This window comes from Streptomyces sp. NPDC004542 (assembly GCF_040610035.1).
Taxonomy (GTDB): domain Bacteria; phylum Actinomycetota; class Actinomycetes; order Streptomycetales; family Streptomycetaceae; genus Streptomyces.
Map to the genome: position 1 here is coordinate 57,672 of NZ_JBEXLP010000009.1, position 94,730 is coordinate 152,401.

A 94,730-nucleotide genomic window follows, 5' to 3' on the forward strand; every position below is an offset into this window, starting at 1 on the left:
GCCCGGGGCGAGTTGGACGCCACCGCCTTCTCCTGGGAGGCGGCCTGGGACCACGCCGCAGGACTGCTGCTGGTCGAGGAGGCGGGCGGCGCCCACCTCACGCTCACGGGCGAGCCGTTCAGGATCACCGGCGGCAACGCCCTGCCCTTCACCGCGGCCCGGGACACGGCCACCGCCCGCCGGGTGGTGGAAGTGCTGCGCACCCCGCGCTGACCGGTCCGTCACCCGGCCGAACCCACCCGCGCCGGGCGCCGCCGGCGTCCCGGCATATGCTGAGGCCGAGTGGCCATCGGCTGACGAAGGGGTCCGAAGGTGCCGTCGATGCTCGATGCGGTCGTGGTGGGTGCGGGACCGAACGGCCTGACGGCCGCCGTGGAGCTGGCCCGCCGCGGCTTCTCCGTCGCCCTCTTCGAGGCCCGCGACACCGTGGGCGGCGGAGCCCGCACCGAAGAGCTCACCCTGCCCGGCTTCCGCCACGACCCCTGCTCCGCGGCCCACCCCCTCGGTATCAACTCTCCCGCCTTCCGGGCGATGCCCCTGGAGCGGTACGGCCTCGAGTGGCTGCAGCCCGAGCTGCCCATGGCCCACCCCTTCCCGGACGGCACGGCCGCCGTACTGGCCCGGTCCGTAGCCGAGACGGCCGCCTCCTTCGGGCCGCGCGACGCGGGCGCGTACCGCAGACTGGTCGAGCCGTTCCTCGGCAGATGGGACACCCTGGTCCGCGACTTCATGTCCCTGCCGCTGACCGCGCTGCCCCGCGACCCGGTGACCCTCGCCCGGTTCGGCCTGGCCGGACTGCCGCCCTCCACCTGGCTGATGCGCCGCTTCCGCGACGAGCGTGCCAGGACCCTCTTCGCCGGTCTCGTCGCCCACGTCATGGCCCCACTCGACGGCTTCGCCACCGGCGCCATCGGTCTGGTGTTCGCCCTGTCCGCGCACGCCCGCGGCTGGCCCGTGGCCCGCGGCGGCTCCCAGTCCATCTCCGACGCCCTCGCCGCCTACCTCGAGGACCTCGGCGGCACCGTGCACACCGACTACGAGGTCAAGCGCCTGGACGACCTGCCCCCCGCCCGCGCGTACGTCTTCGACACCTCGCCCACCGCGCTGGCCCGCATCGCCGGCTTCGGCCGCACGTACGACGGCTACCGCTACGGCCCCGGCGTCTTCAAGATCGACTACGCGCTGGACGGCCCGGTGCCGTGGACCGCGCCCGAGGCGCACCGGGCCGGCACCGTGCAGATCGGCGCGAACACCGCGGAGATCGGCACCGCCCTGCGCGCGGTGTTCCGGGAGGGCCGCGCACCCGACCCGCCGTTCCTCATCACCGTGCAGCCCGGCGTCGCCGACCCCACCCGGGCGCCCGAGGGCAAACAGGTCTTCTGGGCGTACGGCCACGTGCCGCACGGCTGGACCGGCGACCTCACGGACGCCATAGAACGCCAGCTGGAGCGCTTCGCCCCCGGATTCCGCGACCGCGTCCTGGCCCGCGCCACCGCCGGCCCGCCCGAACTGGCCGCCCGCAACGCCAACTACGTCGGCGGCGACATCGCCTCCGGCGCGGTCTCCGGGCTTCAGCTGCTGCTGCGCCCCAGGCTGTCCCTGTTCCCGTACCACACCCCGCACCCGGCCGTCTTCATCTGCTCGTCGGCCACCCCGCCGGGACCCGGCGTGCACGGCATGTCGGGGCACAACGCGGCCAAGGCCGTGTGGAGGAGGCTGCGGCAGTCATGACCACCATCACCCTCGTGCGCGGCGACATCACCCGGCAGACCGCCGACGCGATCGTCAACGCGGCCAACTCCTCCCTGCTGGGCGGCGGCGGCGTCGACGGCGCGATCCACCGCCGCGGCGGCCCCGCGATCCTCGAGGAGTGCCGCGGACTCCGCGCCTCGCACTACGGCAAGGGCCTGCCCACCGGCCAGGCGGTCGCCACCACGGCCGGCGAACTCGACGCCCGCTGGGTGATCCACACCGTCGGCCCCGTCTGGTCCGCCTCCGAGGACCGCTCGGCACTGCTCGCCTCCTGCTACCGCGAGTCCCTCCGGGTGGCCGGCGAACTCGGCGCCCGCACGGTCGCCTTCCCGGCCGTCTCCACCGGCGTCTACGGCTGGCCGATGGACGACGGCGCCCGCATCGCGGTCGAGACGGTCCGCACCACGGACACGACCGTCGAGGAGGTCCGGTTCGTCCTCTTCGACGAACACGCGTACGCATCATTCGCCGACGCACTCCGCTGAACCGGCCCGCCCCGGCGGTCCGCTCAGGCAGCGGGCCCGGCATGCTCCGCCGTGCCGACGGTCCCGGCCCGGGGGTGTGCTGTCCGGCACCGGACGATCCCGGGTCGACGGCCGCCCTGGCCGATCGGTCCGGCGGGACGCCGACCCGCAGGTGCGGTGCCGGTCATGCACCGACGCGCTCCGCTGACCGGCCGGCCCCGGGGGCAGGAGGGGGCAGAGGGCACCATGACTTCCCGCGGCAGGCGGGGGAGAGGCGCGTATGCGACTGCCGGCGCGTGCCGGGCCCCCGCCGTGCCGACGGTCCCGGCCCGGGACGCGCCGTCCGGCACCGGGCGGCCCGGAGCCGGCGGTCGCCGGAGCCGAACGGTCCGGCCGGGACGCCGACCCTCAGGGGCGGTACCGGACCGCGACCGGCCCCCGGCTGCCGGCCCGGCATCCGCACCGGGGCGATCCGGGCAGGGGCAGCGCACACGAGGTCGATGTCGGATTCCCGCCAGCCCCGCCCGGGGCGGCCGGGTGATCCTGGACGCATGCAGACAGGGATGCACACCGACCGGGAGCGCTGTGTACGGGCCGTGCAGTCGAAGGACGCCCGCTTCGACGGCTGGTTCTTCACCGCCGTCCTCACCACCCGTATCTACTGCCGGCCCAGCTGCCCGGTCGTGCCGCCCAAGCCCGGGAACATGACCTTCTACCCGAGCGCGGCGGCCTGCCAGCAGGCCGGATTCCGGGCCTGCAAACGCTGCCGCCCCGACACCAGCCCCGGCTCCCCGGAGTGGAACCAGCGCGCCGACCTGGTGGCCCGCGCCATACGGCTGATCGCCGACGGCGTCGTGGACCGCGACGGCGTGCCCGGCCTCGCCGCCCGCCTCGGCTACAGCACCCGGCAGGTCGAACGCCAGCTCCTCGCCGAGCTGGGCGCCGGCCCGCTCGCCCTCGCCCGCGCCCAGCGCGCCCAGACCGCCCGCCTGCTGATCGAGACCACCCCGCTGCCCATGGCGGAGATCGCCTTCGCGGCCGGATTCGCCTCCATCCGCACCTTCAACGACACCGTCCGCGAGGTCTTCGCCCTCGCGCCCAGCGAGCTGCGCGCGAGGGTCCCGAAGCAGAACATCCCCGGCACACCGGGCACCATCTCGCTGCGCCTGCCCTTCCGTGCCCCGCTCAACCCCGACAACCTCTTCGGGCACCTCGCGGCCACCGCCGTACCCGGCGTCGAGGAGTGGCGGGACGGCGCCTACCGGCGCACGCTCCGGCTGCCCTACGGCCACGGCATCGTCGCGCTGGCCCCCGAGCCGGACCACATCGCCTGCCGCCTCACCCTCAGCGACCCGCGCGACCTGACCGTCGCCATCAGCCGCTGCCGCCGGCTGCTCGACCTGGACGCCGACCCGGAAGCCGTCGACGACCAGCTGCGCACCGACCCGCTGCTCGCCCCCCTGGTCGACAAGGCCCCCGGCCGGCGCGTGCCACGGACCGTCGACGAGGCGGAGTTCGCCGTACGGGCCGTGCTGGGCCAGCAGGTCTCCACGGCCGCCGCCCGCACCCACGCCGCCCGCCTGGTCACCGCGCACGGCACACCCGTCGACGACCCCGAAGGCGGCCTCACCCACCTCTTCCCGCCGCCGGAGGCCCTGGCGGCCCTCGACCCGGAAGCACTGGCAATGCCCCGCACCCGGCGCACCACCTTCACCACCCTGGTCGGCCGGCTCGCCGACGGATCGCTCCAGCTGGGCGTGGAGAGCGACTGGGCCGAGACCCGCGCCCGGCTGCTCTCCCTCCCCGGCTTCGGCCCGTGGACGGTCGACGTCATCGCGATGCGCGCCCTCGGCGACCCCGACGCCTTCCTCCCCACCGACCTCGGAATCCGGCGCGCCGCCCAGGAACTGGGCCTGCCCGCCACCCCGGCCGCCCTCACCGCCCGCGCCGCGGCCTGGCGGCCCTGGCGGGCGTACGCCGTGCAGTACCTGTGGGCGACCGACAGCCACCCGATCAACTTCCTCCCCGTACAGGCCCGTACAGGCCCGTACAAGCCCGTCAAGGACCTCCCGTGAACCCGAAGAAGCAGCACACCGTCATCGACAGCCCCTACGGCCCGCTCACCCTCGTCGCCGACGCCGACGGCGTCCTGTGCGGCCTCTACATGACCGACCAGCGCCACCGCCCGCCCGAGGAGACCTTCGGCGACCGCGACGACACGCCCTTCGCCGAGGCGCAGGAGCAGCTCGCGGCCTATTTCGCCGGCGAACTGAAGGAGTTCACCCTCGAACTGCGCCTGAACGGCACCCCGTTCCAGCGCGGCGTCTGGGACCAGCTGCGCCGCATCCCCTACGGCGAGACCCGCTCCTACGGCGAACTCGCCGGGGCCCTCGGCAGCCCCGGCGCCTCCCGGGCCGTGGGCCTGGCCAACGGCAGGAACCCGATCGGCATCATCGTCCCCTGCCACCGGGTGATCGGCGCGGGCGGCTCCCTCACCGGCTACGGCGGCGGCCTCGACCGCAAGCAGCGCCTGCTGGACTTCGAGCGGGGCACGGCGCTGTTCTGACCGCGCCGAGCAGCCGTCAGTCCCCGTACTCCTCCCGCAGCCCGGCCAGCAGCCGCGGCAGCGCCGTGCCGATCGGCTCCCGCACCACCTCCGCGGCGAGGCCGTCGTACGGGGTCGGCTCGGCGTTGACGACGACCAGCCGGGCGCCGTGATCGGCGGCGACGCCGGCCAGCCCGGCGGCCGGCTGCACCTGGAGACTGCTGCCGACGGCGATGAACACCTGGCAGGCCTTCGTGATCGCCAGGGCGTCGCCCAGCACCACCGGGTCGAGCCGCTCCCCGAACATCACGGTCGCCGGCTTCAGGATGCCGCCGCACTTCCGGCACGGCGGATCCCCCTCACCGGCCTCGACCCGGGCGAGGGCGTGCTCCATCGGCCCCCGCGCACGGCACCGGGTGCACACCACGCTCCGTGCCGTGCCGTGCAGCTCCAGCACCTTGCGGGCGGGCACCCCGGCGAGCTGGTGCAGGCCGTCCACGTTCTGTGTGATCACCCGTACCGGGAACCCGGCCCGCTCCAGCTCCGCCACCGCCCGGTGCGCGGCGTTCGGCTCCGCCGCCAGCGCCTGGTTCTCCCGCCGCATCAGCCAGGACCGCCGCCGGATCTCCGGATCGCCCATGTAGTACGCGTACGTCACGAGCTTCTCGGCCTCCGGGTCCCGCCGCCACAGCCCGTTCGGCCCGCGGTAGTCGGCGATGCCGGAGTCGGTCGAGATACCGGCGCCGGTGAGCAGGGCGACGAGGGGTCTGGCCATGGGACCGAGGGTAGGGCGGGGGGACCGGCGCGGCGAACGGTTATCGGCCGGCGACGCTCAGGTCAGCCCGGCGAACCCGGGCAGTGCCCGTACCAGGTCGGACGGGAGGGCGATGCCGTCCTCCGTGGACGGGTCGACCGCCAGCCACAGGTCGTCCTCGGGCCAGTTCACGGCCAGCTCGACGACCGGGATCCTGACCGCCGTGTCCGGATCGGCGCCGGCGGCCGCCAGTGAGTCGTCCGACGTGAAGACGGGGACGTACCGGTTGCCGTCCTGCTCGATCACCGGCAGGGCGAGAGCGCCCTCGGGTGGCTGCTCCCCTTCGGCCGGCAGCGTCTGCGGGACGAGGGCGACGCTCTTCGCGAGATCGATCAGCGCGGCCTGGGTCTCCTCGGCGGCGGAGACCGCGTCGGCCTGCGCGTCGCCTTCGGGGTGCGGAGTGCTCATGGGACGGTCCTCTTCCACTTCGGCAGCTTCGTCCGGCCCGAGTCCCTGCGCAGCCCGCTCCCAAACCGGCCTTGGCCGACCAATGGCACAGAAGAGTGCTTTCCGGTGAGGGTGCTGCCGAAGGCGTATGCCGTCCCGGTGGTCAGCCCGCGCGGTGGCCGTTCTCCAGCTCCGCCGTCCCCGTACCCTCCGCCAGCACGTCCAGGGCGGCGAGGACGCGACGGCCCAGGGCGCCCGGCAGGTGGGCGGTGAGTTCCTCACGGGGGACCAGGCGCCAGGACAGCAGCTCCTCCTCCTGGAGGCGGATCGCCTTGAGGTCGTCCTCGGTGAGCACTCCGCCGTCGTAGAGGTACGCCACCAGCGGCGGGCGTCCCGTCCCGCGCACCCAGTCCACCGCCAGCAGCCGGCCGAGCTGCACGTCGAGCCCGATCTCCTCCAGCGTCTCCCGGCGCGCGCCCTCGCGCGGTGTCTCCCCGTCGTCCGACTCGACGGTGCCGCCCGGCAGGGCCCAGCCCTCGCGGTAGTTCGGCTCGACGAGCAGTACCCGCCCCTCGGCGTCCCGGAAGAGGGCGGCGGCACCGGCGAGGACACGCGGCAGGCTCGCGATGTACGCGGCGAAGTCCTGAGTGGTGGTCATTCAGGCAGGGTAACCGGACGCCGCCCGCCCGTTGTCCGCCGTGGCCAGGCGCAGGGTGCGTTCGGCCAGCGCGCTGATCCGTACGCCGTCGAAACCGAACACGGCGCTGCGGACGGTGTCGTCCAGCGGGTCCTTCCACCGGGCCGGGATGGCCGCCGCACCCTGACGGACCCCGGCCACCGAGCCGGCCGTGGCACCGTTGGAGTCGGTGTCCAGGCCGCCGCGGACGGTGAGGGCGATGGTGCGGGTGAAGTCGCCGTCGCCGTACAGCAGGCCGGCGGTGAGCACGGCCACGTTCGGAACGGTGTGGATCCAGCCGAGCCCGGCCGTCTCCTCGGACACCGTGGCGACGGTGTCCTCCCACGTCATCCGGGCCTCGTGCAGGGTGGCGACCCGGCGCACGGTACGGGCCAGGCGGCTGCTCGCCGGGACGACGGTGAGCGCCGTGTCGAGGGCGTGGCGCACGGTCGGAGCGGTGAACGCGGCCGAGACCAGCGCTGCCGCGAACATCGCCCCGTACACGCCGTTGCCGGTGTGTGACAGCACCGCGTCCCGGCGGGCCAGCGCGGCGGCCCGGCGCGGGGCGCCCGGGCAGGTCCAGCCGTAGACGTCGGCGCGGATCAGGGCGCCGATCCACTCCTGGTACGGGTTGTCGTACGTGGCGGTCAGCGGCGGCTTGAGCCCGCCTGCGAGGTTGCGGTACGCGGCCCGTTCCGCCGTGAAGGTCTGCAGGTACGGCAGCCGCAGCAGCCACAGCTCGCCGACCTCCTCGGTGCTGAAGTCGAAGCCGTGGGTCTCCAGCAGGTGCAGACCGAGGATCGCGTAGTCGACGTCGTCGTCGCGGCAGCTGCCGTGGACGCGGCCGCGCACGCACTGGCGCCATTCGGGGCGCAGCGCGAGGCCGTCGGACTCGTCGGCCGGTTCCGGGAGGTAGTCGGTGAGCGGCAGGGCGGCCGCCCGCCGCAGGTAGCGGTCGATACGGTCGCGCGTCCACACCTCGCCCTGTTCGACCGGTTTGCCGAGCATGTTCCCGGCGATCCGCCCCAGCCAGCCGCCGAGGATGCGGTCGGCGAGTTCCGGCTCGGTGTCCACAGCTGTCATGGCTGAGGTGTACCCGCTTTCCCGGGCGGACACAGCCGGGTGCCAGCAGGTTCCCAGGGTTCGGGCGGCGCATGACGGCAGGGGTCCCCGCCGGTTAAGGTCACAGCGGCGCGACTGGCCCTGACGTGCGACGGGCCCGGGGAGCAAGGGGAATACAAGGTGGCGGACGCTGCAGTGGACGGGACCGGACGGGTGCTCGTCGCCGCGGACAAGTTCAAGGGCTCGCTGACAGCCGTGCAGGTCGCCGAGCGGGTGACGGCCGGACTGCGCCGGGTCGTGCCGGACCTGGCGGTGGAGGCACTGCCGGTCGCCGACGGCGGTGACGGGACCGTGGACGCGGCGGTGGCCGCCGGGTTCGAACGGCGCGAGGTCCGGGTCGCGGGGCCGCTGGGACAGGACGTGACCGCCGCGTTCGCGCTGCGCGGCGGCACCGCGGTGGTGGAGATGGCCGAGGCGAGCGGGCTGCAGCGGCTGCCGGCCGGGGTCTTCGCACCCCTCACCGCCTCCACGTACGGCTCCGGGGAACTGCTGCGGGCCGCGCTGGACGCAGGGGCACGGACCATCGTGTTCGGCGTCGGCGGCAGCGCGACGACGGACGGCGGGGCCGGGATGCTGACGGCGCTGGGGGCGCGGTTCCTGGACGAGGACGGCGAGCCGGTGTCCCCCGGCGGGGGCGGGCTGGCCGACCTCGCCCGGGCCGACCTGTCGGGTCTGGACCCGCGGCTGTCCTCGGTCGAGTTCGTGCTGGCCAGCGACGTGGACAATCCGCTGACCGGGCCGAAGGGGGCACCGGCGGTATACGGGCCGCAGAAGGGCGCCTCGCCGGACGACGTGGAGACGCTGGACGCGGCGCTGGCGCACTACGCGAAGGTCCTGGAAGCCGCGGTCGGGCCACGGGCGGCGGAGTTCGCGGCGTCCGCGGGGGCGGGCGCCGCCGGTGGCATCGGATACGGTGCCCTGCTCCTCGGTGCCGTCTTCCGCCCCGGCATCGAGGTGATGCTCGACGTGCTCGGCTTCGCGCCGGCGCTGGCGCGCGCCGACCTGGTGATCACCGGGGAGGGCTCCCTGGACGAGCAGACCCTGCACGGCAAGGCTCCGGCGGGTGTGGCCGCCGCGGCGCGGGCCGCGGGCAAGGAGGTCGTCGCGGTGTGCGGACGGCTCGCCCTGCCACCGCAGGCCCTGGGGCGGGCCGGGATCCGGCGGGCCTACCCGCTGACCGGCGTCGAGCCGGACGTGGCCACGTGCATCGCGGACGCGGGCCCGATCCTGGAGCGGGTGGCCGAGAGCATCGCCCGTGACTTCCTGACCTGAGCGTCCTTCGCCCCCGCCGCCCCTGCCCGTCCCCTCCCAGGGGCTGCGCCCCTGCACCCCGGCGGCTGTCGGCGCGGGCTCTGTTCCTGTGCCTCTGCGGGCTTGGACCTGCACCCTGGGCTGTCGGTGCGGGCTGTGCCCCGTCCTCTTGGACTGTCGGCGTGGGGTCCTCTGCACCCCGGTGGGGCCGCATCCCTGCGCCCCGCGGGCTGTGGGCCCGGAGCTCTGGCGGGGCTCCGCCCCCTGCGCCCTGGCGGGGACTGCGTCCCGTTCGTGTTCCCTCACGTGACTCCTGGCCGGTAGTCGTCCCCCCCCCGGGGACGTGCCCTCGGGTCTGGGGGCGGAGCCCTCGGCAGGGACTGCACCCACGCCGGGCGGCAACGGCAAAGGCCCCGGATCAGGAACGATCCGGGGCCGATGTCAGCGCGCGCTAGGGCAGTTGGGCCGCCCGCGCCTCCCGCCGGTTGTCGCGGAAGTTGTTCACCCGGCGAGCCGTGGCGAACAGCGGGATCACCGCGCCCATGACGAGCTGCAGGGCGCAGCCCGTCTGGAGGAGCAGCTGGCCGCTGGGGGCGTCGAAGGCCCAGGCGGCCAGGAGGCCCATCGACAGGACGATCCAGGCGAGCATCGCCGCCGCGAGGCGGCCCCGCGGCTTCGGGTACTCCACCCGGCTCACCATCAGCCAGGCCGTGCCCAGGATGGCGAGGAGCGTCGCCACGAAGGGGAGCTCCAGGAGGACGATCGACACCACTGTCAGCGCGCCGAAAGGGGACGGCATGCCCTGGAACATGCCGTTCGCCGGTGTCACGCACGAGAAGCGTGCCAGGCGCAGTACCACCGCCAGGAGCACCACGATCGCCCCCAGCGCGGCCACTCTCTGGTGCGCGTCGTCCGCGACCATGCCGTAGACCAGCACGAAGTACGCCGGCGCCAGGCCGAAACTGATCAGGTCGGAGAGGTTGTCCAGCTCCGCACCCATCGGCGAGGAACGCAGCTTCCGCGCCACCAGGCCGTCGAACAGGTCGAAGACCGCCGCGCAGAGCATCAGGATGACCGCCGTGGCCGCGCTGTGGCGGGCCATGCCGGTCTCCTGGTCACCCGTGAGGTGCGGGATCAGGATGCCGGTGGTGGTGAAGTACACCGCCATGAACCCGCACGTGGCGTTGCCGAGCGTGAGGGTGTCCGCTATCGAGAGGCGGAGAGAGAGCGGCATCTCCTCCTCTTCGTCCACCTCGTCCGCTTCGGGCACCCAGCCCGCCTGTGTCTCCGGATCAATCACGGTCAATGCGAGTCACCCCAGCCACGGTCTTCTGGCCGACCTCGACCGCGACCTCCACGCCCTCGGGCAGGTAGAGGTCGACACGCGAGCCGAAGCGGATCAGACCGATGCGGTCGCCCTGCTCGACCTTCGTCCCCTGCGGGATGTACGGCACGATGCGACGGGCCACCGCGCCGGCGATCTGGATCATCTCGATGTCGCCGAGTTCGGTGTCGAAATGCCAGACTACGCGCTCGTTGTTCTCGCTCTCCTTGTTGAAGGCGGGAACGAAGCCACCGGGGACGTGTTCGACCGACGTCACCGTGCCCGACAGGGGCGCGCGGTTGACGTGGACATTGAGCGGGCTCATGAAGATCGCGACGCGGGTGCGGCCGTCCTTCCACGGCATGATGCTCTGCACCACACCGTCGGCGGGCGAGATGACCCGGCCCGTGGCGATCTCACGCTCGGGGTCGCGGAAGAACCACAGCATGCCCGCCGCGAGCGCGGTGGCGGGCACGGCGACGGCCCTGGCGGCGCCGGAGCGGCGTGCGCGGGCCAGGCTGAGTGCTGCGGTGGCGACGGTCGGGAGAAGCCACGGCGATGCTCCGCGCGCAAGGCGTACGCCGGCTCGGCTGTCGCGAGGTGCAGAGGTTTGGCTGTGGGGCATGGATGACCTTCGTAGCGGATGATGCCGCGCTGGAACGGGGGACGGCGGCTTTCCGGGGATCGTACCGGGCGTAGGCCGCAACTGGGCAAGCCAGGAAGCCGAGTCGGCGGCCGAAGAGCGTTGACGGGGTGTGATCTTCTTCTCGAAGAAAACACCCCGTATCCGGACAATCAGCCTTGGAACCGATACTCTTCGAGCAGCCTGCGACCGATGATCATTTTCTGGATCTCGGCGGTGCCTTCACCGATGAGCAGCATCGGAGCCTCACGGTAGAGGCGCTCGATCTCGTACTCCTTGGAGAAGCCGTAGCCGCCGTGGATCCGGAAGGCATCCTCCACGACCTCCTTGCAGTATTCGGAGGCGAGGTACTTCGCCATCCCCGCCTCGAGATCGTTTCGCTCACCGGAGTCCTTTTTGCGTGCCGCGTTGACCATCATGGCATGCGCGGCCTCGACCTTGGTGGCCATCTCCGCCAGCTTGAACTGGATCGCCTGGTGCTGGGCGATCGGCTTGCCGAAGGTGTGCCGCTGCTGGGCGTACTGGACGCCCAGCTCGAACGCGCGCTGTGCGACGCCGCAGCCACGCGCCGCCACGTTCACGCGGCCGACCTCCACGCCGTCCATCATTTGGTAAAAACCTCGGCCGGTGGCGCCGCCGAGCACCCGATCGACCGGAATCCGCAGCCCGTCCATGATCAGCTCGGTGGTGTCGACACCCTTGTAGCCCATTTTGTCGATCTTGCCGGGAATGGTGAGGCCGGGGCGGACCTCGCCGAAACCGGGCTCCTTCTCGACCAGGAAGGTCGTCATCGACTTGTGCGGCGGCGTGCCCTCGGGGTGTCCTTCGTCACTTCGGACCAGGACGGCCACCAGGGACGAGGTGCCGCCGTTCGTCAGCCACATCTTCTGGCCGTTCAGGACGTACTCGCCGCCGTCCCTGACCGCCTTCGACGTGATCGCCGACACATCGGAGCCCAGACCCGGCTCGGACATCGAGAACGCGCCCCGGATGTCGCCGGCCGCCATCCGGGGGAGGAAGTGGTCCTTCTGCTCCTGCGTGCCGTGCTGCTTGAGCATGTACGCCACGATGAAGTGCGTGTTGATGATGCCGGAGATCGACATCCAGCCGCGCGCGATCTCCTCCACGCACAGGGCGTAGGTCAGCAGCGACTCGCCCAGGCCCCCGTACTCCTCGGGGATCATCAGACCGAACAGGCCGAGTTCCTTCAGCCCGTCGACGATCGCTTGCGGGTACTCGTCGCGGTGCTCCAGCCCCGTCGCGACCGGAATGATCTCTTTGTCGACAAAGTCCCGGACGGTGGAGACGATCTCCTGCTGGACGTCGGTCAGACCGGCGGTCTGGGCGAGACGGGCCATGGCCTACTTCTCCTGCTGCTCGAGTTCCGGGCGGCCCGGCTGTTCGCCGCCGCGCTCCTTGATGTACGTCTCGGTCGGCACCATCACCTTGCGGCGGAAGACGCACACGAGGGTGCCGTCCTGCTTGTAGCCCTTGGTCTCGACGTAGACGATGCCGCGGTCGTTCTTCGACTTCGACGGCCACTTGTCGAGCACGGTGGTCTCGCCGTAGACCGTGTCGCCGTGGAAGGTCGGCGCCACGTGCTTGAGCGACTCGATCTCCAGGTTGGCGATCGCCTTGCCGGAGATGTCCGGGACGGACATACCGAGCAGGAGGGAGTAGATGTAGTTCCCGACCACCACGTTCTTGCCGAAGTCCGTCGTCTTCTCGGCGTAGTTCGTGTCCATGTGGAGCGGGTGGTGGTTCATGGTGAGGAGACAGAACAGGTGGTCGTCGTACTCCGTGACCGTCTTGCCCGGCCAGTGCTTGTACGTCGCCCCGACCTCGAACTCCTCGTAGGTGCGTCCGAACTGCATCGCGCTCAGGCCTCCGGGATCTCGAACTTCGACGTGCGCCGCATGCCGGCGGCGCGTCCCTTGCCCGCGATGACCAGGGCCATCTTGCGGCTGGCCTCGTCGATCATCTCGTCGCCGAGCATCGCCGAGCCCTTCTTGCCGCCCGCCTCGGACGTGTAGTGGTCGTACGCGTCCAGGATCAGCTCGGCGTGGTCGTAGTCCTCCTGCGAGGGCGAGAAGATCTCGTTGGAGGCCTCCACCTGGCCCGGGTGCAGCACCCACTTGCCGTCGAAGCCGAGCGCCGCGGCGCGCCGCGCCACCTCGCGGTAGCCGTCCACGTTGCGGATCTGCAGGTAGGGACCGTCGATCGCCTGGAGGTCGTTGGCGCGGGCGGCCATCAGGATCTTCATCAGGATGTAGTGGTAGGCGTCCGCCGGGTAGCCGGGCGGCTGCTCACCCACGACCAGCGACTTCATGTTGATCGACGCCATGAAGTCGGCCGGGCCGAAGATGATCGTCTCGATCCGCGGGGAGGCCTGCGCGATCGCGTTGACGTTGTTGAGGCCCTGCGCGTTCTCGATCTGCGCCTCGATGCCGATGCGGCCGACCTCGAAGCCCATGGTCTTCTCGATCTGGGTCAGCAGCAGGTCCAGGGCCACGACCTGCTGTGCGGACTGCACCTTCGGCAGCATGATGCAGTCGAGGTTCTGGCCGGCGCCCTCGACCACCGTCACGACGTCGCGGTACGTCCATTCGGTCGTCCAGTCGTTGACGCGCACGACCCGCGTCTTGCCCGTCCAGTCGCCCTCGTTGAGGAACTTGACGATGGTGTGCCGCGCCTCGGGCTTGGCGAGCGGCGCGCACGCGTCCTCCAGGTCCAGGAAGACCTGGTCCGCCGGGAGGCCCTGCGCCTTCTCCAGGAAGCGGGGGTTGCTTCCCGGTACCGCGAGACACGAGCGGCGGGGACGCAGACGGTTGACGGTCATGCGGGGACCTCCAGGGGGTCGAGCTTGTTCGCTGTCCGGATCTCGTCGACGATGCGGCCGATGATCCCGGTGATGTCGAAGTCCTTCGGGGTGAAGACCGCGGCCACTCCGGCGGCCCTGAGCTGCTCGGCATCACCGTTCGGGATGATGCCACCGGCGATCACTGGTATATCCGTGGCACCGGCCACACGCAGCCGTTCGAGCACGTCCGGGACCAACTGGGCGTGCGAGCCGGACAGGATCGACAGGCCGACCGCGTGCACGTCCTCGGCGAGGGCCGCGTCCACGATCTGCTCGGGCGTGAGCCGGATGCCCTGGTAGACCACCTCGAAGCCGGCGTCACGAGCCCGCACGGCGATCTGCTCGGCGCCGTTGGAGTGCCCGTCCAGGCCGGGCTTGCCGACCAGGAAGCGCAGCTTGCCCACGCCCAGCTCCCGTGCGGTGGCGGCCACCCGGGCGCGGACCTCGCCGAGGGCCGAGCCCTGCTCGGCGGCGACGGCCACCGGCGCGGAGGAGACCCCGGTCGGCGCCCGGAACTCCCCGAACACCTCGCGCAGCGCCCCCGCCCACTCGCCGGTCGTGACCCCGGCGCGGGCGCACTCCAAGGTGGCCTCCATCAGGTTGCCGGTGCCCTTGGCGGCCTCCTTCAGCCTCTCCAGCGCCTTGCACGGGCGCGGGTGGTTGAAGGGCGGCTGGTAACGGGTGTCCCGCCAGCGCCGCAGGGACTCGATCACGCGGGCCTCGACCGCCGGGTCGACCGTCTGGATCGCGGTGTCCAGGTCGGCCGTCAGCGGGTTCGGCTCGGTCGTCTCGAAGATGTTGACGCCGACGATCTTCTCCTGGCCGGACTCGATCCGGGCCCGGCGCTCGGCGTGCGAGGCGACCAGCTGCGACTTGAGGTAGCCGGACTCGACGGCGGCCATCGCGCCGCCCATCTCCTGGATCCGCTCGATCTCGGCGAGGGACTCCTCGACGAGCTCGCCCACCTTCGCCTCGACCACCTTCGAGCCCTCGAAGATGTCCTCGTACTCCAGCAGGTCGCTCTCGTGCGCCAGCACCTGCTGGATGCGCAGGCTCCACTGCTGGTCCCAGGGCCGGGGCAGCCCCAGGGCCTCGTTCCAGGCGGGCAGCTGCACGGCACGCGCGCGTGCGTCCTTGGAGAGGGTCACGGCCAGCATCTCCAGCACGATCCGCTGGACGTTGTTCTCGGGCTGTGCCTCGGTCAGGCCGAGCGAATTGACCTGGACGCCGTACCGGAAACGCCGGTGCCTGGGGTCCTCGATGCCGTAGCGCTCGCGGGTGATCCGGTCCCAGATCCGGCCGAAGGCGCGCATCTTGCACATCTCCTCGACGAAGCGGACGCCCGCGTTCACGAAGAAGGAGATACGGCCGACGACATCGCCCATGCGCTCCTGCGGCACCTGCCCGGAGTCCCGGACGGCGTCCAGCACCGCGATCGCCGTCGACATCGCGTACGCGATCTCCTGGACCGGCGTGGCGCCCGCCTCCTGCAGGTGGTAGCTGCAGATGTTGATCGGATTCCACTTCGGCATGTGGGAGACCGTGTACGCGATCATGTCGGTCGTCAGGCGGAGCGACGGCCCCGGCGGGAACACATGGGTGCCCCGGGACAGGTACTCCTTGACGATGTCGTTCTGGGTCGTGCCCTGGAGCCTGGTGATGTCCGCGCCCTGCTCCTCGGCGACGACCTGGTAGAGCGCCAGGAGCCACATGGCCGTGGCGTTGATCGTCATCGAGGTGTTCATCTGCTCCAGGGGGATGTCCTGGAACAGCCGGCGCATGTCACCGAGGTGCGCGACCGGCACGCCGACCCGGCCGACCTCGCCGCGGGCGAGGACGTGGTCGGAGTCGTAGCCGGTCTGCGTCGGCAGGTCGAACGCGACCGACAGGCCGGTCTGGCCCTTGGCGAGGTTGCGCCGGTACAGCTCGTTGGACGCCTCGGCGGTGGAATGACCGGCGTACGTGCGCATCAGCCACGGCCGGTCCTTCTGACGCTCGGTCATGTGCGCCTCTCAGATGTTCCGGAAGCGGTTGATGGCGTCGATGTGCCGCGCCCGCTTCTCCTCGTCGCGCACGCCCAGGCCCTCCTCGGGAGCCATGCACAGGACGCCGACCTTGCCCTGGTGGAGGTTGCGGTGCACGTCGTAGGCGGCCTGGCCGGTCTCCTCCAGGGAGTAGACCTTGGACAGCGTCGGGTGGATCTTGCCCTTGGCGATGAGGCGGTTGGCCTCCCAGGCCTCGCGGTAGTTGGCGAAGTGGGAGCCGATGATCCGCTTCAGGGACATCCACAGGTACCGGTTGTCGTACTCGTGCAGGTAGCCCGAGGTCGAGGCGCAGGTGGTGATGGTGCCGCCCTTGCGGGTGACGTACACCGAGGCGCCGAAGGTCTCGCGGCCGGGGTGCTCGAAGACGATGTCGATGTCCTCGCCGCCGGTGAGCTCGCGGATGCGCTTGCCGAAGCGCTTCCACTCCTTGGGGTCCTGGGTGTTCTCGTCCTTCCAGAACCTGTAGCCCTCGGCGGTGCGGTCGATGATCGCCTCGGCGCCCATCGAACGGCAGATCTCCGCCTTCTGCGGGCTGGAGACGACACAGATGGGATTGGCGCCGCCGGCCAGCGCGAACTGCGTGGCGTAACTGCCGAGGCCGCCGCTCGCGCCCCAGATGAGCACGTTGTCGCCCTGCTTCATGCCGGCGCCGTTGCGGGAGACCAGCTGACGGTAGGCGGTGGAGTTGACCAGGCCCGGGGCGGCGGCCTCCTCCCAGCTGAGGTGGTCCGGCTTCGGCATCAGCTGGTTCGACTTGACGAGCGCGACCTCCGCCAGGCCGCCGAAGTTGGTCTCGAAGCCCCAGATGCGCTGCTCGGGGTCGAGCATGGTGTCGTTGTGGCCGTCGCTCGACTCCAGCTCCACGCTCAGGCAGTGCGCGACGACCTCGTCACCCGGCTTCCAGGCGTTGACGCCGGGGCCGGTGCGCAGGACGACGCCCGCGAGGTCGGAGCCGATGATGTGGTACGGCAGGTCGTGCCGCTTGGTGAGCTCGCTGAGCCTGCCGTAGCGCTCGAGGAAGCCGAACGTCGACAGCGGCTCGAAGATCGACGTCCACACGGAGTTGTAGTTGACCGAGGAGGCCATGACGGCCACCAGGGCCTCGCCCGGGCCGAGCTCGGGCAGCGGCACCTCGTCGAGGTGGATCGACTTGCGCGGGTCCTTGTCGCGGGTCGCGAGGCCCGCGAACATCTCCGTCTCGTCCTTGTGCACGGTGATCGCGCGGTACGACTCGGGGAGCGGCAGGGCGGCGAAGTCGGCGGACGTGGCGTCCTGCGACTGGATCGCGCCCAGGATGTCCTTCACGGTCACGGTGTTGCCTCCGGCGGTGAGCGCCCTGAGGGAGGGGCGCTGGGGGTTCGTCGGTGCTGCGTTGAGTGCTGCTGAGGGTGGATGAGGGTTGCCGTCGGTTCGGCGGGGGTGCTTCGGCAGCGCTTGGTGGCGCGGGAGGTTGCCTGTGACGCAGGCGTCCGGACGCGCAGGTGATGGTCTGCGGGGACAGCCCGGACACCTTCAACGTATGACACCGCGTGTCACCTCGCAAGGCACTGAGTGCCAGATATTTCTCTCAGATGAAATCTTTACCCGACAGATGAGCGATGATCGATCGAACGGGGTCGCGGTGGAGGCGTAAAAGGGGCGCTGACATGCAAAAACGGCCACCCGGAGGGTGGCCGTTGTCACAGGGGGAAGGGGTGGGGTCAACGCTCCTTGAGCGCCTGCTCGATGGTCCGCATCACCTCGTGCAGGGGCGCGTCGGTGCGGGCGACCGTCACCAGCACCTCGCCCTCCACCGAGGCCGCCGCGGAGGCCCCCGAGGAGGCGGCCGAGGAGGCGGCCGAGGAGGCGGCCGGCTGTGGGGACGTGCCCCGCCCGGCGCCGATGCCGGTGCCGAAGGTCTTCCGCACGATCGCGAAGGCGTGGTCGAGCTGTGCCTCCACGTCGCCCTGCCCGCCGGCCCTGAGCCAGCGGCGCAGGACGTGGTTGTGGGCGGTGACCACGGCGGACGCGGCGACCTCCGCCAGCAGCGGGTCGTCGTTGGCGTCGTCGTCGTGCGCGTGCTCGTCGAAGTGGCCGAGGAGGTAGCGGGTGAACAGCCGCTCGTAGCGGGCCACCGACGCGATCTCCGCCTCCCGCAGGGTGGGCACCTCGCGCGTGAGCTTGTAACGGGCGACCGAGATCTCCGGCCGGGCCGCGTACATCCTCATGACCTCCTTGATGCCGCGGCACACGGTGTCGAGCGGGTGCTCGTGCGCGGGAGCGGCGTTGAGGACGGCCTCGGCGCGGATCAGGGTGTCGTCGTGGTCGGGGAAGATCGCCTCTTCCTTGGAACGGAAGTGACGGAAGAAGGTGCGGCGCGCGACCCCGGCCGCGGCCGCGATCTCGTCGACGGTGGTCGCCTCGTACCCCTTCGTCGCGAACAACTCCATCGCGGCTGCCGCCAGTTCCCGGCGCATCTTGAGCCGCTGGGCGGCGGCACGGCCGCCTGCGGCACTTTCCGGCGCGTCGGGCGCGGCTGGTGTACGGGAGGACTTGGCGGGCTGGGACATGACCCGAACGTACTGCATGTGCGCAGCTCGATGCGCACGTCCCGGGTTTCCCCCGCCCTGGGTGGGCGGGGGAGGCCCGGCGTGGGTGGGCGGGGGAGGCCCGGCGTGGGCGGGTGGGGGAGGCCCGGCCGGGTCGAGCAGTCCGCCCCAGTCGCCGGGGTGCTCAGCGGCGGGCATATTCGCGGAAGCCGCGGCCGGTCTTGCGGCCGAGGCAGCCCGCGGCCACCAGGTGCTCCAGGAGCGGCGCCGGCGCCAGCCCCGGGTCGCGGAACTCGCGGTGGAGCACCTTCTCGATCGCCAGGGAGACGTCCAGCCCGACCACGTCCAGGAGTTCGAAGGGCCCCATCGGGTAGCCGCCGCCCAGCCTCATCGCCGCGTCGATGTCGTCCAGGGACGCGTAGTGCTCCTGCACCATCTTGACCGCGTTGTTCAGGTACGGGAACAGCAGCGCGTTCACGATGAAGCCGGCCCGGTCACCGCAGTCCACGGCGTGCTTCCTGATCCTGACGCAGACCTCCCGGACCGTGGCGTGCACGTCCTCGGCCGTCAGCACCGTACGGACGACCTCGACCAGCTTCATCGCCGGCGCGGGGTTGAAGAAGTGCATGCCGATCACGTCCTCGGGACGCGAGGTGGCCCGGGCGCAGGCGACCACCGGCAGTGAGGAGGTCGTGGTCGCCAGGACCGCGCCCGGCTTGCAGACCTTGTCCAGTGTCCCGAACAGCTGCCGCTTGACCTCGAGGTCCTCGGCGACCGCCTCGACCGCCAGGTCCACGTCCGCGAAGGCCTCGTAGGAGCCCGCCGGGGTGATCCGGTCCAGGGTCCCGGCGGCCGCCTCCGCGGTGAGCCGGCCCTTGTCGACCGAGCGGGCCAGGGACTTGCCGATGCGGGCCTTCGCGGCCCGGGCCTTCTCCTCGCTGCGGGCGGCCAGGACGACGTCGTACCCGGCCTTGGCGAAGACCTCGGCGATGCCGGAGGCCATGGTGCCGGAACCCGCGACGCCGACGCAGCGGACCGGACGGCCCGGGGCTCCGGAGCCGGCGGAGCCGGGCGTCAGGGCGTCCGGCACCACGGTCGAGCTGCCGGCCGCCTCGTAGGTGTAGAAGCCGCGCCCCGACTTGCGGCCGGTCAGGCCCGCCTCGCTGAGCTGCCTCAGGATCGGGGCGGGGGCGTGCAGCCGGTCGCGGGACTCGGCGTACATGGCGTCCAGGACGGTCCGCGCGGTGTCGATGCCGATCAGGTCCAGCAGGGCCAGGGGGCCCATCGGAAGGCCGCAGCCGAGCCGCATCGCGGCGTCGATGTCCTCGCGGGAGGCGTACTTCGCCTCGTACATCGCGGCGGCCTGGTTGAGGTAGCCGAACAGCAGGCCGTCCGCGACGAACCCGGGGCGGTCGCCGACCGCGACGGGCTCCTTGCCCAGGTCGAGGGCGAGGTTCGTGACCGCGGTGACGGCCGTCGGCGCGGTCAGCACGCAGGAGACGACCTCGACCAGTCTCATCGCCGGGGCCGGGTTGAAGAAGTGCAGGCCCAGCACGCGCTCCGGACGGGCGGAGTCGGCGGCCAGGCGGGTCACCGACAGGGCGTTGGTGCCGGTCGCCAGGATCGTCTCCGGCCGCACGACCGCGTCGAGTTCCCGGAAGATCTGGTGCTTGATCTCGTACGACTCCGGCGCCACCTCGATGACCAGGTCGGCGTCGGCGGCGGCGCCGAGGTCGGTCGCGGTGCGCACCCGGCCGAGGAGCTCCGCGCGTTCCTGCTCGGTGAGCTTCCCGCGCCGCACGGCGCGGGCGGTGGAGGACTCCAGCGCGGCGACGGACCTCGCGGCCTGGGTCTCGCTGATGTCGATGCCGATCACCTCGCGGCCGGCCTTGGCGAGGACCTCGGCGATGCCGGTGCCCATGGTGCCGAGACCGACGACGGCGACGGTCTTGAGCGGGGACAGAGGGGTGTCGGACAGGGGAGTGGCCATCGCGGGCTCCAGGAATGAGGGTGACGACGAGGACGCGCCGGGTGCGCCGAGCGGCGCACACCGGGGCGTGCAGAGCTGCGTGAGTGCGGGTGTTGGCCGGGCTGCCAAGCGCACACGCCCGGTGCCGTCGCGGCGGGCACGCGGGCCCGGGGAACGGCGGATCCGACCGGCTCTGTCCCGAAGCCGAGTCGTACTGAGGTACACGATGTACCGAAACACGGTGTACCGAACCGACTGAACTCACGACGGCCGCGTCACCAGACCGTCACGAGCGGAAGAGCGAGTGGGTAACTCGCTCGTCTGAGCTTAACCGGTGGGTAACGAGCGCGCCAGCCCCTGACTTTGTGAGGTAGGTCCCTCTCGCTGGGCAACACCCCTACGCTGGGCTTCGTGGACGAAGAGTTGCGATCGCTCACGGAGCGTCTACGGCAGGAGTCCGGCGGCTCGGCGGCGTACGAGCGCCTGGCGGCCACCGGTGACCTCGACGAACTCGCGGACGTGCTGACCGCGGCCGGACAGCCGCTGTGGGCCAGGGAACTGGCCGCCTTCAGGCTGGGACTGGCCGGCGACCGGCGCGCCTTCGAGTCCCTCGTGCTGCTGCTCAACCACCGCGACCCGCCGCGCTGCGCCTCCGCCGCCCACGCCCTGGCCCGCCTGGGCGACCCGCGGACCGCCCGCGCCGCCGCGGCGCTGGCCACCAACGAACTGCGCGTCGCCTACGCCCTGCACCCGGTACGCCTCCTGGTCCGGCTGCGCGCCCCCGAGTCCGTACCCGCGCTGATCACCACCCTGGAGCGGCGGCTGCGCCCGCACGATCCCTACCGCCGGGTGGCTCTCGCCTGCGTGGAGGGGCTCGGCGTGCTGGGGGACGCCCGGGCCAGACGCGTGCTGAACGAGTCCCTGGCGCACCCGGCGCTCGCCGAGGCGGCGGTGCACGCGCTGGCGCGCATCCCGCAGCAGCGGTGATCCCGCGTCAGCCGGCCGGCTCCCGCACGTACCGCACCTCGGGCACCGCCACCCCGTCCACCTCGAAGGGCTCCTCGGCGCCGTCCGCGCGGAACCCCGCCCGCTCGTAGAAGCGGCGGGCGGGGGTGTTCTCCTTCAGGACCCAGAGGAACATCCGGGGGTGCCCGGCGGCCGCGCAACGCCGCAGCGACTCGCGCAGCAGGGCCCGGCCGACACCGGTTCCGCGGTGCCGATCGTCTACATAGATCGCATACAGTTCACCGTCCACGGTGCGCACACCGCCGTCCCGGTACGGGCCGAGCGCCGCCCAGCCGAGGATCCCGCCGCCCCGCTCGGCGACCAGGGTCACCACGCTCCCGTCCCCCTGCCCGAACCGGGCCCGGCGCCGCGCCGCGTCCTCGGTCACGCTGAGCGCGTCGAGATACGACCGCGGCACGATTCCCCGGTAGGCGGTCTGCCAGCCGCGCACGCGTATTTCGGCCACACGGTCGCAGTCGGCCAGGGTCATCTCCCGGACCAGCGCGTCGCTCGCGGCGCCGCCGGGGGCGGGGGTGGTCGGCTCACTCATGCGTCCCTGGTGGCGCACGGGCTGGGCACCGCCCCTGACGGGTCGCCGGGCCGGGCCGTGCTCAGCGCCCGGGTCCGCGGGACGCCGTCAGATCAGGGTGAGTTGCGTCGGCTCCCCGGTGCCGGACCCGGTGGAGGGCGGCTCGGCCGGTCCGGGCGGGCGGATCCTGCGGGGCGTGCCCGCGGGCGAGGGGCCGATGCCGTACTCCCGGGCCAGCTCGTGCACCTGACGGGTGATCCGGCGCTGGTACCACTTGGGAGCGTAGGCGCCCTCCGCGTACAGCCGCTCGTAACGGCGCACCAGGTGCGGGTGGTGGGCGGCCAGCCAGGACATGAACCACTCACGGGCCCCGGGCCGCAGGTGCAGCACCAGCGGGGTGACGGAGGTGGCCCCGGCGGCCGCGATCGCCCGTACGGTGGCCCGCAGCTGGTCGGGGTGGTCGCCGAGGAACGGGATCACCGGCGCCATCAGCACCCCGCAGCCGATGCCGTGCTCGCCGAGGGTCCGTACCACGTCCAGGCGGCGCTCGGGCGCGGGCGTGCCGGGCTCGACGGTCCGCCACAGGCCCTGGTCGGTGAAGCCGACGGAGACCGAGATGCCGACGTCCGTGACCCGCGCGGCCCGGGTGAGCAGGTCGAGGTCGCGCAGGATCAGCGTGCCCTTGGTCAGGATCGAGAAGGGGTTCGCGCGCTCGGTGAGGGCGGAGATGATTCCCGGCATCAGCCCGTAGCGGCCCTCGGCGCGCTGGTAGCAGTCGACGTTCGTGCCCATCGCGACGTGCTCGCCGTGCCAGCGGGGCGAGGCCAATTGCCGGCGCAGCAGCTCGGGCGCGTTCACCTTGACCACGATCTGGGTGTCGAAGCCGATGCCCGTGTCGAGGTCCAGGTAGCTGTGCGTCCTGCGGGCGAAGCAGTAAACGCACGCGTGCGTGCAGCCCCGGTACGGGTTGACCGTCCACTCGAAGGGCATGCGCGAGGCGCCCGGCACCCGGTTGAGGACCGAACGGGCCCGGACCTCGTGGAAGGTGATCCCGCGGAACTCGGGCGTGTCGAACGTCCGCGTGGTCACGGCGTCCGCGGCGAACAGTGCGGTGTCGGCCCGGCCGTGCTCGGACTCGGCTGTGAGGTTATCCCAGCGCATCAGGCCTCCTCGGTAGCGCTGTACCCCAGAATAGAACATCTGTTCCCATGATCGTGCAAGGCCGGTTTCCGATCACATGACAACCGCATCGGACCACCGCGGGCACCCCGATTCGCGCGGCCGGGGACCGGGGTGGTTGGCTTGCCCCAACCCCGAGAACACAGGTCCTGGAGGAACGCAATGGCGCAGGTCGAGGCCGCCACGGAGCGGGTCGTCGCAGCGGACGCGGAGAAGGTGTTCGACGCCCTCGCCGACTACACCGGCACGCGCGCGAGGCTGCTGCCCGAACAGTTCAGCGAGTACGAGGTGCGCGAGGGCGGCGACGGCGAGGGCACCCTGGTCCACTGGAAGCTCCAGGCCACCAGCAAGCGCGTACGCGACTGCCTGCTCGAGGTCAGCGAGCCCACCGACGGCGAGCTCGTCGAGAAGGACCGCAACTCCTCCATGGTCACCACCTGGCGCGTCACCCCCGCGGGAGAGGGGAAGTCCCGGGTGGTCGTCACCACCACCTGGAACGGCGCCGGAGGCATCGGCGGCTTCTTCGAGAGGACTTTCGCCCCCAAGGGCCTCGCCCGCATCTACGACGCCGTCCTCGCCGAGCTCGCCGCCGAGGTCGAGAAGTAGGCCGACGGCCGGGCCGTACAAGAGGGCTGCCCTGCCTCACCGGTTCGAGTGGATCCCCACGCGGAACCACCCGGTGCCGTAACTCGTCGTGCTTGCCCGTAGTTGTCGCATCCGGCGGTGCGGGAACCGCGCGGCGGCGCGACGAGGGGAGCGGCACGTGGGCGGGACGACTCTGGCGCAGGACGAGTCGGCCGTGGCACCCGGCCGGCCGTCCGCCCCGCCGCCCGCACCGGCCGTCCGGCTCACCCCCCGCCGGGTGCGGCTGGTCTTCGCCGCGCTGATGCTCGTCCTGCTCCTCGCCGCCCTGGAGCAGATGATCGTCGCCACCGCGCTGCCGAGGATCGTCGGCGAACTGCACGGACTGGACCGCATGCCCTGGGCGATCACCGCCTACCTGCTCACCTCCACCGTGGGCCTGCCCGTCTACGGCAAACTCGGCGACCTCGCCGGCCGCAAGGGCGTCTTCCAGTGCGCGATCCTCGTCTTCGTCGCCGGCTCCGCCCTCGCCGGGCGGGCGCAGACCATGGACCAGCTGATCGCCTTCCGCGCCGTGCAGGGCGCCGGCGCCGGCGGACTCCTCACCGGCGTCCAGGCGATCATCGCGGACATCGTGCCGCCCCGCCGGCGCGGCCGCTTCCTCGGCCTGATCGGCGCCGCCTTCGGCCTCGCCTCCGTCGCCGGACCCCTGCTGGGCGGCTACTTCACCGACCACCTCTCCTGGCGCTGGTGCTTCTACGTCAACGTGCCCTTCGGCCTGCTCACCCTGGCCGTCGTCACCGCCGTGCTCAAGCTCCCCAAGCCGCCCTCCCGGGGCCGCTTCGACCTGCCCGGCACGCTGCTGCTCACCGCGGCCTCCACCTGTCTGGTGCTCCTGACCAGCTGGGGCGGCACCGAGTACGCCTGGGACTCACGCGTCGTCCTCGGCCTCGGTGCCGGCGCGGCCACCGCCACCGCCCTCTTCGTCCTCGCCGAGCGCCGCGCCGCCGAACCCCTCATCCCGCTGCGGCTGTTCCGCGACCCCGTCTTCACGGTCACCGGCCTGATCGCCCTGGTCGTCGGCGTCGCGCTGTTCGGCGCCGCCGGCTACCTGCCGACCTTCCTGCAGATGGTCTACGGTGCCTCCGCCACCGAGTCCGGCCTGCTCATGCTGCCCATGATGGGAGGCATCGTCGGCGCCTCCGTCGTCACCGGACAGCTCATCAGCCGCACCGGCCGCTACAAGGCCTACCCCGTGCTCGGCGGCGCCCTCTCCGTAGCCGGGATGTGGCTGCTGTCCCGGCTCGGCACCGACACACCCCGGCTCCACTACAGCATCTGGATGGCCGTCCTCGGCGCAGGCATCGGCATGGTGATGCCCGTCCTCGTCCTCGCCGTGCAGAACTCGGTGCGCCCCGCCGACCTCTCCACCGCCACCAGCGCCAACAACTACTTCCGGCAGATCGGCGGCAGCGTCGGCGCAGCCGTCTTCGGCACCCTCTTCGCCGGCCGGCTCACCGACGCCCTGCACCGGCGCCTCCCCCCACGCGCGGGAGCCCGCCTCCCCGACCCGGAGTCGCTCACCCCCCGGCTCGTGCACGCCCTGCCGCCCGCGCTGCGCGACGCCTGCGTCGCCGCCTACGCCGACGCGATGCCGCGGATCTTCCTCCAGCTGGTCCCGGTGCTCGTCCTCGGCCTGCTGCTCGCCTTCTTCCTCAAGGAGAAACCCCTGGTGTCCCACAACGCCTCCGCCACCGACCGGGAGACCGCGCCGGTGACCGCCCCGATCCCGCACGCCCGCGCGTCGCACGCCGCCGGAGTCCCGGTCTGCGGCACGGTGCAGCACCCCGACGGGACCGTGGTGCCCCGCGCGGCACTCACCCTCATCGACGTCGCCGGGCAGCAGGTCGGCCGCGGCGCGAGCGGCGAGGACGGACGGTACGCGCTGGCCACGCCCGGCCCGGGCCCGTACGTACTGATCGCCGCCGCGGGCGGCCACCAGCCGCAGGCCGTCGCCGTCACCGTCGGTGAACGCCCCGTCGAACTCGACGTCGTCCTCGGCGGCGCCGGACGCCTCGCCGGCTGCGTGCTCACCGCCGACGGCACCCCCGTACGGGACGCCACCGTCACCCTCACCAACGTGCACGGCGAAGTCGTCTCGAGCACCCGCAGCGGACGCGAGGGCGGCTACGTCATCACCGAGCTCGTGGCCGGCGAGTACACCCTCGCCGCCAGCGCGCCCGCCTTCCGGCCCGCCGCGCTCCCCGTCACCGTCCAGGCCTCCCGGGAGACCCGCCAGGACGTCGAACTCGCCGGCGGTGCCCTGCTGCGCGGCACCGTCCGGGCCGGTGGCGGACGCCCCGTCGCGGACGCCCGCGTCACCCTCCTCGACGCCGCCGGCAACGTCGTCGACACGCTCACCACGGGCAGCGACGGAACATTCAGGTTCGTCGACCTCTCCTCCGGCGAGTACACCGTCATCGCGGCCGGATACCCGCCCGTGGCCACCGTGCTCCAGGTGGCGGGCGGCGGCAGGACGGAACGCGACCTCCAACTCGGCCACGAGGACTGACGCCCCGGCCACCCGGGGCGCCCGACGCCAGGACGGGTCCGGTCCTGGCCCGGGGGTCCCACGACGCGTAGCGTGACGTCGTATGAAGATCCTCATCAGTGCGGACATGGAGGGCGCGACGGGAGTCACCTGGCCGGCCGACGTCCTGCCGGGGACACCGCAGTGGGAACGCTGCCGCGCGATGTTCACCTCCGACGTGGCCGCCGCCGCGCTCGGCTTCTTCGACGGCGGCGCGGAGCAGGTACTCGTCAACGAGGCCCACGCGACCATGCGCAACCTGCTCCTCGAACAGCTCGACGAACGGGTGCAGATGCTCACCGGACGGCACAAGTCGCTGTCCATGGTCGAGGGCGTGCAGCACGGCGACGTCGACGGCGTCGCGTTCGTCGGCTACCACGCGGGCGCCGGCATGGAAGGCGTCCTCGCGCACACCTACCTGGCCAACTCCATCACCGGGGTGTGGCTGGACGGCGAGCGGGCGAGCGAGGGACTGCTCAACGCGCACGTCGTCGCCGAGTACGGGGTACCCGTCGTCCTCGTCACCGGCGACGACGTGGCCTGCGAGGACGCGCTCGGGTACGCGCCCGGGGCGCTCAAGGTCGCCGTCAAGGACCACGTGTCGCGGTACGCTGCCGTGTGCCGCACTCCGGCCAGAACCGCCGCGGACATCCGCGCCGCGGCGAAACAGGCGGCCGCCCTGGCGGTACGGCAGGAGCCCGCGCTCGCGGGCCCGTTCACCATCGCCCTGGAGTTCGACGCCGAGCACCTCGCCCTCGCCGCGACCGTCGTGCCGGGCGTGGACCGGACCGGGGAGCGGAAGGTGGCGTACACCAGCGGCACCATGTACCAGGGGATCCGGACCTTCAAGGCGGTCACCACGATCGTCTCGGCCGCGGTGGAGGAACAGTATGGCTGACGAGCGGGCACTGGACGAGGTCGTCCGGTTCACCTCCGAACTGATCCGGATCGACACCACCAACCGGGGCGGCGGCGACTGCCGGGAACGCCCGGCCGCCGAGTACACGGCCGAACGGCTCGCCGGGGCCGGGCTGGAGCCGGTGCTGCTGGAGAGGACCCCGGGGCGTACGAACGTCGTCGCCCGGATCGAGGGCACCGACCCGTCCGCCGACGCGCTGCTCGTCCACGGACACCTGGACGTGGTGCCCGCCGAGGCCCGCGACTGGAGCGTCCACCCCTTCTCCGGCGAGGTCCGCGACTCGGTCGTGTGGGGGCGCGGAGCCGTCGACATGAAGAACATGGACGCGATGATCCTCGCCGTGGTGCGCTCCTGGGCCCGGGCGGGCGTACGGCCCCGGCGGGACATCGTGGTGGCCTTCACCGCCGACGAGGAGGCCAGCGCCGAGGACGGCTCGGGGTTCCTCGCCGACCGGCACCCCGGGCTGTTCGAGGGCTGCACGGAGGCCGTCGGCGAGTCGGGCGCGTTCACCTTCCACGACGGCGGCGGGCGGCAGCTGTATCCCATCGCCGCCGGAGAGCGCGGCACCGCCTGGCTGAAGCTCACCGCGCGGGGCCGCGCCGGACACGGCTCCAAGGTCAACGGGGAGAACGCGGTGACCCGGCTCGCCGCCGCCGTCACCCGCATCGGCGAGCACGAGTGGCCGCTACGGCTCACCCCGACCGTGCGCGCGGCCCTCACCGAACTCGCCGCCCTCTACGGCCTCGACACGGGCCTGGACGACGTGGAGCTGCTGCTGGACAAGCTCGGCCCCGCCGCGAGGCTCGTGGAGGCCACCGTCCGCAACAGCGCCAACCCGACCGTGCTGGAGGCCGGTTACAAGGTCAACGTCATTCCGGGCGAGGCGGTCGCCTACGTCGACGGACGGTACCTGCCCGGCGGCGAGGACGAGTTCCGCGCCACCCTCGACCGGCTGACCGGGCCGGACGTGGACTGGGAGTTCCACCATCGCGAGGTCGCCCTCCAGGCGCCGGTCGACTCCCCGACGTACGCCCGGATGCGGGCCGCCGTCCAGGAGTTCGCGCCCGAGGGGCACGTGGTGCCGTACTGCATGTCCGGCGGCACGGACGCCAAGCAGTTCTCCCGGCTGGGCATCACCGCTTACGGATTCGCGCCGCTGAAGCTCCCCGAGGACCTGGACTACCAGGGGCTGTTCCACGGCGTCGACGAACGGGTCCCCGTCGAGGCGCTCCACTTCGGCGTCCGCGTCCTCGACCGTTTCCTGCGGTCGGCCTAGGCAAAGGGGGAGACGGCGTGCGGACACTTGCCTACGGTTCCTGGCCCTCGCCCATCGACGCGGCCCTGGCCGCCGCGCACGACGGGCAGCCCGACTGGGTCTGCCACGTCGGCGACGAGACGTGGTGGACGGAGCCCCGGCCCGAGGAGGGCGGCCGGCGGACGCTCGTCAGACGAGGGGCGCGGGGCACCGCCGAGCCGGTGCTGCCGGCGCCGTGGGACGTGCGCAGCCGGGTGATCGAATACGGTGGACAGCCGTGGGCCGGAGAGGTCTTCGGCGAACGACCCCTCGTGGTGTTCACCCACTTCCCCGACCAGCGGCTCTACCGGTACGAGCCCGGCGGCGAGCCGCGCCCGCTGACCCCCGTGTCGCCGGTGGGCGGCGGACTGCGCTGGGCCGATCCGCTGCTGCTGCCGGACCGGGGCGAAGTGTGGTGCGTGCTCGAGGAGTTCACCGGCGACGGACCCGGCGACCTGCGCCGCGTCCTGGCCGCCGTACCGCTGGACGGATCCGCCGCCTCCGACCGGGGCGCGATCCGTGAACTCACCGGCGAACGGCACCGGTTCGTGACCGGGCCGCGGCTGTCGCCCGACGGGAGGCAGGCCGCCTGGCTGGCGTGGGACCATCCGCGGATGCCGTGGGACGGCACCGAACTGCTGCGCGCCGAGGTCGCCGGCGACGGCACCCTGCACACCGTACGCACGGTGGCCGGGGGACCTCGGGAGTCCGTCGCCCAGTGCGAATGGTCGCCGGACGGCGGTCTGCTGTATGCGAGCGACCGCAGCGGCTGGTGGAACCTCTACCGCGACGGCGTCCCGCTCTGCCCCCGCGAGGAGGAGTTCGCCGGACCGCTGTGGAGGCTCGGGCAGCGCTGGTTCGCGCCGCTGGCGAACGGGCTGATCGCCGTCGTCCACGGTCGCGGGCCGACCGCACTCGGGATACTGGATCCCGAGACCGGCGAGCTCGTCGACGCGGCCGGCCCCTGGACCGAGTTCGCACCCACCCTCGCGGCCCGGGGGGACCGGGTGACGGCCGTCGGAGCCGGCCCGCGCAGCGCCTACGAGGTCGTCGCACTGGACACCCGGACGGGCCGTGCCCGGGTGATCGGAGCCCCGCACCGCGACCCGGTGGACCCCGCCCACTACCCGGAACCGCAGATCCGCACCTTCACCGGCCCCCAGGGCCGCGAGGTACACGCCCACGTCTACCCGCCCCGCCACCCCGGCTGCGTCGCACCCGGCGGCGAACTGCCGCCGTACGTCGTGTGGGCGCACGGCGGCCCCACCAGCCGGGCGCCGCTCGTACTGGACCTGGCCATCGCCTACTTCACCTCGCGCGGCATCGGGGTCGCCGAGGTGAACTACGGCGGCTCCACCGGCTACGGCCGCGCGTACCGCGACCGGCTGCGCGAGCAGTGGGGCGTGGTCGACGTCGAGGACTGCGCGGCCGTCGCCCTCGCCCTCGCCGACGAGGGCACCGCCGACCGCGACCGGCTCGCGATCCGGGGCGGCAGCGCGGGCGGCTGGACCGCCGCCGCCTCGCTGGCCACGACCGGCGTCTACGCCTGCGCCACCATCGCCTACCCCGTGCTCGACCTCACGACCTGGGCATCGGGTCAGACCCACGACTTCGAGTCACGCTACCTGGAGACCCTGGTCGGACCGTTCGCCGAGGTGCCCGGACGCTACGCGGAGCGGTCGCCGGCCGAGCACGCCGACCAGATCACCGCATCGTTCCTGCTGCTCCAGGGCCTGGACGACGTCATCTGCCCGCCCGCGCAGTGCGAACGCCTCCTCGCCCGGATCGAAGGACGCGGCGTGCCCCACGCCTACCTCACCTTCGAGGGCGAGGGGCACGGCTTCCGGCGGGCCGGGACGCTGATCAGGGCGCTGGAGGCGGAGCTGTCCCTGTACGCTCAGGTGTTCGGCCTGCACCTGGCCGGCGTCCCGGCCCCGGAGATCGTCACGTGAAGCAGCTGGCCCGCCCCGCCCGCCTCGCCGCCGGAGCCCGGGTGGCCGTCGTCGCCCCCAGCGGCCCGGTGCCGGAGGAGCGACTGCAGGCCGGGCTGGACGTGCTGCGGGGCTGGGACCTCGACCCGGTCGTCGCGCCGCACGTCCTCGACCGGCACCCGGAGTTCGACTACCTGGCGGGCACGGACGCCGACCGCGCCGCCGACCTGCAGTGCGCCTGGTGCGACCCGGCCGTGGACGCGGTGCTGTGCGCCCGAGGCGGATACGGGGTCCAGCGGATCGTCGACCTGCTCGACTGGGAGGCGATGCGGGCGGCCGGACCGAAGGTGTTCGTCGGCTTCAGCGACATCACCGCACTCCACGAGGCCTTCGCCACCCGGCTCGGGCTCGCCACCCTGCACGGCCCGATGGCGGCCGGTGCCGACTTCATCAAGAACACGCGGGCACAGGAGCACCTGAGGGCCACCCTCTTCGCCCCGGAGACCGTCCGCACCCTTCGTTCCGGCGGCCGCGCCCTGGTCCCCGGCCGGGCCCGCGGCGTCACCCTCGGCGGCTGCCTGTGCCTGCTCGCCGCCGAGTGCGGCACCCCGCACGCACGGCCTTCGGCGCGCGGCGGACTGCTGTGCCTGGAGGACGTGGGCGAGGAGACCTACCGCCTCGACCGCTATCTCACCCAGCTGTTGCGCGCGGGCTGGCTCGAGGGGGTGCACGGGGTGCTGCTCGGGTCCTGGGAGCGGTGCGAGGGCCTCGACCGGGTGCGCGCCCTGCTCACCGACCGGTTGGGAGCCCTCGGCGGCGTCCCCGTCGTCGAGGAGTTCGGATTCGGCCACTGCGACTCAGCGGTGACGATCCCGTTCGGATGCGTCGCGGAACTCGACGCGGACGCGGGCACGTTGACGCTCGACGAACCCGCGCTGCGCTGACCACGGGGGCTCCCGGCCTCCGCGGGACGCCGGGCCGAAGGCATCGTAAGCTGGCCGGATGCCCCATGCCGAGTCCCGATACCTCGCCCAAGGCCCCCGCGTGGGGATACGCCACTTCACCTACGAGGACGGCCCGGAGTTCACCGCCCGGGTCCGGGAGAGCAAGGACCTGCACCAGCCGTGGCTGTTCCCGCCGGCCACCGAAGAGGCGTACACGGCGTACGCGGGGCGGTTGATCGAGGACCCGGCGAAGGCCGGATTCCTGGTCTGTGAGAAGCACGACGGGGCCATCGCCGGGTTCATCAACATCAACAACATCGTCGGCGGCGGCTTCCAGTGCGGCGCCCTCGGCTACGGCGCCTTCGCCCACGCCGCCGGTCGCGGGCTGATGCGCGAGGGCCTCGACCTGGTGGTGGGCCACGCGTTCGGGCCGATGCGGCTGCACCGGCTGGAGATCAACGCGCAGCCCCGCAACACCGCGTCCATCGCCCTCGCCCGCGGCGCCGGGTTCCGCCTGGAGGGCTTCTCACCGAAGATGATCTACGTCGACGGAGCCTGGCGTGACCACGAGCGGTGGGCGATCACCGCCGAGATGCGGGCTTGAAGTTCACCTTCATGGTGTCGAGGTCCGTCACGGTCGACCGCAGACCGGTGCAGCCGTAGCCGAGGCCGCGCAGCGCGGTCTCCGCCCGGTCCTCGGCGATCGCCGCCGCCATCTCCTCGCCGTCCGCCGCGTCCGAGACCACCACGTACCGCATGGAGAAGTGCTTGAGCGGCGACGGCTGGTACGACAGCGAGCCCTCCTCGGTGAACCGCATGCTCGTCATCCCGTGGTCGGCGGCCTCGGCCAGCAGCCGTGCCCGCGCTTCCTCGGTCAGTCCGGCCCAGGTGCCCCGGACGATGACCCGGTAGGTGTGCCGCTCGCTCATCCGCCGTGGTGTCCCTTCGTGTACGTGCGTGTACGTGCCGCGTGTATGCGATGAGTGCATACGATCCGCACCGAACGCCGACTGTATGCCGCGGCCGGCGTGCCGCGAGCGGAATTTCCGCCCAGCGCGGCTCAGCCCGCCTGGTCCACGTACTCGAACACGGCTCCGTCCGGATGCATCGCGATCAGATTGCGGCCCACCGGCGTCGCGACCGGGCCCGCGATGATCCGGGCGCCGAGGCCGGTGAGGACCCGGTGGGCCTCCTCGACGTCCTTCACGGCGATGGTCGCCGTCACCTTGCGCAGCAGCTCCAGCTCGGCCTCGGGGCCGCTCATCAGCAGGAAGGAGCCGACCGCGGCGACCTGCACCCCGCCGCGGGCGAAACGCATCGCCGTGCCGCCGGTCAGGCGCTCGTAGAAGGGGATCGCGGTGTCGAGGTCGGCGACGTAGATGCGCAGTGCGGCGCCCTGAATCTCCATGAGTACGAGCCTAGTTGGCGGTGGCCGGGAGAGGAGATCGCTTCACGCGATCCCCTCCGGCCGACCGCACGGCCGCGTCGTCCGGACGCGTTATCCGCACGTGCGTACGGGTACCCGCGCGGTATGGACCGCTTGGATCATCTGGAGCACCTGGACAAGCACCTGGTCGACGAACTGGCGCAGGTGGCGCGCGAAACCGTGCGGGACGAACTGCGCGAGCAGAGCCGCAAGCAACGCCGTACGGCCCTGCTGTACGCGGCGTCCGGCGCCGTCGCCCTGTACGCGGGCGGCGCGCTCGCGGTGGCCCTGGGCCTGGGCCTGGCCGCCGGCCTGCCCGGCTGGGCGGCCGCGCTGATCACCGCCGCGATCCTGGGCGCCGTCGCGTACGCGCTGCGCGGCGCGGCCCGCCCGGAGCACCCCCACCCCGCGCACCCCGCCGCTGCTCCCGCTCACGGCGCCGCCGGCACCCGGCCGTACCCGCCCATGCCGTCCGTGCCGCCCACGGCACCGGGCCTGCGCGAGCCGGAGTCCCCGCGTCCCGGCGACATCGACCCCGAGGGGCCGCACCACCGGGCCTGACCGGAGACCGCCGCCCGGCCCCGGCCCCGGCCCGGCCCCTTTCCGGCTCAGCGCCCGTTTCCCGTCAGCTGCGGCAGCACCTTCGTCCGGTAGAAGTCGAAGAAGCCGCGCTGGTCGGGGCCGATCTGGTTGACGTACACCCGGTCGAAGCCCGCGTCGGCGAACGCGGCCAGGGCGCAGACATGTTCGTCGACGTCGTCGCCGCAGACCCGGCTCTCCCGGACCTTCTCCTCCGTGACCAGCGGCTGCAGCTGCTCGAAGTGGCGCGGCGAGGGCAGGATCTGGTTCATCTCGCCGGGCAGCAGCTCGCTGGCCCACAGCTCGCGCACCCGGCGGACGGCCTCGTCGCGGTCGGAGCCGTAACACACCTTCGTACCGCCGCTGACGAGCTTGGTGCTGCCCCCGCCGCCCTTGCGGAACTGGGTGACCATCTCCTCGTCCGGCGCCATCGTGATGTAGCCGTCGCCCACCCGGGCGGCGAGCTGGGTCGCCTTGGGGCCGAAGCCGGAGATGTCGACGGGCACCGGTTCGTCGGGAACGGTGTAGAGGCGGGCGTTCTCCACCGTGTAGTGCGTGCCGTGGTGGTTGACCTCCTCACCGGTGAACAGCCGGCGCATGATCTGGATGGCCTCCTCCAGCATCTCCAGCCGGATGTGCAGCGGCGGCCAGGCGTCGCCGAGGATGTGCTCGTTGAGGGCCTCGCCGGTGCCGACGCCGAGCCGGAAACGGCCACCCGTCATCACCGCGCTGGTCGCCGCGGCCTGCGCCACCACCGCCGGGTGGATCCGCACGGTGGGGCAGGTCACCGCCGTCTCGATCGGCAGCGACACCGCCTCCGACAGCGCTCCGATGACCGACCAGACGAACGGACTCTGGCCCTGCGCGTCGTTCCACGGGTGGTAGTGGTCCGAGATCCACAGCGCCTGGAAGCCGGCCTGTTCGGCCATGCGGGCCTGTTCCACGAGTTCGGCGGGACCGTGTTCCTCGGTCGCCAGGAAATAGCCGTATTCGGGCATGGGGGATACCTCCGCGACACGAGCGGTCGTGTCTGGTCGGACGGGGTCGGGTGGGGCCGCGCCCCGGGTAACCGGACGGGGACGGGGCGAAACGCTCCGTCGCCCCGGCGTTTGGCGGCCCTGACCAGGGGGACGCGGTAGGCCTCGGACGAGCCACACCGCCGGAGGCGCACCGTGAGTCGACCCCGCATAGTGATCGTCGGCGCCGGCTTCGCCGGATACCGGGCGGCCCGCACCCTCTCCCGGCTGACCCGGCACCGGGCCCACATCACCCTGCTGAACCCGACCGACTACTTCCTGTACCTGCCCCTGCTGCCGCAGGTCTCCGCCGGAATCCTGGAACCGCGCCGCGTCGCCGTCTCCCTCTCCGGCACCCTGCCCGGGGTGCGCCCCGTGCTCGGCGAGGCCGACGGCGTCGACCTGGACGGGCGCACCGTGCACTACACCGACCCCGAGGGCGGCACCGGCACGCTTGCCTACGACCGTCTCGTCCTCGCCGTGGGCAGCGTCAACAAACTGCTGCCCATCCCCGGCGTCGCCGAGCACGCGCACGGCTTCCGCGGCCTGCCCGAGGCGCTGTACCTGCGTGACCACGTCACCCGGCAGATAGAACTCGCCGCCGGGTCCGACGATCCCAAGAGCCGCGCCGCCCGGTGCACCTTCGTGGTGGTCGGCGCCGGCTACACCGGTACCGAAGTGGCCGCGCACATGCAGATGCTCACCGACCGGCTGGCACGCCTGCAGCTGCGGCGGCTGGGCATGCGGCCCCGCTGGATGCTTCTGGACATCGCGCCGCGCGTCCTGCCGGAGATGGACGAACGGCTTTCCCGTACGGCCGGCCGTGTACTGCGTGAGCGCGGTGTGGAGGTGCGGATGGGCACCTCCGTGAAGGAAGCCACCCACGACGGCGTCCTGCTCACCGACGGCGACTTCGTCGAGACCCGCAGCCTCGTCTGGTGCGTCGGCGTCCGGCCCGACCCGCTCGTGGAGAACACCGGGCAGCCCCTGGAACGCGGACGCCTCCTCGTCGACCCGTACCTCCAGGTGCCGGGCAGGCCCGAGGTGTTCGCGTGCGGTGACGCGGCCGCCGTGCCCGACCTCGGCAACCCGGGAAAGTACACGCCGATGACGGCCCAGCACGCCTGGCGGCACGGCAGGACCGCCGCGCGCAACGTGGCCGCGTCGCTCGGGCTCGGCGAGCGCCGCCCCTACCGCCACCGCGACCTGGGCTTCGTCGTCGACCTGGGCGGCGTCAAGGCCGCCGCCGACCCGCTCGGCGTACCGCTGTCCGGCCCGCCCGCCGGTCTCGTCACCCGCGGCTACCACCTGGCCGCCATGCCCGGCAACCGCGTCCGGGTCGCCGCCGACTGGCTCCTGGACGCCGTGCTGCCGCGCCAGGGCGTCCAGCTGGGCCTCGTACGGTCCTGGTCCGTGCCGCTGGACACGGCCTCCCCGGAACTGGCGCGCGTCCCCGGCGCAGGCGGCCGGCCGGCCGGGACCGGGCCGGGCGCGGCCCTGGCCGCGGACACCGGCGGGGATCCCGCGGGAGACCGGCCGGGCGACAGCCCCGAGCGAAGGCCCCCGGCCGCCGAGCCCACCAGGAACCAGCCGGGCGGCGAACCCACCAGGAACCAGCCGGGCGGCGAACCCGCGAAGAACCAGCCGGGCGGCGAACCCGCCAAGGACCTGCCCGGCTCCGGATCCCCGGGCGGCCACCCCGCCCCGGGCCCCGTCAAACGCCCTGACATCCCGTCGGAAGGAGACTCATGAACAGCGCCGGACTCGTCGAACTCGGGCAGCAGCTGCGCGTGGACAGCGTGCGGGCCGCCGCGGCGGCCGGGTCGGGACACCCGACGTCGTCCATGTCGGCCGCGGACCTGATGGCGGTACTGCTCGCCCACCACCTCCGCTACGACTTCGAGCGCCCCGACCATCCCGGCAACGACCGTTTCATCCTCTCCAAGGGGCACGCCTCGCCCCTGCTGTACGCCGCGTACAAGGCGGCCGGCGCGATCGAGGACGGCGAACTGCGCACCTTCCGCAAGCTCGGCAGCAGGCTCGAGGGCCATCCCTCCCCGCGGCGGCTGCCGTGGGTGGAGACGGCCACCGGCTCGCTCGGCCAGGGCCTGCCGGTCGGCGTCGGTATCGCGCTGGCCGGTAAACGCCTGGACCGCGCCGGCTACCGGGTGTGGGTGCTGTGCGGCGACAGTGAGCTCGCCGAGGGCTCGGTCTGGGAGGCCGCCGAGCACGCCGCGTACGAGCACCTCGACAACCTGACCGCGATCGTCGACGTCAACCGCCTCGGCCAGCGCGGCCCCACCCGCCACGGCCACGACCTCGACGCCTACGCCCGCCGCTTCCAGGCGTTCGGCTGGCACACCGTGGAGGTCGACGGCCACGACGTGGACGCCGTCGACCGCGCCTACGGCGAGGCGGCCTCGACGACCGGACAGCCCACCGTGATCCTCGCCCGCACCCTCAAGGGCAAGGGAGTCGCCGCCGTCCAGGACCGCGAGGGCCTGCACGGCAAGCCGCTGCCGGAGGCCGAGGAGGCGATCGCCGAACTGGGCGGTCCGCGCCACCTCACCGTCCGGGTGCAGGAGCCGCCCGCCGTCCGCACGTCGCAGGCCGTGTCCGACGGCTCCCTGGAGCTCCCCCGTTACGACAAGGGCGAGAAGGTGGCCACCCGCAACGCCTTCGGCGAGGCCCTCGCGGCGCTCGGCACCGCCCGCGGCGACGTCGTCGCCCTGGACGGCGAGGTCGGCGACTCCACGCGCACCGAGCAGTTCGCCAAGGAGCACCCGGACCGCTTCTTCGAGTGCTACATCGCCGAGCAGCAGCTCGTCGCCTCGGCCGTCGGCCTGGCCGCACGCGGCCACGTGCCCTACGCCGCGACGTTCGCCGCCTTCCTCACCCGCGCCCACGACTTCCTGCGCATGGCCTCGATCAGTGGCTCGGGCATCAACCTGGTCGGCTCCCACGCGGGCGTCGCGATCGGCCAGGACGGGCCCTCGCAGATGGGTCTGGAGGACCTGGCGATGTTCCGGGCGCTGTACGGCTCGACCGTGCTGTACCCGTGCGACGCCAACCAGACCGCCCAGCTGGTCGCGGCCATGGCCGACCTGGACGGCATCCGCTACCTGCGCACCTCGCGCGGCGGGACCCCGGTGATCTACGGCCCTGAGGAGCGGTTCCCGGTCGGCGGCAGCAAGGTGCTGCGCTCCTCCGGCGAGGACCGGCTGACCGTCGTCGCGGCCGGGGTGACCGTGCACGAGGCGCTGGCGGCCGCCGACGCCCTCCAGGAGGAGGGCATCCGGGTCCGGGTGGTCGACCTGTACTCGGTCAAGCCCGTGGACCGCGACACGCTTCGGCAGGCCGCCGAGGAGACCGGCTGCCTGCTCACCGTCGAGGACCACCACGAGGAGGGCGGCCTCGGCGACGCGGTCCTCGACGCCTTCACCGACGGCAGGCCCGTGCCCCGGCTGGTCCGGCTCGCCGTGCGCACGATGCCGGGTTCGGCCGCACCCGACGAGCAGCTGCACGCCGCGGGCATCGACGCGACGGCGATCGCCGCGGCCGGACGGCTGCTGGTGGAGGAGGCGGTCGTGCGATGAGCGACGACGTGCGGACGGTTCGGGCGGGCCGCCGCACGGTCGGGGTGCACCGGTCCGGCAAGGTGCTCTTCCCCGGCGGGGGCGGCGCGACGGAGTACACCGGCGACCTCGTCGACTACTACCGGTCCGTCGCGCCGTTCATGCTGCCGCACCTGCGTGGCCGTCCGCTGATGCTGGAGCGGTACCCGGACGGCCTCGACGGTCCGCGGTTCATGCAGAAGAACACCCCGGACCACTACCCGGACTGGATCACCCGGGCCGAGGTCGCCAAGGAGGACGGCACGGTCACGCACGTGACCTGCGACGACACCGCCACCCTGGTCTTCCTCGCCGACCAGGCCTGTCTCACCCTGCACCGGTGGCTCTCCCGGACCGACCGCGGTCACGGCGCCGACCACCCGGACCGGATGGTCATCGACCTCGATCCCCCGGGTGGCACGGCCGCCGGCTTCGCGGCGGCCCGGGAGGCGGCCCGGCTGCTGCACGGCCTGCTGGACGATCTGCGGCTGCCCTCGGCGCCGATGACCACCGGCTCGCGCGGACTGCACGTCGTCGTGCCCCTGAGCGGGCGGCACGACGTCGACGAGGTCCGCGCCTTCGCCCGGGACATCGCCGAGCTGCTGGCCGCCGAGCACCCCGACCGGCTCACCACCGCCGCCCGCAAGCAGGACCGCGGCGACCGGCTCTATCCGGACGTGCAGCGCAACGCCTACGCCCAGACCGCCGTCGCGCAGGCCCGTACCGATCCCTGGGCGGGCCTGCCGGGCCGCGGACGGGCGCTCGGCCTCGCCCGGCGCCGGCTCGACGCACTGCGTGGCTGATGCACCTACCGTCCCTGCGCAGGCCCGACGGCCCGCGTCGGCGACCCGTGCCCTCTTCCATGTTTGGCCAACGCCCTTGCGGCCACACGGAGGGAGAGGTGGCCATGTCGAACACAAAGAACACACCGGATTCGCAGGATTCACAGAAAACCCGCGAATCGCAGCAATCCCAGAACGCACAGGAGCCGCAGGAGGACACGGACCAGCACATGGCTCAGGAGCAGCGGCCGAGCCCGATGGAGGTGCTGCGCCAGGCGCGCGCCCAGCTCGCGGAACTCACCGGCCTCGAACCCGAACAGGTCTCGTCCTTCGAACAGACCCAGGACGGCTGGTCCCTGGAGGTGGAGGTCCTCGAGATCGCCAGGGTTCCCGACACGATGAGCCTGATGGCGAGCTACCAGGTCGACCTCGACCCGCGGGGACAGCTCACCGGCTACCGGCGCGTCCGCCGGTACGAACGCGGGCGGGCCGACGCGCGCAGGTCCTAGGGCGCCCTCCCGCGACCCATTCACAGAACGTCACGACCCTCACACAGACAAGGAGGCGCGGTCGGCATGACCGTAGTCCCGGCACAGCAGTCCGGCGGCGGAGGCGGCAGCAGCGGCCTCTACGACGTACTGGAACTCGTCCTCGACCGGGGACTCGTCATCGACGCGTTCGTGCGGGTCTCCCTGGTCGGGATCGAGATCCTCAAGATCGACGTACGGGTCGTCGTCGCGAGCGTGGACACCTACCTGCGCTTCGCCGAGGCGTGCAACCGGCTCGACCTCGAGGCCGGCCCCCGCAAGAGCCCGGGCCTGCCCGACCTCGTCGGCGAGATCACCGAGTCCGGCGCCCGAGGCAAGTCCAAGGGGGCGCTGTCCGGCGCCGCCGAGACCATCTCGGACGCCTTCAAGCAGGCACGCTCGGAAGGCGACCAGGAGTCCAGGCCGCGAGCCCGCAAGACCACGGCCGCGCGCAGGAAGGAGGAGCAGGAGTGAGCACGTACGTCTACGCCGTCACCGCGAGCTCGCACCCCCCGCTCCCCGAAGGCATGGGCGGGGTGGGTGAGCCACCCATGCCCGTGCGCGTCCTGAAGGAGGGCGACCTCGCCGCGATCGTCAGTGACGCCCCCGAGGGGCTGCGCCCCAAGCGCCGGGACCTGCTCGCCCACCAGAGCGTCCTCGCCGAGGCGGAAGCGGACGGCTGTGTGCTGCCCATGCGGTTCGGCAGTGTCGCCGCGGACGACGCCGCGGTCACCGAGGTGCTCGCCGACCGCGCCACGCACTACAAGGAGCGCCTGCAGGCGCTGGACGGCAAGGTCGAGTACAACGTCAAGGCCACGCACGTGGAAGAGGCCGTCCTGCACCGCGTGATGGCCGAGAGCCCGGAGCTGCGCGCGCTCGCCGAGGCCAACCGCAAGGCGGGCGGCGGCAGTTACGACGACAAGATCCGGCTCGGCGAGATGGTGGCCGCCGCGGTCAAGGCCAAGGAGGCCGAGGACGCCGCCGAGATCCAGCGGCTGCTGGCCCCGGTCACCGACGCGGTGAGCGTGGGCCCCGAGTCCACCGGCTGGCTGGTCAACGTGTCGTTCCTGGTGGACCGCGGCACCGCGGACGGCTTCCTGGCCGCCGTGGAGCGGGCCCGCCAGTCCCTCGCCCATGTCGACCTGCGGGTCAACGGACCGCTGCCGCCGTACAGCTTCGTCGAGCCCGGCCCCGCCGAGCCCGCGGGCACCACGGCCGGCGCGGACGCCGGAGCGCAGTAGCGCCCCGCCGAGCGGAGGGAGTAGCGGATGGGACTGATCAGCGAAGTGCTGCTGCTGCCGTTCGCGCCGGTGCGCGGCAGCGCGTGGGCGATCAGGCAGGTGCTCCACGAGGCGGAGCGGATCTACTACGACCCCGCCACCGTACGGGCGGAACTCGCCCGCCTCGAGGAACAGCTGGAGGCGGGCGAGATCACCGAGGAGGAGTTCGACCGGCGCGAGGACGAACTCCTCGACCGGCTGGAGCACGCGATGGGCTCCGGCAACACGACGGGCAACGGGACGGGACGATGAACCGAACGGCACTGGGCCTCGCGATAGGGGCCGGATACGTCCTCGGACGTACCAAGAAGATGAAGATGGCCCTCGCGGTCGGCTCCCTGGTGGCCGGCAAGAAACTCAACCTCGGCCCGCGAGGGCTCGCGGACCTGGTGAACCAGCAGCTGCGGAACAACCCGCAGTTCAAGGAGATCGGCGACCAGCTCCGCGAGGACATGCGGGGCGTCGGCAAGGCCGCCACCGGTGCCATGGCCGAACGGCAGATGAACGCGCTCGCCGACCGGCTGCACGGCCGCACCGCCCAGGTCCGCGACCGGCTCTCGGGCGTGGTCCCGGACACCGGCCCCGAGGAGACCGGGGAAGGCGAGGAGGCCGGGGACGAGGAGCCCAGGCAGGAGCAGGAGCAGGAGCAGGAGGAGCGGGAAGAGGCGGCCGGGGACGGCTCCCGGGCCCCGGTGAAACGGGCGGCCAAGAAGGCTCCGGCGAAGAAGGCGGCCCCCGCGAAGAAGGCCGCCCCCGCGAAGAAGGCGGCGGCGAAGGCCCCCGCCAAGAAGACGGTGAAGAAGACCCAGGCGGCCGGCAGGACGGCCGCGAAGAAGACGGCCGCGGCCGGCGACGCCACGCGGTCCCGGCAGCCGAAGGGCGGCGATGAAGGATGACCGAGACCCTCGGATCCGCGACGTCCGCGGCGGGCAAGGCCGCGGGCGGGGCCACCGGCGCGGCGAAGAACAACCCCCTCACCGACCTGGCCCACAGCGAGGCCGCCGACCGCCTGAAGGCGGAGGTGCAGGAATACCTGGCGGCTCAGGCCCAGCGCATGCTGACCGGTTTCGGCCGCAAGCTCGGCGAGACCACGGGCAAGCTCAACGACATCGCCGAGGGCAACAGCCCGGGCTTCGCCAAGCTGGCCCTCGACGCCGGCCGTAAGGTCGCCGAGGGCAAGGGCCCGCTGCGCTCCGCGCTCGAGATAGGTGCCTCCCGTGCCAAGGACACCGTCATGGACAAGCTGAAGAACCTGGGGGGCGGCGGCAAGGGCAAGCGCAAGGGCGGCGGCAACAAGCCGACCGTGATCATCGAGTCCGTCGACGTCGGCGTCCCGGTGCGCACCGCCTACGACCAGTGGACCCAGTACCAGGACTTCAGCACCTTCGCCAAGGGCGTGAAGAGCGCGAGCCGCGCCGACGACACGAACTCCGACTGGCAGGCGAAGATCTGGTGGTCCAACCGCAGCTGGAAGGGCCACACGGTCGAGCAGATCCCCGACTACAAGATCCAGTGGACGTCGGAGGGCGCCAAGGGCACCACGAAGGGCGTCGTCTCCTTCCACCGGCTCGACGACAACCTCACCCGCGTCCTGCTGGTCATCGAGTACTACCCGAGCGGCCTCTTCGAGAAGACCGGCAACATCTGGCGCGCCCAGGGCCGCCGAGTCCGGCTCGACCTGAAGAACTACGCCCGGTTCATCACCCTCAAGGGCGAGGCGGAGGACGGCTGGCGCGGCGAGATCCGCGACGGCGAGGTCGTCCGCAGCCACGAGGACGCCGTCGCCGAGGAGGAGGAATCCGCGCAGGAGGCGGAAGAGGGCGAGGAGCCGGAGGAGGCCGAGGAGGCCTACGAGACCGAGGAGCCCGAGGAAGCGGAGGAGGCCGAGGAGCCGGAGGAGGGCGAGGAGGCCGAAGAGGAGGCCTACGGCCAGGAGGGCGAGGAAGAGGAGCCCTACGAGGCCGAGGAAGAGGAGCCCTACGAGGCCGAGGAAGAGGGCGAGTACGAACCCGAGGGTGAGTACGAGGAGGCCGAGGAGCCCGAGGAGGGCGCCGAGGAGGAAGAAGAGGAGCCCGAGTACGCGGAGCACGGGGGCCGTCGATGACGACGCCCGGCCGGTTCCCCGAGCCCTATGGACAACAGGGCGGGGGTGCCAACCTCGCCGACATCCTCGAGCGCGTGCTCGACAAGGGTGTCGTCATCGCGGGCGACATCAGGATCAACCTGCTCGACATCGAACTGCTCACCGTGAAACTGCGGCTCATCGTCGCCTCCGTCGACAAGGCGAAGGAGATGGGCATCGACTGGTGGGAGAGCGACCCCGCCCTGTCCTCCCGCGCCCGCCGGGACGAACTCGCCCGTGAGAACGCCGAGTTGCGCGAACGACTGGCGCGTCTGGAGGAACTGGAGCTGGAGCCCCGCCGCGCGCCCAGGGAGGAAGAATGACCGGACTGCGGTACGTGTACGCCGTCTGCCGGCCTCTCGGCGCGCCCCTGCAGGCCCAGTTGACGGGCATCGGGGGCGCTCCGCCCGCACTGCTGCACCACCACGGGCTGGTCGCGGTCGTCAGCACGGTCCCCGAGGCCGACTTCGCCGAGGACGCCCTGCGCGCCCGCCTGGAGGACATGGACTGGCTGACCGCGACCGCTCGCGCCCACCAGGGCGTGATCGACGCGCTCACCACGGTCACCACCCCGCTGCCGCTGCGCCTGGCGACCGTCTTCCGGGACGACAGCGGAGTGCGGACGATGATGGAGGCGAGGGAGGACGAGTTCCGGCGCACCCTCGACCGGCTGGAGGGCCGGGTGGAATGGGGGGTGAAGGTGTACGCCGACTTCGCACAGGCCCAGCCGGAACAGCCCGCTCCCAAGCCCGCGTCGGGCCGTGACTATCTGCGGCAGCGGCGCGCGCAGACCCGTTCGCACGAGGACATGTGGCAGAAGGCGGAGGCCTTCGCGGACCGCCTGCACCGGATGCTCGCCGAGCGGGCCGAGGATTCCCGGCTGCACGCACCGCAGAATCCCGCGCTTTCCGGGATCTCGGGGCGGAACGTGCTCAACGCGGCCTATCTCGTGCCGCGTGCGCATTCCGAGGAATTCGTGGAAATCGTGGACCACGCGAAGGACGAGACTCCCGGGCTGAGGGTGGAACTCACCGGCCCCTGGGCCCCGTACTCCTTCGCCGGCGAAACCGGGACGGACGAGGGTGGGGAAGGCACGTGACCGTCATCGAACGCCGTGAGGTCGCCCTGGTGGACCTGCTCGACCGGCTGCTGGCCGGCGGGGTGGTGATCACCGGTGACGTCACGCTGCGCATCGCGGACGTCGACCTGGTCCGCATCGACCTGAACGCGTTGATCAGCTCGGTGAACGCGCAGGTGCCGTCACCGTTCGAGGAGTCCTCATGACCTCGCCCCGTCCCACATCGCCCCACCCCCCCAACCGTCTGGACCTGGAGCCCGACACGGTCGAGCGTGACCTGGTCAAACTCGTCCTGACGGTCGTGGAGCTGCTGCGGCAGCTGATGGAACGGCAGGCACTGCGCCGCTTCGACGTGGGCGACCTGACCGAGGAGCAGGAGGAGCGGATCGGGCTCACCCTGATGCTCCTGGAGGACCGGATGGCCGAGCTCCGCGACCGTTACGGGCTGCGGCCCGAGGACCTGAACCTGGACCTCGGGCCGCTGGGACCGCTGCTGCCCCGGGAATGAGGACGTCCGTCCGGTTCGCCGGGGGGTGATTCACCACCTGTACCAGCGGCCCCTGCAGCCGCTCGCCGCGGTTCCGCGGAACAGGAACCCCAGCAGCCAGACGACGAGAACGGCCAGGGCGATCCACCAGAGCAGCTTCACCGCGAATCCGGCGCCGAAGAGGATGAGCACCAGGAGCAGTACCAGAAGGATGGGAACCATGATGTGAACCTCCCGTGTTGCGGTTTTCCCGGAATGCGGGGATCAGTCCCGGAATGCGCGGACCGGGCTCACTTGCGGCACAGGATCTCTCCGTGCAGGACCGCGAACCAGCCGTCCTCGCGCTCGCCCCACTCGCGCCAGGCGCGCGCCACCGCCGCCAGTTGCCCGGCGGTCGCGTGCCCGCCCCCGGTGGCGCGGCCGGCGTAGGAGGAGGCGGTGGTGCGGTCCGCCCACAGCCCGCTCCACCAGGCCCGTTCCTCGGCCGTGGCGAAGGTCCAGGTGGCGGAGGTGGCCGTGATGTCGGTGAGCCCGGCGGCCAGCGCCCAGGACTTCAGCCGGCGTCCGGCGTCCGGTTCGCCGCCGTTCGCCCGGGCCACCCGCAGGTACACCTCGAGCCAGTCGTCGAGGCCGGGCACCGCCGGGTACCAGGTCATCGCCGAGTAGTCCGCGTCGCGGACGGCGATGAAGCCGCCGGGCCTCGTGACCCGGCGCATCTCGCGCAGCGCCTGTACCGGGTCACCGACGTGCTGCAGCACCTGGTGGGCGTGGACGACGCAGAAGGTGTCGTCGGGGTGGTCCAGGGCGTGCACGTCGGCGACGGCGAAGTCGACGTTCGTCAGGCCGCGCCCGGCGGCCGTGGCGCGGGCCTGCTCCAGGACCCCCGGTGCGTGGTCGACGCCGGTGACGTGCCCGTCGGGGACCAGCGCCGCCAGGTCGGCGGTGATGGTCCCCGGGCCGCAGCCGATGTCCAGGATCCGCATGTGCGGCTTGAGCGAACCGAGCAGGTAGGCCGCGGAGTTGGCGGCGGTCCGCCAGGTGTGCGAGCGCAGCACCGACTCGTGGTGCCCGTGCGTGTACACGGCGGTCTCCTGCGGCTTCGGCATCGCTGTACCCCCTGGGTCGTCGGTGGGTTCACCCTACGCCCGCATGCCACATCATGAGACCGCCGTTTCGGTATGTGGAATGACGCCTCGTCAGCCCTGGGGGAGCGGCCGGTAGACCGTCAGCGCCTCGGGCAGCTTCTCCAGCGTCACCTCGCCCGACACCTCGGTGACCTCGCCGTCGTACGCCAGCGGCGTGCCGGGCTCCACCCCGGACAGCCGCAGCCGGCCCACCTGCACCGCCGCGTGCGCCGGGGAGCGGGTCAGCGGGCCCGCCGCGGCCGCGGAGAGCAGGCGCAGCGCGGGCCGGCGGCTGCCGTGCACCACCCGGACGTCCAGCAGTCCGTCCGCCAGGTCCGCGCGGCGGCCGGGCGCCAGGCCCCTGCGGTGGTAGACGCCGTTGCCGACGAACAGCAGCCACAGCGGGCGGGTCTCGCCACCGACGTCCACCGCCAGCGGATGCCGGTCGGCGCGCAGCACGCGCACCGCCCCGAGCACCCCGGCCGGCCAGCCCCCGATCCGGCCCGACCAGCGCTCCCGCACGCGCACCAGCTCCGGGTACACGCCCAGGCTGAGCGTGTTGAGGAAGACGCCCTCGCGGCCCGGGGCCCGGAACCGGCCGACGTCCACCCGCACCGCCTCGCCCTGCCGGACCGCCCCGGCGAGGTCCCGTACGTCCTCCACGCCGAGGTCGTAGGCGAAGTGGTTGAGCGTGCCGCCCGGCAGCACCGCGAGCGGCAGGCCGTGCCGCAGGGCGGTGCCGGCGGCCGTGTTCACCGTGCCGTCGCCCCCGCACACCCCCAGCACCCGGGCCCGCGCCGCCGCCTTCTCCAGCTCGGTCGGCACCTCCTCCGGTGCGCACTCCACGACCTCCGCCCCGGGCAGGGCGTCCCGCAGCGCGCGCGCCCGGTCGGCGGTGCCCGAGGCGTTGTTGGCGACGACCACCAGGCCCGCGCCGTCCTCCAGCGCCGGCGCCGCGGCCCGCGGCCGGGCCGGCGGGCTGCTCTGCGCCCGGGTCGGCACCAGGGCCCGGACCGCGTACGCGGCGCCCACGCCGAGAGCGGCACCGGCGAGGACGTCGCTCGGGAAGTGCACACCGGTGTAGACCCGGGACATCGCCACGGAGATCGCCACCGGCGCCACCACCGCGCCCCAGGCCGGCGACTCCAGCGCCACCCCGGCGGCGAACGCGGCCGCCGAGGCGGAGTGGCCCGACGGGAAGGACGTGGTGATCGGCTGCCGCTTCAGCTGCCGCACCAGCGGCACCGGGTCCAGCACCGGCCGGGGCCGGCGCACCGAGCGCTTGCCGAGGGAGTTGATGGTCAGGGAGGCCAGGCTCAGCGAGGCCAGGCCCCGGGCCGCGGCGCGGCGGGCGCGCGGGGTGCGGACGGCGGCCATGGTGGCGGCGGCCGCGAACCACAGCACACCGTGGTTGGCGCTGCGGCTCAGCCGCGGCAGCACCCGCTCGGCGCCGGGCCAGTGCCGCTCGGCGGCCACCTGGAAGAGCCGGCAGTCCAGCGCGAGCAGCTTGTCGCGCAGCATGTGCGGGCCGGGCCGGAGGACGGTGAGGTCGACGTCTGGGCTCATGTGGGTCCGGATACCCTGAAGCGGCCGTTTGTTGTCGGCCCACGGGGTGCCCGGAACCGTCCGGAGCCGACCGGCACCGCCCGACACGGAAGGACTCCGCATGCGCCTGCTCCTCGTCCGGCACGGCCAGACCCCGTCCAACGTCGACTTCCTGCTGGACACCGCCGTGCCCGGCCCGGGTCTGACCGAGCTCGGCGAGCGGCAGGCCGCCGCACTCCCCGCGGCGCTCGCCGGCGAGGACATCGAGGCCGTGTACGCCTCCACCCTCGTCCGCACCCGGCTCACGGCCGCCCCGCTGGCCGCCGCACGCGGCCTCGAGGTGATCGTCCGGGACGGTATCCGCGAGGTGTCCGCGGGGGACCTGGAGATGGTGCCCGGCGACTCGGGTTTCGGTGAGCTCTACATGCGCACGGTGTTCGCGTGGGCGGGCGGGGACACCGGGCTGCGCATGCCGGGCGGGGAGAACGGCGCCGAGGCGCTGGCCCGGTACGACGCCGTCGTCGCCGAGGCCGCGGACAGCGGCGCCGGCACCGTCGCGCTGGTCAGCCACGGCGCGGCCATCCGCATGTGGACCGCCGCCCGCGCCGACAACGTCGACGTGCCCTTCGCCGCCGCCCGGCCGCTGGGCAACACCGGTGTGGTGGTGCTGGAAGGCTCCCCGTCCGACGGCTGGAAGGCGCTGACCTGGCAGGGCGCTGCCGTCGTCCCGGCGGGGGCGGGGGAGAGCGGACCGGCCGGGCAGCCCGTGGACGCGGCCGGATAAGAGTTTGCCCCAGGTCACGGGCGCCCCGGAGAATGCCTGCCCATGGGACACCTGGAAGCCGCGCACCTCGAATACCACCTCCCCGACGGGAGGACCCTGCTCGGCGACGTGTCCTTCCGGGTCGGCGAAGGCGCCGTCGTCGCCCTGGTCGGTCCCAACGGCGCCGGCAAGACCACCCTGCTCCGGCTGATCGCCGGTGAGCTGAAGCCGCACGGCGGCACGGTCACCGTCAGCGGCGGGCTCGGTGTCATGCGCCAGTTCGTGGGTTCCGTACGGGACGAGACGACCGTGCGCGACCTGCTCCTCTCCGTCGCGCCGCCCCGCATCCGCGAAGCCGCGCGGGCCGTCGACGAGGCCGAGCACGCCGTCATGACCGTCGACGACGAGGCCGCCCAGCTCGCCTACGCGCAGGCACTGGCCGACTGGGCCGAGGCGCGCGGCTACGAGTCCGAGACGCTGTGGGACATGTGCACCACGGCCGCCCTCGGTGTCCCCTACGAGCGTGCGCAGTGGCGGCAGGTGCGGACCCTCTCGGGCGGCGAGCAGAAGCGGCTGGTCCTCGAGGCGCTGCTGCGCGGCACCGACGAGGTGCTGCTGCTGGACGAACCGGACAACTACCTGGACGTGCCCGGCAAGCGCTGGCTGGAGGAGCGGCTGAAGGAGACCCGCAAGACGGTCCTGTTCGTCTCCCACGACCGCGAACTGCTCGCCCGCGCCGCTGAGAAGATCGTCTCCGTGGAACCCGGGCCGGCCGGCGCCGACGCCTGGGTGCACGGCGGCGGCTTCGCCACCTACCACGAGGCCCGCCGGGAACGCTTCGCCCGCTTCGAGGAGCTGCGCCGCCGCTGGGACGAGAAGCACGCCCAGCTGAAGAAGCTCGTCCTCAGCCTCCGCCAGGCGGCCGCCGTCAGCCATGAGATGGCCTCCCGCTACCAGGCGGCGCAGACCAGGCTGCGCAAGTTCGAGGAGGCCGGGCCGCCGCCCGAGCCGCCCCGCGAGCAGGACATCCGGATGCGCCTGAAGGGCGGCCGCACCGGCGTACGGGCCGTCACCTGCGCGGGTCTCGAACTGACCGGCCTGATGAAACCGTTCGACCTGGAGGTCTTCTACGGCGAACGGGTCGCAGTCCTCGGCTCCAACGGCTCCGGCAAGTCGCACTTCCTGCGCCTGCTGGCCGGTGACGACGTCGCCCACACGGGCCAGTGGCGGCTCGGGGCGCGGGTCGTGCCCGGGCACTTCGCGCAGACGCACGCCCACCCGGAGCTGGCAGGCCGCACCCTGCTCGACATCCTGTGGAAGGAGCACTCCCAGGACCGCGGCGCCGCCATGTCCCGGCTGCGCCGCTACGAGCTCACCCAGCAGGCCGAGCAGTCCTTCGACCGGCTCTCCGGCGGCCAGCAGGCCCGCTTCCAGATCCTCCTGCTGGAACTGGCGGGCGCCACCGCCCTGCTCCTGGACGAGCCGACCGACAACCTCGACCTGGACTCAGCCGAAGCCCTCCAGGAAGGCCTGGAGGCCTTCGACGGCACGGTCCTCGCGGTCACCCACGACCGCTGGTTCGCCCGGTCCTTCGACCGCTACCTGGTCTTCGGCAGCGACGGCCGGGTCCGCGAGACGCCCGAGCCGGTGTGGGACGAGCGCAGGGTGGAGCGGGCCCGGTAGCCGCACCGGGCCCGCCCGGACGCCCGCCGGTCACTGCCGGCGCAGCAGCGCGCCCAGACCGCCCGCCAAAGTCTCGTCCCCCGTGCCCGCCGGCACCGGTGCCAGGGACAGCGCGGTGGCGTCCGTCACGACCGCGCAGCGCAGCAGCGCGTCGTCCGCGCGCGCCGGCCAGGAGTGCTGCTCGCCGAGGACCCGCAGTTCGGTACGGCGCACCGCCAGCTGGTCGGGGTCCTCGCCGATCCACACCTCGCGGTGGGCGTCGGGCCCGTCCGGCCTGATCAGCAACTCCTCCAGGCGGTGCTCCCGGGCGGCCGCCACCAGAGCGGGCACGCCCTCGACGGCACCGGCGCGGCCCTGCCCGTCCGGGGCGCGCGCGGCACGGAACCGGTCCAGCTCTGCCTCGACGCGCTGGCGCGCGTGCCGGGCGCGTACCTGCTCCACCTCGTCGTCCAGCAGCCTGCTTCCGGTGCCGTGCGCGGACTCCACCACGCGCTCGTGCAGCCGTTTCGGCAGCCGCCGGCGCACCTCGCGCCGCTCCCGCTCGTCACCGACCAGGATCAGCAGGTCCGCCCGGGTCTCGTCCTGGCAGACGGCGAGCGCGTCGGCGATCTCCGCCGCGTTGTGCTCCCAGGTGTTCTCCACCTTCAGCTGGAAGCGCCGCTCCGGCCAGTCGGCACTGCTGGTGCGGTGGACCGGATGCTGCCGGCCGACGACCGCGCCCGCCCTGCGCCGGCCCAGCGCGCTGCGCAGTTCGAAGTCGGCGCCGCGCCGGTCGATGTACGACACGATCGCCAGCGGGTCCTCACCGGCGAGGTCCAGCAGCGGTGCCACCCGCGGCAGCGGTGCCCACACCGCCCGGTTGCCCGGCGGGGAGTGGGCCAGCACCGGGTCGAGGACCACTTCGCCGCCCCGGGCGAACACGGCCCGGCCGTGCGGGTCGGGGGAGTGGGCCAGTTCCCCGATCGCCTCCTCCACCGCGCGGCAAGTGGCGTCGTCCGCCCCCTGCTCCCTCAGCTCGCGCACCACCGCCTGGGCGGTCACACGCACCTCCTGGGGCGTGTCCTCCGCGTGCCGGGACGTGTCGACGTACACGGAGGCCCAGGGGCCCGGCTGTTCGTACAGTGGATGGAGAAACGCCAGATCCATGGCTCACTCCCGGATGCCGCTCGGGGGTACTGCGTCCCGGGCGGGTACCCGTACCGCATGAACGAACACGACGAGCGGGACACCACCATGACCGGAGTCGACCCCAGCCGCCTGGACGATTCCCAGCTCATGAAGGAGCTGGAGACGATCCACCGCACGCGCCACGACACCCTGCTGTACGGCTCGAACGACGCCCTGCGGGCCCACAACGAACGCATGGCCCAGCTGGAGGGCGAGTACCTGCGCCGCAACCCGCGCCGCCTGACCGCCGCGGGCCGCACCCGGGAGGGTGCCCGGGAACGCGGCTGCGCCCAGACGGCGACGCCCGACCGCTCCGGTACCTGAAGGAGGGGCTCCCCGCCCGGGGAGCCCCTCCGGGAACCGGTACGCGTCAGCAGCGCAGCGGAGGCCGGCCCCAGTGCCGGTGGGCCGCGATCGCGGCCACGAACGCCCCGGTGAAGTCCGGGTGCGCGGCACCGGGAGCGGTGTCCGTGACCACGCCCCGGTCACTGATCATGTGAGGGAACTCCGTCGACACCCTCAGGCCCTCCGGCTCCAGCCCCGACAGGATCCCGGCCCCCGACCCCAGCGCGCCGATCGGCTTGCCGTGCCGGTAGACGGAGCGGACGAACCGCACCGCGTCCGGCAAGAACCCGTACGCGCCCGCACCGCGCGCGCGTGCACCACCCGTTCCGGGATCCGCTCGTGGTCGAAGTGGGTGAGCTTCTCCCGGAAGTGGAAGTCCTTTATCAGGGTCGGCCCGCGCTCACCGGCCGTCAGCGAGTCGTCGGTGTGATCGACGTCGACGCCCTGGTCCGTGGTGAGCGGACCCGACGCCGGGTCCTCGGCGTGGAACGCCTCACGCTGGTACTGCTTGGCGTCGTCCGGGGGCCCATCAGCCGGCCTCCCCGGCGAACACATGCAGGAACGCGTCGCAGAACGCCTTCAGGTCGTCCGGCTTGCGGCTGGTGACCAGCTGGTTGGGGCCGTGGTCGCAGATCTTCACCTGCTCGTCCACCCAGGTGCCGCCCGCGTTGCGGATGTCCGTCTCGAGGCTCGGCCACGAGGTCAGCACCCGGCCCCGGACGACATCCGCCTCGACCAGCGTCCACGGGGCATGACAGATCGCGGCGACCGGACGGCCCTGGTCGAAGAACTCCTTCACGAACGCGACGGCCTTCTCATCCATCCGGAGGAAGTCCGGGTTGGCCACCCCGCCGGGCAGCACCAGCCCCCCGAACGATGTGGCCGACGTCTGTCCCACCACTTCGTCCACCGGGAACGTGTCCGCCTTGTCCAGATGATTGAACGCCTGGATCTCGCCCGACTTCGTCGACACCAGAACCGGTTCGTGCCCGGCCTGCGAAGCCGCCTGCCACGGGTCGGTCAGCTCGACCTGCTCGACCCCCTCCGGAGCCACCAGGAACGCGATGCGCATGATGACCGTCCTCCTTCTCGTGTTCACACGTGCAATGTCTCGTGGTCGATGGCCCGCCACCGGGCCCTGTCGTCCCGCCCGCGCTTCCGCTTCGCCCGGGCCGCCCGCCGGCAGCGCAGCAGCTCCTCGCCGTACGGCAGGAGCACGCACACGCCGATCGCGGCGCCGATGGCCGCCGGATACCCCGGCGACAACGGCCGTCGGCGCGGCACCGGGCGCCACGCGTCCGGATCGCCCCGGCCGCCCCGCACCAACGACCGCACCTGGTCGGCGTGCAGGCACATCAGCGCGCTCAGCCCGCCGAACGGCAGCGCCTCCAGGAAGCTGTGGATGTGCTGCTCGACGGGCTTGACCTCGCGGTCGCTGTCCACCGCCTCCCGTACGTCCCGCAGCGCCGTCGCCTCGTGCACGGCGGCCGCCCCGAGCTGCACCGTCAGCAGCAGCGGGTTCACCTCGTAGCGCAGGGTGAGCGCGGTGGGCAGGCCCACCTCGGCCGTCATCAGGGAGTGGATCAGGGACTCCTTCGTCCCGGCCGTGTCCTCGACGCGGGTGCGCCCGTGCATCGCCCAGTCGGGTCGGTGCATCGCCCAGTCGGCGAGGCCCGGTACGAACCAGCCGGGCAGCAGCCCGTACAGCAGGTACCGGGTCCTGGCGTCACCGACATCGACGGTGACGCCAGTGGCGGCGATCTCCGCGGCCTGGCCCCGGCCCCGGCTCATCCGCGGCCCACCAGCGCCTTAGCCAGCTCCTGCACGGTGGTGTAGTGGTCCTGGCGCGGCAGCTGTGCCACCGCCTCGATCATCGCGTCCGGCGCGTTCTTGCGCCGCAGGATCCGGGCCAGGTCGGCCGGCCCCGCCGGGAACGCGCTGCGCCCCAGAAGCCGCGCCAGCTCGAACCGGACCGTCTCCAGCGTGGCCCCGGAGCGCCCCGGCGCCACCGGACCGCCCCAGACCTCGGGGTCGTCCTCGGCGGTCGGCTCCGGGTCGTGCCACTCCTCCGTGCGCGTGGGGTGCCCGGACCGGAGCAGGCCTTGGAGCTCGTGTTTCATCTCGTCGTCCCGGTGGACGCTCAGCCGGTCACTGCCTCGCTGCATGTCTCCCTCCAGATCTTCGGGGGTCCGCACCGCGTACCCGGGGACCGGATGCCGACACGGGATCCACGGGGAGAAAATGCGCCGGAAAGCACGGCCGCTCCCGAACGGTGCGAAAGAGTGCGCCCCGGCCGGTAGCGAGGGCACAGGCCGGTCTCCGCCCCGGGTGGTGCGCGGGGTGTTGACGTCCGTGCCGGGCTCACTGTCATCCAAGAATGGTGGTGGGGGGACCTGGTGCGCGCCGCCTACCCGGGGTACACCGGCCCACGGCCGCGCATGCAGGTGTGGCACGGCACGCAGGACACGCTGAGCTACGTCGACTTCGGTGAAGAGATCAAGCAGTGGACCAACGTGCTCGGCGTGAGCCAGACACCCGCCTTCACCGACCACCCCAAGTCGGCCTGGACCCGCGCCCGGTACGGCGGCAGCGGCACGACCGCCCCGGTCGAAGCGATCAGCGTCGACGGCGTCGGCCACCAGCTGCCCCAGAGCGGCATGGTCCCCCTGGCCCCGCAGTTCATGGGCCTGACCTGACACGCGGCCCCGACGACACCGCCGCGGCCGCTGTTCGCGCGGCCGCGGCGGTGTCGTCGGGGCCGCGGCTAACGCCGGTCGTGGCCCGGCAGGAACTCCTGCACCTTCGCCTTGAAACCCTGCTTGATCATCGACCCGCGGTCCGCGTCCCCCTTGAGGATCGACGCCGCCGTCGCCTCCATCTGCTCCCAGGAGGCGTGCGGCGGAATCGGCGGCACCGCCGGATCCGTGAGGAACTCCACCACCGCGGGTCCGTCCGCCTCCAGCGCCGCGCGCCAGCCAGCCTCCACGTCCTCCGGCTTCTCCACCCGGATCCCGGTCAGCCCCAGGGAACGCGCGAACGCGGCGTACTGCACGTCCGGCAGCTGCTGCGAGGGCAGGAAGGACGGGGAGCCCTCCATCGCGCGCATCTCCCAGGTGACCTGGTTGAGGTCCTGGTTGTTCCACACCGCGAACACCAGCCGCGGATCGCTCCACCGGTCCCGGTACTTCGCCGCGGTGATCACCTCCGCCAGCCCGTTCATCTGCATCGCGCCATCACCGACCAGCGCGAACACCGGCCGGTCCGGATGCGCGAACTTCGCGCCGATCGCGTACGGCACCCCGGCCCCCATCGTCGCCAGGGTCCCCGACAGCGAACCGCGCATGCCCGGCCGCATGGTGATGTGCCGCGCGTACCAGTTGGCCACCGAACCGGAGTCCGAGGTGATGATCGAGTTCTCCGGCAGCAGCGGGTCCAGCGCCCGCGCCACGTACTCCGGGTTGATCGGATCGGCTGACAGATGCGCCCGCCGCTCCATCGTCTCGTGCCAGCGCCGCACGTTCGCGGTCACGGTGTCGAACCACTCCCGGTCCGTGGGACGGCCCCCGCGGTCGGCCTCCAGCAGCGGGATCAGCCGCTGGAGGGTCGCCTTCGCGTCGCCCACGAGGTTCACCTCGTACGGATAGCGCATCCCGACCATGTGCGGATCGATGTCGATCTGCACCGCCCGCGCCTTGCCGAACTCCGGCATGAACTGCGTGTACGGGAACGAGGAGCCGATGGTCAGCAGCGTGTCGCAGTCCCGCATCAGCTCGTACGACGGGCGCGTGCCCAGCAGGCCGATCGAACCGGTGACGTACGGCAGTTCGTCGCTGAGCACGTCCTTGCCCAGCAGCGCCTTGGCGACGCCCGCGCCGAGCAGCTCCGCGATCCGCTGCACCTCCGCGACCGTTCCGGCGGCGCCCTGGCCGATCAGGACGGCCGGCTTGTCACCGGCGTTCAGGACCTCCGCGGCCCTGCGCAGCGCGTCGTCCGTCGGGGTCGCGGTCGACTCGCTCATGCCCAGGCTGGACGGCACCATCTTGAACTCGTGGGTGGGCGCCGAGTAGTCCAGTTCCTGCACGTCACCGGGGATGATGACGGCCGTCGGGCAGCGCCGGGCGTACGCGGTGCGGATCGCCCGGTCCAGCACGTTCGGCAACTGCTCGGGGACCGTCACCGTCTCCACGAACTCGGAGGCGACGTCCTTGAACAGCGTGTGCAGGTCGACCTCCTGCTGGTAGGAGCCGCCCATCGCGGTCCGGTGCGTCTGGCCGACGATCGCCAGCACCGGCACATGGTCCAGCTTGGCGTCGTACAGCCCGTTGAGGAGGTGGATGGCGCCCGGTCCCGAAGTCGCCGCGCACACCCCGAGACGGCCGGAGAACTTGGCGTAGCCGACCGCCTGGAAGGCGGACATCTCCTCGTGCCGGGACTGGATGAACCGCGGCTGGTCGTCGGCCCGTCCCCAGGCCGCGAGCAGGCCGTTGATCCCGTCGCCGGGATAACCGAAGACCTGCTCCACACCCCATTCGCGCAGCCGCGCGAGAATGTGGTCGGAGACCTTGGTGCTCATGGAGACAACCTCCAGGGGGTGAGGAAGCGGACGATCCGATCAGCACTTTCCGAGTCACCCCACGGGCATGCGGAAAACCTGTACGAGCCCCTCCGTGGTCCCCGGGTGGCCCCCGGTGGCGGTGGCCCACGGGGACGCCGTACCGCCGCCGGACGGGCGCCCGCCCCACCGGACAGGCGTTCGCCCCGTCTGGACCCGGCGTGGCACGTGCAGGGTCCACATGCGGTCCCGGAAGTGGCGTCGCCGCTCCCACGGAGGTGTGTGTCACCGGCGAGATCAAGCAGCAGCTGGGCAGCTCCCAGATGCACGTCTCCCGGCTGATCAGCCGCTGCTGCGACCGGGTGCGGGAACAGGTGATGAGGGACGGGGCGCAGGACGGCGGGACGGCGCGGGCGTGCGGTGAAACCCGCCGGACCGTCTGATCACCCGGAAGGCCGCCGGGTGTCCCGCCAATGGGCTGCGGCCGCGCGCGGCGCGCGGTACGGCGGGCTGTGATGGCAAGCGAGGGCGCGCAGGCCGCGTCCGTCGCAGCCGTCGTTGTGAGGAGCCCGTACCATGCGCCGCACCGCACGCGCCCTGTCCGTCACCGCCCTGGCCGCGGCCGCGTTCGCCGTCGCTCCGAGCGCGCACGCGAAGCCCGTCTCCGAATCCTGCGGCGCGGTCAGCGGTGCCGATGTCCGGCCGACCGGGTCCGCCGCCCCACGCGATACCGGCCGAACAGACCCCGGCAACACCGCCGGGGGTGGTACCGACGCCCCTGGGCCCGGTTCCGTCGCACCTGAAGCCGTCGGACCTGACGCGGTCGGGCCTGACGCGCTCGGACCCGAAGCCACGGCTCCGGACGGCAGGCCCTGCGGGGGCGGGGCAGACAGTGGCCAACGGGACGACGGTACGCGGGAGGCCGGGGGGCAGGACGCGGGTGGGCAGGACGCGGGTGGGCAGAACGCCGGTGGGCAGAACGCCGGTGGCCGGGACACCGGCGGTCAGGACACGGGACGGCAGGACAGCGGGGGACAGGACAGCGGACGGCAGGACAGCGGAGGACAGGACAGCGGACGGCAGGACACCGGACGGCAGGACACCGGTGGACGGGATGACGGCGGCCCCGACTGCGCGGGGTCCCGCGATGACCCTTCCTGCGTCCCGCCCACCGTCCCGCACGGGGCGCACGCGGGTGAGGGCGGCGCCTTCGACGGGTCCGTGCCCGCGCTGGCGGCCGGCGCGGTGCTGATCGCGGCGGCGGGCGCGGGCGCGGTGTACCGGGTGCGCGGGCGTGCCGCTGGGTACCCGTGGAACGGGAAGGTCCCCGGAGCGTCACGGCACTGTGATGGCCCGTAACGGACGGGGCACCGGGCCAGGACACGACCGGACACGGCGACACGGACTGTGCGGAGGCGGACATGCGGCGGACGGAACCGGTGGGCGACGGCCCCGTCCGCTGTGATCCCGGTACCGGTGGCCGGAACACCGGCACCGACAGCACCCACGGCCACGGCTCCCGAAGCCACGGTCCCGAAGGCCACGGCCCGGTGCGCTACGGCCCGCCCCTGCCCGGCGACGGACTGCCCGTCCTGCCCGAACTGTCCGCCGTGCTCGCCGCCGCCGCGGGCCGCGCGGAGGGCCAGCCGGCCGGTGGCGGCCCGGCGCTGCTGGAGGCGGCGTGCGGCTACTGGACGCGGCGCGGCCTGCCCACACAGCCCGGCCAGGTGGCGGCCGGCCCCGGCGCGCCCTCGCTGCTGCTCGCGCTGACCGCCGCGCAGGGCGGCGACGTTCTGGTGCCCCGGCCCTGCGCCGCCTGGTGGGCACCGTACGCGCGCCTGCTGGGCAGGCCCGTCTTCCACGTCGCCACCCCCGCCGAGTCCGGCGGCGTCCCCGACCCCTACGCGCTGCTGGAGACCGTACGCCGCGTCCGCGCCGAAGGCGGCGACCCACGGCTGCTCGTGCTCTCCGTAGCCGACGACCCGACCGCCACCGTCGCACCACCCGAACTGCTGCACGAGACCCTCGAGGCCGCCGTCGGTGCGGGACTGCGCCTGGTCAGCGACGAGACCTGGCGCGACACCCTGCACGCCCCGCACGGCACCGTGCTGATCGGCCCGGCCGAGATGCTGCCCGACCACGTCACCGTCGTCACCGACCTCGCCGGTTCCCTGCTGCCGCCCGCCTGGCCCGCCGCCGTCGCCCGCTTCCCCGCCTCGGACGCCGGGGCGGGGCTCCACGCGCGCGTGCTCGACGTCCTCACCGCGCTGGGCGCGAGCGTCGCCGGGCCGGTCACGGCCGCCGCCGGGTACGCGCTGGACGAACCCGAGCCCGTCACCGTACGCCGCGCCGCCGCCGTACGGCTGCACGCGCGCGTGGCCGCCGCCGCGCACGCCGCCGTCACCGCCGCGGGCGCCCTGGCCCGGCCGCCCCAGGCCGGCCGGCACCTGTACGCCGACCTCGAACCGCTGCGCACCGCGCTCGGCGCGCAAGGGGTCGGCGACGCGCAGGAACTGGAGGACTTCCTCACCGACCGGCTCGGCATGCCCGCGCCCGGCGGCCACCGCTTCGGCGACGACCTGGCGGCGCTGCGCGTGCGCCTCGCCACCGGGCCGCTGCTCGGCGGCACGGACGAGGAACGCACGGAATGCCTCATGTCACCCGTGCCGTTGGAACTGCCACACGTGCAACGCGCGTTGATCTCCTTGAGGTCGGTCTTCGACGATCTCCGCGACGACGCTCAGCGATGGGAGCCTCCTCGATGACGCAGCAGTCCGAGTCGACCACCACCACCGTCACCACCGTCACCTCCGCCGAAACCGTCACCTCCGCCACGTCTGTCACCGTCACCTCTGTCGCCACGGACGCCGGTGGACCGAGGGCCACGTCACCCCTAGGGCCCCCGCACCCACCGCTCGCCGCACCCCGTCCCCTGGGAGAGACCCGGGTGTGGCCGCGGACCTTCCACGACCGGCTGACCGCCCCGCTGCCCGGCCTCAAGGCCATCGCCCGCTTCGCCCGCGAAGGCGCCGTACGCCCCGGCAAGGAGGGGCTCGCCGACATCCCCCTCCTGCCCCACGCCCCCGGTCCGCTGCCCCGCGTGGACGCCCGTACCGTCGCCGTCACCTGGGCGGGCCACGCCAGTTGGGTGGTGTCCATCGGCGGGCTGACGGTCCTGACCGACCCCGTCTGGTCCCGCCGCATCCTCGGCACCCCCGCCCGCATCACCCCCGTGGGCGTCCCCTGGGAGGAACTGCCCCGCGTCGACGCGGTCGTCATCAGCCACAACCACTACGACCACCTGGACGCCCCCACCCTGCGCCGGCTCCCGCGCGACACCCCGGTGTTCGTGCCCGCCGGCCTCGGCCGCTGGTTCATGCGCCGCAAGTTCACCACCATCACCGAACTGGACTGGTGGGAGGCGGCCGAACTGGCCGGCGTCCGCTTCGACTTCGTGCCCGCCCACCACTGGTCCAAGCGCACCCTCACCGACACCTGCCACAGCCTGTGGGGCGGCTGGATCCTCACCGCCCCCGACGGAGAGCGCGTCCACTTCGCCGGCGACACCGGGTACGGCCACTGGTTCTCCCGCATCGGCCGCCGCTACCCCGGCATAGACCTCGCGCTGCTGCCCATCGGCGCCTACGACCCGCGCTGGTGGCTCAGCGACGTCCACTGCGATCCGGAGGAGGCGGTGCAGGCCGCCCTGGACCTGGGCGCGCGGCGCATGGCCCCCATGCACTGGGGCACGTTCGTGCTGTCGGCGGAGCCGGTCCTGGAACCGCTCACGCGGGTGCGCGCCGCCTGGGAGAAGGCCGGTCTGGACCGGGACGACCTGTGGGACCTGCCGGTGGGAGGCTCACGCGTCCTGCCCCCCGGCCTCTGATCCCGCCCGCGCCCGCTGCGCCCTGACTCCTCGCCGGGCCCTGCGCCACACACTCGGTGCCGCGCTGACCAGCACGGTCAGCGCGACCGCCGCGACCACCCCCTCCCAGGGGCGCGGGAACAGCGAACCGCCGAGGACCCCGATCACCTGGTACGTCGCAGCCCACGCCAGGCACGCGGGCAGATTGCCCCGCGCGAACCTGACGAGCGGCCACTCGGCCATCAGACAGGCCAGCATCACCGGTATCCGCCCCGCCGGCACCAGCCGGGACAGCACCAGCACCGCCACATTGTGCTCGGCGAGCTTCTCCTGCGCCTGCGCCAGCCGGTCCTCCGGTGCCCGCGCCCCGATCGCCGCCAGCCACCGTGACCCGTTCCTCGACCTCATTCCGCGCCGCCCCAGCCAGTACAGCGTCGCGTCCCCGAGGAACGCCGCCAGCGACGCCGTCACGAACACCAGCGCCAGCGAGAACGGCGCCGTCTGATGGAACGCCACCACCGCGGCGGAGCTCACCAGCGCCCCCGTCGGCACCACGGGCAGCAGCGCCCCGATCAGCACCAGCAGGAACAGCGACGGGTACCCGACGGCCTGCTGGGTCGACTCGGTCGGCAGGACCGTCACCACGGCGGCGAGCCGTATCACCGGGCGACCTCCAGGCGCACGCTCTCCCCGTGCCCGAGCCGGTGCACCGCCACCTCCGGCGCGTACGCGGCGGCCAGCCGCACGAACTCGTCACCCGGCGCGTGGAACTCGTGCGGGCGCACCGCGTCCATGCCGATCGGCCAGTACGTCCCGTAGTGCACCGGCACCGCGACCCGCGGCGCCAGCCCGCCCAGCGCGCGCGCCGCCCGCTCCGCGTCCAGGTGCCCCTCACCGAGGTACGGCCCCCAGCCGCCCACCGGCAGCAGCGCCCCGTCCACCGGCCCGACCTCCTCGGCCATCGACTCGAACAGGCCCGTGTCCCCGGCGAAGTACGTCCGCGCCTCGCCCTCCACGACATACCCGAGCGCGGGGGAGCGGTGCGGACCCACCGGCAGCCGCCGCCCGTCGTGCCGCGCGGACACCGCCCGCACCACCAGCGGGCCCACCTCCACCCGGTCCCCGGGCACCACCTCGGTGACCCGCAGCCCGCCGAGTCGGCGCAGCCCCGGTACCGCACGGGGCGCACCCCGGGGCACGAGCAGGCGCGTGCCCGGGGCCAGCCGCGCCAGCGAGGGCAGGTGCAGATGGTCGGCGTGCAGATGCGACACCAGCACCACGTCCGCCTGCAAAGCCTCCGGCGGCGGCAGCGCACCCCGGCGCCGCCGCAGATGAGCGAGCCGGCGCGCGAACAGGGGATCGGTGAGCACACGGGTGTCCGAATCCTCGACCGTGCAGGTGGCGTGACCCCACCAGGTGATCTCCACCGGCACCTCTTTGCCTCCTTCGCGCGACTCCCCGAAGCCTACGGGCAGGAGTAGGGTCGGCGGGAAAACCCGGAGGTGAGGGGGACGCCATGGGACAGGTACGGGGTGCCTTCAACAGGGCCGGGCTGGTACGGGTCACCGCGATCGCCAGCCTGACTCCCCTGGAGGAGCTGGAGATCGACCCCTTCCTCGTGGACTCCCGCAGCCAGCACGCGATGTGCGCCCGCTGGGCCGCCGAGCACGGCTATGTCGTCGCCCGCGAACTCCTCGTACGACGGCTGCGTCATGACCACGCGGCGCTCTGGGACGGCGTCCGTCCCGGACTCGACCTGTTCGTCGCCCCCAGCCGCCGCGTACTGGAGTCCGCGCTGTCCTCCGTCGAGGAGTTCGCCGCCGAGTGCGCCCGGCGCGGCGTGCGCGTGGAGACCGTCGGACGGGCCGAACCCCGCTACGACGCCCAGATGAAGGCACGCGTGCACCGCAGGCTGTCGATGCCCACCGCCGGTTACGACGGCCGTTAGGCGCCCGCTTCGGGGGCCGGGGCGCGGGGGCCGGGGCGCGGAGGGCCGGACGGCCGCCCGGCCCGTATGACAGGGTGGGGGACCGAACACGCCCGCGGCGGCCGCGGGCCGGGGTCGTCGAAGGGGTGCGGGGCGTGCGGGGCGGGCGGTGGCGGCGGATCGCCGGTCAGATCGGGCGGAGCATCGTGGTGTGGGCGGTCAGCACCGTCACCATGCTCGTTCTCGCCGGTCTCCTGCCCGACTTCCAGCTGCAGTCCGCCGACGGTGACAGCGCGACCCGCATCGCCGTCACCGCCGCCCTCGGCGCCGGCGCCTTCGGCGTCCTGTCGGCCGTCGTCTGGCCCCTCCTCGTACGGCTGCTGCTGCTCGTGCCCGCCCTCGTCCTCGGCCTGCTGGTGTTCTTCCTCAACGGCTCGCTGCTGCTGCTCGCCCTGCGGATCAACCCCTCCGGCGACAGCGAGGCCGCGCCCGAGACCGCCGTCATCGTCGCCGCCGTGATGTCCGCCGTCGCCTCGGCGACCGGTGCCGCCCTCACCGTCCGTGACGACGACGCCTACCGGCGCAGGCTCTACCGGCTCGCCGACCGCCGCCGAAGAGCCCGCCCGCCCTGCCCGGCCGGCCCCGGCACCGTCTTCGTTCAGCTCGACGGCGTCGGCCACGACGTACTCACCCACGCCGTCGCCAAGGGACTCATGCCCACCGTCGGCCGCTGGCTCGCCGCGGGCGACGGCACGCGGCCCACCCACCGGCTGACCCCCTGGCGCACCGACTGGTCCAGCCAGACCGGCGCCAGCCAGCTCGGCATCCTGCACGGCAGCAGCTTCGACGTCCCCGCCTTCCGCTGGTACGAGAAGGACCGGGGCGAGGTGATGGTATGCAATCGACCGACGAGTGCCGCCGAACTCCAGCGCCGCGCGACCTCGCACACCGGCGACGGCGGACTGCTCACCGCCGACGGTGCCAGCCGCGGCAACCTGTTCGGCGGCGGCGCCGACGAACAGGCCCTCGTCCTGTCCATCGCCACCCGCCGCCGCGGCCGTGAGAACCGCTCGCGGGCCGGATACTTCGCCTACTTCTCCGATCCCGCCAACGCCGTCCGCACCGCCCTGTCCTTCACCGCCGAGGTCGCCCGCGAGATCGGCCAGTCCACCCGCGCCCGGATGCGCAGGCAACGCCCGCGCGTGGCCCGCGGCGGCCTCTACCCGTTCGTCCGCGCCTTCGCCACCGTCGTCGAACGGGACGTCGTCGTCACCGCCGTCATGGGTGACATGCTCGCCGGCCGCACCGCCGTCTACGCCGACCTGGTCGCCTACGACGAGGTCGCCCACCACTCCGGCCCGCACAGCCGGGACGCGGAGAAGGTCCTGGCCCGGCTCGACCGTTCCCTCGCCCTGATCGAGAACGTCGCCGAACACGCCCCCCGCCCCTACCGGATCGTCGTCCTGTCCGACCACGGACAGAGCCCTGGCGAGACCTTCCGCGCCCGCTACGGCCTCACCCTCGCCGACCTCGTCCGCGCCGGCTGCGGACTGCCCGTCCCGCGCACCGCCGAACGCACGCACAGCGGCGCCGAGGCCCGCGCCGCCGTCCGCGCCGCCCTGCGCCGCCCGGCCGAGCCCCGCGGCGAACGCAACCGCCCCGCCCGCCGCTCGGAGCCGATCGTGCTCGCCTCCGGCAACCTCGGCCTGATCTCCTTCCCGGACGTCCCCCACCGCATGACCAAGGAGGAGATCGACGCCCGCCACCCCGCCCTGCTCGCCACCCTCGCCAACCACCCCGGCGTCGGCTTCCTGCTGGTCCGCAGCGCCGAACACGACGGCGTGGTGCTCGGCGCGCACGGCGCCGAGATCCCCCTCGACCGGCTCGACGACGAACCCGGCCCGCTGGCCGTCTTCGGTCCCGGCGCCGCCGACGCCGTCCGCCGCACCCACTCCTTCCCGCACACCGCCGACATCATGGTGAACTCCTCCCACGACCCCGCCGACGGCGAAGTCCTCGCCTTCGAGGAGCAGATCGGCTCCCACGGCGGCCTCGGCGGCGCCCAGGCCCGCCCCTTCCTGCTGTCCCCGCTCACCCTGTCCCCGCCCGACGACGACGGGCGGGAGATCACCGGCGCCGAGCAGGTGCACCGCGTGCTGCGCCGCTGGCTGCGCGAGTCCAACGGACCCCAGGTACCGGTCACGGACACCGCGCCCGCACCGGAGCGGGACAGGAGGGCCGCCTGAGCGCCGCTCGCCGTTCACCCGCAGTGAACCTCATCCTGCGGGTACGGCAGGCCGGAATGTGATCGGATGGGAGCGACGGAACCGGGCGGCGAAAGCCCGGCCAACCGTGCCCCGGACACGGGATCACACGCGAAAGGACACACCGTGGCAACCACGCGCACCGCACACACCGTCTGGGAAGGCAACCTGCTCGAGGGCAACGGCGTCGTCACCTTCGACTCCTCCGGCATCGGCCAGCAGCCGGTGTCGTGGCCGTCACGCGCCGAGCAGGCGAACGGCAAGACCAGCCCCGAGGAACTGATCGCCGCCGCCCACTCCAGCTGCTTCTCCATGGCGCTCTCGCACGGCCTGACCGGCGCCGGCACCCCGCCCACCAAGCTCGTCACCTCCGCCGACGTCACCTTCCAGCCGGGCGAGGGAATCACCGGCATCCACCTCACCGTCGAGGGCACCGTCCCCGGCCTCGACAACGACGCGTTCGTCGCCGCGGCCGAGGACGCCAAGAAGAACTGCCCGGTCAGCCAGGCCCTCGCCGGCACCACCATCACCCTGTCGGCGAAGCTCGCCTGACCTGCCCGCCCGGACCCGTGCCGCGCCCTTCCGACCGGGGCGCGGCACCGCTTCGAGCGGCGCCCCCGGGGTACCCGGCATTGACAACGGCCCGCCCGGGTCCTGTGCTGGAAAGGCGGGAGGCGCCTGCGCCTTGGCGGAAGGGGACGACCGATGGCACGCGCGGTGGGAATCGATCTCGGGACCACGAACTCGGTGGTGGCCGTCCTGGAAGGCGGTGAGCCCACCGTCGTCGCCAACGCCGAGGGCGCACGGACCACACCCTCGGTCGTCGCCTTCGCCAAGAACGGCGACGTACTCGTCGGCGAGGTGGCCAAACGGCAGGCCGTCACCAACGTCGAACGCACCGCCCGCTCGGTGAAACGGCACATGGGCGACGCGCACTGGCGCTTCCCCGAGCAGGGCTCCGTCGACGGCACCCGCTACCGCGCCCAGGAACTGTCGGCGCGCGTGCTGCAGAAACTCAAGCGGGACGCGGAGGCCTACCTCGGCGAGGACGTCACCGACGCGGTGATCACCGTACCGGCCTACTTCGACGACGCCCAGCGGCAGGCCACCAAGGAGGCCGGCGAGATCGCCGGCCTGAAGGTCCTCAGGATCATCAACGAGCCGACCGCCGCCGCCCTCGCCTACGGCCTCGACCGGGGCGAGGAGCAGACGGTCCTGGTCTTCGACCTCGGCGGCGGCACCTTCGACGTCTCCCTCCTCGACATCGGCGAAGGCGTCATCGAGGTCAAGGCCACCAACGGCGACACCCACCTCGGCGGCGACGACTGGGACCAGCGGATCGTCGAACACCTCGCGGGGCGCTTCAAGGGTCAGTACGGCATCGACCTCGCCGCCGACAAGATGGCCGTGCAGCGACTGCGCGAGGCTGCCGAGAAAGCCAAGATCGAACTCTCGTCGTCCTCCGAGACCAGCATCAACCTGCCGTACATCACCGCCTCCGCCGAGGGCCCGCTGCACCTCGAGGAGAAACTGACCCGAGCCCAGTTCCAGGAACTGACCGCGGACCTGCTCGACCGCTGCAAGACCCCCTTCCACCAGGCGGTCAGGGACGCCGGCGTCCAGCTCTCCGCGATCGACCACGTCATCCTCGTCGGCGGCTCCACCCGCATGCCCGCCGTCACCGACCTGGTGAAGGAACTCACCGGCAAGGACCCGCACAAAGGCGTCAACCCCGACGAGGTGGTCGCCGTCGGCGCCGCCCTGCAGGCCGGCGTCATCCGCGGCGACGTCAAGGACGTCCTCCTCCTCGACGTCACCCCGCTGTCCCTGGGCATCGAGACCAAGGGCGGCATCATGACCAAACTGATCGAACGCAACACCACGATCCCCACCCGGCGTTCGGAGATCTTCACCACCGCCGCCGACAACCAGCCCTCGGTCGGCATCCAGGTCTACCAGGGTGAACGCGAGATCGCCGCCTACAACAAGAAGCTCGGCGTCTTCGACCTCACCGGCCTGCCACCCGCCCCGCGCGGCGTCCCCCAGATCGAGGTCGCCTTCGACATCGACGCCAACGGGATCATGCACGTCTCCGCCAAGGACCTCGCCACCGGCCGCGAACAGAAGATGACCGTCACCGGAGGCTCGGCCCTCCCCAAGGACGACATCGACCGCATGATGCGGGAGGCCGAACAGTACGCCGAGGAGGACCGCAAACGCCGCGAGGCCGCCGAGACCCGCAACCAGGCCGAACAACTCGTCTACCAGACGGAGAAGTTCCTGCGCGACAACGGCGACAAGATCCCGGCCGACACGAAGCCCGAGGTCGAGGCCGCCTGCGCCGAGGTCAAGACCCTGCTGGAACAGAACGCCGAAACGAACGCCCTGCGCACCGGCGTCGAGAAACTCGCCACCGTCAGCCAGAAGATGGGGCAGGCCATGTACGCCCAGGCCCAGCAGACCCCCGCGGACACCGGCGGGCAGCAGCACACCCCACCGCACGACGACGAGGGCGTGGTGGACGCCGAGATCGTCGACGACGACAAGAACACCAAGGGCGGCGCCGCCTAGGTGTACCGACCTCAAGCGCTGCCCGGGCAGGGACCGCGGCCCTCAGGGTTTGCCGGACGAGTACAGCGCACGCCACTCCCGCAAGATCTTCCGGGTGCGCTGCGCCGACGCGGCGCGCGCCGTCATGTGGTCGAGGACCTCCAGGTGCGCGGAGACCTCCTCACGGGAGTCCAGGTACAGGGCGCCGGTCAGGTACTCGGTGTAGACCATGTCCGGCAGTTCGGGTTCGGCGAAACGGAACAGCGAGAACGGCGCGCACGTCCCCGGGTGCGGCCCGTTCGCGAACTCGGCGACCTGGACCGTGACCCGGTCGCGCTCGGCGTACTCCAGCAGCTTGTCCATCTGGTCGCACATCACCCCGGCACGCACGCTCACCGGCCGCCGCAGCACCGTCTCGTCCATGATCACCCACAGGTGCGGCGGATCCTCCCGCTCCAGCAGTCCCTGACGGGCCATGCGCAGCGAGACATGGCGCTCGATCGTCTCCGGCCCGGTCTGGCCGACCGTGCCCGCCTCCATCACCGCCCGCGCGTACTCCTCCGTTTGCAGCAGACCCGGCACGAAGTGCGGCTCGTAGGAGCGGATGACCCGGGCGGCGCCCTCCAGGCTCACGTACATGCTGAACCAGTCCGGCAGCACATCGTGGAACCGCTGCCACCAGCCCGGCTGGTTGGCCTCCTCGGCCAGCGTCACGAACGCGGCGGCCTCCTCCTCGGGCACACCGTACGTCGAGAGCAGCACCTGCACATACGGGATCTTCAGCGCGACCTCGGCCATCTCCATCCGCCGCACGGTCGCCGACGCCACCCGCAACACCCGCGCCGCCTCGTCACGCCCCAGCCCGGCCGCCTCACGCAGCTCCTGCAGTCTCTTGCCGAGCACGACCTGCCCGACGGTGGGCGCAGCCCGCCGCTCACTCACGCAACGCCCTCCCCTACGCGCCCAAGTACGCGAGCAGTGTGCCACGCCACGCGGGTTCGCACACCTGGCCGACGCCGAAAGGGACGTCGCACCTCCGGTCAACCCACCAGCCCGTGCAGGTACTTGGCCGTCGCCGGATCCGCCGGCAGGAACGTCTCGATCGCCAGCTCGGCGACCGTCACGTCCATCGGTGTGTTGAAGGTGGAGATCGAGGACACGAACGACAGGACCCGGCCCTCGTGCTCGATCCGCATCGGCAGCGCGAAGTACGCCACCGGCTCGGCCGGTTCCTCCTCGGGCCCCTCCCCGGGAACCGGATAGGCGGCCACCTCCTCGTACAGCGCGCGCAACGCCCGCGAACGGTGCAGCCCGATCTGCCGCTCCATCTGGGCCAGCAGATGCCCGCGCCACTGCCTGAGATTACGGATGCGCGGCGCCAGCCCCTGCGGATGCAACGTCAGCCGCATCGCGTTCGGCGCCGGCACCAGCAGCGACTCCGGCACCCCCTCCAGCAGCATCGCGATGCCCCGGTTGGCGGCGACGACCGTGTACGTCGCGTCGACCACCAGCGCCGGATACGGCTCGTAACCCCCGATCAGCCGCTCCATGCCGTCCCGCAACGCGTCCAGTCCCGGGTCGTCCAACGGCGTCTCGGGATAGTGCGGCGCGTGACCGGCCGCCAGCAGCAGCGCGTTGCGCTCCCGCACCGGCACGTCCAGATGCTCGGCCAGCCGCAGCACCATCTCCGCACTCGGGCGCGACCGGCCCGTCTCCACGAAGCTGATGTGCCGGGCCGAGGAGTCGGCACGCAGAGCCAGTTCCAGCTGACTGATCCGCCGCCGCTCCCGCCAGGCCCGCAGCAGCGGCCCCACACCCTGGCCGGAGGGGAGCGCGGCGGTCGCGGGGCCGGACACGGCAGGGGGCCCGGCCGGAGCGGCGGGGCACGAGGACACAATGGTCATACGGACGACCGTAGTCGAGGAGTGTGCGCATGAACGACCCCTGGCAGCAGTCCTGGGAGGCCACCGCGGTGTACCGGGCCCGAGTCCGCGGCTGCCTCCTCGGCGGGGCACTCGGTGACGCCCTCGGCTACCCCGTCGAGTTCAGCTCCCTCGACGCCATCCGCGCCGCACACGGACCGCGCGGCCTGCGGGGACTCGTCCCCGACGCCGCCGGCGTCACCGGCCGCATCAGCGACGACACCCAGATGACCCTGTTCACCGTCGAGGGCATCCGGCAGGCCGTCGAACGCGAACGTCTCAAGGGCATCGGCGGCGGCTGGACCCGCCTGCTGCGCTGGGCCTACGCACGCTGGCTGGAGACCCAGCTCCGGCCCGGCCCCGAGGCGAGCGACACCGCCCGCCCCGCCGGCGGCCCGTACGACGGCCCGCGCGGCGGCCTCGTCACCGAACCCTGGCTGTACGCCCGGCGCGCCCCCGGCAACGCCTGCCTGTCCGGACTCGCCCAGGACTTCGTGCCCGAGCCCTGGTCGGAACTCGGCCCGCCCGGCCCCGTCAACCCCGACTCCAAGGGCTGCGGCGCCGTCATGCGCTCGGCACCCTTCGGGCTCGCCCGCACCGACGCCGACAACGCCTTCGGCATCGCCGCCCGCTGCGCCCAGATGACCCACGGCCACCCCACCGGCTACTACGCGGCCGGCGCGCTCGCCGCGATCGTGTCCCACATCGTCGCCGGTGACTCCGTCGAGGGCGCCGTCCTGCGCACCCTGCGCCTGCTGGCCCGCCACCCCGGCCACGAGGAGACCACCGCCGCCCTGACCGGCGCCCTCGACCTGGCCGCCGAGGGGGACGCCACCCCCGAGAAGCTGGAGGGACTCGGCGCCGGCTGGGTCGCCGAGGAGGCGCTCGCCATCGGCGTCTACAGCGCCCTCGCCACGCGACGCGTCGAGGACGCCCTGCTCCTCGCCGTCAACCACTCGGGCGACAGCGACTCCACCGGCTCCATCTGCGGCAACATCCTGGGCGCCCGCCACGGCGACCACGTGCTGCCGCACGCGTGGGTGGAGCAGGTGGAGGGGCGGGACCGGATCGCGGCGCTGGCGGACGACCTGGCGGCGGAGTGCGTGCGGGACTGACGCCGGCGGTCGACTGTCGACAATGATCGTCGACTGTGGGCCGTGATCGTCGACTGTCGACCATGACGGGCGATCGGCGATCGGCGATCGGTGATCGGTGATCACGACGGCCGACGGTCGGCGGTCGGCAACCCTCCGATCAGCGCCCCGACGGCCGGTCTGTGGCAGGCTGAACAGGTACCCGACCCAGGAAGGGAGCCAGGGATGGCCGTCGAACCGCTGTCGCAGAGGGAGATCGAAGACCGGCTGGCCGAACTGCCCGGCTGGTCCCTCGACGGCGACCGCATCGCCCGCTCCTACCGGCTCGGCTCGCACTTCGCCGCGGCGGCGATGGTCGTGCACATCGCCCGGGTCCAGGACGAACTCGACCACCACTCCGACCTCACCCTCGGCTACCACACGGTCTCGCTCACCGTGAACACGCACAGCGCGGGCGGCGTCGTCACCGGGAAGGACTTCGAGCTCGCCCGCCGGGTGGAGGAACTCGCCCCCGCTCATGGAGCACACTGAAACACGTGCTCGACTACGACGAGGAAGCCGACGCCTACGACGCGACGCGCGGCGGCGAGGCCCGTGCCCAGGCCGCGGCCGAGGCCGTCCTCGGACTGATACCCGAGGACGCCCGCCGCCTCCTCGACGTCGCCTGCGGCACGGGCATCGTCACCCGGCGGCTGGCCGCGGCCCGGCCCGCCACGCTGGTCACCGGAGCGGACCTGACCCAGGGCATGACCCGGATGGCCGCCGCCCGGCTGCCCGGCGCGGTGGTCCGGGCCGACAGCCGCCGGCTGCCCTTCCCCGACCGCACCTTCGACGCCGTGACCAGCGTGTGGCTGCTGCACCTCATGGACCACCCCGCCGACGTCGGCCGTGTCGTCGCCGAGTGCGCTCGCGTCCTCAGACCCGGCGGCGTCTACGTCACCAGCGTCGACAAGGCGGCCGCGCACGACGTCGGCAGCGACATCGACGCCCTCCTCGCCCCGCGCCCGCGCCGCCCCGCCCAGGACGCCGCCGACGCGGTGGCCGAGCACGCCGCCCGGCACGGTCTGCGTCCCGCCGGGCAGGCGGCCTTCCGCGGTCACGGACAGGGCCGCAGCCCCCGTGGCACCATCGCCGACCTGCGCCGCGGCTGGTTCACGGCGCTGCCGCCCGGCGACCCGCTGGCCGAACGGCTCGCCGGGCGACTGGCGGCCCTCCCCGACCAGGACCGGCCCCGCGCCGATCCCCGTTTCAGCGTGCGCTCGTTCCGGAAGCCTCCGGCCGGGTGCAGTCCGTGATCTCTTGAACCGCGCGAGCGGATCGCCCGGGTGCCGGCAGAACTGATGGACCGATGCGGCAACCTGCGCGCGAACGGCGGCGACTGGGAGACGAACCCATCCCTCCCCACAGGAGGTTCGTCCCATGCAGCACCCGCACCCTCCCTCGCACCGGCAGCGCGGCCGCCGTGCCGTCCTCGCCGCCGTGACGGCCGCGGCGGCGCTGGTCGGCGCCGGACTGACCGCCCTCACCCCGGGCAGCGCCGAGGCCGCCACCGCCCGGCAGGTCGAGAAGCTGAACCGCGGCCTGGTCAGCGTCCATACCAGCAGCGGCAACCTGATCAGCTGGCGCTGGCTCGGCACCGACCCGGACAACGTCACCTTCAACGTCTACCGGGCCGGCACGAAGGTCAACTCGACGCCGATCAGCGGTTCCACGAACTACTTCCACTCCGGCGCCGCCGCCTCCGACGACTACACGGTCCGCGCCGTCGTCAACGGCACGGAGCAGGCCGACTCCGAGCACGCCATCCAACTGCGCACCGGCTACAAGGACGTGCCCATCTCACCGCCCGCCGGCGGCACCACACCGGACGGCGTCGCCTACACCTACGAGGCCAACGACGCCTCCGTCGGCGACCTCGACGGCGACGGGCAGCTGGACCTGGTCCTGAAGTGGCAGCCGACCAACTCCAAGGACAACTCGCAGTCCGGCTACACCGGCAACACCGTCCTCGACGGCATCAAACTCGACGGCACCCGCCTGTGGCGCATCGACCTGGGCCGCAACATCCGCTCCGGCGCCCACTACACGCAGTTCCAGGTGTACGACTACGACGGCGACGGCAAGGCGGAGGTCGCCATGAAGACCGCCGACGGCACGGTCGACGGAACCGGCACGGTCATCGGCAGCGCGTCGGCCGACTACCGCAACTCCAGCGGGTACGTCCTGTCCGGCCCGGAGTACCTGACCATGTTCAACGGGCAGACCGGCAAGGCGATGCAGACCGTCGACTACGTCCCCGCGCGCGGCACGGTCTCCTCCTGGGGAGACTCCTACGGCAACCGCGTCGACCGCTTCCTGGCGGGAACCGCCTACCTGGATGGGTCCCGTCCCTCGCTGATCATGGCCCGCGGCTACTACACCCGGACCGTGATCGCGGCCTGGGACTGGCGCAACGGCACCTTCACCCGCCGCTGGACCTTCGACACCAGCTCCTCCACCAACAGCGGCAAGGGCTACGACGCGCAGGGCAACCACCAGCTGTCGGTCGCGGACGTCGACGGCGACGGCAAGGACGAGATCGTGTACGGGTCGATGGCCGTCGACGACAACGGCTCCGGCCTGTGGACGACGAAGAACGGTCACGGCGACGCGATGCACGTCGGCGACCTGGACCCCTCCCGGTCGGGACTGGAGGAGTTCAAGGTCGACGAGGACTCCTCGAAGCCGTCGTCGTGGATGGCCGACGCGAAGACCGGTCAGATCCTGTGGTCCACGCCGGCCGCCGGAGACAACGGCCGGGGCGTCGCCGGGGACATCTGGGCGGGCAGCGCTGGCGCCGAGTCCTGGTCGGCCAGCGTCGACGGGGTGCGCAACCCTCAGGGCAGCGTGGTGGCGAGCCGCAAACCCGGCAGCATGAACTTCCTGTCCTGGTGGGACGGGGACACCGTCCGTGAGCTCCTCGACGGCACCCACATCGACAAGTACGGCACCTCGTCCGACACCCGTCTGCTGACCGGATCCGGTGTCCACTCCAACAACAGCACCAAGGCGACCCCGTCCCTGTCCGGGGACATCCTGGGCGACTGGCGCGAGGAGGTCGTCTGGCCCACCACCGACAACACGGCGCTGCGCATCTACTCCACGCCGTACGAGACCGGCACACGCATCACGACGCTGCTGCACGATACGCAGTACCGCACCGCACTCGCATGGCAGAACACCGCATACAATCAGCCGCCGCACCCGAGCTTCTTCATCGGCAACGGGATGGCGACGGCACCGAGGCCGGCGGTGTACACCCCTTGAGCCGATGAACGGCATGTACCAGGACGCGAAGACGGCCGGCCGGCGCACGCCGGCCGGCCGCCTTTTCGCCGGCCCTTGCCGAAGGGTCCGTGGCCGGCGCCGTCGAGGCCGTCCCCAGGTCGTCAGGTGACCGTGCAGCTCTGGTCGCCCAGCTTGAACGAGGCCGGTTTCGTATTGGTGCCCGACCAGCTCCCGGTGAAGCCGAAGCCCACCGAGGAACCCGCCGCCACTGTCCCGTTCCAGCTCACGTTCTTCACGGTCACCGCCGCCCCCGACTGCGTGTAGTCGGCGTTCCAGAGCTGTGTGACCTGCTGGCCGTCGGCGAAGGACCAGCCGAGCGACCAGCCGTTCCACGCGGCCGAACCGGTGTTGGCCACCTGCACGTCGGCCTGGAAGCCGCCCGACCACTGGTTCGTGATCTTGTACGTCACCGCACAGGCACCTGTCGGCGTCGGATCCGTACCGCCACCACCGCCACTGCCTCCGCTCGTGTCGGAGGTGTCGCCGTAGACCACCCCACGCCCGTTCGTGGACACGTACACCCGCCCGTACACCCGCGGGTCACCGGTGATCGCCGCGCCCGTCCAGCCCCACTGGTGGGCGTCGTCGTTGATGCGGGTCCAGCTCGCCCCCTTGTCGGTCGACCGGAAGATGCCCCGCACCCCGCCGATCTTCGCGCTGGTGTACAGCGTCTGGTACGAGGCTCCCGTCGCCGCCTTGCCGAAGCCGATCGTGTCGGCCTCCTCGACGCCCGGGAGCTTGGTGAAGCTCGCGCCGCCGTCCGTGGAGTGCCACAACCCGTACGCGCCGGCGCTCGCGCCGCCCGCCAGCCACACGTCCCCCTTGACGCCGGGCAACGCCTTGAAGCGCACGCTGTCGCCGCTGGGCAGTCCGGTCGCCGACGAAGCGGTGAAGGTCGCACCGCCGTCCGAACTCACATAGAACGTGCCGGCCTTGAAGCCGTAGAACACCTTCGGATCCACCCGGTCGGACTCGACGACCGCCCCGGACGGAATCCCGCTCGACGCCGACCAGGACGAACCGAAGCCCGTCGTGTACTGCACGCCCGTACCCTCCGGGCTCCACACGAACCGGCTGCCGTCGGCGCTCGCCGCCACCGTACCGCCGCCGCTGACACCCGAAGGGTCCGTGCCCGCGAACCAGTTGGCGCCGTTGTCGGTGGAGAAGGCCACGTGCGGACCGGAGTCCAGGTTGCCGACGCGCACCACGGTGTTCGGATCGGTCTGCGCGAAGTCCAGGCTGGTGGTCGTGGTGAAGGTGGGCGAGGTGAAGATCATCGACGGCACCTTCGTCAGGTCGGTGTGCCGGAAGCCGCCGATGTCACCCAGCGCGCTGAAGAGCTGGGCGCCGCCGGACGGGGGAGAGGCGAGGTCGTTGACGGCCGTCTCCTCCAGGCCCTGCACCATCGGCCTGACGGTGAACCGGCCGCCGCTGTCCCAATTCGTCAGGTTGTCCGTCCCGTACAGCGTCGCACCCGTTCCGTACATCATCCGCGCGGAGTCGAAGGGATCGATCTCCAGGGACTCCGTCATCCAGCCCAGCTTCGGGGACTGTTCGGGCGGCGACGGGTTCGCGCCGAAGGTCAGCCACGGGGACGACGACACGTCCATGGTGTAGCGGTTCGAGCGGTCGGGGTACGACGTGTAGTCCCAGGCCTTCGTCCAGGTGCCGCCGCTGTCCGTGGAGCGGAAGATCTGGGTTTCCGGCCACCAGGAACTGTATGCGGTCGCCATGACGGTGCCCGGATGCTCCCGGTCGACCGTCAGTCCGCTGAAGCCGTAGTAGGTTTCGGCCTCGGCGACCGGACTGATGTCGGTCCAGGTGCCGGTCGCCGTCGCATACCGCCACAGCCGGCCCTTGCCGCCGTCGTACGGGCCGCCCTTGTCGCTGTATGCGATGTACAGGTAGCCGTTCTTCGCATCCAGTACACCCTTGTGCGCCAGATACCCGGTCGGCTGCCCCGCCAGCCGCGACCAGGTCGCCCCGGCGTCCGTCGACCGGTACACCGCGTTGTCCTTGTCCGCCACCCCGACGTAGACGGTCTTCGTCGCGGTCCCGGCCGTCCCTGTGGACTCGTCGAAGGTGACCCAGACGATCCCCTGGTTGTCGCTCGCGTAACCGCTCGTGTCGCTGGGATCCTGCTGGTAGTTGCCCGGATTGGGGAACGCCGTCACCTGCGACCAGGTCGCCCCGGAGTCCGTCGACCGCCACAGCCCCTTGCCGCTGGGCGCGCCCAGGTACAGGACGCTGTCCTTGTGGGGGTCGATCGCCAGCCGCTCGCCCATGCCCCGGCCGGGCATGTTGCCGCCGAGCTTGAACGGCAGGTCGGCCTTCTGCCAGCTCGCGCCCCGGTCGCTCGAGCGCAGCACCGCGCCGTTGCCGGGATCCCAGCTGTTGGTGTACGTACCCACGGCCGCGTACACCCTGTCCGGGTCCACCGAGTCGGAGGCGAGACTGACGACGCCCGTGTGTCCCCAGTCGTTCCAGCCGACGGAGTCCAGCAGCGGAGTCCAGGTCTTCGTCGACTCCTGCCAGCGGTAGGCGCCGCCGATGTCCGTACGGGCGTAGATCAGGTTCTTCTCGGAGCGGTTGAACACGATGCCCGGGACGAATCCGCCGCCGTCGATCCGGGCGTTCTTCCAGGTGTAGGTGTCGGCGGCGAGCGTCACCTCGGGCGTGCTCGCGGCCAGCGCCGACGGGCTGCCCGCCAGCAGGCCGGCGGCCAGCGCCAGAACGGCCGTGAGGATGCGGGTTCTTCGCACGGTGGGGATCCTTCCTTCGGGGAGGAGGGCATGACGACCGGGCGGCCCCCCGTGCGGGTGGGGACCGCCCGGTCCGGCGTACACGGAGCGGTAGCGGGGACTATTCGAGGAGCTCCGCGTACGAACCCATGGCCATGGCGATGTCCGCCTGGGCCCAGAAACGGTGGTACGTGAAGACGGGTGCGGCACCGCCCGCCAGGTAGCTCGAGATCTTCGACCACGCCGGGTCGTTCTTGTAGAAGGACCGCAGCGAGATGAAGGTCGAGGACGAGTTGATCGCGTCACCGTTCGGCATCTTGCCGCTCCAGCCGCTCGGCACGGACACGCTGTCGCCGAAGCGGTTGTAGTCGGCGCGGGTCTCCGGCACGGCGATGCCCAGGCTGTCCTGGTAGTTGTTCCACATGCCGTCCAGCAGGGCCTTCGCCGTCGACTTCGCCGTGGCGTCACCGGACTTGGCCGCGTAGTACGTCAGTGTCTTGGCGTACGCGGCCGCCACGCCGACGTCGTTGGTGTAGTCGGCGACGGTGACGTGCAGCCCGCTGTTGGAGCCGGGGGAGGAGGCGTTCCAGGTGTCGGGCTGGCCCGACCACTGGAGCGTCGACGGGACCAGATAGGTGCCGTTCGGGTTGATCGTGGTCTTGGACAGCGCCCACTTGACCCACTTGTCGAGGATCGCCTTGGCGGTGGTGTTCCCCGTCTGCTGGTAGTACTCGGCGACCCGCTCCATCGACCACGCCTGGAAGCCGAACCACTGGTTGGACGGCGGGTCGTGGTAGACGGGCTCCCAGTCGTAGTACATGCCGTAGAAGGTCGACGTGCCCGCCGGCGGAGTCGCGTACCGGCCCTGCCAGCTGTTGGTGGCACCGCCCGCGATGGCGCCCTCGGAGGACTGCAGCCACTGGTAGAACTCCAGCTGCCGCTGCAACGACTTGCTCCAGTCCGTCGCACCCGTCGCCGACTTCGGCTTCAGGTCCGCGTAGGAGCTGAGCGCGTACGCGGCGAGCGGGTTCTGGTAGCCGCCGTGCACATGACTGGACCCGATGCGCCAGGCCCAGCCCGCGCTGGTGTCCGTCGCGCCGCCCCACGCGTAGTACCAGGACAGCAGGTAGTCCGAGGCGTCCTTGCCGGTGCCGGCCGGGCAGGAGGAGGCCCCGACACAGTTGCCGATCTTCTTGAAGTACTTGTCGTACATCGCATACCGCAGGTAGTCGCCCATCTTCGCCGCCTTGGTGACGGTGGCCGACACATCGCTGCCCTTGCCCTGCGCCTTCGCCCAGACATCCGCCCAGTACGCGGCCTGCACCGCGCGCGCGTCGGCGTCCGGGGCGTCCGTGAACTTCCACTGCTTGGCGTAGGAGGAGTCGCCGGTGAACAGGTCCAGGTAGCCGTTCGTGCCGCCGTACTTGAAGGCGTCACAGGTCGGCTGCGGGACCGTCTCCCAGACGGACTCCTGCGGGCCGCGCTGGAAGGTGTTGATGTACGACGGTCCGGTGGCCGTCGGGCCGGCCTCGCACTTGCCGGGCTCGTTGCCGTAGCCGTAGACGTTGTCGACGTCCTGTATCCAGTGCATACCGTAGACGTCGTCCGTACCGTACGCGGACTTCAGTTCACCGGCGATCGGATCCGATCCGACCGGCACCGACGTGTCCAGCTTCGCCGGATACTCGTTCGGCGTGTCCAGTTCGGGCGCGTACGTGGCCGGCTTCGAGGCGTTGTAGAAGGAGTTGGTCGGCTGGTCGGCGTGGGTCGGGATCATGTACTTCTCCATCAGATCCCAGGCGCCGTTGAACTTGGACCAGTCGCCGGTGACCTTGCCGTACATCGCCTGCAGCCACAGAAGGTAGCTGTAGGCCTCCGACGTGGTCTCGTGCCCCTGGTCCGGGGCCTCGACGATCAGCGTCTCGACCGAGTGGTACGGAATGCCCTCGGGGGAGAAGTAGCCGTTCGCCGGGTTGGTGATCTTCCCGTAGAGATCCAGGAAGCGGGCGTCGTACGCCTTCGACGCCGCCAGTTCCGTCACGGTGACCGTCGCCTTGCTGTGGCCGGTCGCCGAGGCGGTGAAGGTGGCCGCGCCCGTGCCCGAGGAGTCGGCGGTGACGGTCACCGTCTGCGCGGTGTTCCAGTTGGACGGCGTGAAGGTCAGGGACGATCCGCCGGTCACGCTGAGGCCGGAGTTGCCGTCCGTACGGGCCACGCTCACCGTGACGTTGGCGCTCGGCTGGGTCGACAGCTTCACCGAGAACGTACCCGTCTTGCCCTGCTGGACGCCCAGCTGGGTGGGCGAAGCCACCACGGCGGGGCCCGAGGCGACCGTGATGCCGACCGGTGTGGACTCGGCGGAGGCGCCCAGGCTGTCGTACGCCTTCGCCACCAGAGAATGACTGCCCACGGTCAAGCTGGAGACCGAGAGCGAGAACGGCGCACTGGTGTCCGTGCCCAGCAGCGTGGTGTCGTCGTAGAACTCCACCTTGCTGATCGTCGCGTTGTCGGCGGCCGCCGCGGTCGCCGCCAGCGGCACCGCGTCACCCTGGCTGTAGACCGCGCCCGCGGCGGGGCTGGTCAGCACGGTGACGGGCGGCTGGTGCGCACCGGCGCAGGTGGTGCCGTTGACCGTGAAGGAGGTGGGAGCGGTGTTGGTGCCGCTGTAGGTGAACTGCGCACCCGTGCTCACGGCGGCGCCGGCGGCGATCGTCCCGTTGAACGAGGCGTTCTTCACGGTGACCGTCTGGCCGGACTGGGACCAGGTGCCGTTCCAGCCGTTGCTCAGCTTCTGGTTGCCGCTGTAGGCGTACGCCAGCGTCCAGCCGTTGATGGCGTCCGTGCCGCGGTTGGTGAGGGTGAGGTCGGCGGTGAAGCCGGAGCCCCAGTCGTTGGTCTTGTAGTCGACGCTGCACTGAAGTGCCGCCGCGTGCGCGGGCGCCGTTCCCACGGCGAGCATCGACAGGGGAAGGGCGAGCGCCGCCACGACGGCCGTCCACAACCGGCGCGCGGCTCTGCGCCTCCGTCCGGGATCCATGTGCTGGTTCCTCCTTGCGGCTCGGAGAAGTCAAGGCTTGAACCAGTGGGAGCGCTCCCATAGTGGAGATGGGGGTGGATGCGGTCAAGACACTTGAAGAGTCGAAAATGTTCGACAGCCCCGGTTCAGGAAAAGTCAAGCGCCTCCTCTGTCCATCGCCCGCACTTGGCGCTACCTTCCTTCGCACCAGTGGGAGCGGTTCCATTCAGTCGACGCGTCTGTCACGGCGCGCCCGAACTGCAAGGACTCGCTCATGCGACACCCCCCGCGTTCAGTACTTTTAGCCGCCGCCGGTGCGGTCGCGCTCGTCGGGAGCGTGACCGTGCCGGTGGTCACGGCGCAGGGAGCCACACCCGCGTGCACGGTGGAGTACTCCGTCACCAGCCAGTGGGACACCGGCTTCCAGGGCTCCGTGCAGATCACCAACAACAGCGCCGCGTTGAGCAGTTGGAGCCTCACCTTCGACTTCCCGGGCGGCCAGAAGCTCACCCAGGGCTGGGGCGCCCAATGGTCCCAGTCCGGCACCACCGTGACCGCGGCCAACGAGAGCTGGAACGGCTCGCTCGGCAGCGGTGCCGGTGTCAGCGCCGGATTCATCGGTTCCTGGTCGGGGAGCAACGGCGTACCGACGACGTTCAAGCTCAACGGCACGACCTGCAACGTCGACACGGAGCCGACGCCCACCCCGACCGATCCGCCCCCGGCGACCGGCACGGCACCCGCCCTGCGTGTCTTGGGGAACAAGCTCGTCGACGCCGACGGCACAACGCGCCGGCTGCTCGGCGTGAACCGCTCCGGCGGCGAGTTCATGTGCGTCCAGGGCAGGGGCATCTGGGACGGCCCCGTCGACGACGCCGCGATCAAGGCCATCGCGGACTGGAAGGCGAACGCGGTCCGCATCCCGCTCAACGAGGAGTGCTGGCTGGGACTGTCCAACGTCGACACCGCGTACGCGGGCACCAACTACATCAACGCCGTCAAGGACCTCGTGGCCCGTGTCGAGGCCCACGGCATGACCCCGATCGTCGAACTGCACTGGACCTACGGCCAGTACACCGGCAACTCGGCGGGCTGCTCGGACGTGCACGCCACCTGCCAGAAGCCGATGCCCGACATGCAGTACACCCCGTCGTTCTGGTCCTCGGTGGCCGGCACCTTCAAGAGTGACCAGTCCGTGGTGTTCGACCTGTTCAACGAGCCGTACCCGGACCGGGCGACCTCCACCACCACCCAGGCCTGGCAGTGCTGGAAGGACGGCGGAACCTGCCCCGGCATCGGATACCAGGTCGCCGGTATGCAGGACCTCGTCGACGCGGTCCGCGCCACGGGCGCCAGGAACGTCGTCATGGCGGGCGGACCGGCGTACTCCAACGACCTCAGCCAGTGGCTGACGTACAAGCCCACCGACCCCACCGGCAATCTCGTCGCCGCCTACCACGTCTACAACTTCAACACCTGCGCGAGCGAGAGCTGCTGGAACTCCACCCTCGCCCCGGTGGCGGCCCAGGTGCCGCTGGTGGCCGGGGAGATCGGGGAGAACACGTGCTCGCACGGGTTCGTCGACCAGGTCATGAAGTGGTTCGACGACCGGAACCTGTCCTACCTCGGCTGGACCTGGAACGCCTGGGACTGCTCCTCCGGTCCCTCCCTGATCTCCAGCTACGACGGCACGCCCACCGCCTACGGCATCGGTCTGCGTGACCACCTGCGTGCCGTCAACCCGTGACCACTCCCGTACCGACACACCCGCACAATGCCCCTACCAGAAGGAAACCCGCACTCATGAGTCGTACCAGAACAGCGGTATTCGCCGCCCTGGCGCTCGTCGCCGGAGCAACCGGGACGGCGCTCTCCACCGTTCCCGCCAACGCCGCCGCGGCGGCCATCCCCTGCACCGTCGACTACACGGTGCAGAACCAGTGGGACACCGGCTTCACCGGCGCCGTGACGGTCACCAACAACGGCACGGCCAAGTCCAGCTGGAACCTGAAATGGTCCTACGCCGGCAACCAGAAGATCAGCAGCGGCTGGAACGCGAAGATCACCCAGAGCGGCTCCAGCGTCTCCGTCACCAATGAGTCCTACAACGGCACCCTGGCGACCGGCGGTTCGGCCAGCTTCGGCTTCCAGGCCTCCTACAGCGGTACCAACGCGGTCCCGGCCACCTTCACCCTCGACGGCGTCACCTGCAACGTCGACGACGGCAGCAGCGGGGGCGGCGACAACGGCGGCGGGGGCAACAGCGGTGGCGGCACCGCCGCCCGCGTCGACAACCCGTACGCCGGCGCCAAGGTGTACGTGAACCCGGAGTGGTCGGCCAAGGCCGCCGCCGAACCGGGCGGCAGCCGCGTCTCCAGCCAGCCGACCGGCGTCTGGCTGGACCGCATCGCCGCCATCAACGGCGTCAACGGCGGCATGGGCCTGCGCGCCCACCTCGACGCCGCCCTCGCCCAGAAGGGCAGCAGCCAAGAGGTCGTCCAGCTCGTCATCTACGACCTGCCCGGACGCGACTGCGCCGCCCTCGCCTCCAACGGCGAGCTCGGCCCGACCGAGATCGACAAGTACAAGACGCAGTTCATCGACCCGATCGCCGCGATCCTCGCCGACTCCAAGTACGCGTCGCTCAGGATCGTCACCACGATCGAGATCGACTCGCTGCCCAACCTCGTCACCAACACCGGCAGCAGCGCCACCGCCACCGCGAACTGCAACACCATGCTCGCCAACGGCAACTACGTGAAGGGCGTCGGCTACGCGCTGCACAAGCTCGGCGCCATCCCGAACGTCTACAACTACCTCGACGCCGGCCACCACGGCTGGCTGGGCTGGGACACCAACTTCGGTCCCGCCGCGACACTGTTCAAGCAGGCGGCGACGAGCGAGGGCGCGACGGTCAACGACGTCACCGGGTTCATCACCAACACCGCCAACTACAGCGCCCTGAAGGAGAACAACTTCACCGTCAACGACACGGTGAACGGCACCTCCGTACGCCAGTCCAAGTGGATCGACTGGAACCGCTACGTCGACGAGCTGTCCTACGCCCAGGCCTTCCGCAACCAGTTGGTCTCCGTCGGTTTCAACTCCGGCATCGGCATGCTCATCGACACCTCCCGCAACGGCTGGGGCGGTAGCGCCCGCCCGACCGCACCCGGCCCGACGACCAGCGTGGACGCCTACGTCGACGGCGGCCGCTACGACCGCCGCATCCACGCCGGCAACTGGTGCAACCAGGCCGGTGCCGGCCTCGGTGAACGCCCGCAGGCCAGCCCCGCGTCCGGCATCGACGCCTACGTGTGGATGAAGCCCCCGGGCGAGTCCGACGGCTCCAGCACCGCCATCGCCAACGACGAGGGCAAGGGCTTCGACCGCATGTGCGACCCGACGTACACGGGCAACGTCCGCAACGGCAACAACATGTCGGGCGCCCTGCCGAACGCACCGCTCGCCGGGCACTGGTTCTCCGCCCAGTTCCAGCAGCTGATGCAGAACGCCTACCCGCCGCTGTCGTGACCGGGTGAACCGCTCGTAGAACCAACAGAACCAACAGAACCAACAGAACCAACGGAGATCCGCCGGGGTCAGGCCGTACGGGCCGGACCCCGGCGGATCGCCGGCTCCACCGCCGAGCAGTTCCCGTCCGGCCGGTCGAGTCCGTACGGCACGGCCGGATGCGGCGGCGACCGCCGCCATGAGGCGGGGGCGCGACCCGTGGTGCGGCTGGGCGGCACGCACCAGGAACGGGTGACCCAGGTACTCGTCGCCGGGACGCCCCGTGGTGTACGCGAGCGGCCGGTGCGCCGTCACCTCCACGAGCAGCGGAGCGGTCTCGAGGCCCGGCATCCCGTCCTCGCCGTACGGTGCCGGCAGCGGCGGTACGTCCAGGCGCGAGCCGACGCGGATACGGGTCGGGGCGTCGTCGGCGTTACCTCACCGCGCGGCCCGGCGTAGCGCCGGGGCCGCGCCGCCGGGCCCCTTCTCCCTCCCGGTTCAGTTGTCGGCGAGGAACTGTTTCGCCAGCTGGTCCCCGAGGGACACCGCCGCGCTGTGGCTCTCTATGGGGGAGACCTTCGAGTTCTTGAACAGGATGTACGTCACGCCGGAGTCGGTGCCGCCGGTCTCCGGGTCCGGGTCGATACCGAGGGCCTCGGCGGTGGCGTACGAGGCCTCGCCGATGATCTTCGTGGGGCCGGTGTCGCCGACGACCGCGTACTCGACCTTGTCGCCGTAGAGGACAGCGACCACCCCGCCGCCCTTGATGCCGGCGCTGGAGTAGTCCCAGATGCCGCTGGAACTGGGGACGACGACGTACGGCAGTGTCTCGGCCTTGAGCGGCTTGCCGTCGGACTGGTGGAAGGCGGTGTCGTCCTGGTACCAGGGGTCGCGGTCCTCGTTGCAGTTGGTGGTGCGCTGGCCGTCGCAGTCGATGTCCATGTCGGCCTTCCAGAACACCGCGCCGTTCTTCCCGCACACGGGGATCGTGGCCGACGTCTCGTCGTCGGTCTTGTACGTGCCGTTGGAGATCTGCGAACAGGACTTCACCTTGGCGAGCAGGTCGGCCGCGCTGACCGAGCCCTCCTGGGCCGATGCGGGTGCGGCGGGCCGGCCGGAGGCGCCGGCCGGGAGCGCTCCGGCGGCCAGCAGGGCGGTTGCGGAGGCTGCGGCGAGGGGCAGTGATCGAAGGCGCACTGTGGGGGGCCCTTCTGTTAGGAAAGTTTCCTTACTCGGGTGCCGTACAAGGTGGACCCGGTTGCATGTCCCCGTCAACCTTCTGCGGGTGAAGTCGGCCGAGCGCGCGTCCGCCCCGCCGTGCGGCGGGGCGGACGGTCATGCGGGTCGGGGCAGGGGGTCAGCCCATGTCGAAGGTGGCCGGGTCCGGGCCCAGGCGCCGGTCCTCGTTCAGCGCGCTGATCGCCGCGAGGTCCTCGGTGTCCAGGCTGAAGTCGAACACGTCGATGTTCTCCCTGATCCGGGACGGCGTCACGGACTTGGGGATCACGATGTTGCCGAGCTGGAGGTGCCAGCGCAGCACGATCTGGGCCGGGGTGCGATGGTGCTTCTGGGCGATGGCCACGACCGCCGGGACCTCCAGCAGGCCCTTGCCCGAACCCAGCGGCGACCAGGCCTCGACGGCGATGCCGTGCTCGGCGTGGTACTCACGGGCCGCGTGCTGCTGCAGGTGCGGGTGGAGCTCGATCTGGTTGACGGCCGGCATGACCGAGGTCTCGGCGAGCAGGTGCTCGAGGTGCTCCGGCAGGAAGTTGGAGACGCCGATGGCGCGGACCCGCCCGTCGGCGAGCAGCTTCTCGAACGCCTTGTACGTGTCCACGTAACGGCCGCGGGCGGGCAGCGGCCAGTGGATCAGGTACAGGTCGACGTACTCCAGGCCGAGCTTGGCCAGGGAGGTGTCGAACGCGCGGAGGGTGGAGTCGTACCCCTGGTCGCTGTTCCAGAGCTTGGTGGTGACGAAGACGTCCTCGCGGGGCAGGCCGGAGGCGGCGATGGCCTTGCCGGTGCCCTCTTCGTTGCCGTAGATCGCCGCTGTGTCGATGCTGCGGTACCCGGCCTCGAGCGCCGTGGCGACGGCCTGCTCGGCCTCGTCGTCCGGCACCTGCCAGACGCCGAAGCCCAGCTGGGGCATCTCGACGCCGTTGTTGAGGATGATCGGGGGGACCTTGCTGCTCACGAGCTCTTGATCCTTCGGTTGTCGACAGGTGACTACCCCATCGTCAACGATCACGGGCCGCGATGCATTCCTCGCCACCGAATCCGCCGGAAGTGACCGACGATTCACCACGGTGCGCCGAGAATGGCCGAAACGCATCCGGTCTCGTCGTTCCGAGCCCTTCCCCACCCCTCCCGGAGCATGGGCGCGCCATGTGCCGTGACGTCGGCGGGACCGGCCATCAGGCCTGGTAGAGCGCCTCCACCTCAGTGGCGTACGCGTTCTCGATCGCCTTCCGCTTGAGTTTCAGGGAAGGGGTCAGCAGCCCGTGCTCCTCGGTGAAGGGCTGGGCGAGGATGCGGAAGGTACGGATCGACTCGGCCTGCGAGACGAGGGTGTTGGCGGCGATCACCGCCCGCCGCACCTCCGTCTCCAGGTCGGCGTCCCGCACCAGTTCGGCGGGCGGCATCTTCGGCTTGCCGCGCATCTGCAGCCAGTGCTCGACGGCCTCCTGGTCGAGGGTGACGAGGGCCGCGATGTACGGCCGGTCGTTGCCGACCACGATGCACTGGTTGACCAGCGGGTGGTCGCGGACCCGCTCCTCCAGCACGCCGGGCGACACGCTCTTGCCGCCGGAGGTGACCAGGATCTCCTTCTTGCGGCCGGTGATGGTCAGGTAGCCGTCCTCGTCCAGGGCGCCCAGGTCGCCGGTGGCCAGCCAGCCGTCGTGCAGGGTCTCGTCGGTGGCCTTCTGGTTGTTGAGGTAGCCCTGGAAGACGTTGGCGCCGTGCAGCCAGATCTCGCCGTCGTCGGCGATGTGCACGGTGACCCCCGGGATGGCCTGGCCGACCGTGCCGTAGCGGGTGCGCTCGGGCGGGTTCACCGTGGCGGCGGCGGTCGACTCCGTCAGGCCGTACCCCTCGTAGATCTGCACTCCGGCGCCCGCGAAGAACAGCCCCAGCCTGCGGTCCATCGCCGAGCCGCCGGATATCGCATTCCGCAGACGACCGCCCATGGCCGCGCGGACCTTGGCGTAGACGAGCTTGTCGTACAGCTGGTGCTGCATGCGCAGCCCCGCCGAGGGTCCCGGCCCGGTGCCCCAGGCCTTCGCCTCGAGCGCGTCCGCGTACTTCACCGCGATCTCGACGGCCTTCTCGAACGGGCCGGACTTGCCCTCCTTCTCCGCCTTGCGGCGGGCGGAGTTGAAGACCTTCTCGAAGATGTACGGCACCGCGAGGATGAACGTCGGCTTGAACGCCTGAAGGTCGGGCAGCAGGGCGGCGGCGTGAAGCTGCGGCTGGTGCCCCAAGCGGATCTTGCCGCGTATCGCGGCCACCTCGACCATCCGCCCGAAGACGTGCGCCAGGGGAAGGAACAGCAGGGTCGCCGCCTCGTCGCCCTTCTTCGAGTGGAACACCGGGTCCATGTGCTGGAGGACGGTGTCCGCCTCGAACATGAAATTGCCGTGCGAGATGACGCAGCCCTTGGGCCGGCCGGTGGTGCCGGAGGTGTAGATGATGGTCGCGATCGAGTCGGGGGCGACCGCCTGCCGGTGCCGGTGCACCGTCTCGTCGTCGATGTGGGCGCCCGCGTCGTACAGCTCCTGCAGCGCGCCCGCGTCCAGCTGCCACAGCTGGCGCAGGTGCGGCAGCCGGTCGATGACGGTGGCGATCGTCATCGCGTGGTCCTCGTGCTCCACCACCGCCGCGGACACCTCGGCGTCGTACAGCATCCAGAAACACTGCTCGGCCGAGGAGGTGGGGTAGACCGGCACCACCTGGGCGCCGATCGTCCACAGCGCGAAGTCGAAGAGGGTCCACTCGTAGCGGGTACGGGAGACGATCGCGACCCGGTCGCCGAACCGGACGCCACGCGCCAGGAGCCCCTTGGCCAGGGCGAGGACCTCGTCGCGCAACTCGGCGGCGGTCACGTCGCGCCACCGTCCGAGTTCGTCCTTGCGGCCGAGCGCGACGTGCAACGGGTCTGCGAGGGCATGCTCGTAGACGACGTCGGCCAGACCTCCCACCGGTGGCGCCGACGCCAGCGGAGGGTTGGTGAACTCGCGCAAACCCGCTCCCGGCTCCTCGTGACGCTCGCCCAGCGCCGTGAAAGCTACCCCACCGGCACACCCGGCGGGAGGGGGTCGGAAACCGAGCAAAGCTCACGTTTGCGTAGGCCGACGACCGGAAAATCCCCGCACATGGGGAAGGGGCGGACAGAATCCTTACGGTTCAGTACGTTTCGGTGCCGTAATCTCCACCGAATCTGTACGCCGCGATTACGGCGTCGGCGGCATACGGACATCGGGATCCGGACGACCATTCTGCGCCACTCGCGGCCCATGGCCCGCGCCCATGACGGTATGCGGTCAGCCGCTGCGCCGGTGCAGCCGCTCCCCGCCCGCCAGGATCGCCGCGGCCAGCGCGTCCGCCGCGTCCCGTGCCGACGCGTGGACACGTCCGTGCACCACGACGAAGTCGACCTTGCCGAGCTCAGGGAGTCCCGCTCGCTCGGGCACCCGGAACAGTCCGGGCGGGACCAGACCCCGGGAGTGCGCCATCACGCCGAGGCCGGCCCGCGCCGCGGCGACGAGCCCGTTGAGACTGCCGCTGGTGCAGACGATCCGCCACGGCCGCCCCTGTCGTTCCAGGGCCTCCAGTGCCAGCGCCCGGGTGATCCCCGGCGGCGGATACACGATCAGCGGCACCGGCCGGTCCGGATCCAGGCGGAGCCGCTCGGCGCCGATCCAGATCAGGTCGTCGTGCCAGACCGGTTCGCCGTGCGGGTCCTGCGGGCGGCGCTTGGCCAGCACGAGGTCAAGTTTTCCGGCAGCCAGCTGTTCGTGCAGCGTGCCCGACAGTTCCACCGTCAGCTCGAGATCGACCTCGGGGTGGTCGTACCGGAAGCCCTCGAGGATCTCCGGCAGCCGGGTCAGGACGAAGTCCTCCGACGCGCCGAACCGCAGCCGGCCGCGTACCCGGGTGCCGGTGAAGAACGAGGCCGCCTGCTCGTGCACGGCCAGGATCCGGCGGGCGAAGCCGAGCATGGCCTCGCCGTCCTCGGTCAGCTCCACGGAATGCGTGTCGCGCAGGAACAGCTGGCGTCCGACGGAGTCCTCGAGCCGGCGTACGTGCTGGCTGACGGTGGACTGGCGCAGCCCCAGCCGCCGGGCGGCCCGCGTGAAGCTGAGCGTCTGGGCCACCGCGAGGAAGGTGCGCAGCTGGGCGGGTTCGTACACATTCCGAGCGTATATCGCCGCACGTGATGACAGTCAGAGTGGTGTGCGGGATTCCCGATCGGCGGGCGGGGGAGCACGATGGAGGGGTGCTCCGGCTCCGGGACCGGCTTCGGGGCACCCGTCAAGCGCAGCCGTACGAACATGGATGGAGCACTGTGAAACGCCCGCACCGCCCGAGCCGGATGCCGATCGACCCGTACATCCTGCTGCTGCTCGGTACGGTCGGCCTGGCCGCGCTGCTGCCGGCCCGGGGCACGGCCGCGGATGTCGCCTCGGGCGCTTCGACGGCCGCGATCGCCTTCCTCTTCTTCCTCTACGGTGTCCGGTTGTCCACCCGTGAGGCACTGGACGGACTGAGGCACTGGCGGCTGCACGTCACCGTCCTGGCCTGCACTTTCGTCGTCTTCCCGCTGCTCGGTCTGGCAGCGCGGGGGCTGGTGCCGGTGCTGTTGACCCAGCCGCTGTACCAGGGCCTGCTCTTCCTCACGCTCGTTCCGTCGACGATCCAGTCGTCGATCGCGTTCACCTCGATAGCCCGCGGCAACGTGCCCGCGGCGATCTGCGCGGGTTCCTTCTCCTCGCTCGTCGGGATCGTGCTCACCCCGTTGCTGGCGGCCGGCCTGCTCGGCAGTGCCGGCGGTGGCTTCTCAGCCGACTCGCTGCTGAAGATCGTGCTGCAGCTGCTCGTGCCGTTCCTCGCCGGGCAGGCGCTGCGGCCCTGGGTGGGGGACTTCCTCGCCCGGCACAGGAAGGTCCTCGGGCTGGTCGACCGCGGCTCCATTCTGCTGGTCGTCTACACCGCGTTCAGTGAGGGCATGGTGCGGGGCATCTGGCACCAGGTGAGCGTCGTCCGGCTGGCCGGGCTGCTGGCCGTCGAGGCCGCACTGCTCGCCGTGATGCTCGCCCTGACCTGGTACGGCGCCCGTGCGCTGCGCTTCGGCCGCGAGGACCGGATCGCCATCCAGTTCGCCGGGTCGAAGAAGTCCCTGGCCTCCGGACTGCCGATGGCGAGCGTGCTGTTCGGCGCGCACGCCTCGCTGGCGGTCCTGCCGCTGATGCTCTTCCACCAGATGCAGCTCATGGTGTGCGCGGTCATCGCCCGGCGCCGGGCGCACGATCCGCGGACGCCCGCGACGCCGACGGCGCCGGCCGCGGCGTCACGGACCGCCGCCGGCAGCGGGCCGCGCAACCGCTCGTAACCGCTGACGTCGTGGAGAGCTGCCGGGCTCCCGGCTGTTCAGCGGCCTTTGCCGATGTGGTCCAGGGGCAGCCACAGCACGGTGTCCGCGGTGGACTCCGGCCCCCGAGGACCGGTCAGTTCGTCGTCGCTCAGCGCCCGGTCCCAGACGTGGACGTCGTCGATGGAGCCCGTGAAGAAGGCCCGGCTGTCCATGCGCTGGCCGATGTGGACGCCGAACGGGGAGTTGCGGCTGACCGAACCCGGCACATCGGCGACGGACGATTGCATACCGTCCACGAAGATGGTCAGTCGGCCGCCGCCGCGCCGCAGCGCCAGGTGGTGCCACAGGCCGTCGTTGTGGGCGTCGGCGATACTCACGCTCGCCGTCCGCACCGCGGTCGCGCCGTCCCGCACGGTGATCAGCCCGCGCACGCGGTCGCTGTCCGGCTCGCCGCGCAACCACACCTGGGGCTGGGTGGTGCCGATACCACCCATCCAGAGCAGCGGCTGCTCGCCGGTCGCGGCGGTGTAGCGGAACCACAGCGAGGCCGTGAAGTCCTTGGTGCCCAGTGGCAGTCGGGCCCGGTACGGCAGTCGTACGGCGTCATCGACGCCGTCGAACACCAGCGCACCGCCCGACACGCCGTCCGTCTCCTCCGCGCCGCCCAGCACGGCCGCGCGCGGGGCGTGCGGAGCGCGGTCGGCGGTGGTGGGGTCGGTGCCGCGGCGCGGGTTGAGCCAGTCCTCGGTGAAGCGGGCGAACCGGATCTCGTCGCGGGCGTCGACCGCACCGCCCTCGTACATCAGGCCCACCGTGTCGTGGCCGACGCGGACCAGGTCGGAGTAGCCGGACCAGTCCCCGGTGACGACCGTGCCGCGGTCCACGCTGTCCCAGGTGCGTCCACCGTCGTAGGAGGAGCGGATCATCATCGTCCGGCGGCGGTCCGGGTCGCCCGGGCAGGCCAGCAGGATGCGGTCGCCCAGGCGCAGTGTCGAACCCTGCACCTGGGGGGCGTAGAGGTCCGGGAGGTCGCGGAACGGGGCGGCGAAGCTGTCGCCGCCGTCGCGGCTGACCGTCTGGGTGCGGTGGCCGAGGTCGGTGCCGTCCTGTTCGCGGCCGCTGACGAGGACGGAGCCGTCGGCGCGCTCGGTGAGGGTCAGCTCGGACGGCTTCTGGCGGAAGGTGCCGTCGGCCGCGATCGGCCAGGTGTCGGTGGCCCCCGCCCTCCAGTGGCCGCCGTCGTCGTCGCTGACGATCAGAGCCGCGTGGTTGGCGGTGACTCTGCTGCCGTTCCAGGTCTCCGTGTTGACGCCGAACACCAGCCGCCCGGCGTGCCGGCCCCGGGTGAGCTGGATGCCGTGCACCGGTCCGGTGGCGTACCAGGAGTTCCAGTCGCCGGGCAGGATCTCCGGGCTCAGATCGCGGGGCGCGGACCAGGTCAGGCCGTCGTCGTCGCTGTACTGGAGATGCGGTGTGCGGTCGCAGGGGACCTGGCAGCTCGCGCTGTCCGTACGGCCCGTGTTGTAGGTCTCCGCCAGCAGGACGCGGCCCGTCGCCCGGTCCACGACGGGAGCCGGGTTGCCGTGCGTGTCACCGGCTCCCCGGGTGACGACCCGCAGCGGGCTCCAGGTGCGGCCGCCGTCGGTGGAGCGCTTCACCACGATGTCGATGTCGGCGGCGTCCCCGCAGTTGAGGACCCGTCCTTCGGCGAACGCCAGCAGTGTCCCCTCCGTGGTCCGCACGATCGCGGGGATGCGGAAACAGGCGTAACCGGGGTCGCTCGAGGCCTTGAAGAGAACCTGTTGTTCGAAGCCGGCCACAGAGACTGCAGGCCGGGCCTGTGCCGGAGCCGGCAGCAACAACGCAAGGAGCACCAGGGCCGCCGTGAGAACGGCGGCCAGGATGCGTCTGGGGCGTGCGCGAACACTTGACGGCATGGTGCGACCTGCCCTTCATCCGCCTGGACCCGGGTTATCCGGATCTCTGGACATCTGGACATCCCACGTCCAACGTGCGCTTCCCTGACGGTAGTTGGCGCTGGTGCGCCCCACAAGAAGCGTGCGGCCACTTCCCGGGCGGCCGAACGGGGCAGGGGCGCAGCACCACTTGCCGAGGTCGCTCCGCGACTCGATGACCCCGTGGGCGCGGGCCGCGTCCTCCAGCGTGGATTCCCCGTGCACGGCGGGCCGGATCCTGCCCTCGGTGAACAGCTGCCACAGTGCGAGCCGCCACCGCTCGTACAGCTCCGGCCGGCTCCGCGCGATCCGGGCCGTCTGGAACCCGATCACCGTCACGCTGGACTTTCCGCGGCTGGGGACGGTGGCGCGCGCCGAGCGGCTGCGGCGGGGACCCTGACCGGCCGGCGGAACCCATGACCGGGGCGGGGAGCCGGTCAGTCCTGGGCGGCCCCGGCCCGCAGAGCGACGCGGTCCTCGCCCGCGTACACGTTCATGGAGCGGCCGCGCAGGAAGCCCACGAGGGTCAGCCCGGTCTCGGCGGCCAGGTCCACCGCCAGCGAGGACGGCGCCGAGACCGCCGCCAGCACCGGAATGCCCGCCATCACGGCCTTCTGCGCCAGCTCGAAGGAAGCCCGGCCGGACACCAGCAGGACGGCACGGGACAGCGGCAAGTCCCCGTTCTGCAACGCGCGGCCGACCAGCTTGTCGACCGCGTTGTGCCGGCCGACGTCCTCGCGGACGTCCAGCAGCTCCCCGGCCTCGTCGAACAGGGCCGCCGCGTGCAGACCGCCGGTCCGGTCGAACACCCGCTGGGCCGCCCGCAGCCGGTCCGGGAGGGCTGCGAGCAGGTCGGGCGCGACACGTATCGGGGGTGTGTCGGCGATGGGCCAGCGGGCCGTCGTACGGACCGCTTCCAGGCTGGCCTTGCCGCACAGCCCGCACGAGGAACTGGTGTACACGTTCCGTTCCAGCGTGAAGTCGGGGAGCGCGATGCCGGGCGCGGTCTTCACGTCCACCACGTTGTAGGTGTTGGAACCGTCGACCGTAGCCCCCGCGCAGTAGACGATGTTCAGCAGATCGGATGCGGTGGCCAGGACACCCTCGCTCACCAGGAACCCTGCGGCCAGCGCGAAGTCGTCACCCGGCGTGCGCATGGTGATCGCGAGCGGCTTGCCGTTGAGCCTGATCTCCAGGGGTTCCTCGGCGACGAGCGTGTCCGGCCGGGCGGACACCGCCCCGTCGCGGATGCGGATCACCTTGCGTCGTTCCGTGACTCGTCCCATGTCCTGATCAGCCCCGGTTCTGTACGTGCTGGTAGCCGAAACGGCCTTGCTGCGGAGGTCGCGCGGGTCACCGGGTTGCCGTGCGGGGAGGTGACCTTCACGATCTCATTGTCCTGCACGTGTCGTGTTCCACGGAGATCCGCGTCGAAGCCGGTCCGGCTCCGCCTCGTCGGCGCCGTCGAGACGGAGCGCCGCTCGGGTACGGGGTCCGCGAACTCGTGCGGAAGGCGACCCGGCTGTTCACCGGATGCATGCTCGGGCGTCCGAGGGTCTGACGGAAGCCGACAACACGGACGCCCGATTCCTGTCGCTTCACCTGCCGCCGTACCCGTGAGTCACTGCCCAGACTGGTGCATCCCGCTGCTCACGCCGAACGAGGGGAACCCCAGTTGAACGGCTCGCGCATCATCGCCATCGGCCACCACCAGCCCGCCAGGGTGCTCACCAACGAGGACCTGGCGAACATGGTCGACACCAGTGACGAGTGGATCCGCAGCCGGGTGGGAATCCGCACCCGGCACCTCGCCGGCCCCGACGAGCCGGTCGACGAACTCGCCGCGCACGCGGCCGCAAAGGCCCTCGCCGCGGCGGGCGTGACCCCTGCCGACATCGACCTGGTCCTGGTCGCCACCTCCACGGCCATCGACCGCTCCCCGAACACCGCGGCCCGGGTCGCGGCCCGGCTCGGCATTCCGGAGCCCGCCGCGATAGACGTCAACGTGGTGTGCGCCGGGTTCACCCACGCCCTGGCCACCGCCGATCACACGGTCCGCGCCGGTGCCGCCACCCGTGCCCTGGTCATCGGCGCCGACAAGATGTCCGAGGTGACCGACTGGACCGACCGCAGCACCTGCGTCCTCGTCGGGGACGGGGCGGGGGCCGTCGTCGTCGAGGCATCCCGGGCGGCGGAGGATGCCGGGATCGGGCCGGTGCTGTGGGGTTCGGTGCCGGAGATGGGCCACGCGGTACGGATCGAGGGCACCCCGCCGCGCTTCGCGCAGGAGGGTCAGAGTGTCTACCGCTGGGCCACGACACGGCTGCCGGCCCTCGCCCGCCGGGCGTGCGAACGCGCCGGGATCACCCCCGAGGACCTCGCCGGCGTCGTCCTGCACCAGGCCAACCTGCGCATCGTCGAACCCCTGGCCGAGAAGATCGGCGCTGTCAACGCGGTGGTCGCGCGCGATGTCACCGAATCGGGCAACACCTCCGCCGCCAGCATTCCGATGGCCCTGTCCAAACTGGTCGAGCGGGGCGCGCTCTCGGGCGGTGACCCGGTCCTGCTGTTCGGTTTCGGCGGCAACCTGTCCTATGCCGGGCAGGTCGTACGGTGCCCTTGAGATCACCAGTCATGCGCCCGGTCAACGGTCCACGGACGGTTGTGCGCCGTAGTCCGTAGACGAAGGACAACCGATACCGGGCGCCCACCGCACACCGTCCGCGCCGGGCGGCGTGCCGAGAAGGGGGACCCGCGATGTTGTCGACCGGACTGCCGCAGGGAGCAGTGCCCAGACTCGAGCGGCCCGGCCCACTGCGCGACCGCGTCTACGAGGCGCTCCTCGACCTCATCACCACCCGCGCGCTGCAGCCCGGCCAGCACCTCGTCGAGAGCGAACTCGCCGGGCACCTCGGGGTGTCACGGCAGCCGGTGCGCGAGGCGCTGCAGCGGCTGAACATCGACGGCTGGGTCGATCTGCGGCCCGCCCAGGGCGCGTTCGTGCACGAGCCGACCGAGGAGGAGGCCGACCAGCTCCTGACGGTCCGAACGCTCCTGGAGGCCGAGGCCGCCCGGCTCGCCGCCGCCCACGCGGACGACGACGGCATCGACGCCCTGGAGGAACTGCTGATCCGGGGAATGTCGGCCGTCGCCAACCACCCTGACGACATCGCCGGAGCCGTGGCCCTGAACACCGCTTTCCACGCCAAGATCATGGAGCTGTCGGGCAACGCGGTCCTCGCCGAGCTGGGCCGGCAGGTCGAGCGCCGGGTGCGCTGGTTCTACACGCCGGTGGCCCGGTCCCGCGGCAAGCAGTCCTGGGAGGAGCACCAGCATCTGGTCGCCGCCATCACCGGCCACGACGAGGAGCGCGCCGCCCGGCTGATGCGCGAGCACACCGAGCACACCCGGCGGTCGTACCACGCGTGCGACAAGCCCTGACGGAGGCCTCCGTTGGCCCTGCCGCTCGTCCGCGAGATCGGAAACGGCTGCCTGGGAACTTCCCGGACAACCAGGTGCCGTGACGCCCCCGCCGTGACGCCCCCGCCGTGACGCCGGAGGCCACCGGGGAGTGAAACGATGGTCACCCGCTGTGAAGGTTCCTGACCGTGGGCGGACCGGCTCCGGTAGTCCCGCCCACACGGTGGATACGCAGGTGAAACGCACTCCGAAACCTTGGTATTGTTGTCCGTGTCGCCACGGGGAAGACCTCCGGTACGGCGGCGGACACCTGGTCCGGGTGGCGGAATGGCAGACGCGCTAGCTTGAGGTGCTAGTGCCCTTTATCGGGCGTGGGGGTTCAAGTCCCCCCTCGGACACAACGAGGGACGTTCACGAGATCGTCCCGAAGCGTTCACGAATTGCCGGTCGAGTCATGTTACTCGCCGGTATTTCGTCGTTTCTGGGCCTTCGGGCCTCGTGATCGGCTCGGTGAGGGGTTGGTGCGGTGGCGGTCCGAGTGCTGCGCCTCTCATCTGCGGAAACAGGACATGCCTGTCAATCCCCTCGAACTGTGGAGTCCTTCCTATGCAGCCAGTCCCATGGTGAGGCCGGCCCAGTACTCGTTCTCGTAGTCGATCGAGCTCTTGAACCCGCACACGCTGTGTAGTCGGCGGGTGTTGTAGAAGTCGGTGATCCAGGTGGCGATCCTGATCCGCGCCTCGGTGCGGGTGCGGAAAGTGTGACGGTGAACGTACTCGACCTTGAGGACGCTGTTGAACGCCTCGCTGACGGCGTTGTCGAAGCACGAGCCGACCCGGCCCATGGACTGGGTGACGCCCAGTTTGCGGCAGGCGCCGGCGAACTTCCGGGAGGCGTACTCACTCCCGCGGTCCGAATGGAAGATCACGCCACGGACGTCACCGCCGCGGGTGGCCGCTGCCATGTTCAGCGCGGCCACGACCAGGCCGGCGTCGTGGTGGGCGCTCATCGCGTAGCCGAGCAGACGCCGCGAGAACAGGTCGATGACCGTGGCGAGGTAGAGCTTGCCCTCCTCGGTGACGATCTCCGTCATGTCGCCCG

General features: G+C 72.0%; 87 protein-coding genes, 1 tRNA gene and 5 pseudogenes (1 of these 93 only partly in view). 49 read left to right on the top strand and 44 right to left on the bottom strand.

What is annotated here, in order from left to right; genetic code table 11:
• The 5 genes from ABZX30_RS08105 to ABZX30_RS08125 form a co-directional block, all read left to right on the top strand.
• Positions 1–213: the end of an inositol monophosphatase family protein gene (locus ABZX30_RS08105; RefSeq protein ID WP_355930304.1), read on the top strand. Its footprint begins 645 nt before the window's first position; the window shows 213 of its 858 coding nt (coding positions 646–858); the start codon falls outside the window, past its left edge; it ends in the stop codon at positions 211–213.
• A 108-nt stretch (positions 214–321) separates the two neighbouring features.
• Complete coding sequence (locus tag ABZX30_RS08110; RefSeq protein ID WP_355930306.1) at positions 322–1,731, top strand: NAD(P)/FAD-dependent oxidoreductase; 1,410 nt, start codon at positions 322–324, stop codon at positions 1,729–1,731.
• Complete coding sequence (locus ABZX30_RS08115) at positions 1,728–2,237, top strand: O-acetyl-ADP-ribose deacetylase (RefSeq protein ID WP_355930309.1); 510 nt, start codon at positions 1,728–1,730, stop codon at positions 2,235–2,237. Before ABZX30_RS08110 ends, ABZX30_RS08115 begins: the two co-directional genes overlap by 4 nt.
• Before the next feature lie 542 nt (positions 2,238–2,779).
• The gene (locus ABZX30_RS08120; protein ID WP_355930496.1) at positions 2,780–4,291 is read left to right on the top strand and encodes an AlkA N-terminal domain-containing protein; all 1,512 of its coding nucleotides are present in this window, start codon (positions 2,780–2,782) and stop codon (positions 4,289–4,291) included.
• Positions 4,288–4,782 (top strand): methylated-DNA--[protein]-cysteine S-methyltransferase, encoded by a 495-nt coding sequence (locus ABZX30_RS08125; protein WP_355930312.1) that lies wholly within the window; start codon positions 4,288–4,290, stop codon positions 4,780–4,782. The genes ABZX30_RS08120 and ABZX30_RS08125 overlap by 4 nt, the downstream gene beginning before the upstream one ends.
• Positions 4,783–4,798: 16 nt before the next feature.
• On the opposite strand, the gene ABZX30_RS08130 is transcribed toward ABZX30_RS08125, so the two are convergent.
• From ABZX30_RS08130 to ABZX30_RS08145, 4 genes are all read right to left on the bottom strand, one after another.
• Positions 4,799–5,536 carry a Sir2 family NAD-dependent protein deacetylase gene (locus ABZX30_RS08130; protein WP_355930315.1) on the bottom strand — a complete coding sequence of 246 codons (738 nt, stop codon included), beginning with the start codon at positions 5,534–5,536 and terminating at the stop codon, positions 4,799–4,801.
• A gap of 57 nt (positions 5,537–5,593) precedes the next feature.
• Positions 5,594–5,983 carry an SseB family protein gene (locus ABZX30_RS08135; RefSeq protein WP_355930318.1) on the bottom strand — a complete coding sequence of 130 codons (390 nt, stop codon included), beginning with the start codon at positions 5,981–5,983 and terminating at the stop codon, positions 5,594–5,596.
• Positions 5,984–6,125: 142 nt separating this feature from the next.
• Positions 6,126–6,620: an NUDIX hydrolase gene (locus ABZX30_RS08140; protein WP_355930320.1), complete on the bottom strand. Its 495-nt coding sequence runs from the start codon at positions 6,618–6,620 to the stop codon at positions 6,126–6,128.
• Positions 6,621–7,721 carry an ADP-ribosylglycohydrolase family protein gene (locus ABZX30_RS08145; protein WP_355930323.1) on the bottom strand — a complete coding sequence of 367 codons (1,101 nt, stop codon included), beginning with the start codon at positions 7,719–7,721 and terminating at the stop codon, positions 6,621–6,623.
• 192 nt (positions 7,722–7,913) lie between these two features.
• Here ABZX30_RS08145 and ABZX30_RS08150 point away from each other — a divergent pair, with 192 nt between their 5' ends.
• The gene (locus tag ABZX30_RS08150; RefSeq protein WP_355930499.1) at positions 7,914–9,032 is read left to right on the top strand and encodes a glycerate kinase; all 1,119 of its coding nucleotides are present in this window, start codon (positions 7,914–7,916) and stop codon (positions 9,030–9,032) included.
• Between the two features lie 430 nt (positions 9,033–9,462).
• On the opposite strand, the gene pssA is transcribed toward ABZX30_RS08150, so the two are convergent.
• The 9 genes from pssA to ABZX30_RS08195 form a co-directional block, all read right to left on the bottom strand.
• The gene (gene pssA, locus ABZX30_RS08155) at positions 9,463–10,281 is read right to left on the bottom strand and encodes a CDP-diacylglycerol--serine O-phosphatidyltransferase (RefSeq protein ID WP_355930501.1); all 819 of its coding nucleotides are present in this window, start codon (positions 10,279–10,281) and stop codon (positions 9,463–9,465) included.
• Between the two features lie 22 nt (positions 10,282–10,303).
• Positions 10,304–10,960, bottom strand: coding sequence for a phosphatidylserine decarboxylase (locus ABZX30_RS08160; RefSeq protein ID WP_355930325.1), 657 nt, complete (start codon positions 10,958–10,960; stop codon positions 10,304–10,306).
• 170 nt (positions 10,961–11,130) lie between these two features.
• Entirely contained in the window at positions 11,131–12,336 is a 1,206-nt protein-coding gene (locus ABZX30_RS08165; protein ID WP_355930327.1) for an acyl-CoA dehydrogenase family protein, read from the bottom strand.
• Positions 12,337–12,339: 3 nt separating this feature from the next.
• Positions 12,340–12,852, bottom strand: coding sequence for a MaoC family dehydratase (locus ABZX30_RS08170; protein ID WP_355930330.1), 513 nt, complete (start codon positions 12,850–12,852; stop codon positions 12,340–12,342).
• A 5-nt stretch (positions 12,853–12,857) separates the two neighbouring features.
• Positions 12,858–13,817, bottom strand: coding sequence for a CoA ester lyase (locus ABZX30_RS08175; RefSeq protein ID WP_355930332.1), 960 nt, complete (start codon positions 13,815–13,817; stop codon positions 12,858–12,860).
• Complete coding sequence (locus ABZX30_RS08180; protein ID WP_355930334.1) at positions 13,814–15,841, bottom strand: protein meaA; 2,028 nt, start codon at positions 15,839–15,841, stop codon at positions 13,814–13,816. Before ABZX30_RS08180 ends, ABZX30_RS08175 begins: the two co-directional genes overlap by 4 nt.
• Positions 15,842–15,850: 9 nt before the next feature.
• On the bottom strand, positions 15,851–17,188 hold the full coding sequence (gene ccrA, locus ABZX30_RS08185) for a crotonyl-CoA carboxylase/reductase (protein ID WP_355930503.1): 1,338 nt from the start codon (positions 17,186–17,188) through the stop codon (positions 15,851–15,853).
• A gap of 395 nt (positions 17,189–17,583) precedes the next feature.
• Positions 17,584–18,432, bottom strand: a complete 849-nt coding sequence (locus ABZX30_RS08190; RefSeq protein ID WP_355930337.1) for a TetR family transcriptional regulator — start codon at positions 18,430–18,432, stop codon at positions 17,584–17,586.
• 163 nt (positions 18,433–18,595) lie between these two features.
• Complete coding sequence (locus tag ABZX30_RS08195) at positions 18,596–20,401, bottom strand: 3-hydroxyacyl-CoA dehydrogenase family protein (protein ID WP_355930340.1); 1,806 nt, start codon at positions 20,399–20,401, stop codon at positions 18,596–18,598.
• 390 nt (positions 20,402–20,791) lie between these two features.
• Here ABZX30_RS08195 and ABZX30_RS08200 point away from each other — a divergent pair, with 390 nt between their 5' ends.
• A complete protein-coding gene (locus ABZX30_RS08200; protein WP_355930342.1) occupies positions 20,792–21,367 on the top strand; it encodes an adenylosuccinate lyase in 576 nt (191 codons plus the stop codon).
• A gap of 7 nt (positions 21,368–21,374) precedes the next feature.
• Here the strand turns inward: ABZX30_RS08200 and ABZX30_RS08205 are convergent, their stop codons facing one another.
• Positions 21,375–21,935: a GNAT family N-acetyltransferase gene (locus tag ABZX30_RS08205; protein ID WP_355930345.1), complete on the bottom strand. Its 561-nt coding sequence runs from the start codon at positions 21,933–21,935 to the stop codon at positions 21,375–21,377.
• 87 nt (positions 21,936–22,022) lie between these two features.
• Entirely contained in the window at positions 22,023–23,075 is a 1,053-nt protein-coding gene (locus ABZX30_RS08210) for an Rv2578c family radical SAM protein (RefSeq protein ID WP_355930347.1), read from the bottom strand.
• 180 nt (positions 23,076–23,255) lie between these two features.
• On the opposite strand from ABZX30_RS08210, the gene ABZX30_RS08215 reads away from it, so the two are divergent.
• From ABZX30_RS08215 to ABZX30_RS08245, 7 genes are all read left to right on the top strand, one after another.
• Positions 23,256–23,699 carry an SRPBCC family protein gene (locus tag ABZX30_RS08215; protein ID WP_355930349.1) on the top strand — a complete coding sequence of 148 codons (444 nt, stop codon included), beginning with the start codon at positions 23,256–23,258 and terminating at the stop codon, positions 23,697–23,699.
• Between the two features lie 193 nt (positions 23,700–23,892).
• The gene (locus tag ABZX30_RS08220) at positions 23,893–26,247 is read left to right on the top strand and encodes an MFS transporter (RefSeq protein ID WP_355930506.1); all 2,355 of its coding nucleotides are present in this window, start codon (positions 23,893–23,895) and stop codon (positions 26,245–26,247) included.
• An 82-nt stretch (positions 26,248–26,329) separates the two neighbouring features.
• The gene (locus ABZX30_RS08225; RefSeq protein WP_355930352.1) at positions 26,330–27,163 is read left to right on the top strand and encodes a M55 family metallopeptidase; all 834 of its coding nucleotides are present in this window, start codon (positions 26,330–26,332) and stop codon (positions 27,161–27,163) included.
• The gene (locus tag ABZX30_RS08230) at positions 27,156–28,460 is read left to right on the top strand and encodes a M20/M25/M40 family metallo-hydrolase (protein ID WP_355930354.1); all 1,305 of its coding nucleotides are present in this window, start codon (positions 27,156–27,158) and stop codon (positions 28,458–28,460) included. The genes ABZX30_RS08225 and ABZX30_RS08230 overlap by 8 nt, the downstream gene beginning before the upstream one ends.
• Positions 28,461–28,477: 17 nt before the next feature.
• The gene (locus ABZX30_RS08235) at positions 28,478–30,430 is read left to right on the top strand and encodes a prolyl oligopeptidase family serine peptidase (RefSeq protein ID WP_355930357.1); all 1,953 of its coding nucleotides are present in this window, start codon (positions 28,478–28,480) and stop codon (positions 30,428–30,430) included.
• Positions 30,427–31,353, top strand: coding sequence for an LD-carboxypeptidase (locus ABZX30_RS08240; protein WP_355930359.1), 927 nt, complete (start codon positions 30,427–30,429; stop codon positions 31,351–31,353). The genes ABZX30_RS08235 and ABZX30_RS08240 overlap by 4 nt, the downstream gene beginning before the upstream one ends.
• A 58-nt stretch (positions 31,354–31,411) precedes the next feature.
• The gene (locus ABZX30_RS08245) at positions 31,412–31,957 is read left to right on the top strand and encodes a GNAT family N-acetyltransferase (protein WP_355930362.1); all 546 of its coding nucleotides are present in this window, start codon (positions 31,412–31,414) and stop codon (positions 31,955–31,957) included.
• Here the strand turns inward: ABZX30_RS08245 and ABZX30_RS08250 are convergent.
• Both ABZX30_RS08250 and ABZX30_RS08255 read right to left on the bottom strand, forming a co-directional pair.
• Positions 31,935–32,282 (bottom strand): DUF6204 family protein, encoded by a 348-nt coding sequence (locus ABZX30_RS08250; RefSeq protein WP_355930364.1) that lies wholly within the window; start codon positions 32,280–32,282, stop codon positions 31,935–31,937. The two genes, ABZX30_RS08245 and ABZX30_RS08250, sit on opposite strands and share 23 nt — an antisense overlap.
• A 131-nt stretch (positions 32,283–32,413) precedes the next feature.
• Positions 32,414–32,761, bottom strand: coding sequence for a VOC family protein (locus tag ABZX30_RS08255; protein WP_355930367.1), 348 nt, complete (start codon positions 32,759–32,761; stop codon positions 32,414–32,416).
• Positions 32,762–32,884: 123 nt separating this feature from the next.
• Between ABZX30_RS08255 and ABZX30_RS08260 the strand changes: the two genes are divergently transcribed.
• The gene (locus ABZX30_RS08260; protein WP_355930369.1) at positions 32,885–33,340 is read left to right on the top strand and encodes a phage holin family protein; all 456 of its coding nucleotides are present in this window, start codon (positions 32,885–32,887) and stop codon (positions 33,338–33,340) included.
• Positions 33,341–33,387: 47 nt separating this feature from the next.
• Here ABZX30_RS08260 and ABZX30_RS08265 read toward each other — a convergent pair whose 3' ends face one another.
• Complete coding sequence (locus ABZX30_RS08265; protein ID WP_355930371.1) at positions 33,388–34,356, bottom strand: LLM class F420-dependent oxidoreductase; 969 nt, start codon at positions 34,354–34,356, stop codon at positions 33,388–33,390.
• Positions 34,357–34,530: 174 nt separating this feature from the next.
• On the opposite strand from ABZX30_RS08265, the gene ABZX30_RS08270 reads away from it, so the two are divergent.
• The 13 genes from ABZX30_RS08270 (at position 34,531) to ABZX30_RS08330 (ending at position 44,285) form a co-directional block, all read left to right on the top strand.
• Positions 34,531–36,126 carry an FAD-dependent oxidoreductase gene (locus ABZX30_RS08270; RefSeq protein ID WP_355930373.1) on the top strand — a complete coding sequence of 532 codons (1,596 nt, stop codon included), beginning with the start codon at positions 34,531–34,533 and terminating at the stop codon, positions 36,124–36,126.
• Positions 36,123–37,970: a transketolase gene (locus ABZX30_RS08275; protein WP_355930375.1), complete on the top strand. Its 1,848-nt coding sequence runs from the start codon at positions 36,123–36,125 to the stop codon at positions 37,968–37,970. The genes ABZX30_RS08270 and ABZX30_RS08275 overlap by 4 nt, the downstream gene beginning before the upstream one ends.
• Entirely contained in the window at positions 37,967–38,791 is an 825-nt protein-coding gene (locus ABZX30_RS08280; RefSeq protein WP_355930378.1) for an ATP-dependent DNA ligase, read from the top strand. The genes ABZX30_RS08275 and ABZX30_RS08280 overlap by 4 nt, the downstream gene beginning before the upstream one ends.
• Before the next feature lie 104 nt (positions 38,792–38,895).
• On the top strand, positions 38,896–39,279 hold the full coding sequence (locus ABZX30_RS08285) for a gas vesicle protein (RefSeq protein WP_355930379.1): 384 nt from the start codon (positions 38,896–38,898) through the stop codon (positions 39,277–39,279).
• Positions 39,280–39,345: 66 nt separating this feature from the next.
• Positions 39,346–39,771 (top strand): gas vesicle structural protein GvpA, encoded by a 426-nt coding sequence (locus tag ABZX30_RS08290; protein WP_355930381.1) that lies wholly within the window; start codon positions 39,346–39,348, stop codon positions 39,769–39,771.
• Positions 39,768–40,538, top strand: coding sequence for a GvpL/GvpF family gas vesicle protein (locus ABZX30_RS08295; protein ID WP_355930383.1), 771 nt, complete (start codon positions 39,768–39,770; stop codon positions 40,536–40,538). The genes ABZX30_RS08290 and ABZX30_RS08295 overlap by 4 nt, the downstream gene beginning before the upstream one ends.
• Before the next feature lie 27 nt (positions 40,539–40,565).
• Positions 40,566–40,829 carry a gas vesicle protein GvpG gene (locus ABZX30_RS08300; protein WP_355930385.1) on the top strand — a complete coding sequence of 88 codons (264 nt, stop codon included), beginning with the start codon at positions 40,566–40,568 and terminating at the stop codon, positions 40,827–40,829.
• A complete protein-coding gene (locus ABZX30_RS08305; RefSeq protein WP_355930386.1) occupies positions 40,826–41,473 on the top strand; it encodes a DNA primase in 648 nt (215 codons plus the stop codon). Before ABZX30_RS08300 ends, ABZX30_RS08305 begins: the two co-directional genes overlap by 4 nt.
• Positions 41,470–42,681 (top strand): SRPBCC family protein, encoded by a 1,212-nt coding sequence (locus tag ABZX30_RS08310; RefSeq protein ID WP_355930387.1) that lies wholly within the window; start codon positions 41,470–41,472, stop codon positions 42,679–42,681. The genes ABZX30_RS08305 and ABZX30_RS08310 overlap by 4 nt, the downstream gene beginning before the upstream one ends.
• Positions 42,678–43,022: a gas vesicle protein gene (locus ABZX30_RS08315; RefSeq protein WP_355930390.1), complete on the top strand. Its 345-nt coding sequence runs from the start codon at positions 42,678–42,680 to the stop codon at positions 43,020–43,022. The genes ABZX30_RS08310 and ABZX30_RS08315 overlap by 4 nt, the downstream gene beginning before the upstream one ends.
• Positions 43,019–43,798, top strand: coding sequence for a GvpL/GvpF family gas vesicle protein (locus ABZX30_RS08320; RefSeq protein ID WP_355930392.1), 780 nt, complete (start codon positions 43,019–43,021; stop codon positions 43,796–43,798). The genes ABZX30_RS08315 and ABZX30_RS08320 overlap by 4 nt, the downstream gene beginning before the upstream one ends.
• Complete coding sequence (locus ABZX30_RS08325) at positions 43,795–43,983, top strand: gas vesicle protein (protein WP_355930395.1); 189 nt, start codon at positions 43,795–43,797, stop codon at positions 43,981–43,983. Before ABZX30_RS08320 ends, ABZX30_RS08325 begins: the two co-directional genes overlap by 4 nt.
• Positions 43,980–44,285: a gas vesicle protein K gene (locus ABZX30_RS08330; protein WP_355930398.1), complete on the top strand. Its 306-nt coding sequence runs from the start codon at positions 43,980–43,982 to the stop codon at positions 44,283–44,285. Before ABZX30_RS08325 ends, ABZX30_RS08330 begins: the two co-directional genes overlap by 4 nt.
• 30 nt (positions 44,286–44,315) lie before the next feature.
• Here the strand turns inward: ABZX30_RS08330 and ABZX30_RS08335 are convergent, their stop codons facing one another.
• The 3 genes from ABZX30_RS08335 to ABZX30_RS08345 form a co-directional block, all read right to left on the bottom strand.
• Positions 44,316–44,486 carry a hydrophobic protein gene (locus tag ABZX30_RS08335; protein WP_355930400.1) on the bottom strand — a complete coding sequence of 57 codons (171 nt, stop codon included), beginning with the start codon at positions 44,484–44,486 and terminating at the stop codon, positions 44,316–44,318.
• A 68-nt stretch (positions 44,487–44,554) separates the two neighbouring features.
• The gene (locus ABZX30_RS08340) at positions 44,555–45,370 is read right to left on the bottom strand and encodes a class I SAM-dependent methyltransferase (RefSeq protein WP_355930402.1); all 816 of its coding nucleotides are present in this window, start codon (positions 45,368–45,370) and stop codon (positions 44,555–44,557) included.
• A gap of 90 nt (positions 45,371–45,460) precedes the next feature.
• Entirely contained in the window at positions 45,461–46,954 is a 1,494-nt protein-coding gene (locus ABZX30_RS08345; RefSeq protein ID WP_355930404.1) for a phosphatase PAP2 family protein, read from the bottom strand.
• Positions 46,955–47,054: 100 nt separating this feature from the next.
• Here ABZX30_RS08345 and ABZX30_RS08350 point away from each other — a divergent pair, with 100 nt between their 5' ends.
• Both ABZX30_RS08350 and ABZX30_RS08355 read left to right on the top strand, forming a co-directional pair.
• Positions 47,055–47,717: a histidine phosphatase family protein gene (locus ABZX30_RS08350; protein WP_355930406.1), complete on the top strand. Its 663-nt coding sequence runs from the start codon at positions 47,055–47,057 to the stop codon at positions 47,715–47,717.
• Positions 47,718–47,759: 42 nt separating this feature from the next.
• A complete protein-coding gene (locus ABZX30_RS08355; protein ID WP_355930409.1) occupies positions 47,760–49,379 on the top strand; it encodes an ATP-binding cassette domain-containing protein in 1,620 nt (539 codons plus the stop codon).
• Positions 49,380–49,409: 30 nt separating this feature from the next.
• Here the strand turns inward: ABZX30_RS08355 and ABZX30_RS08360 are convergent, their stop codons facing one another.
• Positions 49,410–50,525, bottom strand: coding sequence for a Vms1/Ankzf1 family peptidyl-tRNA hydrolase (locus tag ABZX30_RS08360; RefSeq protein ID WP_355930412.1), 1,116 nt, complete (start codon positions 50,523–50,525; stop codon positions 49,410–49,412).
• A gap of 57 nt (positions 50,526–50,582) precedes the next feature.
• Here ABZX30_RS08360 and ABZX30_RS08365 point away from each other — a divergent pair, with 57 nt between their 5' ends.
• The gene (locus ABZX30_RS08365; protein ID WP_355930414.1) at positions 50,583–50,870 is read left to right on the top strand and encodes a DUF6158 family protein; all 288 of its coding nucleotides are present in this window, start codon (positions 50,583–50,585) and stop codon (positions 50,868–50,870) included.
• A gap of 46 nt (positions 50,871–50,916) precedes the next feature.
• Here the strand turns inward: ABZX30_RS08365 and ABZX30_RS08370 are convergent, their stop codons facing one another.
• The 5 genes and pseudogenes from ABZX30_RS08370 to ABZX30_RS08390 form a co-directional block, all read right to left on the bottom strand.
• A complete protein-coding gene (locus ABZX30_RS08370) occupies positions 50,917–51,174 on the bottom strand; it encodes a hypothetical protein (protein ID WP_355930416.1) in 258 nt (85 codons plus the stop codon).
• A gap of 23 nt (positions 51,175–51,197) precedes the next feature.
• A pseudogene (locus ABZX30_RS08375) lies at positions 51,198–51,311 on the bottom strand (catalase); the annotation flags it as partial.
• A 109-nt stretch (positions 51,312–51,420) separates the two neighbouring features.
• Positions 51,421–51,963, bottom strand: a complete 543-nt coding sequence (locus tag ABZX30_RS08380) for a type 1 glutamine amidotransferase domain-containing protein (RefSeq protein WP_355930417.1) — start codon at positions 51,961–51,963, stop codon at positions 51,421–51,423.
• Positions 51,964–51,986: 23 nt separating this feature from the next.
• The gene (locus ABZX30_RS08385) at positions 51,987–52,682 is read right to left on the bottom strand and encodes a diguanylate cyclase (RefSeq protein WP_355930420.1); all 696 of its coding nucleotides are present in this window, start codon (positions 52,680–52,682) and stop codon (positions 51,987–51,989) included.
• Positions 52,679–53,056 carry a DUF2795 domain-containing protein gene (locus ABZX30_RS08390; protein ID WP_355930423.1) on the bottom strand — a complete coding sequence of 126 codons (378 nt, stop codon included), beginning with the start codon at positions 53,054–53,056 and terminating at the stop codon, positions 52,679–52,681. The genes ABZX30_RS08385 and ABZX30_RS08390 overlap by 4 nt, the downstream gene beginning before the upstream one ends.
• A gap of 219 nt (positions 53,057–53,275) precedes the next feature.
• Between ABZX30_RS08390 and ABZX30_RS08395 the strand changes: the two are divergent.
• Positions 53,276–53,587: pseudogene (locus tag ABZX30_RS08395) on the top strand (esterase); the annotation flags it as partial.
• Positions 53,588–53,655: 68 nt separating this feature from the next.
• Here the strand turns inward: ABZX30_RS08395 and ABZX30_RS08400 are convergent.
• Complete coding sequence (locus ABZX30_RS08400; protein WP_355930424.1) at positions 53,656–55,464, bottom strand: thiamine pyrophosphate-requiring protein; 1,809 nt, start codon at positions 55,462–55,464, stop codon at positions 53,656–53,658.
• Positions 55,465–55,721: 257 nt separating this feature from the next.
• On the opposite strand from ABZX30_RS08400, the gene ABZX30_RS08405 reads away from it, so the two are divergent.
• The 3 genes from ABZX30_RS08405 to ABZX30_RS08415 all read left to right on the top strand — a co-directional run bounded on the left by ABZX30_RS08405 (position 55,722) and on the right by ABZX30_RS08415 (position 59,329).
• Complete coding sequence (locus ABZX30_RS08405; RefSeq protein WP_355930511.1) at positions 55,722–55,886, top strand: hypothetical protein; 165 nt, start codon at positions 55,722–55,724, stop codon at positions 55,884–55,886.
• Between the two features lie 978 nt (positions 55,887–56,864).
• Complete coding sequence (locus tag ABZX30_RS08410; protein WP_355930427.1) at positions 56,865–58,208, top strand: aminotransferase class I/II-fold pyridoxal phosphate-dependent enzyme; 1,344 nt, start codon at positions 56,865–56,867, stop codon at positions 58,206–58,208.
• Entirely contained in the window at positions 58,205–59,329 is a 1,125-nt protein-coding gene (locus ABZX30_RS08415) for an MBL fold metallo-hydrolase (protein WP_355930430.1), read from the top strand. Before ABZX30_RS08410 ends, ABZX30_RS08415 begins: the two co-directional genes overlap by 4 nt.
• Here the strand turns inward: ABZX30_RS08415 and ABZX30_RS08420 are convergent.
• Positions 59,303–59,971 carry a VTT domain-containing protein gene (locus ABZX30_RS08420; protein ID WP_355930432.1) on the bottom strand — a complete coding sequence of 223 codons (669 nt, stop codon included), beginning with the start codon at positions 59,969–59,971 and terminating at the stop codon, positions 59,303–59,305. The genes ABZX30_RS08415 and ABZX30_RS08420 overlap by 27 nt on opposite strands.
• Entirely contained in the window at positions 59,968–60,741 is a 774-nt protein-coding gene (locus tag ABZX30_RS08425; RefSeq protein WP_355930434.1) for an MBL fold metallo-hydrolase, read from the bottom strand. Before ABZX30_RS08425 ends, ABZX30_RS08420 begins: the two co-directional genes overlap by 4 nt.
• Before the next feature lie 83 nt (positions 60,742–60,824).
• Between ABZX30_RS08425 and ABZX30_RS08430 the strand changes: the two genes are divergently transcribed.
• From ABZX30_RS08430 to dnaK, 4 genes are all read left to right on the top strand, one after another.
• Positions 60,825–61,256, top strand: coding sequence for a hypothetical protein (locus ABZX30_RS08430; RefSeq protein WP_355930436.1), 432 nt, complete (start codon positions 60,825–60,827; stop codon positions 61,254–61,256).
• Positions 61,257–61,390: 134 nt separating this feature from the next.
• Complete coding sequence (locus tag ABZX30_RS08435; RefSeq protein WP_355930439.1) at positions 61,391–63,481, top strand: phage holin family protein; 2,091 nt, start codon at positions 61,391–61,393, stop codon at positions 63,479–63,481.
• 144 nt (positions 63,482–63,625) lie between these two features.
• On the top strand, positions 63,626–64,051 hold the full coding sequence (locus ABZX30_RS08440; RefSeq protein WP_355930441.1) for an OsmC family protein: 426 nt from the start codon (positions 63,626–63,628) through the stop codon (positions 64,049–64,051).
• Between the two features lie 153 nt (positions 64,052–64,204).
• A complete protein-coding gene (gene dnaK, locus ABZX30_RS08445) occupies positions 64,205–66,070 on the top strand; it encodes a molecular chaperone DnaK (RefSeq protein ID WP_355930443.1) in 1,866 nt (621 codons plus the stop codon).
• Positions 66,071–66,112: 42 nt separating this feature from the next.
• On the opposite strand, the gene ABZX30_RS08450 is transcribed toward dnaK, so the two are convergent.
• Together ABZX30_RS08450 and ABZX30_RS08455 are read right to left on the bottom strand one after the other, a co-directional pair.
• Positions 66,113–66,991 (bottom strand): helix-turn-helix transcriptional regulator, encoded by an 879-nt coding sequence (locus ABZX30_RS08450; RefSeq protein ID WP_355930445.1) that lies wholly within the window; start codon positions 66,989–66,991, stop codon positions 66,113–66,115.
• Between the two features lie 98 nt (positions 66,992–67,089).
• Positions 67,090–67,953, bottom strand: a complete 864-nt coding sequence (locus ABZX30_RS08455) for a helix-turn-helix transcriptional regulator (protein WP_355930447.1) — start codon at positions 67,951–67,953, stop codon at positions 67,090–67,092.
• A 29-nt stretch (positions 67,954–67,982) separates the two neighbouring features.
• Between ABZX30_RS08455 and ABZX30_RS08460 the strand changes: the two genes are divergently transcribed.
• The 4 genes from ABZX30_RS08460 (at position 67,983) to ABZX30_RS08475 (ending at position 72,371) form a co-directional block, all read left to right on the top strand.
• A complete protein-coding gene (locus ABZX30_RS08460; protein ID WP_355930449.1) occupies positions 67,983–69,086 on the top strand; it encodes an ADP-ribosylglycohydrolase family protein in 1,104 nt (367 codons plus the stop codon).
• Between the two features lie 204 nt (positions 69,087–69,290).
• Positions 69,291–69,596, top strand: a complete 306-nt coding sequence (locus ABZX30_RS08465; RefSeq protein ID WP_355930451.1) for a 4a-hydroxytetrahydrobiopterin dehydratase — start codon at positions 69,291–69,293, stop codon at positions 69,594–69,596.
• A 5-nt stretch (positions 69,597–69,601) separates the two neighbouring features.
• Positions 69,602–70,360, top strand: a complete 759-nt coding sequence (locus tag ABZX30_RS08470) for a class I SAM-dependent methyltransferase (protein WP_355930454.1) — start codon at positions 69,602–69,604, stop codon at positions 70,358–70,360.
• A 124-nt stretch (positions 70,361–70,484) separates the two neighbouring features.
• Positions 70,485–72,371: a rhamnogalacturonan lyase gene (locus ABZX30_RS08475; protein ID WP_355930457.1), complete on the top strand. Its 1,887-nt coding sequence runs from the start codon at positions 70,485–70,487 to the stop codon at positions 72,369–72,371.
• A gap of 122 nt (positions 72,372–72,493) precedes the next feature.
• Here the strand turns inward: ABZX30_RS08475 and ABZX30_RS08480 are convergent, their stop codons facing one another.
• The gene (locus ABZX30_RS08480) at positions 72,494–75,154 is read right to left on the bottom strand and encodes a cellulose binding domain-containing protein (protein WP_355930460.1); all 2,661 of its coding nucleotides are present in this window, start codon (positions 75,152–75,154) and stop codon (positions 72,494–72,496) included.
• Positions 75,155–75,254: 100 nt separating this feature from the next.
• Positions 75,255–78,170 (bottom strand): glycoside hydrolase family 48 protein, encoded by a 2,916-nt coding sequence (locus tag ABZX30_RS08485; RefSeq protein WP_355930463.1) that lies wholly within the window; start codon positions 78,168–78,170, stop codon positions 75,255–75,257.
• A 253-nt stretch (positions 78,171–78,423) separates the two neighbouring features.
• Here ABZX30_RS08485 and ABZX30_RS08490 point away from each other — a divergent pair, with 253 nt between their 5' ends.
• A complete protein-coding gene (locus ABZX30_RS08490; protein ID WP_355930466.1) occupies positions 78,424–79,896 on the top strand; it encodes a cellulase family glycosylhydrolase in 1,473 nt (490 codons plus the stop codon).
• Between the two features lie 56 nt (positions 79,897–79,952).
• On the top strand, positions 79,953–81,683 hold the full coding sequence (locus ABZX30_RS08495; protein ID WP_355930468.1) for a glycoside hydrolase family 6 protein: 1,731 nt from the start codon (positions 79,953–79,955) through the stop codon (positions 81,681–81,683).
• Positions 81,684–81,751: 68 nt separating this feature from the next.
• Here the strand turns inward: ABZX30_RS08495 and ABZX30_RS08500 are convergent.
• From ABZX30_RS08500 to ABZX30_RS08520, 5 genes and pseudogenes are all read right to left on the bottom strand, one after another.
• Positions 81,752–82,091: pseudogene (locus ABZX30_RS08500) on the bottom strand (phytanoyl-CoA dioxygenase); the annotation flags it as partial.
• Positions 82,092–82,160: 69 nt separating this feature from the next.
• A complete protein-coding gene (locus tag ABZX30_RS08505; protein WP_355930470.1) occupies positions 82,161–82,859 on the bottom strand; it encodes a glycoside hydrolase family 75 protein in 699 nt (232 codons plus the stop codon).
• A 160-nt stretch (positions 82,860–83,019) separates the two neighbouring features.
• The gene (locus ABZX30_RS08510) at positions 83,020–83,856 is read right to left on the bottom strand and encodes an aldo/keto reductase (RefSeq protein WP_355930472.1); all 837 of its coding nucleotides are present in this window, start codon (positions 83,854–83,856) and stop codon (positions 83,020–83,022) included.
• Positions 83,857–84,076: 220 nt separating this feature from the next.
• Positions 84,077–85,903, bottom strand: a complete 1,827-nt coding sequence (locus ABZX30_RS08515) for an AMP-binding protein (RefSeq protein ID WP_355930474.1) — start codon at positions 85,901–85,903, stop codon at positions 84,077–84,079.
• Between the two features lie 300 nt (positions 85,904–86,203).
• Positions 86,204–87,073 (bottom strand): LysR substrate-binding domain-containing protein, encoded by an 870-nt coding sequence (locus tag ABZX30_RS08520; protein WP_355930477.1) that lies wholly within the window; start codon positions 87,071–87,073, stop codon positions 86,204–86,206.
• Positions 87,074–87,255: 182 nt separating this feature from the next.
• Between ABZX30_RS08520 and ABZX30_RS08525 the strand changes: the two genes are divergently transcribed.
• Complete coding sequence (locus ABZX30_RS08525; protein ID WP_355930509.1) at positions 87,256–88,272, top strand: bile acid:sodium symporter family protein; 1,017 nt, start codon at positions 87,256–87,258, stop codon at positions 88,270–88,272.
• Positions 88,273–88,310: 38 nt separating this feature from the next.
• Here ABZX30_RS08525 and ABZX30_RS08530 read toward each other — a convergent pair whose 3' ends face one another.
• From ABZX30_RS08530 to ABZX30_RS08545, 4 genes and pseudogenes are all read right to left on the bottom strand, one after another.
• On the bottom strand, positions 88,311–90,191 hold the full coding sequence (locus ABZX30_RS08530; protein WP_355930479.1) for an exo-alpha-sialidase: 1,881 nt from the start codon (positions 90,189–90,191) through the stop codon (positions 88,311–88,313).
• 168 nt (positions 90,192–90,359) lie between these two features.
• Positions 90,360–90,551 (bottom strand): annotated as a pseudogene (locus ABZX30_RS08535) (NADP-dependent oxidoreductase); the annotation flags it as partial.
• A 95-nt stretch (positions 90,552–90,646) separates the two neighbouring features.
• Entirely contained in the window at positions 90,647–91,495 is an 849-nt protein-coding gene (gene fdhD / locus ABZX30_RS08540) for a formate dehydrogenase accessory sulfurtransferase FdhD (protein ID WP_355930482.1), read from the bottom strand.
• Positions 91,496–91,502: 7 nt separating this feature from the next.
• Positions 91,503–91,635, bottom strand: a pseudogene (locus ABZX30_RS08545) (Fe-S-binding domain-containing protein); the annotation flags it as partial.
• 249 nt (positions 91,636–91,884) lie between these two features.
• On the opposite strand from ABZX30_RS08545, the gene ABZX30_RS08550 reads away from it, so the two are divergent.
• The 3 genes from ABZX30_RS08550 to ABZX30_RS08560 all read left to right on the top strand — a co-directional run bounded on the left by ABZX30_RS08550 (position 91,885) and on the right by ABZX30_RS08560 (position 94,027).
• Positions 91,885–92,832, top strand: a complete 948-nt coding sequence (locus ABZX30_RS08550) for a beta-ketoacyl-ACP synthase III (RefSeq protein WP_355930485.1) — start codon at positions 91,885–91,887, stop codon at positions 92,830–92,832.
• A 134-nt stretch (positions 92,833–92,966) separates the two neighbouring features.
• A complete protein-coding gene (locus ABZX30_RS08555) occupies positions 92,967–93,650 on the top strand; it encodes a GntR family transcriptional regulator (protein WP_355930487.1) in 684 nt (227 codons plus the stop codon).
• A 292-nt stretch (positions 93,651–93,942) separates the two neighbouring features.
• Positions 93,943–94,027: transfer RNA gene (locus tag ABZX30_RS08560), tRNA-Leu, on the top strand.
• 206 nt (positions 94,028–94,233) lie between these two features.
• Here the strand turns inward: ABZX30_RS08560 and ABZX30_RS08565 are convergent.
• The coding region (locus ABZX30_RS08565; protein WP_355930490.1) for an IS3 family transposase at positions 94,234–94,730 on the bottom strand (497 nt) is incomplete at its 5' end.

Coding starts and splice junctions, on each gene's coding strand:
- ABZX30_RS08115 (WP_355930309.1), top strand. CDS start 1,728: ATGACCACCATCACCCTCGTGCGCGGCGACATCACCCGGCAGACCGCC.
- ABZX30_RS08335 (WP_355930400.1), bottom strand. CDS start 44,486: ATGGTTCCCATCCTTCTGGTACTGCTCCTGGTGCTCATCCTCTTCGGC.
- ABZX30_RS08285 (WP_355930379.1), top strand. CDS start 38,896: ATGTCGAACACAAAGAACACACCGGATTCGCAGGATTCACAGAAAACC.
- ABZX30_RS08300 (WP_355930385.1), top strand. CDS start 40,566: ATGGGACTGATCAGCGAAGTGCTGCTGCTGCCGTTCGCGCCGGTGCGC.
- ABZX30_RS08465 (WP_355930451.1), top strand. CDS start 69,291: ATGGCCGTCGAACCGCTGTCGCAGAGGGAGATCGAAGACCGGCTGGCC.
- ABZX30_RS08475 (WP_355930457.1), top strand. CDS start 70,485: ATGCAGCACCCGCACCCTCCCTCGCACCGGCAGCGCGGCCGCCGTGCC.
- ABZX30_RS08225 (WP_355930352.1), top strand. CDS start 26,330: ATGAAGATCCTCATCAGTGCGGACATGGAGGGCGCGACGGGAGTCACC.
- ABZX30_RS08350 (WP_355930406.1), top strand. CDS start 47,055: ATGCGCCTGCTCCTCGTCCGGCACGGCCAGACCCCGTCCAACGTCGAC.
- ABZX30_RS08390 (WP_355930423.1), bottom strand. CDS start 53,056: ATGCAGCGAGGCAGTGACCGGCTGAGCGTCCACCGGGACGACGAGATG.
- ABZX30_RS08460 (WP_355930449.1), top strand. CDS start 67,983: ATGAACGACCCCTGGCAGCAGTCCTGGGAGGCCACCGCGGTGTACCGG.
- fdhD (WP_355930482.1), bottom strand. CDS start 91,495: ATGGGACGAGTCACGGAACGACGCAAGGTGATCCGCATCCGCGACGGG.
- ABZX30_RS08210 (WP_355930347.1), bottom strand. CDS start 23,075: ATGCGCTGGGATAACCTCACAGCCGAGTCCGAGCACGGCCGGGCCGAC.
- ABZX30_RS08310 (WP_355930387.1), top strand. CDS start 41,470: ATGACCGAGACCCTCGGATCCGCGACGTCCGCGGCGGGCAAGGCCGCG.
- ABZX30_RS08410 (WP_355930427.1), top strand. CDS start 56,865: ATGCGGCGGACGGAACCGGTGGGCGACGGCCCCGTCCGCTGTGATCCC.
- ABZX30_RS08110 (WP_355930306.1), top strand. CDS start 322: ATGCTCGATGCGGTCGTGGTGGGTGCGGGACCGAACGGCCTGACGGCC.
- ABZX30_RS08175 (WP_355930332.1), bottom strand. CDS start 13,817: ATGACCGTCAACCGTCTGCGTCCCCGCCGCTCGTGTCTCGCGGTACCG.
- ABZX30_RS08315 (WP_355930390.1), top strand. CDS start 42,678: ATGACGACGCCCGGCCGGTTCCCCGAGCCCTATGGACAACAGGGCGGG.
- ABZX30_RS08355 (WP_355930409.1), top strand. CDS start 47,760: ATGGGACACCTGGAAGCCGCGCACCTCGAATACCACCTCCCCGACGGG.
- ABZX30_RS08290 (WP_355930381.1), top strand. CDS start 39,346: ATGACCGTAGTCCCGGCACAGCAGTCCGGCGGCGGAGGCGGCAGCAGC.
- ABZX30_RS08415 (WP_355930430.1), top strand. CDS start 58,205: ATGACGCAGCAGTCCGAGTCGACCACCACCACCGTCACCACCGTCACC.
- ABZX30_RS08455 (WP_355930447.1), bottom strand. CDS start 67,953: ATGACCATTGTGTCCTCGTGCCCCGCCGCTCCGGCCGGGCCCCCTGCC.
- ABZX30_RS08345 (WP_355930404.1), bottom strand. CDS start 46,954: ATGAGCCCAGACGTCGACCTCACCGTCCTCCGGCCCGGCCCGCACATG.
- ABZX30_RS08255 (WP_355930367.1), bottom strand. CDS start 32,761: ATGGAGATTCAGGGCGCCGCACTGCGCATCTACGTCGCCGACCTCGAC.
- ABZX30_RS08385 (WP_355930420.1), bottom strand. CDS start 52,682: ATGAGCCGGGGCCGGGGCCAGGCCGCGGAGATCGCCGCCACTGGCGTC.
- ABZX30_RS08140 (WP_355930320.1), bottom strand. CDS start 6,620: ATGACCACCACTCAGGACTTCGCCGCGTACATCGCGAGCCTGCCGCGT.
- ABZX30_RS08215 (WP_355930349.1), top strand. CDS start 23,256: ATGGCGCAGGTCGAGGCCGCCACGGAGCGGGTCGTCGCAGCGGACGCG.
- ABZX30_RS08340 (WP_355930402.1), bottom strand. CDS start 45,370: ATGCCGAAGCCGCAGGAGACCGCCGTGTACACGCACGGGCACCACGAG.
- ABZX30_RS08170 (WP_355930330.1), bottom strand. CDS start 12,852: ATGCAGTTCGGACGCACCTACGAGGAGTTCGAGGTCGGGGCGACGTAC.
- dnaK (WP_355930443.1), top strand. CDS start 64,205: ATGGCACGCGCGGTGGGAATCGATCTCGGGACCACGAACTCGGTGGTG.
- ABZX30_RS08180 (WP_355930334.1), bottom strand. CDS start 15,841: ATGACCGAGCGTCAGAAGGACCGGCCGTGGCTGATGCGCACGTACGCC.
- ABZX30_RS08135 (WP_355930318.1), bottom strand. CDS start 5,983: ATGAGCACTCCGCACCCCGAAGGCGACGCGCAGGCCGACGCGGTCTCC.
- ABZX30_RS08365 (WP_355930414.1), top strand. CDS start 50,583: ATGAACGAACACGACGAGCGGGACACCACCATGACCGGAGTCGACCCC.
- ABZX30_RS08380 (WP_355930417.1), bottom strand. CDS start 51,963: ATGCGCATCGCGTTCCTGGTGGCTCCGGAGGGGGTCGAGCAGGTCGAG.
- ABZX30_RS08525 (WP_355930509.1), top strand. CDS start 87,256: ATGCCGATCGACCCGTACATCCTGCTGCTGCTCGGTACGGTCGGCCTG.
- ABZX30_RS08320 (WP_355930392.1), top strand. CDS start 43,019: ATGACCGGACTGCGGTACGTGTACGCCGTCTGCCGGCCTCTCGGCGCG.
- ABZX30_RS08165 (WP_355930327.1), bottom strand. CDS start 12,336: ATGGCCCGTCTCGCCCAGACCGCCGGTCTGACCGACGTCCAGCAGGAG.
- ABZX30_RS08145 (WP_355930323.1), bottom strand. CDS start 7,721: ATGACAGCTGTGGACACCGAGCCGGAACTCGCCGACCGCATCCTCGGC.
- ABZX30_RS08195 (WP_355930340.1), bottom strand. CDS start 20,401: ATGGCCACTCCCCTGTCCGACACCCCTCTGTCCCCGCTCAAGACCGTC.
- ABZX30_RS08230 (WP_355930354.1), top strand. CDS start 27,156: ATGGCTGACGAGCGGGCACTGGACGAGGTCGTCCGGTTCACCTCCGAA.
- ABZX30_RS08360 (WP_355930412.1), bottom strand. CDS start 50,525: ATGGATCTGGCGTTTCTCCATCCACTGTACGAACAGCCGGGCCCCTGG.
- ABZX30_RS08265 (WP_355930371.1), bottom strand. CDS start 34,356: ATGCCCGAATACGGCTATTTCCTGGCGACCGAGGAACACGGTCCCGCC.
- ABZX30_RS08160 (WP_355930325.1), bottom strand. CDS start 10,960: ATGCCCCACAGCCAAACCTCTGCACCTCGCGACAGCCGAGCCGGCGTA.
- ABZX30_RS08260 (WP_355930369.1), top strand. CDS start 32,885: ATGGACCGCTTGGATCATCTGGAGCACCTGGACAAGCACCTGGTCGAC.
- ABZX30_RS08330 (WP_355930398.1), top strand. CDS start 43,980: ATGACCTCGCCCCGTCCCACATCGCCCCACCCCCCCAACCGTCTGGAC.
- ABZX30_RS08205 (WP_355930345.1), bottom strand. CDS start 21,935: ATGAGTGAGCCGACCACCCCCGCCCCCGGCGGCGCCGCGAGCGACGCG.
- ABZX30_RS08275 (WP_355930375.1), top strand. CDS start 36,123: ATGAACAGCGCCGGACTCGTCGAACTCGGGCAGCAGCTGCGCGTGGAC.
- ABZX30_RS08250 (WP_355930364.1), bottom strand. CDS start 32,282: ATGAGCGAGCGGCACACCTACCGGGTCATCGTCCGGGGCACCTGGGCC.
- ABZX30_RS08495 (WP_355930468.1), top strand. CDS start 79,953: ATGAGTCGTACCAGAACAGCGGTATTCGCCGCCCTGGCGCTCGTCGCC.
- ABZX30_RS08530 (WP_355930479.1), bottom strand. CDS start 90,191: ATGCCGTCAAGTGTTCGCGCACGCCCCAGACGCATCCTGGCCGCCGTT.
- ABZX30_RS08430 (WP_355930436.1), top strand. CDS start 60,825: ATGGGACAGGTACGGGGTGCCTTCAACAGGGCCGGGCTGGTACGGGTC.
- ABZX30_RS08305 (WP_355930386.1), top strand. CDS start 40,826: ATGAACCGAACGGCACTGGGCCTCGCGATAGGGGCCGGATACGTCCTC.
- ABZX30_RS08400 (WP_355930424.1), bottom strand. CDS start 55,464: ATGAGCACCAAGGTCTCCGACCACATTCTCGCGCGGCTGCGCGAATGG.
- ABZX30_RS08485 (WP_355930463.1), bottom strand. CDS start 78,170: ATGGATCCCGGACGGAGGCGCAGAGCCGCGCGCCGGTTGTGGACGGCC.
- ABZX30_RS08555 (WP_355930487.1), top strand. CDS start 92,967: ATGTTGTCGACCGGACTGCCGCAGGGAGCAGTGCCCAGACTCGAGCGG.
- ABZX30_RS08280 (WP_355930378.1), top strand. CDS start 37,967: ATGAGCGACGACGTGCGGACGGTTCGGGCGGGCCGCCGCACGGTCGGG.
- ABZX30_RS08120 (WP_355930496.1), top strand. CDS start 2,780: ATGCACACCGACCGGGAGCGCTGTGTACGGGCCGTGCAGTCGAAGGAC.
- ABZX30_RS08130 (WP_355930315.1), bottom strand. CDS start 5,536: ATGGCCAGACCCCTCGTCGCCCTGCTCACCGGCGCCGGTATCTCGACC.
- ABZX30_RS08245 (WP_355930362.1), top strand. CDS start 31,412: ATGCCCCATGCCGAGTCCCGATACCTCGCCCAAGGCCCCCGCGTGGGG.
- ABZX30_RS08190 (WP_355930337.1), bottom strand. CDS start 18,432: ATGTCCCAGCCCGCCAAGTCCTCCCGTACACCAGCCGCGCCCGACGCG.
- ABZX30_RS08490 (WP_355930466.1), top strand. CDS start 78,424: ATGCGACACCCCCCGCGTTCAGTACTTTTAGCCGCCGCCGGTGCGGTC.